Annotated in this window: 118 protein-coding genes, 1 other RNA gene and 1 riboswitch (1 of these 120 running past the window's edge); of the genes, 55 read left to right on the forward strand and 64 right to left on the reverse strand. The window is 37.2% G+C overall.

The features are described from left to right. Positions 1-394: 394 nt before the first annotated feature. Positions 395-1,111 carry a 2-C-methyl-D-erythritol 4-phosphate cytidylyltransferase gene (ispD, locus tag R5R67_RS04570; RefSeq protein ID WP_009518399.1) on the reverse strand — a complete coding sequence of 239 codons (717 nt, stop codon included), beginning with the start codon at positions 1,109-1,111 and terminating at the stop codon, positions 395-397. After that, positions 1,077-1,466, reverse strand: coding sequence for a cell division protein FtsB (ftsB, locus tag R5R67_RS04575; RefSeq protein ID WP_000895054.1), 390 nt, complete (start codon positions 1,464-1,466; stop codon positions 1,077-1,079). Before ftsB ends, ispD begins: the two co-directional genes overlap by 35 nt. A 627-nt stretch (positions 1,467-2,093) precedes the next feature. Here ftsB and R5R67_RS04580 point away from each other — a divergent pair. Then, positions 2,094-2,771 carry a DUF421 domain-containing protein gene (locus tag R5R67_RS04580; protein ID WP_000366082.1) on the forward strand — a complete coding sequence of 226 codons (678 nt, stop codon included), beginning with the start codon at positions 2,094-2,096 and terminating at the stop codon, positions 2,769-2,771. Between the two features lie 96 nt (positions 2,772-2,867). Here the strand turns inward: R5R67_RS04580 and eno are convergent, their stop codons facing one another. Genes eno through R5R67_RS04595 form a run of 3 tightly spaced genes read right to left on the reverse strand, consistent with a single transcriptional unit; the run spans position 2,868 to position 6,729 of the window. Next, the gene (eno, locus tag R5R67_RS04585; RefSeq protein WP_000078452.1) at positions 2,868-4,157 is read right to left on the reverse strand and encodes a phosphopyruvate hydratase; all 1,290 of its coding nucleotides are present in this window, start codon (positions 4,155-4,157) and stop codon (positions 2,868-2,870) included. 45 nt (positions 4,158-4,202) lie between these two features. After that, positions 4,203-5,060: a 3-deoxy-8-phosphooctulonate synthase gene (kdsA, locus tag R5R67_RS04590; RefSeq protein ID WP_000080538.1), complete on the reverse strand. Its 858-nt coding sequence runs from the start codon at positions 5,058-5,060 to the stop codon at positions 4,203-4,205. Between the two features lie 31 nt (positions 5,061-5,091). Then, entirely contained in the window at positions 5,092-6,729 is a 1,638-nt protein-coding gene (locus R5R67_RS04595; protein ID WP_000148660.1) for a CTP synthase, read from the reverse strand. 223 nt (positions 6,730-6,952) lie between these two features. On the opposite strand from R5R67_RS04595, the gene R5R67_RS04600 reads away from it, so the two are divergent. Together R5R67_RS04600 and R5R67_RS04605 are read left to right on the forward strand one after the other, a co-directional pair. Continuing rightward, entirely contained in the window at positions 6,953-7,441 is a 489-nt protein-coding gene (locus tag R5R67_RS04600) for a hypothetical protein (RefSeq protein ID WP_001284535.1), read from the forward strand. A gap of 235 nt (positions 7,442-7,676) precedes the next feature. Continuing rightward, complete coding sequence (locus tag R5R67_RS04605; RefSeq protein ID WP_000844952.1) at positions 7,677-8,522, forward strand: metal-dependent hydrolase; 846 nt, start codon at positions 7,677-7,679, stop codon at positions 8,520-8,522. A gap of 52 nt (positions 8,523-8,574) precedes the next feature. On the opposite strand, the gene R5R67_RS04610 is transcribed toward R5R67_RS04605, so the two are convergent. From R5R67_RS04610 to R5R67_RS04625, 4 genes are all read right to left on the reverse strand, one after another. Further along, the gene (locus R5R67_RS04610; protein ID WP_000513054.1) at positions 8,575-9,669 is read right to left on the reverse strand and encodes a YheT family hydrolase; all 1,095 of its coding nucleotides are present in this window, start codon (positions 9,667-9,669) and stop codon (positions 8,575-8,577) included. A gap of 19 nt (positions 9,670-9,688) precedes the next feature. Next, entirely contained in the window at positions 9,689-10,405 is a 717-nt protein-coding gene (locus tag R5R67_RS04615) for an SGNH/GDSL hydrolase family protein (protein WP_000266309.1), read from the reverse strand. A gap of 42 nt (positions 10,406-10,447) precedes the next feature. After that, positions 10,448-10,855 carry a nuclear transport factor 2 family protein gene (locus tag R5R67_RS04620; protein ID WP_318754775.1) on the reverse strand — a complete coding sequence of 136 codons (408 nt, stop codon included), beginning with the start codon at positions 10,853-10,855 and terminating at the stop codon, positions 10,448-10,450. A 71-nt stretch (positions 10,856-10,926) separates the two neighbouring features. Then, the gene (locus tag R5R67_RS04625) at positions 10,927-12,951 is read right to left on the reverse strand and encodes an NADPH-dependent 2,4-dienoyl-CoA reductase (protein WP_000061167.1); all 2,025 of its coding nucleotides are present in this window, start codon (positions 12,949-12,951) and stop codon (positions 10,927-10,929) included. A 135-nt stretch (positions 12,952-13,086) separates the two neighbouring features. Here R5R67_RS04625 and R5R67_RS04630 point away from each other — a divergent pair, with 135 nt between their 5' ends. Both R5R67_RS04630 and R5R67_RS04635 read left to right on the forward strand, forming a co-directional pair. After that, complete coding sequence (locus R5R67_RS04630; RefSeq protein ID WP_000056571.1) at positions 13,087-13,647, forward strand: PadR family transcriptional regulator; 561 nt, start codon at positions 13,087-13,089, stop codon at positions 13,645-13,647. Between the two features lie 2 nt (positions 13,648-13,649). After that, a complete protein-coding gene (locus tag R5R67_RS04635; RefSeq protein ID WP_001147225.1) occupies positions 13,650-14,567 on the forward strand; it encodes an alpha/beta fold hydrolase in 918 nt (305 codons plus the stop codon). Positions 14,568-14,614: 47 nt separating this feature from the next. Here the strand turns inward: R5R67_RS04635 and R5R67_RS04640 are convergent, their stop codons facing one another. The 6 genes from R5R67_RS04640 to argC all read right to left on the reverse strand — a co-directional run bounded on the left by R5R67_RS04640 (position 14,615) and on the right by argC (position 21,061). Beyond that, complete coding sequence (locus tag R5R67_RS04640; protein ID WP_009518395.1) at positions 14,615-15,670, reverse strand: 3-deoxy-7-phosphoheptulonate synthase; 1,056 nt, start codon at positions 15,668-15,670, stop codon at positions 14,615-14,617. A 426-nt stretch (positions 15,671-16,096) separates the two neighbouring features. Beyond that, a complete protein-coding gene (locus tag R5R67_RS04645; protein WP_002040450.1) occupies positions 16,097-16,459 on the reverse strand; it encodes a YnfA family protein in 363 nt (120 codons plus the stop codon). A gap of 3 nt (positions 16,460-16,462) precedes the next feature. Next, positions 16,463-18,739 carry an ATP-dependent Clp protease ATP-binding subunit ClpA gene (gene clpA, locus R5R67_RS04650; protein ID WP_000952702.1) on the reverse strand — a complete coding sequence of 759 codons (2,277 nt, stop codon included), beginning with the start codon at positions 18,737-18,739 and terminating at the stop codon, positions 16,463-16,465. 9 nt (positions 18,740-18,748) lie between these two features. After that, a complete protein-coding gene (gene clpS / locus R5R67_RS04655) occupies positions 18,749-19,162 on the reverse strand; it encodes an ATP-dependent Clp protease adapter ClpS (protein WP_001260033.1) in 414 nt (137 codons plus the stop codon). A gap of 9 nt (positions 19,163-19,171) precedes the next feature. Further along, positions 19,172-19,930, reverse strand: coding sequence for a DUF6776 family protein (locus R5R67_RS04660; protein ID WP_085940527.1), 759 nt, complete (start codon positions 19,928-19,930; stop codon positions 19,172-19,174). Between the two features lie 75 nt (positions 19,931-20,005). Beyond that, on the reverse strand, positions 20,006-21,061 hold the full coding sequence (argC, locus tag R5R67_RS04665; protein WP_000558172.1) for an N-acetyl-gamma-glutamyl-phosphate reductase: 1,056 nt from the start codon (positions 21,059-21,061) through the stop codon (positions 20,006-20,008). A 182-nt stretch (positions 21,062-21,243) separates the two neighbouring features. Between argC and R5R67_RS04670 the strand changes: the two genes are divergently transcribed. Further along, the gene (locus R5R67_RS04670) at positions 21,244-22,764 is read left to right on the forward strand and encodes a hypothetical protein (RefSeq protein WP_000886876.1); all 1,521 of its coding nucleotides are present in this window, start codon (positions 21,244-21,246) and stop codon (positions 22,762-22,764) included. Here the strand turns inward: R5R67_RS04670 and R5R67_RS04675 are convergent. Continuing rightward, complete coding sequence (locus R5R67_RS04675; RefSeq protein ID WP_000110131.1) at positions 22,761-23,441, reverse strand: SprT family zinc-dependent metalloprotease; 681 nt, start codon at positions 23,439-23,441, stop codon at positions 22,761-22,763. The genes R5R67_RS04670 and R5R67_RS04675 overlap by 4 nt on opposite strands. Next, positions 23,441-24,112 carry a ribose-5-phosphate isomerase RpiA gene (gene rpiA / locus R5R67_RS04680; RefSeq protein WP_000061059.1) on the reverse strand — a complete coding sequence of 224 codons (672 nt, stop codon included), beginning with the start codon at positions 24,110-24,112 and terminating at the stop codon, positions 23,441-23,443. Before rpiA ends, R5R67_RS04675 begins: the two co-directional genes overlap by 1 nt. Before the next feature lie 101 nt (positions 24,113-24,213). Here rpiA and ilvA point away from each other — a divergent pair, with 101 nt between their 5' ends. From ilvA to R5R67_RS04695, 3 genes are all read left to right on the forward strand, one after another. Continuing rightward, the gene (gene ilvA / locus R5R67_RS04685; protein ID WP_001983729.1) at positions 24,214-25,761 is read left to right on the forward strand and encodes a threonine ammonia-lyase, biosynthetic; all 1,548 of its coding nucleotides are present in this window, start codon (positions 24,214-24,216) and stop codon (positions 25,759-25,761) included. A gap of 144 nt (positions 25,762-25,905) precedes the next feature. After that, positions 25,906-26,556 carry a potassium channel family protein gene (locus tag R5R67_RS04690; RefSeq protein WP_001983728.1) on the forward strand — a complete coding sequence of 217 codons (651 nt, stop codon included), beginning with the start codon at positions 25,906-25,908 and terminating at the stop codon, positions 26,554-26,556. Between the two features lie 18 nt (positions 26,557-26,574). Next, the gene (locus R5R67_RS04695; protein WP_000053917.1) at positions 26,575-27,912 is read left to right on the forward strand and encodes a TrkH family potassium uptake protein; all 1,338 of its coding nucleotides are present in this window, start codon (positions 26,575-26,577) and stop codon (positions 27,910-27,912) included. Between the two features lie 41 nt (positions 27,913-27,953). Here R5R67_RS04695 and R5R67_RS04700 read toward each other — a convergent pair whose 3' ends face one another. From R5R67_RS04700 to R5R67_RS04710, 3 genes are all read right to left on the reverse strand, one after another. Further along, positions 27,954-29,105 (reverse strand): phospholipase A, encoded by a 1,152-nt coding sequence (locus tag R5R67_RS04700; RefSeq protein WP_000885661.1) that lies wholly within the window; start codon positions 29,103-29,105, stop codon positions 27,954-27,956. A gap of 20 nt (positions 29,106-29,125) precedes the next feature. Then, positions 29,126-32,065: an insulinase family protein gene (locus tag R5R67_RS04705; RefSeq protein ID WP_000215285.1), complete on the reverse strand. Its 2,940-nt coding sequence runs from the start codon at positions 32,063-32,065 to the stop codon at positions 29,126-29,128. Positions 32,066-32,316: 251 nt separating this feature from the next. Beyond that, complete coding sequence (locus R5R67_RS04710; RefSeq protein WP_000831237.1) at positions 32,317-34,413, reverse strand: TonB-dependent receptor; 2,097 nt, start codon at positions 34,411-34,413, stop codon at positions 32,317-32,319. 237 nt (positions 34,414-34,650) lie between these two features. On the opposite strand from R5R67_RS04710, the gene R5R67_RS04715 reads away from it, so the two are divergent. The 8 genes from R5R67_RS04715 (at position 34,651) to R5R67_RS04750 (ending at position 40,337) form a co-directional block, all read left to right on the forward strand. Next, positions 34,651-35,655 carry an adenosine kinase gene (locus R5R67_RS04715; RefSeq protein WP_000246667.1) on the forward strand — a complete coding sequence of 335 codons (1,005 nt, stop codon included), beginning with the start codon at positions 34,651-34,653 and terminating at the stop codon, positions 35,653-35,655. Positions 35,656-35,671: 16 nt separating this feature from the next. Further along, entirely contained in the window at positions 35,672-35,980 is a 309-nt protein-coding gene (locus R5R67_RS04720) for a Rieske (2Fe-2S) protein (protein ID WP_000134203.1), read from the forward strand. A 25-nt stretch (positions 35,981-36,005) separates the two neighbouring features. After that, positions 36,006-36,614, forward strand: coding sequence for an OB-fold-containig protein (locus tag R5R67_RS04725; RefSeq protein WP_000753036.1), 609 nt, complete (start codon positions 36,006-36,008; stop codon positions 36,612-36,614). 385 nt (positions 36,615-36,999) lie between these two features. Next, a complete protein-coding gene (gene cydP, locus R5R67_RS04730) occupies positions 37,000-37,194 on the forward strand; it encodes a cytochrome oxidase putative small subunit CydP (protein WP_024438766.1) in 195 nt (64 codons plus the stop codon). Beyond that, entirely contained in the window at positions 37,194-38,780 is a 1,587-nt protein-coding gene (locus R5R67_RS04735) for a cytochrome ubiquinol oxidase subunit I (RefSeq protein ID WP_000622647.1), read from the forward strand. The genes cydP and R5R67_RS04735 overlap by 1 nt, the downstream gene beginning before the upstream one ends. Continuing rightward, on the forward strand, positions 38,777-39,922 hold the full coding sequence (cydB, locus tag R5R67_RS04740) for a cytochrome d ubiquinol oxidase subunit II (RefSeq protein WP_000575153.1): 1,146 nt from the start codon (positions 38,777-38,779) through the stop codon (positions 39,920-39,922). Before R5R67_RS04735 ends, cydB begins: the two co-directional genes overlap by 4 nt. Positions 39,923-39,935: 13 nt before the next feature. Continuing rightward, positions 39,936-40,037 carry a cytochrome bd-I oxidase subunit CydX gene (gene cydX / locus R5R67_RS04745; protein ID WP_000270276.1) on the forward strand — a complete coding sequence of 34 codons (102 nt, stop codon included), beginning with the start codon at positions 39,936-39,938 and terminating at the stop codon, positions 40,035-40,037. Continuing rightward, complete coding sequence (locus R5R67_RS04750) at positions 40,038-40,337, forward strand: cyd operon YbgE family protein (protein ID WP_085916945.1); 300 nt, start codon at positions 40,038-40,040, stop codon at positions 40,335-40,337. A gap of 12 nt (positions 40,338-40,349) precedes the next feature. On the opposite strand, the gene R5R67_RS04755 is transcribed toward R5R67_RS04750, so the two are convergent. From R5R67_RS04755 to R5R67_RS04780, 6 genes are all read right to left on the reverse strand, one after another. Continuing rightward, a complete protein-coding gene (locus tag R5R67_RS04755) occupies positions 40,350-40,874 on the reverse strand; it encodes a GNAT family N-acetyltransferase (RefSeq protein ID WP_000593793.1) in 525 nt (174 codons plus the stop codon). 72 nt (positions 40,875-40,946) lie between these two features. Beyond that, positions 40,947-41,618 (reverse strand): DUF2057 domain-containing protein, encoded by a 672-nt coding sequence (locus R5R67_RS04760; protein WP_000175350.1) that lies wholly within the window; start codon positions 41,616-41,618, stop codon positions 40,947-40,949. Between the two features lie 225 nt (positions 41,619-41,843). Then, complete coding sequence (locus R5R67_RS04765; RefSeq protein WP_000102943.1) at positions 41,844-42,440, reverse strand: nitroreductase family protein; 597 nt, start codon at positions 42,438-42,440, stop codon at positions 41,844-41,846. A 188-nt stretch (positions 42,441-42,628) separates the two neighbouring features. Beyond that, entirely contained in the window at positions 42,629-43,735 is a 1,107-nt protein-coding gene (gene ftsY / locus R5R67_RS04770) for a signal recognition particle-docking protein FtsY (protein WP_001187342.1), read from the reverse strand. A 107-nt stretch (positions 43,736-43,842) separates the two neighbouring features. Continuing rightward, positions 43,843-44,169: a hypothetical protein gene (locus tag R5R67_RS04775; RefSeq protein WP_000955082.1), complete on the reverse strand. Its 327-nt coding sequence runs from the start codon at positions 44,167-44,169 to the stop codon at positions 43,843-43,845. Positions 44,170-44,269: 100 nt separating this feature from the next. After that, the gene (locus R5R67_RS04780) at positions 44,270-44,629 is read right to left on the reverse strand and encodes a hypothetical protein (protein ID WP_000185571.1); all 360 of its coding nucleotides are present in this window, start codon (positions 44,627-44,629) and stop codon (positions 44,270-44,272) included. 215 nt (positions 44,630-44,844) lie between these two features. On the opposite strand from R5R67_RS04780, the gene R5R67_RS04785 reads away from it, so the two are divergent. The 3 genes from R5R67_RS04785 to R5R67_RS04795 all read left to right on the forward strand — a co-directional run bounded on the left by R5R67_RS04785 (position 44,845) and on the right by R5R67_RS04795 (position 46,461). Further along, complete coding sequence (locus R5R67_RS04785; RefSeq protein WP_000616034.1) at positions 44,845-45,078, forward strand: hypothetical protein; 234 nt, start codon at positions 44,845-44,847, stop codon at positions 45,076-45,078. 436 nt (positions 45,079-45,514) lie between these two features. After that, the gene (locus R5R67_RS04790) at positions 45,515-45,889 is read left to right on the forward strand and encodes a DUF2750 domain-containing protein (protein ID WP_001087274.1); all 375 of its coding nucleotides are present in this window, start codon (positions 45,515-45,517) and stop codon (positions 45,887-45,889) included. A gap of 140 nt (positions 45,890-46,029) precedes the next feature. Next, complete coding sequence (locus tag R5R67_RS04795; protein WP_000156920.1) at positions 46,030-46,461, forward strand: CBS domain-containing protein; 432 nt, start codon at positions 46,030-46,032, stop codon at positions 46,459-46,461. Between the two features lie 51 nt (positions 46,462-46,512). Here the strand turns inward: R5R67_RS04795 and R5R67_RS04800 are convergent, their stop codons facing one another. Next, positions 46,513-47,721, reverse strand: a complete 1,209-nt coding sequence (locus R5R67_RS04800) for an aspartate aminotransferase family protein (RefSeq protein ID WP_000129946.1) — start codon at positions 47,719-47,721, stop codon at positions 46,513-46,515. 227 nt (positions 47,722-47,948) lie between these two features. On the opposite strand from R5R67_RS04800, the gene grxD reads away from it, so the two are divergent. After that, on the forward strand, positions 47,949-48,290 hold the full coding sequence (grxD, locus tag R5R67_RS04805) for a Grx4 family monothiol glutaredoxin (RefSeq protein ID WP_000138830.1): 342 nt from the start codon (positions 47,949-47,951) through the stop codon (positions 48,288-48,290). A 46-nt stretch (positions 48,291-48,336) separates the two neighbouring features. Here grxD and R5R67_RS04810 read toward each other — a convergent pair whose 3' ends face one another. Then, positions 48,337-48,660, reverse strand: a complete 324-nt coding sequence (locus R5R67_RS04810; RefSeq protein WP_000121844.1) for a hypothetical protein — start codon at positions 48,658-48,660, stop codon at positions 48,337-48,339. A gap of 243 nt (positions 48,661-48,903) precedes the next feature. On the opposite strand from R5R67_RS04810, the gene R5R67_RS04815 reads away from it, so the two are divergent. Beyond that, positions 48,904-49,806 carry a LysR family transcriptional regulator gene (locus R5R67_RS04815; RefSeq protein ID WP_000954523.1) on the forward strand — a complete coding sequence of 301 codons (903 nt, stop codon included), beginning with the start codon at positions 48,904-48,906 and terminating at the stop codon, positions 49,804-49,806. A 53-nt stretch (positions 49,807-49,859) separates the two neighbouring features. On the opposite strand, the gene map is transcribed toward R5R67_RS04815, so the two are convergent. After that, on the reverse strand, positions 49,860-50,654 hold the full coding sequence (gene map / locus R5R67_RS04820; protein WP_001202776.1) for a type I methionyl aminopeptidase: 795 nt from the start codon (positions 50,652-50,654) through the stop codon (positions 49,860-49,862). 352 nt (positions 50,655-51,006) lie between these two features. On the opposite strand from map, the gene brnQ reads away from it, so the two are divergent. From brnQ to R5R67_RS04835, 3 genes are all read left to right on the forward strand, one after another. After that, a complete protein-coding gene (gene brnQ / locus R5R67_RS04825) occupies positions 51,007-52,308 on the forward strand; it encodes a branched-chain amino acid transport system II carrier protein (protein ID WP_001186685.1) in 1,302 nt (433 codons plus the stop codon). Positions 52,309-52,499: 191 nt separating this feature from the next. Further along, entirely contained in the window at positions 52,500-52,919 is a 420-nt protein-coding gene (locus tag R5R67_RS04830; RefSeq protein ID WP_000838059.1) for a GlcG/HbpS family heme-binding protein, read from the forward strand. Between the two features lie 259 nt (positions 52,920-53,178). Continuing rightward, positions 53,179-53,424: a hypothetical protein gene (locus tag R5R67_RS04835; RefSeq protein ID WP_000949688.1), complete on the forward strand. Its 246-nt coding sequence runs from the start codon at positions 53,179-53,181 to the stop codon at positions 53,422-53,424. Between the two features lie 33 nt (positions 53,425-53,457). Here the strand turns inward: R5R67_RS04835 and R5R67_RS04840 are convergent, their stop codons facing one another. Further along, positions 53,458-53,913, reverse strand: coding sequence for a hypothetical protein (locus tag R5R67_RS04840; RefSeq protein WP_000365974.1), 456 nt, complete (start codon positions 53,911-53,913; stop codon positions 53,458-53,460). Between the two features lie 137 nt (positions 53,914-54,050). On the opposite strand from R5R67_RS04840, the gene R5R67_RS04845 reads away from it, so the two are divergent. The 4 genes from R5R67_RS04845 to R5R67_RS04860 all read left to right on the forward strand — a co-directional run bounded on the left by R5R67_RS04845 (position 54,051) and on the right by R5R67_RS04860 (position 60,661). Next, positions 54,051-54,911 carry an alpha/beta fold hydrolase gene (locus R5R67_RS04845; RefSeq protein WP_000361715.1) on the forward strand — a complete coding sequence of 287 codons (861 nt, stop codon included), beginning with the start codon at positions 54,051-54,053 and terminating at the stop codon, positions 54,909-54,911. Between the two features lie 224 nt (positions 54,912-55,135). After that, positions 55,136-57,994, forward strand: coding sequence for a phosphoenolpyruvate--protein phosphotransferase (ptsP, locus tag R5R67_RS04850; RefSeq protein WP_000880348.1), 2,859 nt, complete (start codon positions 55,136-55,138; stop codon positions 57,992-57,994). Between the two features lie 14 nt (positions 57,995-58,008). Further along, positions 58,009-58,956 (forward strand): 1-phosphofructokinase, encoded by a 948-nt coding sequence (gene pfkB / locus R5R67_RS04855; protein ID WP_001062798.1) that lies wholly within the window; start codon positions 58,009-58,011, stop codon positions 58,954-58,956. After that, positions 58,943-60,661 (forward strand): fructose-specific PTS transporter subunit EIIC, encoded by a 1,719-nt coding sequence (locus R5R67_RS04860; RefSeq protein WP_001192475.1) that lies wholly within the window; start codon positions 58,943-58,945, stop codon positions 60,659-60,661. Before pfkB ends, R5R67_RS04860 begins: the two co-directional genes overlap by 14 nt. A 47-nt stretch (positions 60,662-60,708) precedes the next feature. Here R5R67_RS04860 and R5R67_RS04865 read toward each other — a convergent pair whose 3' ends face one another. Further along, a complete protein-coding gene (locus R5R67_RS04865) occupies positions 60,709-61,215 on the reverse strand; it encodes a PEGA domain-containing protein (RefSeq protein WP_000734807.1) in 507 nt (168 codons plus the stop codon). A 631-nt stretch (positions 61,216-61,846) separates the two neighbouring features. Between R5R67_RS04865 and R5R67_RS04870 the strand changes: the two genes are divergently transcribed. From R5R67_RS04870 to R5R67_RS04885, 4 genes are all read left to right on the forward strand, one after another. After that, on the forward strand, positions 61,847-62,311 hold the full coding sequence (locus tag R5R67_RS04870) for a MarR family winged helix-turn-helix transcriptional regulator (protein ID WP_000163427.1): 465 nt from the start codon (positions 61,847-61,849) through the stop codon (positions 62,309-62,311). Between the two features lie 191 nt (positions 62,312-62,502). Further along, positions 62,503-62,718 carry a hypothetical protein gene (locus tag R5R67_RS04875; RefSeq protein WP_001129188.1) on the forward strand — a complete coding sequence of 72 codons (216 nt, stop codon included), beginning with the start codon at positions 62,503-62,505 and terminating at the stop codon, positions 62,716-62,718. A gap of 607 nt (positions 62,719-63,325) precedes the next feature. Next, positions 63,326-65,419 carry a GGDEF domain-containing protein gene (locus tag R5R67_RS04880; protein WP_000203149.1) on the forward strand — a complete coding sequence of 698 codons (2,094 nt, stop codon included), beginning with the start codon at positions 63,326-63,328 and terminating at the stop codon, positions 65,417-65,419. 125 nt (positions 65,420-65,544) lie between these two features. After that, on the forward strand, positions 65,545-65,988 hold the full coding sequence (locus tag R5R67_RS04885; protein WP_000120225.1) for a universal stress protein: 444 nt from the start codon (positions 65,545-65,547) through the stop codon (positions 65,986-65,988). 54 nt (positions 65,989-66,042) lie between these two features. Here R5R67_RS04885 and R5R67_RS04890 read toward each other — a convergent pair whose 3' ends face one another. Then, a complete protein-coding gene (locus R5R67_RS04890; RefSeq protein ID WP_001032862.1) occupies positions 66,043-67,485 on the reverse strand; it encodes a glucose/sorbosone family PQQ-dependent dehydrogenase in 1,443 nt (480 codons plus the stop codon). A 355-nt stretch (positions 67,486-67,840) separates the two neighbouring features. Between R5R67_RS04890 and R5R67_RS04895 the strand changes: the two genes are divergently transcribed. Continuing rightward, entirely contained in the window at positions 67,841-68,470 is a 630-nt protein-coding gene (locus R5R67_RS04895; RefSeq protein WP_000332540.1) for an SOS response-associated peptidase family protein, read from the forward strand. 246 nt (positions 68,471-68,716) lie between these two features. Further along, entirely contained in the window at positions 68,717-70,171 is a 1,455-nt protein-coding gene (locus R5R67_RS04900; RefSeq protein WP_000957178.1) for a SulP family inorganic anion transporter, read from the forward strand. Positions 70,172-70,218: 47 nt separating this feature from the next. Here R5R67_RS04900 and R5R67_RS04905 read toward each other — a convergent pair whose 3' ends face one another. From R5R67_RS04905 to kynU, 5 genes are all read right to left on the reverse strand, one after another. Beyond that, positions 70,219-71,397, reverse strand: coding sequence for a S8 family peptidase (locus R5R67_RS04905; RefSeq protein ID WP_001026406.1), 1,179 nt, complete (start codon positions 71,395-71,397; stop codon positions 70,219-70,221). A gap of 231 nt (positions 71,398-71,628) precedes the next feature. Next, positions 71,629-71,742, reverse strand: coding sequence for a hypothetical protein (locus R5R67_RS04910; protein ID WP_085916944.1), 114 nt, complete (start codon positions 71,740-71,742; stop codon positions 71,629-71,631). Positions 71,743-72,627: 885 nt separating this feature from the next. Then, on the reverse strand, positions 72,628-73,374 hold the full coding sequence (locus R5R67_RS04915) for an alpha/beta hydrolase (RefSeq protein WP_318754776.1): 747 nt from the start codon (positions 73,372-73,374) through the stop codon (positions 72,628-72,630). A gap of 7 nt (positions 73,375-73,381) precedes the next feature. Next, positions 73,382-74,788: an amino acid permease gene (locus tag R5R67_RS04920; RefSeq protein WP_000093782.1), complete on the reverse strand. Its 1,407-nt coding sequence runs from the start codon at positions 74,786-74,788 to the stop codon at positions 73,382-73,384. 40 nt (positions 74,789-74,828) lie between these two features. Next, complete coding sequence (gene kynU, locus R5R67_RS04925) at positions 74,829-76,079, reverse strand: kynureninase (RefSeq protein WP_000632799.1); 1,251 nt, start codon at positions 76,077-76,079, stop codon at positions 74,829-74,831. Positions 76,080-76,225: 146 nt separating this feature from the next. Between kynU and gigD the strand changes: the two genes are divergently transcribed. Both gigD and R5R67_RS04935 read left to right on the forward strand, forming a co-directional pair. Continuing rightward, positions 76,226-76,675, forward strand: coding sequence for an Lrp/AsnC family transcriptional regulator GigD (gene gigD / locus R5R67_RS04930; protein WP_001046785.1), 450 nt, complete (start codon positions 76,226-76,228; stop codon positions 76,673-76,675). A 45-nt stretch (positions 76,676-76,720) separates the two neighbouring features. After that, positions 76,721-77,257: a GNAT family N-acetyltransferase gene (locus tag R5R67_RS04935; RefSeq protein WP_000573161.1), complete on the forward strand. Its 537-nt coding sequence runs from the start codon at positions 76,721-76,723 to the stop codon at positions 77,255-77,257. A 51-nt stretch (positions 77,258-77,308) separates the two neighbouring features. Here R5R67_RS04935 and R5R67_RS04940 read toward each other — a convergent pair whose 3' ends face one another. From R5R67_RS04940 to R5R67_RS04950, 3 genes are all read right to left on the reverse strand, one after another. Then, positions 77,309-77,602 (reverse strand): hypothetical protein, encoded by a 294-nt coding sequence (locus R5R67_RS04940; RefSeq protein WP_000689661.1) that lies wholly within the window; start codon positions 77,600-77,602, stop codon positions 77,309-77,311. Positions 77,603-77,716: 114 nt separating this feature from the next. After that, positions 77,717-77,953, reverse strand: coding sequence for a hypothetical protein (locus tag R5R67_RS04945; RefSeq protein ID WP_000525043.1), 237 nt, complete (start codon positions 77,951-77,953; stop codon positions 77,717-77,719). A gap of 98 nt (positions 77,954-78,051) precedes the next feature. After that, entirely contained in the window at positions 78,052-78,411 is a 360-nt protein-coding gene (locus R5R67_RS04950) for a YcgJ family protein (protein ID WP_000798371.1), read from the reverse strand. A gap of 171 nt (positions 78,412-78,582) precedes the next feature. Here R5R67_RS04950 and R5R67_RS04955 point away from each other — a divergent pair, with 171 nt between their 5' ends. From R5R67_RS04955 to R5R67_RS04970, 4 genes are all read left to right on the forward strand, one after another. After that, a complete protein-coding gene (locus R5R67_RS04955; RefSeq protein WP_001045474.1) occupies positions 78,583-79,269 on the forward strand; it encodes an HAD-IA family hydrolase in 687 nt (228 codons plus the stop codon). Continuing rightward, positions 79,253-79,693, forward strand: coding sequence for an RNA-binding S4 domain-containing protein (locus R5R67_RS04960; protein WP_000040962.1), 441 nt, complete (start codon positions 79,253-79,255; stop codon positions 79,691-79,693). Before R5R67_RS04955 ends, R5R67_RS04960 begins: the two co-directional genes overlap by 17 nt. Positions 79,694-79,838: 145 nt before the next feature. Continuing rightward, the gene (gene recA, locus R5R67_RS04965; RefSeq protein WP_000344169.1) at positions 79,839-80,888 is read left to right on the forward strand and encodes a recombinase RecA; all 1,050 of its coding nucleotides are present in this window, start codon (positions 79,839-79,841) and stop codon (positions 80,886-80,888) included. 53 nt (positions 80,889-80,941) lie between these two features. Further along, entirely contained in the window at positions 80,942-81,424 is a 483-nt protein-coding gene (locus R5R67_RS04970) for a regulatory protein RecX (protein WP_000476756.1), read from the forward strand. 14 nt (positions 81,425-81,438) lie between these two features. Here the strand turns inward: R5R67_RS04970 and ffs are convergent. Then, an RNA gene (gene ffs / locus R5R67_RS04975) (signal recognition particle sRNA small type) lies at positions 81,439-81,535 on the reverse strand. 316 nt (positions 81,536-81,851) lie between these two features. On the opposite strand from ffs, the gene R5R67_RS04980 reads away from it, so the two are divergent. Then, on the forward strand, positions 81,852-82,736 hold the full coding sequence (locus R5R67_RS04980; RefSeq protein WP_318754777.1) for a YbgF trimerization domain-containing protein: 885 nt from the start codon (positions 81,852-81,854) through the stop codon (positions 82,734-82,736). Between the two features lie 55 nt (positions 82,737-82,791). Here R5R67_RS04980 and lpxA read toward each other — a convergent pair whose 3' ends face one another. The 12 genes from lpxA to rimO all read right to left on the reverse strand — a co-directional run bounded on the left by lpxA (position 82,792) and on the right by rimO (position 95,151). Further along, a complete protein-coding gene (lpxA, locus tag R5R67_RS04985) occupies positions 82,792-83,580 on the reverse strand; it encodes an acyl-ACP--UDP-N-acetylglucosamine O-acyltransferase (protein WP_000064875.1) in 789 nt (262 codons plus the stop codon). Beyond that, positions 83,577-84,062 (reverse strand): 3-hydroxyacyl-ACP dehydratase FabZ, encoded by a 486-nt coding sequence (gene fabZ / locus R5R67_RS04990; protein WP_000140523.1) that lies wholly within the window; start codon positions 84,060-84,062, stop codon positions 83,577-83,579. Before fabZ ends, lpxA begins: the two co-directional genes overlap by 4 nt. 6 nt (positions 84,063-84,068) lie before the next feature. Next, entirely contained in the window at positions 84,069-85,139 is a 1,071-nt protein-coding gene (gene lpxD, locus R5R67_RS04995) for a UDP-3-O-(3-hydroxymyristoyl)glucosamine N-acyltransferase (protein WP_000868103.1), read from the reverse strand. Positions 85,140-85,143: 4 nt separating this feature from the next. Then, positions 85,144-85,647: an OmpH family outer membrane protein gene (locus R5R67_RS05000; RefSeq protein ID WP_001037943.1), complete on the reverse strand. Its 504-nt coding sequence runs from the start codon at positions 85,645-85,647 to the stop codon at positions 85,144-85,146. Between the two features lie 41 nt (positions 85,648-85,688). Then, entirely contained in the window at positions 85,689-88,214 is a 2,526-nt protein-coding gene (bamA, locus tag R5R67_RS05005) for an outer membrane protein assembly factor BamA (protein WP_412838333.1), read from the reverse strand. 37 nt (positions 88,215-88,251) lie between these two features. Beyond that, complete coding sequence (rseP, locus tag R5R67_RS05010; RefSeq protein ID WP_000992586.1) at positions 88,252-89,607, reverse strand: RIP metalloprotease RseP; 1,356 nt, start codon at positions 89,605-89,607, stop codon at positions 88,252-88,254. 1 nt (position 89,608) lies between these two features. Beyond that, positions 89,609-90,805, reverse strand: coding sequence for a 1-deoxy-D-xylulose-5-phosphate reductoisomerase (ispC, locus tag R5R67_RS05015; RefSeq protein ID WP_000194637.1), 1,197 nt, complete (start codon positions 90,803-90,805; stop codon positions 89,609-89,611). After that, positions 90,806-91,630, reverse strand: a complete 825-nt coding sequence (locus R5R67_RS05020) for a phosphatidate cytidylyltransferase (RefSeq protein WP_000893489.1) — start codon at positions 91,628-91,630, stop codon at positions 90,806-90,808. Beyond that, complete coding sequence (gene uppS / locus R5R67_RS05025) at positions 91,630-92,382, reverse strand: polyprenyl diphosphate synthase (protein ID WP_000132223.1); 753 nt, start codon at positions 92,380-92,382, stop codon at positions 91,630-91,632. The genes R5R67_RS05020 and uppS overlap by 1 nt, the downstream gene beginning before the upstream one ends. 5 nt (positions 92,383-92,387) lie before the next feature. Next, positions 92,388-92,942, reverse strand: a complete 555-nt coding sequence (gene frr / locus R5R67_RS05030) for a ribosome recycling factor (protein WP_000606428.1) — start codon at positions 92,940-92,942, stop codon at positions 92,388-92,390. 85 nt (positions 92,943-93,027) lie between these two features. Further along, positions 93,028-93,756 carry a UMP kinase gene (gene pyrH / locus R5R67_RS05035; RefSeq protein ID WP_000852257.1) on the reverse strand — a complete coding sequence of 243 codons (729 nt, stop codon included), beginning with the start codon at positions 93,754-93,756 and terminating at the stop codon, positions 93,028-93,030. 51 nt (positions 93,757-93,807) lie between these two features. Continuing rightward, the gene (gene rimO, locus R5R67_RS05040; RefSeq protein ID WP_000856678.1) at positions 93,808-95,151 is read right to left on the reverse strand and encodes a 30S ribosomal protein S12 methylthiotransferase RimO; all 1,344 of its coding nucleotides are present in this window, start codon (positions 95,149-95,151) and stop codon (positions 93,808-93,810) included. A gap of 341 nt (positions 95,152-95,492) precedes the next feature. Here rimO and glnL point away from each other — a divergent pair, with 341 nt between their 5' ends. From glnL to R5R67_RS05065, 5 genes are all read left to right on the forward strand, one after another. Beyond that, positions 95,493-96,602 (forward strand): nitrogen regulation protein NR(II), encoded by a 1,110-nt coding sequence (gene glnL / locus R5R67_RS05045; protein ID WP_000371970.1) that lies wholly within the window; start codon positions 95,493-95,495, stop codon positions 96,600-96,602. Continuing rightward, the gene (gene glnG, locus R5R67_RS05050; protein WP_000089273.1) at positions 96,589-98,082 is read left to right on the forward strand and encodes a nitrogen regulation protein NR(I); all 1,494 of its coding nucleotides are present in this window, start codon (positions 96,589-96,591) and stop codon (positions 98,080-98,082) included. The genes glnL and glnG overlap by 14 nt, the downstream gene beginning before the upstream one ends. A gap of 275 nt (positions 98,083-98,357) precedes the next feature. Then, positions 98,358-99,011 (forward strand): multidrug efflux transcriptional repressor AdeN, encoded by a 654-nt coding sequence (adeN, locus tag R5R67_RS05055; protein WP_000543877.1) that lies wholly within the window; start codon positions 98,358-98,360, stop codon positions 99,009-99,011. A gap of 112 nt (positions 99,012-99,123) precedes the next feature. Then, a complete protein-coding gene (gene argF, locus R5R67_RS05060) occupies positions 99,124-100,044 on the forward strand; it encodes an ornithine carbamoyltransferase (protein WP_001207983.1) in 921 nt (306 codons plus the stop codon). Between the two features lie 193 nt (positions 100,045-100,237). Then, positions 100,238-100,762, forward strand: a complete 525-nt coding sequence (locus R5R67_RS05065) for a protein tyrosine phosphatase family protein (protein WP_000209131.1) — start codon at positions 100,238-100,240, stop codon at positions 100,760-100,762. Here R5R67_RS05065 and ispF read toward each other — a convergent pair. Further along, positions 100,759-101,241: a 2-C-methyl-D-erythritol 2,4-cyclodiphosphate synthase gene (gene ispF, locus R5R67_RS05070; protein ID WP_000226512.1), complete on the reverse strand. Its 483-nt coding sequence runs from the start codon at positions 101,239-101,241 to the stop codon at positions 100,759-100,761. The two genes, R5R67_RS05065 and ispF, sit on opposite strands and share 4 nt — an antisense overlap. A gap of 103 nt (positions 101,242-101,344) precedes the next feature. On the opposite strand from ispF, the gene R5R67_RS05075 reads away from it, so the two are divergent. Beyond that, positions 101,345-101,989 (forward strand): hypothetical protein, encoded by a 645-nt coding sequence (locus tag R5R67_RS05075; protein ID WP_001139838.1) that lies wholly within the window; start codon positions 101,345-101,347, stop codon positions 101,987-101,989. A 46-nt stretch (positions 101,990-102,035) separates the two neighbouring features. Here the strand turns inward: R5R67_RS05075 and R5R67_RS05080 are convergent, their stop codons facing one another. Both R5R67_RS05080 and R5R67_RS05085 read right to left on the reverse strand, forming a co-directional pair. Further along, a complete protein-coding gene (locus tag R5R67_RS05080; RefSeq protein WP_001120924.1) occupies positions 102,036-103,280 on the reverse strand; it encodes a D-amino acid dehydrogenase in 1,245 nt (414 codons plus the stop codon). Between the two features lie 177 nt (positions 103,281-103,457). Next, a riboswitch (glycine riboswitch) is annotated at positions 103,458-103,545 on the reverse strand. A 146-nt stretch (positions 103,546-103,691) separates the two neighbouring features. Beyond that, positions 103,692-104,183, reverse strand: coding sequence for a hypothetical protein (locus R5R67_RS05085; RefSeq protein ID WP_000949167.1), 492 nt, complete (start codon positions 104,181-104,183; stop codon positions 103,692-103,694). Between the two features lie 312 nt (positions 104,184-104,495). On the opposite strand from R5R67_RS05085, the gene R5R67_RS05090 reads away from it, so the two are divergent. Together R5R67_RS05090 and R5R67_RS05095 are read left to right on the forward strand one after the other, a co-directional pair. Continuing rightward, positions 104,496-104,957, forward strand: a complete 462-nt coding sequence (locus R5R67_RS05090; protein WP_001081037.1) for a hypothetical protein — start codon at positions 104,496-104,498, stop codon at positions 104,955-104,957. A gap of 181 nt (positions 104,958-105,138) precedes the next feature. Continuing rightward, positions 105,139-105,435 (forward strand): hypothetical protein, encoded by a 297-nt coding sequence (locus R5R67_RS05095; RefSeq protein WP_000701849.1) that lies wholly within the window; start codon positions 105,139-105,141, stop codon positions 105,433-105,435. Positions 105,436-105,568: 133 nt separating this feature from the next. On the opposite strand, the gene fumC is transcribed toward R5R67_RS05095, so the two are convergent. Together fumC and galE are read right to left on the reverse strand one after the other, a co-directional pair. Beyond that, complete coding sequence (gene fumC, locus R5R67_RS05100) at positions 105,569-106,963, reverse strand: class II fumarate hydratase (RefSeq protein WP_001194767.1); 1,395 nt, start codon at positions 106,961-106,963, stop codon at positions 105,569-105,571. A 114-nt stretch (positions 106,964-107,077) separates the two neighbouring features. After that, positions 107,078-108,085, reverse strand: coding sequence for a UDP-glucose 4-epimerase GalE (gene galE, locus R5R67_RS05105; RefSeq protein WP_000604786.1), 1,008 nt, complete (start codon positions 108,083-108,085; stop codon positions 107,078-107,080). 65 nt (positions 108,086-108,150) lie between these two features. Here galE and tusD point away from each other — a divergent pair, with 65 nt between their 5' ends. Genes tusD through R5R67_RS05125 form a run of 4 tightly spaced genes read left to right on the forward strand, consistent with a single transcriptional unit; the run spans position 108,151 to position 109,547 of the window. Continuing rightward, positions 108,151-108,519, forward strand: coding sequence for a sulfurtransferase complex subunit TusD (gene tusD, locus R5R67_RS05110; RefSeq protein ID WP_000105718.1), 369 nt, complete (start codon positions 108,151-108,153; stop codon positions 108,517-108,519). A gap of 44 nt (positions 108,520-108,563) precedes the next feature. Next, on the forward strand, positions 108,564-108,914 hold the full coding sequence (locus R5R67_RS05115) for a hypothetical protein (protein ID WP_000859773.1): 351 nt from the start codon (positions 108,564-108,566) through the stop codon (positions 108,912-108,914). A 17-nt stretch (positions 108,915-108,931) separates the two neighbouring features. Continuing rightward, positions 108,932-109,216 (forward strand): hypothetical protein, encoded by a 285-nt coding sequence (locus R5R67_RS05120; protein ID WP_000194629.1) that lies wholly within the window; start codon positions 108,932-108,934, stop codon positions 109,214-109,216. A gap of 19 nt (positions 109,217-109,235) precedes the next feature. Next, on the forward strand, positions 109,236-109,547 hold the full coding sequence (locus R5R67_RS05125; RefSeq protein WP_001047538.1) for a TusE/DsrC/DsvC family sulfur relay protein: 312 nt from the start codon (positions 109,236-109,238) through the stop codon (positions 109,545-109,547). Positions 109,548-109,551: 4 nt separating this feature from the next. On the opposite strand, the gene R5R67_RS05130 is transcribed toward R5R67_RS05125, so the two are convergent. After that, a complete protein-coding gene (locus R5R67_RS05130) occupies positions 109,552-110,415 on the reverse strand; it encodes a DMT family transporter (protein WP_001168995.1) in 864 nt (287 codons plus the stop codon). A gap of 122 nt (positions 110,416-110,537) precedes the next feature. Here R5R67_RS05130 and R5R67_RS05135 point away from each other — a divergent pair, with 122 nt between their 5' ends. Next, positions 110,538-111,941 carry a PLP-dependent aminotransferase family protein gene (locus R5R67_RS05135; protein ID WP_001076969.1) on the forward strand — a complete coding sequence of 468 codons (1,404 nt, stop codon included), beginning with the start codon at positions 110,538-110,540 and terminating at the stop codon, positions 111,939-111,941. Here the strand turns inward: R5R67_RS05135 and R5R67_RS05140 are convergent. The 5 genes from R5R67_RS05140 to R5R67_RS05160 form a co-directional block, all read right to left on the reverse strand. Beyond that, a complete protein-coding gene (locus tag R5R67_RS05140) occupies positions 111,938-112,420 on the reverse strand; it encodes a winged helix-turn-helix transcriptional regulator (RefSeq protein ID WP_000870671.1) in 483 nt (160 codons plus the stop codon). The genes R5R67_RS05135 and R5R67_RS05140 overlap by 4 nt on opposite strands. A 208-nt stretch (positions 112,421-112,628) precedes the next feature. Continuing rightward, positions 112,629-113,864, reverse strand: a complete 1,236-nt coding sequence (locus tag R5R67_RS05145; protein ID WP_000012057.1) for a molybdopterin molybdotransferase MoeA — start codon at positions 113,862-113,864, stop codon at positions 112,629-112,631. After that, on the reverse strand, positions 113,864-114,787 hold the full coding sequence (gene moaCB, locus R5R67_RS05150; RefSeq protein WP_000799981.1) for a bifunctional molybdenum cofactor biosynthesis protein MoaC/MoaB: 924 nt from the start codon (positions 114,785-114,787) through the stop codon (positions 113,864-113,866). The genes R5R67_RS05145 and moaCB overlap by 1 nt, the downstream gene beginning before the upstream one ends. A 23-nt stretch (positions 114,788-114,810) precedes the next feature. After that, the gene (locus tag R5R67_RS05155) at positions 114,811-115,296 is read right to left on the reverse strand and encodes a molybdenum cofactor biosynthesis protein MoaE (protein ID WP_000657200.1); all 486 of its coding nucleotides are present in this window, start codon (positions 115,294-115,296) and stop codon (positions 114,811-114,813) included. Between the two features lie 3 nt (positions 115,297-115,299). Beyond that, positions 115,300-115,343, reverse strand: the end of a protein-coding gene (locus tag R5R67_RS05160) for a MoaD/ThiS family protein (protein ID WP_001187658.1). Its footprint extends 211 nt past the window's final position; 44 of the gene's 255 nt are visible here — the last part of the coding sequence; its start codon lies beyond the right edge, outside the window; its stop codon occupies positions 115,300-115,302.

Genomic DNA, 115,343 nt, shown 5'->3' on the forward strand with positions numbered 1-115,343 from the left:
TTGCGATAAAACCTCGCTTAGTGAGGACTTACTTTTGTCAATCATTAGACAACTCCATTGTGCTCATTGAAGAAGAGAGAGGTAAGAGATTTAGGCACACTGAGGCGAGAAGAATAGATAAATATTTCACTCAATCCCGAGTGTTTCCCTTAGATTTCCCTTTTAAACATTTTTGATAATTTTCAGATTTTGATCTAGTCAGCTATATATAGTTTTGTTCGATTTAGGATTTTTTTGTTCGACTATCGAACATTATCTAAGTAAATTACTTATTCAATCTTACAAATACAAGTTGTAAAAAAATACTAATTATTTTGAATAGATATATAGAAATACCATATTCACTTAGGCTATTTTATAGGTAAAAATTACCACCTATCCTGTATATAAAATCTTAATTTTGTGATTGTAAAATCAAGCGAGCAAGTTCTAAATCATCGGGGTAAGTAATTTTTATATTATCAGAACGCCCCATGACCACCTGTACACTCTCTCCTATAGATTCAAGTGCACACGCCTCATCAGTAATAGTCAAATTATTTTTTAGCGCTGTTTCTATCGCTTTTTTAAGAATTCCAATTTTAGCAATTTGAGGAGTTTGAGCTTGCCACAACAGCTCTCGACTCACAGTTTTATCAATTTGCTGTTCCTGATTCACTTGTTTTAGCGTATCGCGTACCGGAATTGCCAAAATAGCACTCTGATTAGTCTCAATTGCATTTTTAACAAGAGTATTCAAACATTCAAAAGTCACACAAGGCCTTGCTGCATCATGTACTAATACCCAATCACCTTCATCCGCAATCTGTGATAGATAATTCAGAGCATTTAAAACCGAGTGCACACGTTCAATGCCACCATTACAAAAATGCGCTTTATGCTTATCTTGAAAAGATAAAGTTGAGGCAAAAGTATCTTGTTTTCCAATTGCCAAAACATAACCCGTCAGCGGAAGCTGACTTAAACGCTTAACCGTATGTTCTATAACAGTAGCATCTTGAATATATTGGTATTGCTTTAATTCAGTTTTGGAAAACCGACTTCCTGAACCAGCCGCAGGAATAACTGCCCATAATTTAGTCTGGGATGTCTGGTGATGGAGGTGTCTCATTAGTTTCCAAATCTACTTTAGCGTTCGGGTCAATATAAATAGGTTTGTAATGGGTACTAATTGTACTCATTTGAACAAATGTCTCATGTGGCTTAACCAAACCTAGATCTAGGCGAGCATGCTCTTCTATCGCCTCCGTACCATTCTTTAGGTCGAAAACTTCAGCTGCCAAAATACGGTTTCGCTCTTTAAGCTCGTCATTTACTTCGGCTTGTTGTTGAATCTGCTGCATAAGCGCTTGATGAGGAAAATAACCACCCTCACCTAACCAAAACTGATATTGCAATATAGCCACTAAAACAATAACCAGTAGCAATATAAGTTTGCTTGAAGTGGAACGAAATACTTCTAACATAGCATTAAGAGCTTTAATTAAAAACTTTGATTAAGTTTTTGTATTGTATGACAATTTACAAGCAGCATGCAAAATTCCTGCAAAGTTCCTGCAAAACGATGAATGGTCATATTACTTTAAATTGACCATTGTGACATGTTTCATTTTGTCAAAATTCAACTCAATTGGAAAGGAAAATAATGTTTATGAACACAACTGCTTATAAATCAATCTATGCATATAAAAATACTTCTAATTAACAAAAAAAGTGTCTCAATAAATATAAAAAAGCTCTCCTGAAAGATATATAGAAATAGATTCTCTGAACATAAAGACTATCTTCTTACCATCAATGATCAAAGTTTAAATATTGTATTACTTACAATGCTTGATTCCGGTCGGAATTTTATTCAAGATGATAAATTAATAAAACAGAATTTTTTTAAAATTTAATAGTTGTATCGTCATTTTTTTCAAGCTCGGCCCTTCTATTCTATATATGAGATTTATATCTTTTAATTTCATATAACAATACACATATATCAATTTCTTAACCAATAACCACTTAAAAAGTATATTTTTTTTAATTTTATTCTGATATGAATTTTAAATGTATTTTTTATACATATTTAAACAAGTGAGAAAAAGATGGATCTTTCTAATATTCTTATAGGTGACACAACGTGGTCCTTTGTTTTAGAAATTTTGGTCCGTTGTACCATCATGTTTATCATTATCATTAGTTTTCTAAGGCTATCTGGTAAACGTGGTATTCGGCAACTCTCCTTATTTGAACTTGCCATTATTTTATGTTTAGGTTCTGCTGCTGGCGATCCTATGTTTACTAAAGATTTACCGATTGCCCATGCATTGATAGCTTTTATCGCTATTCTTTCTCTATATCGCCTGGTCACTTGGGGTATGGTAAAACATAAAAAAATTGAAGATTTATTGGAAGGAAAAGCGCTCTGTGTCGTTAAAGAAGGCCTTTTAGTCTACAAAGATTTCCAAAAACAGACTTATTCTCATGATGAGTTTTTTTCGGAAATGCGCCAACAAAACGTTGAACATTTAGGCCAAGTCAGAACAGCCCTGCTTGAATCGGATGGTATTCTAAGCTTGCTTTATTATGAAGATGAAGATGTCAAATGGGGACTTCCCTTATTCCCTGATGCTTATCGTAAAGCAGAAGTTCTTAAAATTAATACTTTTTATTCCTGTATGAAATGTGGCGAAACTAAAATTTTAAATAAACTAGATCAAGAATGCTCTCGTTGTCATCACCACAGTTGGGCTGAATCTTTAAAAACCCGGCGCTTAGGGTAAATAAAAAAGTGCTATTTCTAACACTTAGAAATAGCACTTATATTTAAATATTAATTTTTCATCAATATTTAAATAAATAAAACTTTATTCAAAAGATTAGTTTAAACCTTTGAATTCAGCTTTACCGCGGTAAACCGCTTTAGTTAACTCTTCAATACGAAGCAATTGGTTATATTTAGAAACACGGTCAGAACGGCAAAGTGAACCAGTCTTAATTTGACCTGCTGCTGTACCTACTGCTAAATCAGCAATAGTTGAATCTTCTGTTTCACCAGAACGGTGAGAAATAACAGTAGTGTAACCATTTGCTTTAGCAAGGTAGATTGCATCTAAAGTTTCAGTCAATGTACCAATCTGGTTATATTTGATCAAAATTGAGTTACCAACTTTTTCATCAATACCACGTTGTAAAATCTTAGGATTAGTTACGAATAAATCGTCACCAACCAATTGGATTTTATCACCAAGAATTGAAGTTAAGTAACTCCAGCCTTCCCAGTCAGACTCATCCAAACCATCCTCAATAGAGATAATTGGATACTGCTTAACAAGACCAGCTAAGTAATCAGCAAATTGATTGCTTGTAAAAGACTTGTTGCCTTCACCTTCAAGAATATATTGACCATTCTTGTAGAATTCTGAAGATGCACAGTCAAGTGCAAGCATAATATCTGAACCAGCTTTATAACCAGTTTGCTCAATTGCTTGAAGAATTACTGTAATCGCTTCTTCATTTGAACGAAGGTTAGGCGCAAAACCACCTTCATCACCTACAGCTGTGTTCAAACCTTGTTTCTTAAGAACTGATTTCAAAGAATGGAATACTTCTGCACCAGCACGTAATGCTTCAGCGAATGAAGTGAAACCAACTGGCTCAATCATGAATTCTTGAATATCAACAGTGTTATCTGCGTGAGCACCACCGTTCAAAATGTTCATCATTGGTACAGGCATAGTCAAAGTAGTTTGACCACGTAAGTTAGCAATGTATTGGAACAATGGAAGTTTTTGTTCAGCTGCTGCTGCGTGAGCTGCTGCTAAAGATACCGCCAAAGTTGCATTAGCACCTAATTTAGATTTGTTTTCAGTGCCATCAAAAGCAATCATTTTTTCATCAAGCGCTTTTTGTTCAAAAACACTTTGACCAACAAGCAATTCATGAATTGAGCTATTTACATTCTGAACAGCAGTACGAACGCCTTTACCTAAGTAACGAGATTTGTCGCCGTCACGAAGTTCTAAAGCTTCACGAGAACCAGTTGAAGCACCAGATGGTGCACATGCACGACCAACCACCCCAGATTCTAAGATGACGTCTGCTTCGATGGTTGGGTTACCACGAGAGTCCAAAATTTCACGTGCACGAATGTCAACGATTTGGCTCATGAACAATTCCTCAGTTGAATGAATAACGCGATGCAAATTCCTGCATCAATGAGTATCTAACTTTTTGAATCCTTTAACTAAAGTATCCAATTCTTTTAGTTGTGCCAAGAATGGCTCAAGCTGTGACAAGCGCAATGCAGATGGTCCATCACATTTCGCTTTGTCTGGATCTGGATGAGACTCTAGGAATAATCCCGCTAAACCTGTTGCCATACCAGCACGTGCCAATGTTGTAATTTGAGCACGGCGACCACCAGCTGAATCTGAACGACCACCTGGAGTTTGTAAAGCATGAGTCACGTCAAAGAATACAGGTACATTCATTTCTTTCATGATGTCAAAGCCAAGCATGTCTACAACTAAATTGTTATAGCCAAATGCTGAGCCACGCTCACAAAGAATAAGTTTGTCATTTCCCGCTTCTAAACATTTATGCAAAATATGGCGCATTTCATGAGGAGCCAAGAACTGTGCTTTTTTAATGTTGATAATAGCTTGGGTTTTCGCCATTGCTTCAACAAGATCAGTTTGACGGCTTAAGAAAGCAGGAAGCTGGATAATATCAGCGACTTCGGCAACTGGCGCTGCCTGATATGGTTCGTGAACATCGGTAATAATGGGTACATTAAAATGTTTTTTAATGTCGCCTAACCATTCAATACCTTTTTCAAGTCCAGGACCACGGAATGAATGCAAACTAGAACGGTTTGCTTTATCAAAACTCGCCTTAAATACATAAGGAATATCTAGGCGTTTACAAATATCAATATAAGTTTCAGCAATTTCAAAAGCTAAATCTTTTGACTCGAGTACGTTCATTCCGCCAAATAATACAAATGGCAAATGATTTGCCATTTGTATATCGCCTAAACGTACAACTTCTTGTGGTTTTAATTGTGACATTTAAACTTTCCCAGTTTATTTTAAAATCGCATTACTTACTTTTTTGATGCTGTGTTTTTGCAGCGTCAATAAAACTAGCAAATAATGGATGTCCATCACGTGGTGAACTTGTAAATTCCGGGTGGAATTGTACAGCAATAAACCAAGGATGTTCAGGAATTTCTACAGTTTCAACTAAATGTTGCGCTGAAGAATAACCAGAAATCTTCATGCCCGCTTGTTCAATCGCTTCAATGAAACGATTATTCATTTCATAACGGTGACGATGACGTTCGGTAATCTCAGCTTTTCCGTAAACTTCACGAGTTTTTGTGCCTTCAACCAATTCTGATTTTTGTGCACCTAAACGCATTGTTCCGCCTAAGTCAGACTCAAGGCTACGCTGTTGTAATTCACCGCGCTCATCTAACCATTCGGTAATTAAACCAATCAATGGATATTTTGTAGAACGGTTAAATTCTGTAGAAGAAGCTTCTGGCATACCTGCAACATGGCGAGCATATTCAATAACAGCCAACTGCATACCCAAACAGATTCCCAAGAAAGGAATACTATTTTCACGTGCGTATTGAATAGCTTTCATTTTGCCTTCAGTACCACGCTCACCAAAACCACCAGGAACTAAAATCGCATCAGCTGTTTTCAAAATAGAAACATCTTGACTTTCAAGCTCTTCAGCATTGACATAATCAATTTGTACTTTTACGCGATTTTTAATACCAGCATGTAACAATGCTTCGTTTACGGACTTATAAGCATCCGGTAATTCAACATACTTACCGACCATTGCTACACGTACTGTGTATTCTGGGTTAAGTAATGCTTCTACAACATTATCCCAATCAGTTAAGTCAGCTTCCGGTAAATCAGTAAAACCAAAACGTTCACAAATCAGGTCATCTACGTTTTGCTCATAGAAGCCACGTGGAATTTGATAGATCGTTTTCGCATCTTTACACACGACAACCGCACGAGCCTCTACGTTAGTGAATAACGCGATCTTACGTTTAGTGTCTGCATCAACATCATACTCAGTACGACAGATAAGAATATCTGGCTGAATACCGATTGAAAGTAACTCTTTTACAGAGTGCTGAGTTGGTTTGGTTTTTAACTCCGCTGCTGACTTAATATATGGCAACAAAGTTAAATGCATAAGCATGGTACGTTTATGACCAAGCTCAACCATTAACTGACGAACCGACTCCATAAACGGTAAAGATTCGATATCACCTACGGTACCACCGATCTCTACGATAGCAACATCATAGCCTTCGCCCGCGCGGAGTACACGTTCTTTAATATTGTCGGTAATATGAGGAATAACCTGAACTGTACCACCTAAGTAATCACCACGACGCTCTTTATTTAAAACGTCTTGATATACACGACCACTAGTGAAGTTGTTTAGTTTGGTCATTTTCGCGCGACGTAAGAAACGTTCGTAATAACCCAGATCCAGATCTGTTTCTGCACCATCTTCGGTAACAAAAACTTCACCATGCTGGAATGGGCTCATTGTCCCTGGATCGACATTAATATAAGGATCCATTTTAACCATTGTGACTTTTAAGCCACGAGCTTCCAAAAGTGCAGCAACAGAAGCAGCAGAAATACCTTTACCTAGCGATGAAACCACACCACCAGTGACAAAAATAAAATGGGTCATTAAGTTTCTCGTACAATCAAGCCGAAATCGGCCTACAATGTTTGGCAATTTTACTGTACTCTGCCCCTATAAAGCAAAGTCAAACCGCATCAATTCAAAGAACAATAAACAACTGGTTATTCTATCAGCATTTTTAATAAAAAATTAGCTCAATCTGACATGATTTTTTCATAGCTATTTACTGTTATAATGCCAATTCCTCAATTAAATGTTGTTTAGGGCAATGGCAAATAAAAAACTTTTAATCTGTGCTGCAATTGCGGCTGGACTATTGTTAACCGCATGCGTTAAAAAAGAGACACCGAAAGAAGAAGAGCAAGACAAGGTTGAAACTGCTGTTTCAGAACCTCAACCACAGAAGCCTGCAAAATTTGAATCTTTAGAGAGTGTAGATACTCAAGAAGCTCAAGTTCAAGAGCAACCACAAGTTGAAGTTCATCGTGAAGAAACTGCTAACACGACAACTGAAATTCGCCGTGAAACTCGTCCTGCGCGTTCTGATGAATCTTCACAGACACAAGTTGCTGAACAACCTAAATCTGAGACACCAAAAGTAGAACCTAAACCAGAAAAAAAACCTGAGCCTAAAGCTGAACCTAAACCGGAAAAAGCTCAGTCAAAACCAGCTGCTAAGGCAACTGAGCCTGCGAACACAGAAGATGATGCCGTTGCTGCTGCTATTGCTGCTGCAACACCAGCACTTAAGAACTAAGCTTCTGTTCAAGAATGCCCAAATTATTTTTTTAATTTGGGCATTTATATAAATAGTCATAATATAAATAAATTTAATTTTATTACTTTTTGTCTTTAAAGCTCTCCTGTCTATCATTTTAGGACAATCTATTTTCAATCATTCGAAATTTATTGACTCCAATCTAGTCTGCTTATAATTTTTATTAACAAGTTCCTTTTTGGAACTTAATCTAAAAGAAGATTGGAGCAAGAAAATGAAAACAGCTTTAAACCGTACACCAGCCTCTTTTCCTGTCCGCCGCATGGACTACAATTTTGAAGATACTCCGCGCTATTGGTGCAATCATGAGCCTTCTCTCACCCACTATTTCACGGGTCTTTCGACTTTATTTCCTGAAGGTGAATCATACTTTGTTAGATCTGTCCGTGCTTTACGAGCTAAAGCTAAAGAGAATGAAATTCTAGACAGAGAAATAGGCGCATTTATTGGTCAAGAAGCAATGCATTCTAAAGAACATCATGCTTTCCATGTCAGTGCACAACAATATGGTTTAAACCCAGAATCACTAGAGAAAGCTACAGGTATTGTTCTTAAAGCTATTGAGAAAGTTTTTAGTAAAAAATGGAATTTATTGGTAACTGTTGGATTAGAACACTATACAGCTGTTCTGGTAGTCAGCATGATGCAATCAGTAAATGAGCTTATGACCGACAACACTATTCGCAACCTATGGTTATGGCACAGTGTAGAAGAAACCGAGCATAAAGCTGTTGCATTCGATTTATATCAACATCTATATGGCAACGGATTAGATGCATATATTCCACGTGTTGGAATTTTTACATTCAGTTTAGTTTTGATTACAGCCTTTTCAACTATTTACCATATTGTTTTAATGAAACGAGATAAGCAACTGACCAATTTCAAAACTTGGCGCAACTTTTTTAACTTTGCGAGCAAACAATATAAAGTGTTGATTCCTAAATTTCTTGAATACTACCGTTTTGATTTTCACCCCAACCAGACAGATGAAAAAGCTTTAGTTGCCGCTACAAAAGTAAAACTTGGAATAAGTGATAGATCCCCCCTCTTATCTTAAAATATAAAAAATAAAGCCCGAGATCTGGGCTTTATTTATATTCAAAGATTATCTATTTATTATGTTCAATTAAAAAATAATCAGCCATGAGACGTGCTGCCCACGATGTACTGCGCCATCCTTCATAAAATGCACAATGACTTCCTTTTTTCGTTGTCACCACAGCAACATTGCTCATCTGCTGAATTGGCTCTTTATATGGCTCTAAATTTTTAATAGAACATACAGGGTCATCTTCAGCATTCAAAATCATCAAAGGAATTTTAATATTTTCGAACACATAAATCGGGTTAATAGATTTACAGTAAGTCTCATAATCTTCAAAACCCGCCATCTCGAAGTATTCTTTTTCAAATTCTTCCAAATTGGTTGCTGATAAAACTTTCTCTAAAGATGCAATCTGGCTCCATGTATTTTGGTACGGATAAATAAAATACTTGAAGAGCTTTTTAGTCATCATTTTGCTGTAAAAAGGATGGACATTTTTAAAACCAATTTCCGTGTTATAGCCCGGACACATCGCAAAAGCAGCTTTAAAAGGCGTATCTTCGCCTTGTTCACCCAGATAACGAACTAGCAACCCCGTACCCGCCGAAGAACCTACCGCATATAAATCCGATGCCGGAAATAAACTTTGAATATGGTTAAGCTGTTCTTTTAAATCACTCGTAGAACCAAATAGAGAAATTTGTGGCACAGGCATTGGCAAACCTGCGTGACCACGGCGCAGGCATAATGCAATTCGCCAGCCTGTGTATTGATTTAAATCACGTACCAATTCACGCATACTCTCAGGTGTACCTGTAATGGTATGCATAATTACAACTGTTGGTGTATCTGGCGGTAAGTTATAGCCATACCAAGCAATTGCGGTAATACCACTATCACTCATAGTGAGTTGATCAATTCGATCATATGCCAACTTTATTGTTTGTTTTCTAATAAGATCAAAATAAAGTAAGTGAACATGACTATTTGTGAGCCAAGGCGTAGGACGATATTTCTGTTTAAGTTGTGGCAACTTATCCAAAATATCTTTTATTTTTCCTTGAGGATGATAATAGACTTTTGGGTGCTCAGCGCCCAACACTAAATCGAACAGCTCCGAACCGAAATCTTTAATTTTATTAAAAACAGATATGCCCATATCCAATAACTACCTATGACTATGAGTTAAATGATTGCCGCACTAAGGCTGCAACCTGCCGTCCCCAAACTGCGTAAACTTCTTTACTTGGATGAAAACCGTCGCTTGCCATAGGCAAGTTCATGGCTTGAAAAGTTTCAATATCATATTCAAGAAACTTAAAATGGCTTTGTGGTGCTAACCATTGTTGTAATTTTTGATTCATTTGCTCTGCATATTGCCCAAACAACCAAGCTAGTGGATTCGGTAAAGCCGGGAAATGTTGCATTGGAGGCACACCGGAAACGATAATCAACTTTGGCTGAAAACGTTTCTTTATATGCTCAAATAATTGCTTCTGTTGTTTAATCCATGATTTAGCAGAGGTCAACTTTGTGACATCATTTACACCAATAGATGTCACAATCACATCATACTTCTGCTCTTCTAAATGCTGCAAAGCATTAAAAACTTGTCGAGTTGTATCACCAGTTTTGGCATGAAGTTTCCACTGTAGGGAAAATTCATTTTGCAGTTCTTGAATAATAGCACCAGACAAGGCATCTTTCTGATTTTCTACACCAACACCTGCTGCGGCAGAATCCCCCAAAATAAGCAGAGATAAAGATTTACCTTGACCAGCTCTACCTTCTCGTTCACCTTTGGATTCTGCTAAACGTGGTGTGTTCTTTCGAACTTTATGACCTTGTATGAATAATACTGGTAATAAAAACAAAGTTGAAAGTTTTAACCACATTTTTATATACCTCAATATTCTTTCTTAGGCTATTTAACAAAATTATTGAGGTTTAAATTGAGCTATTCGTATGCCCATTTGCTCAGCTAATGCAGCTAAACCGCTCATTGGACGAATCATTACTTCAAAATCAACAATTTTACCCTGCTCATTAAAACGAATCATATCAATACCTTTTAATGATTTATCTCCTACATCCGAACTAAACTCCAGCACAACATTTTCACCATCTTCCGTGTAAAATTCTCGATGATAGGTAAAATTCTGAAATACCTGAATTACATTGGTGAGAATAAAGAAAACAACTTGTCTTCCCTCATAAGGTTTATAAGCGACCGGTGAACGGAAAACGACTTCATCTGCCAGCAAATCATTTAAGTTCGCTAAGTCATTTGACTGAATCATGTAATGCCATTTTTCTAATGACTGTTTAGTTATTTCGAGTGTCATTTTTTATTTTTCCTTCAAATAGGTTTTAGTAATGAGCATTCTCTTACCCAAGACAATGCTCATTTAAGTCATTAAAGTACCGCTGCTAGTTCAGCACCTTGACGAATAGCACGTTTAGCATCCAACTCACCTGCTTCTTTAGCACCACCAATCAAATGAACATTTTTACCATCTGCTTTTAATTGGTCATACATCGCAGTAAATGATTCTTGGCCCGCGCAAATCACAACATTATCAACCTCAAGTACTGTTGGTTTGCCATCAACATTAATATGAAGCCCTTGATCATCTACTTTGTCGTATTGCACACCTGCTAACATTTTAACGTTTCTGTTCTTAAGCCCGGTACGATGAATCCAACCAGTCGTTTTACCCAGCCCCGCGCCTACTGAGGAAGCTTTACGCTGCAACAAATAGATTTTTCGTTCAGAAGCTTCAACTTTTGGCTGCTTTAAACCTCCAACATGTTCATAGTGAGTATCAATACCCCACTCTTCATAAAATTTTTCTGGATTTAAACTACCACTTTCACCTTCATGGGTTAGGTACTCAGCCGTATCAAAACCAATACCACCCGCACCAATAATGGCAACACGCTGACCTACTGCTACACGCTCTTTAAGCACCTGTAAGTAGCTCAACACTTTTGGATGATCAATACCTTCAAATTGTAATTGACGAGGTGTTACACCAGTTGCTACTACGATTTCATCAAAATCTGATTGGCTTAGCTCTTCATAAGTTGCTGGATGGTTTAATACAAGTTCAATGTTCGGGCGTAATTCAATTTGACGATTGAAATAACGCAATGTTTCGTAGAACTCTTCTTTACCTGGCACAGTTTTAGCGATATTAAACTGACCACCAATTTGATGACTTGCTTCAAAGATTTTAACTTGGTGTCCACGATCTGCCGCATATACAGCAAAACTTAAACCTGCTGGTCCTGCACCTATGACAGCAATATTTTTCTGATTTTGTGCTTCTTTAAAGATTAGTTCTGTTTCATAACATGCTCGAGGATTAACCAAACATGTTGCAATTTTCATAGAGAAAATGTGATCGAGACAAGCTTGGTTACAGCCAATACACGTATTAATTTCATCGCTACGGCCTTCACTTGCTTTTAAAACAAACTCAGGATCTGCAAGCATTGGACGTGCCATTGAAACCATATCCGCATGACCCGACGCTAATACATGTTCAGCCATTTCAGGTGTATTAATACGGTTTGAGGTAATTAATGGAACTGAAACTTCGCCTTTTAATTTTTCAGTGACCCAAGTAAATGCAGCTCTTGGTACTTTGGTAGCAATTGTTGGAATACGAGCTTCATGCCAGCCAATACCCGTATTAATGATCGTAGCACCTGCTTTTTCAATCGCCTTAGCAAGTTGAATCACTTCTTCTAAAGTAGAACCGCCTTCAACTAAATCAAGCATTGATAATCGGTAAATAATAATAAAGTTTTCACCCACTATTTCACGTGTACGTTTTACAATCTCAACAGGAAAACGAATACGGTTTTCATAGCTACCACCCCATTCATCATCACGATGGTTTGTTCTGGCTGCAATAAACTCATTAATTAAATAACCTTCTGAACCCATAATCTCAACGCCGTCATATCCAGCGTATTGAGCAAGCTTCGCACAGTTTGCAAAATCATCAATCGTTTGTTGAACCTCAGCAGAAGTCATTGCCTTAGGCTTAATGGGATTAATAGGTGCCTGAATTGCCGAGGGCGCAACAATCTCTGGCTGATAAGAATATCGGCCCGTATGTAATATTTGTAATGCAATCTTCCCGCCAGCAGCATGTACAGCTTCGGTAATGACTTTATGTTTTTCGGCTTCTTCTGTGCTATCTAACTTAGAAGCATGAGCAAAGGTTAAACCTGCCTGATTGGGTGCAATACCGCCAGTAACAATAAGACCCACATCCCCTTTAGCACGTTCTGCATAAAAAGCTGCCATACGCTCATAACCACCAGGCGCTTCTTCTAGACCAACATGCATAGACCCCATCAATACGCGATTTTTTAATGTCGTAAAACCTAAATCTAATGGTTTTAATAAATGTGGATATAACGACATAACAACTCCTTGGCTTGCTAATCTGCTTGCTTAATGCAACTTGTTGCACAAATTTATAATCAAATTTTGACTTTTATGCAACATGTTGCATAATCTAATGAGTCACACTTTACTTTTGCTTACAAACGGATTGCCATGTCACTTCCTCATGTTTTATTGACTAGTTTACTAGAACGGCCAAGCACGGGCTTTGAACTCGCCCGCCGTTTTGACCGATCTATGGGCTTTTTCTGGAATGCCACACATCAGCAAATTTATCGTGAACTCAATAACATGCTTAAAAAAGGCTGGGTTTCTACTTTAGAAAATGAGATGGATAGTGGCCGAAAAAAAACTTATCAGGTCGAACAGCTTGGCCGTATTGAACTCGCTTCATGGATGACGCAGCAAAGCGAACCGGCACAGCTTAGAGATGACCTAATGGTAAGATTGCGCGCTGAGGCGCAATTGGGCAATAATCAAATATTACCCGAACTGTTACGACATCTTGGTCTACATCAAGAAAAGCTTAAGCTTTACCAAACTATTTACGATAAAGATTTTAAAGATAGCGATGATTTGAATAATCGAGTGTTATATATTCATAAAATGATCTTAGAACTCGGCATTACTATGGAAACTGAGTGGATCAAATGGTTGGAACAAGTCATCCCGCAATTAAAACTCTTTGCTCAAGATAATGTATCTGGAGAATAATCATGCCTTATTACACCATGCCCGATCAGGAAAGTTTATTTGTACGCCGTGTTGGTCGTGGTGAACCGGTATTAGTTTTATCTGGCTTAGGTATGCAAAGTTGGCAATGGCTACCTTTTATCTATGCAAATCGTAAAGAATACGAGTTTATTATTCCCGACTGGCGGGGCTTTGGCGGTTCAAAAAATTGTGCAATTCCCGAGCAAGATGCCATATCAAGCCACTGGCAAGATGTTGCTCACTTAATTGAGCAATTAAAATTAGATAAATTTATTTTAATGGGCTACTCAATGGGAGCCACCACTGCAATGCATGGCATGAAACATGCTCATCTCGCTCAGCAGTTAAAGGCCTATTTACATATCGATCAAACGCCTAAAATTTCAGTAGATGCTACATGGCAATATGGGTTATTTGGGCCATTACATGCCCAATTTAAACAATTACTCAATGATATTTATCAGTTATTATCAACTCACAAAAATGCTAAATATCTGTATGAATTATCACTTCCGGACCGTCAAAAGTTGGTACGTTTATGGGTAGATTTTATTGAATTGCAGAGTAGCAATCCATTTAGTCCTTTTGTTTTTAAAACTGCGTTAAAACAACCATTTTTACAAAAATATCTTCTTCCGATTCAACGTTTAGACTACTTATTTTGGTATGTCGAAAATTATCTTTTCCACAATGAAGATTATCGTGAAGCACTTCAGCAATTACAGTGCCCAACAACTTTCTTTATTGGCCGCAATTCGACACTCTATCCAGAAACAGGCCAAACACTAATTGCACATAGTGTCGAACATGCAAAAACAATTTATTTTGAGCGTTCAGGCCACACGCCATTATTAACCGAGCCAAAAAAATTCGGGCATGAAATCACTACTTTTTTATCCGAACTTAAACATGCTTCTTAAAAAAAAAGGATCTGCTAAAACAGATCCCTTTTTAAATGTTTACATCATTAAGCCGAATGAGCTAATTCACTTGCTTTTAATTGTTTAGCAACATTTATCAAAAGCTGTTCAGTTTTATCCCACCCCAAACAACCATCCGTTACCGACTGACCATAAGTCATTTCACAAGAAATCTTCTGGTTACCATCAACTAAATGGCTTTCAATCATGACACCCTTTACTTGAGTTTTTAGACGTTCAGCAACGATTTGCTGTAAAACTTCAGGCTGACGTAAAGGATCTTTACCACTGTTACCATGACTACAGTCAATAACTAAGGCAGGTAGGTTTTGTTTGTGCTTTTCTCTAATTGCTTGAATTGAAGCCAAATCATAATTAGGACCATGATTGGCTCCACGTAAAATCAAATGTGGCAATGGATTTCCAGCACTCTGAATCACTGAAGGCAAACCTTGCTGATTCATACCTAAAAATTGATGCTCATTTTGTGCAGACTGAATAGCATCTAAAGCAATTTGAATTGAGCCATCCGTACCATTCTTGAAACCGATACTGTATGGCATATGACTTGAGATTTCACGGTGAATCTGAGACTCACTAGTACGAGCTCCAATTGCACCCCAAGCCAATAAATCATCAAAATAGCCTGTTGCCATTGGGCTTAAAATTTCGCTCGCAATCGGCAAGCCTTTTTCAATAATTTGTAAATATAGCTCACGCGATTTTTCTAAACCTAATTGTAGATTAGATGAACCATTAAGGTTTGGGTCATACATAAACCCTTTCCAACCTACTGTTGTACGTGGCTTTTCAATATAAGCACGCATCACAATGAAGATTTGATCTTTTACTTTTTCTTGTAATTTTTGCAATCTATCTGCGTATTCAAGTACAGCAACTGGGTCATGAATTGAACATGGTCCTGTAATAACCATTAAGCGCTGATCTTTGCCAGCAAGAATATTTTGAATAATTTGACGATGTTCTGCAATTTGTCGTGCGAAGGTCTGCACAAGCGGGTATTTAGCTTTTAACTGAACAGGTAAACTAACTGGTGTTTCTTTTGTATTGCTTTGAGTTAGTAAAGTATTTAAGGCATTCATTGGTCTTTTCCTTTGGACTGAAACCTAATCAGTCCGATCATTTATTTGAGCGTTTTGGATCTATTCGTTGGCAAAGGTAGGCAAAAGTAAAACCAATAAAAGTTGCTAAAGTATGAATAAGTCATGTTGTTCATTTTGAAGTCCTCGATTTGAAAAAGATAAAGCATAAAAAAACCTGATCGGGGTTGCCGATCAGGTATTAACTGTGATGGGCAACTCTCGTGCCCGAATACGCTCAGGCAACTATCTAAATTGCCAGAAATAAAAGTAAGCGTTAGAATTCACAGATTGATTTAACATCTTTATCTCAAATATTAAAAAATGTTCCTTAAATCTAAAATACGCATTGTTGATGACTTTGACAAGTATTTTTTGCGAAAAAATCTCTTATTTTTTCACTTAAAATTTAAATAATCACTCTCAGAATTAACGGATTAATCCTTGAGGCTGTAAAATAATTAAACCTGCTCCGCAAAGCACGATTAAACCACCTAAGATATCCCATCTGGTTAAAACGACTTGATCTACAAAACGAAGCCACATAAGCGCAGTAAAAATATAAATACCGCCATAGGCTGCATAAATCCGTCCAGAAGCTGCCGGATGTAATGTCAGCAACCAGACAAACACGGCCAAACTCAGTGCTGTAGGTAACCATAGCCACGCAGACTTCCCTTCTTTTAAAATAAGATAAGGAAAGTAACAACCCAAAATCTCAGCGATTGCAGTAATAATAAATAACCCGAACACACTAAATATTCGGGTTATAGAAAGACTATCAATTAACATAAATTAAGCTGGTTCTGCCGTATGGTGATCTTCAAACACTTCAAGTTTTAGACCCACTGCTTTACCATCTTCTTTCTTCACTGATACCGCCACATTACCGCCATGATCTGCAAGTTCACCAAACAAAATCATTTCAGCTAATGGTTTCTTCAAGTGTTCTTGAATGAGACGTTGCATTGGGCGAGCACCCATTAAGCGATCATAACCATTTGTCGCTAACCAGTCGCGTGCACTTTGATCGACATCTAGAACTACGCGTTTTTCATCTAGCTGCGCTTGCAATTCTGTCAAGAACTTATCAACTACAGATTCAATCACTGTGGTTGGTAAAGCTTTGAATTGAATAACACCATCTAGACGGTTACGGAATTCAGGTGAGAATGCACGTTTCATGGCTTCTTGGTTGTCCGAACTATGGTCTTGCTCTGTAAATCCAATGCTTGCACGAGAAATACTTTCGGCACCAATGTTCGTCGTCAACACAATAATGACATTTCTAAAGTCTGACTTACGGCCATTATTGTCTGTTAATGCACCATGATCCATGATTTGTAATAACAGGTTAAATACATCAGGATGTGCTTTCTCAATTTCATCTAGTAACAATACACAGTGCGGATTTTTATGAATCGCATCTGTGAGTAAGCCACCTTGGTCATAACCTACATAGCCTGGAGGAGCACCAATTAAACGAGAAACAGCATGACGTTCCATATACTCAGACATATCGAAACGAACAAGCTCTACACCTAAAAGTTTTGCTAATTGCTTCGTAACCTCAGTTTTACCTACACCGGTAGGACCAGCAAACACAAAGCTACCAACAGGTTTATCCGGTGATTTCAAACCAGCACGTGACAACTTGATTGCAGAAGCTAGTGCAGTAATTGCTTCATCTTGACCAAATACAACACGTTTTAGGTCACGCTCAAGATTTTCAAGTACAGATTTATCATCTTTAGATACAGTTTTAGGCGGAATACGCGCAATCTTAGAAACGATATCTTCGATGTTCTCTACAGTAATTAAGCTGTCTTCACTTTCTGCTTTTAGACGGCGCTGTGCACCTGCTTCATCAATGACATCAATCGCTTTATCTGGCAAGAAACGATCATTAATAAATTTCGCAGAAAGCTCAACCGCAGAAACCAAAGCTTTGTCGTCATACTGTACATGGTGGAAATCTTCAAACTTCGTTTTCAAGCCACGTAAAATATCAATAGTTTCAGAAATGCTCGGTTCATTTACGTCAATTTTTTGGAAACGACGAGATAACGCATGATCCTTTTCAAATACCTGACGATATTCTTGGAACGTTGTTGATCCAATGCAGCGTAAAGTACCATTTGCTAAAGCTGGTTTGATGAGATTCGAAGCATCCATCGTACTGCCCATACTTGAGCCTGCACCAATGATCATATGAATTTCATCAATGAATAAAATCGCATTCGGATTTTTCTTCAAAGCATTTAACAATTGTTTTAAACGTTTTTCAAAGTCACCACGATATTTTGTACCCGCAACCAATGCACCAATATCAAGGCTGTAAATTTCTGCATGGCTTAGCGGTTTTGGTGCTTTACCATTTACAATGAGCCAAGCAAGGCCTTCTGCAATTGAAGTTTTACCTACACCTGGGTCGCCTACTAACAATGGATTGTTTTTACGACGACGGCAAAGAATTTGTGCTGTACGCTCAATTTCTTTCTCACGACCAATGAGTGGATCAGTTTTACCTTTTTGCGCTTCAACATTTAAATTGAGCGTATAAAGTTCTAATGGTCCGGCATTGCCTGAATTGCTTTCACCCTCAATGTCTTCAACTTCTTCTTCAACCTGAACTTCGTCTTTACGTGTCCCATGAGACAAGTATTGAGTTAAAGTCAATCGATTAATTTGATGACGTTTAAGCAGATAAACAGCAAAAGAATCACGCTCTGAATACATTGCTACCAAAACATCCGCACCTTCAACAGTACGGTCACCACCACTCGATTGAACGTGGAAAATTGCACGTTGCAAAATGCGGTCGAAACTTTCTGTTGGATGTGGAGCTTGCTCGCTATTTTCGCCAAGCTTAGGAGTATGTTGTTCTACATATTCTTCTAATTCTTTACGTAAAGAAACAATATCAGCTCCGCATGCTTTTAATGCATTCACAGCCGAATCGTTATCGAGTAAGGCTAATAGTAAATGTTCAACTGTAAGAAACTCATGTCTCTTTTGACGAGCCATGCTAACAGCCAAACGTAATGATACTTCTAATTGACGACTGAGCATGTGACCCCCTTATGCTTTAGGCTCAATCTGGCAAAGTAATGGATGACCTTGCGATCGAGCGTAATTATTAACAAGGTTTGCCTTGGTTTCCGCGATGTCTCTTGGATATACCCCGGCAGTACCTTTACCTTCATAGTGTACTGTTAGCATTACTTGAGTTGCTTGGTCAAGATTCATTGCAAAGTATTGTTGTAAAATTTCAATTACAAAGTCCATTGGCGTGTAATCGTCATTCAATAATACTACTGCATATAAGGGAGGACGCTTGAGTTCGGGAGGTGCTGTTTGCACAACAACCTCTCCGTCATGATCTTCGTTTTGCGAATCACTTAAGCGTGGATTGAAGTGCCAATCGACATAGCCAGACTGCTGAAAAGAAGCCTTAATATCTTTTAAATTTGTTTGACGCTTATTTGTTCGCATATGATGTTACTATTGTGAATTTGCTTCAGCTTGAGGAATTTCTGCAACAAAAGCAGAAGGTGTTTCGACAGGTTTACCACGCTGCCAACTAAAACGTTTAATAACCGGTGTATCAGAACCGCCTGTTAGACGCACTTCAATAAATTGAGGTGTGAAGCCCTTAGGCATCGTCCAACGGCCAGTCAAACGCTCAAAATCAGTGAAGTTAAAGTTCTTATCTTCAAGTGGTACCACTAAAACTTCTGTATCTTTAATCAGTCTTATTTCAACTGAACCAGCAGCACGGCGTTTACTCGGGCTAACTTGTACCAGATCAAGCTGATATTCATAAGCATTTTCCGGTAACGGTTTAATCGCCAAATTTTGAATTGTTAAGCTTAAACCACCACGTTGTCTTAAAATTTCACGGTAGATGTTACTCATACCTTCTTGCTGCGTTTTATCAGCATTGGCTTGATTAAGTGCTTCAAACAAATCATTGGCATTTGTAACAGCAACATCACGCTCTTGTACAGCCGCATTCAAACTTTTGTTAACTGCATCTAATGCTGTTTTTTGTTTTTGCACTACCTCAACCAATTGCTCTGCATCTGCATCGTAACCAACAACAGTTAAACCTTGACGGTGCCCAATTGTATAGCCGAGCGCAAAACAACCACTCATTAAAATAGCGGCACCAATAAATAATGGTTTATTGGTGTTTAAAAATTTTTTCTTTTGCAACGAACTTTCTACAGAAGTCGTCTGTTCCGAGTTTTGCATCGTCATCTCAGTGTTTAAGATCAGAGTCAAGACACACATTTAAATCGAAATTTAAATGTGTGTGAAGCAAAAAAGAGTTTTTTATGGTAATAAACCAATCCCTTGTAAGCCTTCATCTTCATTAAAGCCAAACATAAGGTTCATATTTTGTACAGCTTGGCCAGATGCACCTTTTACAAGGTTATCTTGAGCCGCCAAAATAATGAGTTTATTTGGTTGTGGTTTATACAAAGCAATACGTAATTCATTTGCTCCGCGCACGCTGCGAGTTTCAGGTGAACTATTTGCAGGCATGACATCTACAAATTTTTCATTTGCATAAAAGTTTTCATACAAAGCTTGCAAGTCTGTTTGTTTACCTGCTTCTGTCAAGTCTACATAAATTGTACTTAACATACCGCGAATCATCGGTACTAGGTGCGGAACAAATAAAAGACCCTCAAAAACATCTTTCTTAGCTGCAATATTTTCCAAAGCCTCTACAATCTCTGGATGGTGGCGATGGCCTGCAACACCATAAGCTTTAAAGTTATCCGCATTTTCACTGTAAATCATGCCCAAACTTGCTTTACGACCAGCACCAGAAACACCAGATTTTGCATCAATAATAATATTCTTTGTTTCAATCAATGCTTGTGCTGATTTTAAAAGTGGAGCCAAGCCCAGTTGAACAGTCGTTGGGTAACAACCCGGATTACCAATGACTTGAGCTTGCTTAATTTTTTCACGATTTAACTCGGTTAAACCATAAACAGAATCTTTTAGTACATCTGGGCAAGCATGCTCCATACCATACCACTTTTCAAATTGCTCAAGATTCTGTAAACGAAAGTCAGCAGCTAAATCAATAACTTTGGTGCCTGCCGCAATCAAATCTTTCGCATGTTGCATCGCAACACCATGAGGAGTTGCAAAAAATACAACATCACATTCTTTTAATGCATCAATGTTTAAATCTGAAAATTGAAGATCTGTATGCCCACGTAAGTTTGGGAACATATCAGCAACTGGTTTGCCCGCTTCTGTACGTGAAGTCAGAACTCGAACCTGCGCTTTTGGATGTCGTAATAAAATACGTAATAGTTCAACGCCTGTATAACCAGTTCCACCAACAATTCCGACAGAAATCACGTGCATTACCTCAAATTTTGAATCTATACTTGCGGTAGTATGACAGGATGTCTAGGCTTACAAAACCATTTCATGCTTGGTAATTTTAATTTTTTTATTTTAAACGATAATTACATAGCACTTGCCGGCCTGTCAGTACCAAACAAATATCAGTAAATAAATACCAAATTTATTTTTGGAGAGCTAGGATGCTTGATCAATCAAAAGAAATAAAAGTGTGCACTTATCTCGGCCTCACCACTTTAATTTTAAGTGTAGCCCTTGTTGGGTGTGGTGGTGGTAGCAGTAGCGGAGGTTCATCTAACACGCCTAAACCGTCTGAACCCACTCCTGAAGTCATGACGGATATTACGCTTAAAACCCCTGTCGAAATGCGCAATGTTCAACTCAAGGTATATGATAATACCGACAATAGTATTTTGATTGATACCCAAGTTGCCAGTTTAACGAGTTACGATATTAAACTTCCAAGCACAAAACTAAATCGTCTTTATCGTGTTGAAGTCACGACCCAAGGCTCATCTCAAGTATTTGATCCAACCAAATCTGAATATCAAAATATTTCTGGTGTTTATCACGCTTTTATTACCCCAAGCTCGATAAGCAATAAAACACAATTGATCAGCCCAAGTTCAGAAGCAATTTATCAACGTGCTGTGATTCGTTCAGGTCAGTTGCCTAATGAGACAATTATCCCAACCCGTATTGAACAATTACATGTTGACTTAGCCTCTCAAGATGTCTACAGATCTCTTCTTAATGCGTTTAAAGATACCAATATTCCAAGTTTAAGTCCGGCAAGTACGCTTACAATTTTAAATTTATTGAAATACTCAACCACAAAGCCAAGTACTTATGTGGATAGTTATCTAAGCTTTGGTTATCTTCAATATTGGTCAAGCATCCATAATACGAATTCACCTTATCAAGATCTCACCCAAAGTCTCGCTACAGATTTAAAAGATGGATATTTAGACGGCAAAAAACTTATTGGGGACAAAACATCTTTTACCCCTATCTTCACCTCAGCCCCTGATAATATTGATCCAGCAAAAAACACACTTTTAGATATCGCAGCTAATCAAAAGGTAACACGTGATTATTTTGCCACTAATCTAAGAGCAGCCACCTTTAAACTAGCAGATTTGCAAGATCAATCCCATTTAGACCCAATAGGTTATGATCTACTGAACAAGAAACAATATTCGGGGATTATACCTGCTGGTAATACATCTGAATTTTTCCGTATAGATGGTGCGGGAGATTACCGACGTGCTGTTGGCTTTAGTGGTATTACAGCGACCTGCAATGGTTCGGCTTATCCGTGTAAACAAGGTTTAACTAGTATCAATATTTCTGACCCAAAACTACCAGCTACAGACTATTTAGTTGGTCACTATGAAGACAGTACAACAGGCTGCCAACTTAACTTCCGTGCTAATGGTCAAATTGAATTAATTAAAGGCTCTCAAAGCTATCGCTCTGCCTTAAGCGCAGATAGTACAGATAACTTACTGCAAACCGACGCTGCAAGTTATAGTTATTTACTTAACTCAAGTTCATCCGAACCTAACAATTCAACACAGCAATATAATTTTATACAGCTACATATTAAAGCGAACAAGATTGTTAGTGCTCAAGCAGGCCTTGATAGCCGCAAAGCACCAGATGTCTTACAAACAACACAATTAGAGTGTAGCTTTAGCTAAGTTGTAACATACCACCATGCAGGCAATGGATTACCTTTTAATTGTCTGCGATGCTGTATATAGTTAGGGTCGAACTTTGCAACTTCGGCCCAAAATGCAGGACTATGGTCGAAGTGTTTGGTGTGTGCTAGTTCATGAATGCAAACATAACGGGTAATTTGAGCAGGCATAAGAACCAGACCTGCATGCAGCATAATATTATGTTGACTACTGCAACTTCCCCAACGAGTTTTAGGACGCCGGATTGTACACTCTGCATAACTCAGTCGAGTTTTTTGGCTAAGTTCTGACAAAAGTGCTGGCAACTCTTGTTTTGCATAAGCAATAACAGCGTTTTGTAAAGCTTGATAGGGTTGTTGATCTTTAATAAATAAATAACTATTTTCCCAATCAAATTGAAAAATGCGATATTGCTTCTGCACAACAATTTGAAAAGGCTGTTCTCTATTAAAAAAAGAAATTTCTGAAGGAATTTCAAACGAAGTGGATTGAACGTGGTGCTGTTTATTCCACGTCTCGATTAACCATTGTTCAGACTGAGCTAAAAACTGCTGAATTTGTTTCTTACTACAAAATAACGGCACAGTAAGTCGTATAGACGCAGGCTCAACACGTAAGCGCAATTTTCTTGCCCTTACGTGACGAACAATTTTAATTTCTGGCATTTCCACAGACATTACTGTGCAGTACGCTCTTCAATACCATCATTTGTTGCAACAATTGCAATCGTTGCTGGATTTAACGCAAAAATACCGTTAGTCACAACCCCCGGAATATTATTAATTGTCTTTTCCAAATCAATTGCATTTAAGATGTTCAAATTAAATACATCTAAAATAACGTTTCCGTTATCTGTTACCACACCTTCACGATAAACCGGATCACCCCCTAAGCTTACCAATTTACGAGCTACAGCAGAACGCGCCATTGGAATCACTTCTACTGGTAATGGGAAATCACGACCAAGTTGATCAACCCATTTTGAATCATCAACGATACATACAAACTTTTTAGCAATTGAGGCTACAATTTTTTCACGAGTTAATGCTGCGCCGCCGCCTTTAATCATATGCATGTGACGATCAATCTCATCTGCACCATCAACATAAGCATCAAGGCTACCCACATGGTTCATATCAACCACTTCTATGCCTAATTTTTTAAGACGATCTGCTGTTGCTTGAGAACTTGCTACTGCTGCTTCTAATTGTAGTTCAGGCAATAAATCAATCAGGAAATTTACAGTACTTCCAGTTCCTACCCCCAAAATGCCACCTTTGGGTAAGTGTTTTAAAGCAGCTTTCGCAGCAGCTTGTTTCTTTTCATCTTGGGTTGCATATAGGCTCATTACATCACTCAACTATTTTTTGACATTTATGCGCCAATAAACGGCGCAAATGCACAAGGGTTTGCTACAATAATTTCCTATTTTAAACTGTTATAGGGAAGATGAACATGCTGTCTCGTGTGGTACGACAAATTTTACAAGCAACGGTTTATGATGTTGCAATTGAAACACCTCTCGAAGCAGCTCCACGAATTAGTCAAAAATTAAACAACACAATTCGTTTTAAGCGTGAAGATTTACAACCAGTTTTTTCTTTTAAATTACGCGGTGCCTATAACCGTATTAGCCAATTACCGAAAGAACAACTTGAACGTGGCGTCATTTGCGCATCTGCAGGCAACCATGCGCAAGGTGTAGCGTTGTCTGGTCAACGTTTAGGTATTCCTGCAATTATTGTTATGCCAAGTACTACCCCTGACATTAAAGTTCAGGCAGTGAAGCGTTTGGGTGGCCAAGTTGTATTGCATGGCGATAGTTTTGATATTGCAAACAAATACGCTCAGCAACGTGCCGAAGCTGAAGGATTAGTTTTTATTCCACCTTATGACGACGAGTTGGTTATTGCGGGCCAAGGCACAATTGCGAATGAAATTTTACGCCAATGGCGTGATGTAGAATATGTTTTTGTTGCTGTTGGTGGTGGTGGCTTAATTGCTGGTGTAGCAGCTTACTTAGGTGATGTTGCACCGCATGTCAAAGTCATCGGTGTTGAATATGAAGAGTCAGCTTGTTTAAAAGCAGCGCTAGAAGCAAATGAACGTGTAGTCCTACCCCACGTAGGCTTATTTGCTGATGGTACAGCAGTTGCTCAAATTGGTGCTTTACCTTTTGATATCGTTCGTCTACGCAAATCAGATAACTCTGGTCCAATTGTTGAACCAGACATTGTTACCGTAAATACAGATGAGATCTGTGCTGCAATTAAAGATACTTTTGATGAAAACCGCAGCATTGTTGAACCGTCAGGTGCGATGGCCCTAGCTGGTATCAAAAAATATGTTGCCGAGCATAAAATTAGCGGCAAAAACATGGTATCGATTGTTTGCGGCGCCAACATGAACTTTGACCGCTTACGTTACATTGCAGAGCGCACCGAATTGGGTGAACAACGTGAAGCCATTTATGCAGTTACTCTTTCTGAAGAAAAAGGCGCATTCTTAGGCTTCTGCCGTGCTCTACAGGGCCGTAACATTACCGAGTTTAACTACCGTGCAAATAATACAGAAGAAGCACAAGTATTTGTGGGTATTAGCTTAAAAGGTGGTGACACTGAACGTCATGAAATCTTAGAACAACTTAAACAGCAAAATTATGTTGTAGATGATTTATCTGATGATGAAGTTGCTAAATTGCACATTCGTTATTTGATTGGTGGCCATGCCAATCTGGATGACGAAAGATTGTTCCGTGTTGAGTTTCCGGAACGTCCGGGTGCATTACTCACCTTCTTAACTCGTTTAGGTCCAACCCACAATATTACGCTATTCCATTATCGTAACCACGGCGCTGCTGAAGGTCGTGTACTAGTTGGCTTACAAGCAACAGATGCTAAACAAAACCCAGATGGTTTAATTGAAACTCTTGAGCAAATTAGCTATCCATATGCAGAAATTACTGACAATGTGGGCTATAAACGTTTCTTGAAGTAACCTTTCATTTTGATAAAAAAGCTGGCAAATATGTCGGCTTTTTTATCATTTAAGCTTATTATTTTTTATATTTACATTGCTTCTCTTTATCTCAAAGAAAATATCATTAAAAATAAAGCCCTAACTAAGTATAAAAGGACAACTATGGCACAGTTCGCGGTCATCGGCTTGGGAAGTTTTGGGGCAACTGTTGCTCAGGAACTTACGAGATTAAACCATGATGTTATTGGTATTGATACAGTCAAAAAGAATGTTGAGAATCTTGCCGATGTTTTAACTCATGCTGTCATTGCTGATGCTACAGATGAACATGTATTGGATGAATTAAACATTCAAAATTGTGATGCAGTGGTTGTAGCAATTGGTGAAGATATTGAAGCCAGTATTTTATGTGTGCTGAATTTAAAAAATCTGGGCATTGATAAAATTTGGGTAAAAGCAAAAACCAAAGCACATCATACGATCTTATCTCATCTAAATATCAATAAAATCATTCATCCTGAAGAAGACATGGGGGTACGTGTTGCTCAAGCACTAAACTACCCAATGGTGAGCCGTTACATGTCTTTAGATGATGAGCACTATATTGTAAAAATTGATATTCCAGAGAAGTTAAACGGCATTAATTTGTACGGAATTATGCAGCAAGCCCCTCAAGTAAAAACGCTTCTTGTAAAAAGACAACAGCAGATTTTATTTGAAACCGAAGAGACTTTTACTTTACAAACGCATGATATTCTTATTTTAGAAGGTCATTTACAGCAGCTAAAAAAACTCTCAAATTGTTTCATATAAGAAAACGAACCAAAAAATATGTCTCTTAAGCCTAAACCGCATAAAACACTAAATTTAAGCCCACCTTCTCTGTTAGCACTGGGCTTTCTGGGCTTTATTGTCTTTGGCACATTATTGCTTAAACTTCCTATTGCCAATAACGGACATGTTAGTTGGATGGATGCTCTATTTACGGCGACCTCGGCAGTCACTATTACAGGTCTATCCGTTTTAAATATTCATGAATCTTTTACACTTTTCGGACAGGTCATTATTTTATTATTGATTCAGTCAGGTGGTTTAGGCTTCATGACTTTTGCCATTTTGGCAGCATTAAGCTTATCTCCTAAAGTTGGTCTTAAACAGCAAATGATGGCTCAAGATAGCCTTGGGCAGACTAGTCTTTCAAAGGTTACTTTTGTGGCAAAAGGTGTTGTTACTTACACACTTCTTTTTGAACTGATTGGAACAGTGATCTTAACTACCGCATTTACACCGATTTATGGCTTTGCTCGAGGACTGTATTATGCAGTTTTCTATAGCATCTCATCATTTAACAACGCAGGTTTTTCACTATTTAGCAACAGTTTAGTTAACTTCCAAAGCAACTACCTTATATGTATTACGATTAGTTTGCTCTATACATTAGGTGGACTGGGTTTTTTAGTCCTCATGGATATCAAACAAAATAAAAAATGGAAAAAACTCAGCCCAAATAGCAAACTCATCCTAACAACTATTGCGATTATTAATTTGGTTGCGTTTGTATTAATTTGGGTTTTGGAAGCACAAAATCCTCATACCTTAGGTCTGCTCAATGTAGGTGATCAAGCTTTAAATGCATGGTTTCAAGCGACTGTTCCACGTTCTTCAGGATTCAATACTATTGATACTGGAGCAATGACCAACAGTAGTTCTTTACTTATGATGCTACTCATGTTCATCGGTGGAGGTTCACTCAGTACTGCTGGAGGTATAAAAGTCGGCACCTTTGTCATATTAGTTTTAAGTGTACTTTCCTTTTTAAGACGTACCGATGAAATCAGGGTTTTCAATCACTCCGTTTCTCACGAAACTACTTATAAAGCGTTAGCTGTCACCGCAATTACCAGTATTCTCATATTTATCGGGTTCTTTATTCTTTTACTTTTAGAACCTAAAGCAGACTTTATGAACTTATTATTTGAAGTGGTTTCAGCAGCCTGTACGGTAGGCCTTTCTCGCGGTATCACGCCAGATTTACACAATGGTAGTTTATTTATTTTAAGCCTACTTATGTTTGCAGGCCGTTTAGGCCCCTTAACACTCGCCTATTTAATTGCTACTCCTAAAAAAAGCCGTCTCAAACACCCTCAAGCCAATATTCAAATTGGTTAATAAAAAAGCCGCTGTAAAAGCGGCATTTTTATAGGTCAAAGTTAGTACCAGTTCATGAGTGAAACACCCAAGCCGGCATAAGTTGCACGATGGTTATAGTCAATTAAGCTTTCACCATAACCATTAAATAATTGGAAGTGTCCGCGCAGCTTGCCACTAATCGGGAAAGCCCAGTCAAACTGAACAGCACCATGAGAATCATCACCACCTTTTAAAGAGTGACGTAGCATTAATGAGAAGTCATTTTGCTTCCACTTATAAAAAGCAGTTAAATCACCACGCCCCACATAATCTTCAATATCTGGATTGTTATCATCTTTGCTGTCTTCTTCAATGCGTATCCATGGACGAAGCATTAAAGCAAAGTTACCGCGTTCTAAACCCACATTAAAGATGACACGGTTCCAGCTACGAGATAAAGGATCTGAACGTCCATTTGATTGGTGATTTAAAGTTACCCCAAGCAAACGACCATCTAAGCCAAGCAACTCATAGTTTGTTCTAAACATTAAACTTGCTTCTGGCTCATAGTTCGTTTCACGGAATGGTCGAGACTCTTCAGCATTAAAGGTCTGCCAACGTGAAGATTGAGTATAACCTACCCACAAGTCACCATTGTTACCAAAAATATTTTCCCAAGCTTTCGTTTTCAAAGAAATCTGAAATTTACTTTCAGTTGATTTAAGATTCTGGGCTGTATGTTCTACATTATTAGGGTTTGGACTAGTAGGTAGCTCATTTTTATCGCTCGTCCAGAAAACTGGTAGCAAATAAACAGGTTGATAAGCACGAATATTCCAAACACCCAGTTTACTTTTTTCAGACAACTCCCAACGTTGATCTAGTAAAGACGTAGTAGGTTCAAGTATAGGTGCCTTACCAATTACTTTGATATTACTTACCTTATCTACAACCTTGTCTTTAAATGTTTCAGGTTGAACAACAGGTTTATCAATTTTTTTAACAGGCTCTGGTACTACTGCGGCTTGAACAACCGGTAAAGCCGATGGTTTAAACACAGAGTCGTAACAAGCTAGGCGATCAGCATTCGAAGCAAGAGCAACACATGCATCTACACTCGCAGGTTTTACAGGGGCTAAGGTGTCGGCATATGCCACCGACGCACATAAACAGCTAAGCAGGGTTCCCATACTTAGCTGTAAAGATGTGCGTTCAAATTGTCTGAACGCCATGTTCATCTCCAATTTTTATTTTAATTAACTTGTTTGATCGTAAAGCCCAGTTGTTGCAATTCATCACGTTTTGCAAAAGGTGCAACGACAGCTTTTACAGGTGTTTGTTCAATTAAATATTGACGCGCAACACGTTGTAAATCTTCTAAAGTGACATGCAATAATCTTTCACGTAATGTGCGACGGAAAGTCGGAGTTCTTGCATGCAACAATGCATAACACGCTGTTATTGCTTCACCTGCTGGTGAACCAGGTTTGTCCATACTTGCCACCAGACCAAGAATTGCTTCTTCAAGCTGATGAGGTTGTTGCTCTGTGTTTAACAACCATTGCACGCTCGCTTCAAAATCTTTAAAAGTCTCAGCTAAGCGTGGGTCACGGTAACTAAAGAAACGGAATGAACATGCATTTCCATCATAACTAGCACCACCACCATAAGCACCACCTTTTTCACGGATAGCACTGTGCAAGAAACCATTACGCAAGTAAGCTGCCAATACCATTAGAGGTGCCGCATCTGGATGAGATACTTCCACAGCTTGATATGCAGAGGCACAGAACTGAATATTGGTTTGAATTAACCAAGCTTCATGTTCATTATCATTTTCTTGCTCAACTTGGGTTAACTCAGCCGCTGCTGTATCAACGTTTAATTTATCCCAAACATTTTGTATTTCTTCAACTAAACGCTCTGACTGATGCTCTTCACATACGAGCAGGAACTGTTTAGGTGCTTGCAATAATTTTGTGTGAATATGCTTCAATTCAGTAATAAGCGCATCATAAGCAGCATCATCTTGGGTAATTTTAGTAACAAGCTCGCCTAACCAGTTCAACGCACCTAAACCTGTGTTTTGATAGTCGCGTTGAGCTAATGCACTCATGTTACGAGAAGCAATCTGCATTGCATAACTATGACCAGCACCAGATAAACGAGACTGCCAGCGTGTCTTACGTTGCTGCAATAACTCAATGATTCGCTCTTTTTCATCAAAACGAAGTTGTTCAAATGCTAATTTTAATAAATGAATCGCATCGAACTTCTGAGTTAAAGATTTAGTTGTTAAAGTTAACCAAGCACTAATTTTGTCTTTATCATCAACCTTACTGCGTAAAGAAGCGCCCATTCCTAAACCACCACTTACAGCTGTTTGTAAGTTCTGGAGTTCAAGATAGTCGTACTCACCTGCACCAACTTCACCCATTAAAATAGAGAGCAAATTGAAGTAAGGTGATTTCACCACATCATCAGGAATCTGAATGAGGACTTGTTGATAGTAAATACCATTGGTTCCGGCATGATACAAATTCAACGGCGTATCCATTCGATTACAGATAATTTCACGCAATTGACCTTGTACAATATGCAAGTCAGCCGGTACGTCTTCTAGACCTACTTTTGGCAACAGTTCAAGATTATCTGGTGTATCTTGACGTTCTTGCAATGCCTTGGTTTTAGCGATGATCTCTGCTTTATCTTCTTCAGTTAGCTTTTCACCAATTGCAGCTAAACGTGCTTTTTCAGCTTCTTGCTCTTTCGCTGACTTGGTTGCATCCGGTACTAAAGTCATTTGCACGCGGTGCGGATTATCTAATAAATGCGTTTGAATCAGGTTAGATAACCACATTGGGTCTTGGAGTTCTTCTTTGACCTGAGCAATGGCACTATCAACATCCCAAATTTGAATCGGATCGTTATGGTGAATCACACCACTTAACCCATTTAAAATTAAGCTTAAGCCATATGGTGTACCATCACCATTAATTTCACGTTGGTGTAACTCGATTTGATGCAAAATTGCATCAACTAACGATGAGTCAATTGGTTTTGCAGCTACTTCACGTAAAACGTTTAAAACGCCATCTCTAAAGCTCTCTGCATGCTCTGGATTTGAACCTTGAACACCACAATAGAACGTCATTTCAAAGTTACTATCATCTACACCCATTAAAGGACCAGTCGACTGAGCATAGCCACAAGTTTCTAAATAATGACGAAGTGGTGAAGCTGAGTTTTCGAGTAAAACGCCTTCTACTAATCGCATACCCAGACGAAGTTTAATGTCACTTGCCTGAGGTAATAACCACGACAATACATGGTAAGTTTTGTCCTTTAACTCATCGCCATCAACAGCATAAGTTTCAGTGACTTCAACAGGTGCCGTTAAGCGTTTTTCTGGTTTCGAATATAAAGTTGTACCAGCAGTGAACTTATGTAGAGCCAGTTTTTCAAATTGCTCTTGTAATTCATAGGCGGTTTGGTTACCAAAAGTCATAAATACCGCATTACTCGGATGATAATGGGTTTTATAAAATTCAACTAACTGTTCATACGTTAAGTCAGGAATGTCTTTTGGATCGCCGCCTGAGTTGTAGTGATAAGTGGTTTCAGGGAATAGATGATGAGCCAGCTGATGATAAAGCTGATCAGACGGCGCACTCATTGCACCTTTCATTTCATTGAAGACTACGCCTTTATATACAGGCTGACCATTTTCAAGTTCAATACGGATACCTTCCTGAGCAAAATCCAGAGGATTCAAATTTGCCGAGAAAGCAGCATCAAGATAAACAGATAATAAGTTTTGGAAATCTTTCTTATTTTGAGTTGCAAATGGATATGCAGTCCAATCTGCTGCTGTAAACGCGTTCATAAAAGTATTTAATGAACGGCGAATCATTAAGAAGAATGGATCACGAACAGGAAACTTTTCAGAGCCACATAAAGCGGTATGCTCTAAAATATGTGCAGTTCCTTTAGAGTCCATAGGTTGTGTTCTGAACGCAACAAGAAATACATTTTCATCATAATCAGTTGCCAAGTGATAATGCACCGCACCTGTGACTTTATGCTTATATTCAGACACTAAAATATCTAATGCTTCAACATGGTGCTGACGTAGCAACTGAAACGCAGGGTGAACAGTTTGAGAAATGGTTTCAGTGACATCTACAGTCATGTGATCTCCTAACATATCGGATAAGTGAATAAGTCTCATTATAGCCTGAGTCGGCTTGAGAATGGCGAATAAAAGCCAAGCAAAACACTATGTTTTTGTTAAGTATTAGTTTTCATAGCCATAGCTTTAATATCAAGCACATAGCCCGCATCGTTGTATCCTATCAGAACAAAACCTTTTAATACTATCTATATCCTACACGACAAATAAAAAAGCTCATCGAAATGATGAGCTTTTTAGAGTTTTTTTAATTAAAAACGATAGCGAAGTGCAACTTGAGCATTTAAAGGGTCGCCCATCATGTTCGAATCATTTGCTCCACTATGACCTGACACAAAATAATCGCGATCAAACAAGTTATTTAAGTTTAAGTTCACATCATAACGTTCACTTTGATAACCTAACGCCGCATTTACAACTGCATATCCCGGTAAAACGTTTTTGTTGTCTGGCGCACTAAAACGTGATGATTCACCACGACCACCCACAGCTGCATACCAATGATCATTAATTTGATATTTTAACCATAAGTTAGCAGTATTGTTTGGCGTGAGCGCAGAATGATTGCCTGTAAATCCGATAGTCGATTTTTCAATCTTACCATCCATATACGAATAACCTGCCAATACTGACAATTGATCGGTCAATTGACCTGTTAATGAAAGCTCAACACCTTTGGTTTTTTGCTCACCTGCCAACAATGCTTGATTTGGGTTTGCTGGATCTTGGTTTTGAATATTAGTTTGGCTCATCTCAAACAAAGCCAAGGTTACATTCAACTGATCATTTACATCCCACTTTGCACCAATTTCATAGTTTTCAGTTTTTGTGGGCCTTAAGTCATCACTATTTTTATAAAAAACAAATGAATCAGCCAAAGGTTGGAAAGAGCGGTTATAAGAAGTGTAAAGTGAGATATTATTTACTGGCTGGTAGACCACTCCAATTCGTGGAGAATAAGTATTGTCAGTACGGTTTAAATCTAAATTCGTACTCGTTTTATCATCACGATCTTGCGATAGATTGTCATAACGTAAACCTACTAAAACTTTAAGCTGATCTGTCACTGTCATTAGGTCTTGTAGATACACGCCGTAGTTTTCAAAAGTATTGCTATTGTTATTACGTGCAGTTGTAGTTCCTGTATTAATAGGTGCCCAATACTCTAATTTAGGGTTATATAAATCAGTGGTTGTTTTAGCACCTTGCCAAAGTATCTCATCTTTATGCTGCTTGCTATATTCAGCACCAATTAAGATATTGTGCTTTAAAAACCCTGTATTAAATAAAGCGCTCAACTCTTGTTGAACATACACACCATCTTCATTACGTAAGCGTTTATTCTGGGTTAAAGTAATTTTTGACTTATCAGCAGCTGGATGTGAATCTACACTATATTGACGATCAAGTGAGTAGTTATAGTGGCGAACTGCGCCATGATATTTAAAATTATCATTAAACTCATGGTCTAAGCTGATAGTTTGGCTTGAGATTTCAGTGTCAACATCCCCAACCTCTTTACCATTTAAAGCGCCATAAAAAGTTTTAGGATTTGTTTTAACAGGTTTACCTGTAATCGGGTCTGTCGGGAAACCTTGATCTGCCAAACGGTTATCATGTAAATAGTCAGCCTGAAGTAAAAGTTTGGTTTTATCAGTAATATCCCACTGTACAGATGGAGCAACCGCTTGACGTTTTAAAAAAGCCTGATCACGGTAACCATCTGAGTCTTCAACTGCACCAGTTAAGCGAACTTTAACATTCTCTGCGACTTTTTCATTTACATCGACTTCTGCGCGGCGTTGTCCTGTTGTACTACCAATCAGGCTCACTTCACGCAAAGATTGATCCATTGGTTTTTTATTAATCTTGTTAACTAAACCACCTGCTGAACCACGTCCATATAATACCGAAGCAGGTCCTTTTAAAACTTCGATCCGCTCTACATTCGACATATCGCGAAAATACAATGCGTCATCGCGAATACCATCTACATAGTTATCGGTGATTGCAGAGAAACCACGAATCATGACCTGATCACGTTGTCCATCTCCTACACTAAAGCTTAAACCTGCCACGTTTTGCAAGGCACCTTGCATAGAGGTAACTGTCTGTTCTCTTAAAACTTGTTTGGGTACAACGTTTACAATTTGAGGGACATCTTTTAATTGCATAAGTCCTTTAGTTGCACTTGATGCTTGCCCCACTTCTTGTTTTAAACTGATTTCCTTATCAGCTTTAACTGAAATTGTTGGAAGGTTGGTTACTGCCTGTTGATCTGCTTCCAGAGCATATACATGGCTTGTCATAACCCCAACTGATGAAATAAATAAAACTGAACGCTTCATATAAGTTCGCTACGAAAAATTTCAGGCGAAGTTTCAATGAAAAAGTATAGATTTGTAAATATTAGCAAGAATCATTATTAATTGATAATATTTATTAAAAAGATTATTTCAATTGCTTAGGCAAAAAATAAAACTCTGCTAGCCGCTGAATAACCTGAATTTTATTCAACAAACTACAGCAAATGTGAGCAATGGTGTAAACTTATCGATCTGATTTTTTATTCTGTGACAACACATATGGCAACTGTAGATCTTTTTGCAATTGGTAATGCATTAATCGACCAAGAATTTAAAGTGTCTGATGATTTTCTTAGTCAACAAGGCTTACAAAAAGGCACCATGCAGTTGTCTGACGGTGAAACACAATCTGCCCTTTATGAAAAATTAAAACAAACTCAAGATTACAAAGGTCAAGCAAGTGGCGGTTCTGCTGCAAATACAACTGTGGCATTTAGTGCATTAGGTGGTAGCGCATTTTATGGTTGCCGCGTTGGTCATGATGAATTAGGTGGAATTTACCTGCAAGGGCTTAATGATGCAGGCATCCAGACTACACCAAAGTCCATCAGTGAAGGTGTGACCGGTACCTGTATGGTCCTGATTAGCCCAGATTCTGAGCGTACTATGCATACCTATTTAGGTATTACCGCTGAGCTCTCTCAAGACCAAATCGATTTTGAACCATTAAAAACAGCAAAATGGCTTTATATTGAAGGCTATCTTTCTACAAGTGAAACAGCACGTAAAGCGGTAAAACAAGCTAGAGAAATTGCAAAAGCTCACGGCGTTAAAATTGCCCTATCTTTATCAGATCCTGCAATGGTTCAATACGCTCGTGAAGGCCTAGAAGAGCTTATGGATGATGGTGTGGATTTATTGTTCTGTAATGAACAAGAAGCCTTAATGTATACCAATACCACTACTGTTGAAGATGCACTTACTCAATTACGTTTTAAAAACCATACTGTTGTGATTACACAAAGCGCAAAAGGTGCTCTAGTTGCAAATCCAACTCACCATTTTCACGTCGCAGGCCGTCATGTTGAAGCTGTAGATACAAATGGTGCGGGTGATGCCTTTGCAGGTGCCTTCCTCTACGCATTAAACCATCATGAAGATTTAACTGCTGCTGCACAGTTAGCCATCTTAATTTCAAGTGAAGTTGTGTCTCAATTTGGTCCTCGTTTAGCCATTAATGACTATGCTAAACTTCTCGTAAATTTTCAGAAGGAATGTGCTTGAAATGGAAAGGATCTGTATGACGGAAGAAGTTCCTGAGCGTGAAGCTAGAGCTTTTGACACTTTACAAGGAACTACTATTTTCATTACACAGCGTGATGGCTCTTTCTACGCCTATCAGAATTTATGCCCACATTTGCAAACCGAACTTGAATATCTAGAAAACCAATTTCTAGATCAAGACCAAGAATATATCCAATGCTCAACCCACGGTGCTTTATTTAACGTGGAGACTGGTGAATGTATTTCAGGTCCTTGTTTAGGTGAGTTTCTAAATAAAGTTGAGATTAAGGTGCATTCAGATGGCGGTATTTATATCGTAGACTGAGATCATCAACATTAGAGTTTCTACCATGGCTGATTTCTTTTTTAATTATTATCTTATGCCATTTCATTTAAGTGTGGTGGCTTTGATATTGCTCAGCGTGGTAGAAACTATTGGTATGTATGTTGGTTTACGACCAAGCCAGCTATTAAAAAAAATTGCGCCAGTTTGGCTTACCAATTCCCCTTTGCTCAATGTTAAATTTTCTAAAGCTCTAATTTTTGTTTTTTTACTCATCAATTTCAGTTTTGCCGGTTATTTTTTACAGCTTTCTTTCTTTGCTATACAGCATTACTTTATCACGCCGTTTTACTTAATCATCCCTGCACTGGTCATCGCGATTTTCTTTACCGTATTTATGATTCACTGCCTTGATCAAGTCATTAAACCCAAGCTTACACATACCAACTATAACCTTTTAGGGCGTCTAGCAACTATTTCCAGTGGTAGTGCAAGACCTGGTTTTTCAGCACAAGCTCGTGTACGTGATGAGTTTGGACAACTGCACTATGTCCAGGTTGAACCTGAGTATGGTGAGTTAGAACTATATTCACAAGTCATTCTTATCAAAGTGCATAAAAGCCATTATGTTGCCAAGAAAATTTCTGTTTCGAATGACCTTTTCGCGCCTGATTAATTATTAATAATTCTTCTCGTCTTTAATTGCTTTTTAAAAGGTTTAATTATTGCCTTTATTTTACTGTTATTTTAATTAAATAATAAACCAACCATTTTAGTTAGAAATAAAACAAATATTTTATTATACCCAACCTTTTTGATCAGAATTAAATATAAATCAAACTATTTTAATCAACTTAATATATTTATTTACAAGTGTTTTAGTTGGATTTAATAATTAATTCAAACCATTTTAGTCAGATATTTCATTAATAATTATTTAAATTATTAAACATATGATTTTTATTAAAAAAATAATTAAGTTTTTATTTAAAATATATTTATTGTTTATTTTTAATATATTTTGATTAATAATGAAATTAATATGTATCGAGGTTTATTTTATGAGCCTTAAAAATCTAGATTTTAACTCCCGATTAATTAGAGAAATCGCAATTATTCTAATAATTAAAGTCGCGCTTCTCTTAACAATCAAACATATTTGGTTTGACGCTCCCACTATCCCCAAAAATTTTGACAATCAGGTCGCCGAGCATATTGCAGGCGATAACTCTTCCCACATTAAGGAGACACGTTGATGATTTCTGAAAGCGTGGTTGATCTTTCGCGGTTCCAATTTGCCATGACCGCAATGTATCACTTTCTTTTCGTACCTTTGACCCTAGGCCTTGCGTTTATTCTGGCTATTATGGAAACCACTTACGTTATATCTGGTAAAGAGATTTACAAGGATATGACTAAGTTTTGGGGAAAACTATTTGGTATTAACTTTGCCTTAGGCGTAACTACAGGCTTAACCATGGAGTTCCAGTTCGGAACAAACTGGGCATATTACTCTCATTATGTAGGTGATATTTTCGGTGCGCCATTAGCAATTGAAGGCTTAATGGCATTCTTCCTTGAGTCTACATTTATCGGTCTATTCTTTTTTGGATGGGACCGCTTAAGTAAAGTTCAACATCTAGGAGTAACTTGGTTAGTTGCCCTAGGTTCTAACATGTCAGCGCTCTGGATTTTAGTTGCGAATGGCTGGATGCAAAACCCTGTAGGTGCAGCATTTAACTTCGAAACCATGCGTATGGAGCTTGTTGATTTCGGTGCACTTATTTTCAACCCGGTTGCACAGGTTAAATTTGTACATACTGTTTCCGCCGGATATGTAACAGGTGCGATTTTCGTACTCGCCATTTCAAGTTACTATCTACTCAAAAAACGTGACCTTCCTTTCGCACGTCGTTCATTTGCAATTGCTGCCATTTTTGGCCTTGCTTCTACACTTTCTGTAATTTTACTCGGTGACGAGTCGGGTTATGAACTAGGTGATGTTCAAAAAACTAAACTCGCTGCAATTGAAGCCGAATGGGATACTCATCCTGCTCCTGCTCCGTTTACTTTGTTTGGTGTACCAAACCATGAAGAAATGCGAACAGATTATGCAGTTAAAATTCCATACGCATTAGGCCTCATCGCCACTCGTTCAACTACCAAAGAAGTCACTGGTTTGAAAGACTTAATGCAACAGCACGAAGTTCGTATTCGTAACGGTATGCTTGCTTATGCTGAGCTTGAAAAATTACGTGCTGGTGATCGCTCACCAGAGTTATTAGCTTCATTTGAGAAAAATCAAAAAGACTTAGGCTATGGTCTACTTCTTAAGAAATATGCTCCGAATGTAGTCGATGCAAGCGAGCAGCACATTCAAGCAGCGGTAAAAGATACTATTCCGAATGTTACAGCTCTGTTTTTCTCTTTCCGTGCAATGGTTGCTTCTGGCTTCTTAATGCTACTTCTTTTCATTTTAGCAACTTGGGCAGTAGCGAAAAGAAATGCTGAGAATAAACCTTGGCTACTTAAATATGCATTATTTGCCCTACCACTTCCATGGATTGCTGCACAAACCGGTTGGTATGTAGCAGAGGGCGGCCGTCAGCCGTGGTCTATTGGTGAAATTTTACCTACGCACTTATCAGCTTCAAGTTTAAGTACAGGTGATGTGTGGGGCTCAATTCTCGCGCTAGCAGCGTTCTATACCGTACTTTTGATTATTGAAATGTACTTAATGATTAAGTTTGCTCGCTTAGGTCCAAGCTCACTTCACACTGGTAAATACCATTTTGAAAAACAAGAGCCAAAAGCAGCTGTTAATGGGGAGGCTTTATCATGATTGAATATGAACTCCTAAAAATCATATGGTGGGTGTTAGTTGGAGTCCTACTCATTGGATTTGCCCTAACCGATGGTTTTGATATGGGCTCAATGGCACTCATGCCTTTTGTTGGTAAAACTGATAACGAACGCCGTGCTGCTATTAATACGATCGCACCCCACTGGGATGGTAATCAGGTCTGGTTTATCACTGCTGGTGGCGCGCTATTTGCAGCTTGGCCAATGGTATACTCGGTCGCATTTTCCGGAATGTATTGGGCCTTATTACTTGTGCTATTTGCCCTGTTCTTACGTCCTGTAGGTTTTGACTATCGTTCTAAACTTGAAAATACCCAATGGCGCAACTCTTGGGACTGGGGACTTTGTATTGGTGGTGCCGTACCAGCGCTTGTTTTTGGTGTTGCCTTTGGTAATTTATTCTTAGGTATTCCTTTTAGTTTAGACAGTACATTACGCTCGGAATATTCAGGTAGCTTCTTTGCTCTTCTTAACCCATTTGCTTTAATTTGCGGTATTGTCAGCCTTTCTATGTTGTGTGCTCATGGCGGCGCTTGGCTTATGCTACGCACAGACGGTGCCTTGAAACAACGCTCTGCTAAAGCAACTCAAATTATGGCAGCCATATTTTTAGTTTGTTTCCTTGTAATTGGGGCATGGTTGTACTTCGGTCAAGTCCCTGGTTATAGCTATGCTGCTGCAGTTGATCCAAACGCAGCACTTAACCCTTTAGCCAAAGAAGTAGTCACAAACAACAACCCAGGCTGGATGAATAACTACAGCAGCTATCCGATTACAAAAGTAGCTCCTGTACTGGCAATTTTAGGGGCAATTATTGCCTTCTTTACAGCATCAAAAGCCAAAGCGGGTTTAAGTTTTGCTGGCACAAGCTTAATGATTGTAGGTGCGATTTTAACTGCCGGTTTTGCACTCTTCCCATTTTTATTGCCATCGAGTGTTAATCCAAACTCTAGCTTAACAATGTGGGATGCCGTATCAAGTCATCGTACTTTAGGGGTTATGACTGTTGCTGCATGCATATTCGTTCCGATCATTTTGATCTACACCAGTTGGTCATATTACAAAATGTGGGGCGTTATTACTAATAAACATGTCGAGTCAAACTCGCATAGCCTGTACTAATAAGGAGAAGCAAATGTGGTATTTCGCATGGATTCTTGGAATTTTGATGGCATGTTTCGCGGGTGTATTGAGCGCTCTTTATATCGAACATCATCAAAATTTAGATGAGGAATAAATCATGGCAACCGCAATGACAGCATCAAATCAACGAAAAGCTCAAGCATTCGCAATGGCCATTTCATTTCTGTTGGCATTGCCGCTTGCTGTAATTTTACTGGTGCATCCTTCCCTCATGTTAGATGCAAACGGACACTACAATCATAGCCAGCTTATGCTGGTGATGGTGGGTATTTCCGGAGGCTTCATTTATGGGGTGGGTTTTGTGCCGCACTTCTGGTTATGGAAATGGTTGTTTAGTCCATGGATAGCTTGGCCTCTCATGCTTTTAGGCTATTACATCTGGTTTCTAACCTAAACAAAAAGGACCTCATTTGAGGTCCTTTTTCATTTCGATTAGTTTAATTGGTATAAGTGGTAATCCAACATTTGCGTCAAGCGGATATGGTTCATGATTACCTGTTTTTATATATCCGCGTCTTTCATAATAAGCAATTAACTCTGAACGCACATTTAAAACATACATAATTGCGCTGTCCAATTCAGGTACTTTGTGTAAAGCAAATTGTTCAGCATACTCCAAAACAGAACGTCCTATTTTCATATTCTGAACATGCGGATCTGTACAAAATGTTCCTATCTCAACTGTATTACTTTGAAATGTAAGACCAATACATGTAACAACTTTTGAAGAATCTATTTCTCCAATTAATAATACTGAATTAGGTAATTCTAATTGATGTTTCAATTGCTCTTTATTAATACGTTGCCCTTTTACATATTCAACTTCAGTAGTCCAGCTTCTACCTTGTTGTTCTCTATATGACTGATTAATCAACTCTACTAGTGTTGGGATGTCACTAAATTCTGCTAAACAGAAATTTAATTTGATCATAAATATACTTAGGCTATTTAAAATATTCTAAAAATAAAGCCGATATTAAATCGGCTTTATTTTGAATAGCAATTAATTCGACTGCTCAGCTAACCAAGCCATAAACTTTTGACGCTCTGCTTTAGAAGATTTTTTCCAAATTTCTGCCAAACGCTGATCATTAGTTTGTGCTACACCAGTAGGAGGCATAGTTGTTGCAACAGGTGCATTAGCTTGAGTCGTGGTAGGTTTTGCAGCTGCATACACAGCGTCAGGTTGTTGTTTAGATGATTTAGTCGTGAAATCAGTAACTTTCCCTAGCAATCCCGATGCAAACCACGGCCTTGCCTCATTATTGGCACCAGTTTGTTGAACAATTAACTCATTATTTGAATTATATAAAGCCACTGTAGGTTGCTCAGCATATTTTTTGGCTTGTTCAAATTGTTTTGGAGCATCTACCATTGCAAGCTTATAAGTTTGACCATCTTTAAGCGCTGGAGTTTGAATGGTAACCACTCCTGACTTAACAATATCGTGTTCGCCACTTAAATGCTCAAAATATTCTTGATAACGTACACTTAGGCTTGTCTCACCAGCATCGACTTTATAATTATTTTTAGAAGAACGGAATAATCCAGAGTTGACTTCCTGACCATTCACCGCAAGGATTACGATTTCCTCTGGCGCTGTAATTGTAACTGCTGAAAATACTGAACCGCTGAGTAATAAACCCATCGCAGCGACACTTAATCTTAAAGTCATCTGTTCACGTCTCTGTAATATTTAATAGTTTGTAAAAACATGAGCAATATGCAATATGATTATGACGATTTTATGACAACCTTCTGTTTACAAAGCCGCCGCTCAAGCTTTTAAAATATTTTTTTGAATTCTAATAAACACCTATTTTATTGATCATTAATTTCTAACTAATTTTAAAAGCATAAAAAAAGAGTACCCTCTAGGTACTCTTTTCATCCACTCAATTTAGTTGAATGTTTTAAAACGATCTTCATCGCTAATAAATGCTTTTTCACCAGCTGGTGCTTCAACAGAACCAAATACAAGTTGAGCACGTAATTTCCAAGTTGCTGGAACATCAAATGCTTCAGCAGCATCAGCATCAACAATCGGGTTATAATGCTGTAATGATGCACCTAAACCAAGTTCTGAAAGCGCAGTCCAAGTCGCAAACTGAGCAATTGCACTTGAATGTTCAGACCAAACTGGGAAGTTGTCTGCATATAATTCAAATTGCTCTTGCAAGCTTTTAACAACAGCTTGATCTTCATAAAATAGTACTGTACCAACACCAGCAACGAAGCTATCAATCTTTGCATTTGTACCAGCAAAGGCATCTGCAGGAACAATTTTACGTAATGCTTCACGAACTAAATTCCAAAATTTAGCATGTGATTCACCATAAAGAGTAACAACACGTGAAGATTGAGAGTTGAACGCTGATGGGCTATGTTTAACCGCTTCACGAATAGTTTCTTCAATTTTTGTGCGATCTAATGCAACATTTTTACCAATTGCATAAATAGTACGACGGTTTTTAATTTTATCTAAGAAAGTAGACATTTTTTATTTCCTACCTATTTAATTGACCATGGGCCGTTGTTTGGGAATGAATATAGTCTATGGAACTCATTTCTTATAATCAGCATTAAAAATATGACAGTTCGTTTTATTTTCGCAACAATAAAAAAGATATGGATATAAAAAAACCTCACTATTTTGTGAGGTTTTTTTTAAATTCTGGCTAAAAATTATTTTTCAGTTTCAAATAGTGCTGCAACAAACGATTTCGCCGAGAATGGTCTTAAATCATCAATTTTTTCACCCACACCAATGAAACGAATTGGCACATGAGTACGACTAGCAATATTAAATAATACTCCACCTTTTGCTGTACCATCCAACTTAGTAATGGTAATACCTGTTAAACCGACAGCCTGATCAAATTCTTGTACTTGGTTGATTGCATTTTGTCCAGTACCCGCATCTACAACCAACATAATTTCATGAGGCGCTGTTGCATCAATTTTTTGCATAACACGCTTAACTTTCTTAAGCTCTTCCATCAAATTACTTTTGTTATGCAAACGGCCCGCAGTATCTGCAATCAGTACATCAATACCTTTAGCTCGCGCACTTTCAAAAGCATCAAAAATAACCGATGCACTATCGGCACCATGACCTTGAGCAACTACAGCAATATCGTTACGCTCACCCCAGATTTGCAATTGTTCAGTAGCAGCAGCACGGAATGTATCACCTGCCGCCAACATCACTTTTTTGCCTTCACCTTGTAAACGCTTCGCTAATTTACCAATTGTTGTTGTTTTTCCAACACCATTTACCCCAACCATTAAAATCACATAAGGTGATTTATTAGGGTCAATATGCAAAGGCTTCACACGTGGAGCAAGCAAAGCAACTAACTCTTCTTGCAAGGCTTTATAAAGTGAATGTGAATAGATCAAATCACCACGAGCAGTACGTTCAGTTAAGTTGGTAATAATCGTTTTTGTTGCATCAACACCAATATCTGCAACTAATAATTGCTCTTCGACTTCTTCAAGCAACTCATCATCAATTTCTTTCCCACCAATTAAGATATTAACCATACCATCGGTGAAATTACGACGAGTTTTGCTCAAGCCTTCTTTCATTCGTCCAAAGAAACCAGATTTTGGTTGCTCAGGTTCTGTAGAAGGTGCAGCCTCGACCACTTCTTCAGCTTTTACTTCTTGCTTAACAGGTGACTCAACGATAGGAACATCGATAGCAGGTAAATTAGGCAATGTGACATCGTCATCCCCGATCTCAGCATCTATCAAGAATTTATTTTGCATATTCGATTGTTGTTGCATGCCGATTCCTTGAAAAGCAGCGTGTTAAAAAACGGAAAGTTTAGCATAAATTCAAATTTTTGCCTGCTTCAATAGCGTGCAAAACCTTTTTGAAATAAAGACAATACTTATTGAGTATCTTCTTGCGCTAATGCAGGATATTGCTTGATGTGATCATGTTCAAACTGATAAGCATGCATTAACTTTAAATACTCTGCTCTATGAATTTCTGATTGAGCCATAATCAACTCGGCCATATCTTGAGTTCTTGGATAAGTAGCCTGTCGAGAAAGTTGCACAATTCGTTGATATTGTTCTGAATTCACAGGACGTAGTAATGCCAAATAAGACAGCATAAAAATACAGCCAATGATAATAATCACAACCAGATTAAAACATTGATCTGCCTTTAACTCAGACTTTAATTTAAGAAAATTTTCTTTGAATGTGAGCATGACCTACCTCTAATGAATGTAGTGTAGGGTTCAATGCACTTCAGCACAAGGTCAAAATCCAGTAAGGCTATTATTCTTTAACCTTACTGGATGACAATTGCTAGCCCATTAAGGAACGAATTACAGAGAAGTATAAAATTGCAGCAATAATAACTAATACTAATAGCATAGCAAAAATACTTAAACCTTCTTCTGCATCTGCTGGGTGCAATTCATCTTCATCTGCAATTTTTCTAAGTTCACCATCATAAACTTGATAGAACCAAGCTTTTTGATTAGGGTCTAATTGACGAGCATAGTCGAAAACCCGTTTCCTTTGTGCTAAACAATAATCCCCTAAATGTATTTCTTGATGGAAAATTGCTTCGTCTAATAATTTACGATGGTAATGGGCAAGTTCTATGATTTGCTCCTCTTTAGGAGGATTATCAAAAACAAAGCCATCAATAGTATTTGTCATAGTTATTCTCCTTGTCTTTTATTCTCATATTGATTTTACTCAAAATTATTTGTGAATAATGTTTAATCATGTATCCTAATAGTGAACTAATTGATGCTTCTCAATAGTTGACAAATCCATTAATTTGTAATATTAGTTTAACAATTCTAAGTTAAATTAGTTCAAAGGCAGTGGCCTTTAGAAAAAGTAATCATAATTACAATAAGGAGTTTTATATGATTCAACGTATCTCTCATCATGATTTAGAACATGTATACGCAACTGCGGTTAACACAATTCAATCTCAAATGAATTTCCAAGATGCAGTTGCACAGTTAGAAGAAGTTGCTCGTGCTGGTCACGGTAAAGCTGCTTTGTTCTTAGCAGAACTATATTACCAAGGCTTCCGTGTTGAACGTGATTCCATGAAAGCACAATACTGGCAGAAACTAGCCACGATGCAAGCATAAAGAAACGTCACTTAGGTGGCGTTTTTTTTATACCTATAAAAAGTTCAATATAAATTAACCATAACTATATTTATCTTGCGCTTCACCAAAGCTTTAGCCGCTTTGTCTTGCTCAGGTGGCGTTTTTTTATGTCTGTAAAAAATTCAATATAAATTAACCATAACTATGTTCATCTTGCGCTTCGCCAAAGCTTTAGCCGCTTTGTCTTGCTCAGGTGGCGTTTTTTTATACCTATACAAAACCAAAATTACCTATTTGCCTAAAGCTTTACTTCGCCACTTCAGTCGTGACTTAGAAAGTACCCCTTATCCAGCATTTATTTGTATAGATATTTCTACTCATCAATATTTGTTTACGATTTGACACCTGTTTAAACTGAAATGTCATGTGGTTCTCTTATAATAAGCAGGACAAGTTGAAAACCTTTAAATTTAAAATGAACAGTTTAAGTAATCTACAACCGGTTTCTAAAGACTTGATGATCAAGATTTATATTTTAAGAACCATGATGTACTGCGGGGTTCTGTGGGGACTATTTGATGAAGGCTGGGCCATTAAATCAGATCAGGAAGATTTTATTTTTCCGTTCTGGCTAAATGGAGTACAAGCACATCGATACGCCAAAACTCACTGGCCCAATTACAAGCCAAGAAAAATTACCCCAAAAGACTTCCATGAATCTTTATTACCTACTTTAACACGGTTAAAAGTCACTCCTGCTTTATTTAACTCATCTCATCGCAAGTTGAAGTTATCTACACAGCAAATGCATCATTTCTTTTTTAATCATCCCAAATGGCAGGTAGCTTAAAGTTTCTTTGAGCTACCCAAGATAGCGTGCTTTTTGAACGCTTAAGCATAAAACTTATATTTGAATGACTAGCAAGTCTTTGCATTTTTCAAAAATCGAGCTAATTTAAATCAAAATGATAAAACAACAGGACAGAAGAAATGACTATCGTTGCACAAGTAATTAAGAACAAATCTGAACAAGCCATTTTTACAATTTCACCCGAAGCAACTGTCCTCGAAGCAATTACGATTATGGCTGAAAAAGGTATTGGTGCTTTAGTCGTAGCAGAAGGTGAACAAGTTGTTGGAATATTATCTGAACGCGATTACACACGAAAAGTAACGCTTATGGAGCGCTCATCTTATAGCACTACAGTTGCTGAAATTATGACAGCAAAAGTGATTACGGTAGGTTTAAATAATACTGTTGAAGAATGTTTACAGCTCATGACCGATCGTCATTTACGTCACTTACCTGTATTAGATAATGGAAAATTGGTTGGTTTCATTTCAATTGGTGACTTGGTTAAAGCCGCAATGGAAGACCAGAAAGTTTTGATTGAACAATTAAAACAATATATTTCAGGCTAAATACAAAAAATAAAAATGGGCGATTAACGCCCATTTTTATTGTTTTTAAACTTAAAGATAATTCGTAATTAATGCGACTAAACGCTCTAGCAAAATATCAGCTTGAGCTTGTGTCATGTTAATTGGCGGTAATAAACGAACCACCGAACCTGCCGTAACGTTAATAATAAGTTTGTATTCATCACGAGCAATCGCAACGAGCTCAGCACAATCTTTAGGTAATTGGATACCAATCATCATACCGAAACCACGTACTTGCACATTCTTATCCGACAATTGAGCACGTAATTGGTCAACAATATAATTACCCACTACTGCTGCATTCTCTACTGCATTTTCCTTCTGGATCGTATCAATTACCGTGTAAACCACACGAGAACCCAATACTGTACCACCATAAGTAGAACCATGACTGCCAGGTCCTAACAAGCCTACTGCTTTACCTTGAGTCATTACAGCACCCACCGGAAAACCATTACCCAAACCTTTTGCTGTGGTCAAAACATCCGGAATAATATTCGTATGTTGATACGCAAAGTATTTACCAGTACGGCCATTACCAGTTTGGATTTCATCTAGCATCATTAACCAGTTATGCTGGTTACAAATTTGGCGAACTTCTTCTAAATAGCTAAATCCTTGTGGTGCAGTATTAATACCACCTTCACCTTGAATTGGTTCAATTAAAATAGCAACGATATCTGGATGCTGTAAGGCAGCCTCTTGGATGGCTTCAATATCACCAAATGGCACTCGAATAAAACCTTCCACTAAAGGTGCAAAACCGTCTTGTACTTTCTTGTTACCAGTTGCTGACAGGGTCGCTAAAGTACGACCATGAAATGACTGCTCAGCAACAATAATCTTTGGCAAGCTTATACCTTGTTGAGTACCAAATTTACGAGCAATTTTAATTGCTCCTTCATTTGACTCGGCACCGCTGTTTGAAAAGAAAATTTCCTCCATACCTGAAACTTCAGCAAGCTTTTGAGCAGCCGCAGTTTGCCAAGGAATTTCAAACAAATTACTCGTATGCACAAGTGTAGCAGCTTGCTCTGCAATGGCTTCTGCAATAGCTGGATGAGCGTGCCCTAAACCACATACAGCAATACCAGTGAGTGCATCTAAATATTCTGTACCATCTTGTGTATAAAGATACGCCCCTCGGCCTCGAACAAAACTGATCGCTTGGCGACCATAAGTAGCCATTAAATGTGTTGGTTGATCAGGTTGTACTGGAGCTAGGGTAATATCAGTCATCACGAACTCTGTCTGTATGAGGTTTTAAGAAGGGTTTATATAAACAAAAACTTGCACTGATGAAAAGTCTCATCATTCATTTATCTAAAATTTCGTCTGCTTTTTGCTATCGCTTCGGTTTATACAATAAAATATTGAATATTCTGTGCAACTTTAAGCAACAAGGCGGTTTGCAAAGCGATGTGAACACCCCCTATAATGCTGCAAGATTAGTTGAGGATCTATTTATGACTGAACAAGCACGTGATACTGAAGCGTTAATTCGCGATCAAATTGCGAAGCATCCCGTTTTACTTTACATGAAAGGCACTCCACAGTTTCCACAATGTGGTTTCTCTGCACGTGCAGTAGAGGCGCTCAGTCAAATTGGTCGTCCATTTGCATATGTGAACATCTTAGAAAACCCTGATATTCGTGCAACTTTACCAAAAATTGCAAACTGGCCTACTTTCCCACAATTATGGGTAAACGGCGAGCTTATTGGTGGTAGCGATATCATGCTTGAAATGTTCCAAAATGGCGAATTAAAACCATTAATCGAACAATACAGCGCAGCTCCAGAAGCTTAATAATAAAAAAGCCAATCGAAAGATTGGCTTTTTTATACTTATAAATTTAACAATCACTTATACCGACATAACGAAATAGCCCATCTACACCAAGATCTGCTTTTAAAATAGTTAAATTTTTATATGGTGTAGTAGTTATCGCATCAAAAATATTTATGTTCGGATCTTCATGTAACTCATCTACGTTTTGATTCATAACTTCTTCAAAACGGTCAGCAACAAACTCAAATCCTAAGTCCATTGCAATAAATACTGTATGTTCACAAGGTTGAACATATTGCTCTTGTGTCCAATCAATAACGGCAAGCTTACAAATCGGGCAAATAATATTAGCGGTTGCGTTCTCTAATTCAACTAACTGGTAAGACATATTATTTAAAAAATCGAGAAAAATATATTTTAGGAGAATTAGCTTATAAGCGCCATATTTGTCTATTAATTTAAGAAATTAAATTACAAAATAATTTAAATGTAATTACAATGAAATTTCAAATCATCTGACTATCTGTTTTAAGGTTTATTAATAAGCTTTTTACAAAAAATTAAAATCAAACTTTATCGTTGCAAAAGTAATAATGTAAAATCTTTAGTGTTGCATAAATAGGATATTTTAATGCTCACAGATCTTGATGATTTTTATTGTTTTGCCCTTGTTGTTGAGCATGGTGGATTTAGTGCCGCCGAACGTGTTACGGATATTCCAAAATCAAAATTAAGTCGTCGTGTTTATAACTTAGAGGAAAATTTAGGGGTTCGCTTAATTCAGCGCAGTTCTCGTCATTTTGCAGTTACCGATATTGGTATGGATATTTATAGACACGCCCAAGTCATGATGAATGCCGCACAAGCAGCTCATGATTTAGTTGATCACTTAAGTATTCAACCTAGGGGTGTAGTCAAAGTAAGCGTTCCTGTCGATATAGCACAAAACCAGCTACCCAAAATTTTACCGGCATTTTTAAAAAAATATCCTGAAATTCGTTTACAACTTATTGTAAGTAATCGACGCGTTGATGTAATTAATGAAGGAATTGATATTGCTCTACGGGTCAGATCTAAACTAGATGATGACCCTAGTCTGGTACTAAGACAGTTTGCGCTAATAGAACAAAGTCTCTTTGCAAGCCAAGCTTATTTAAATGAGTTTGGTAATATTAAGTCACCTGATGAGTTAAGTGATCATCGTATTTTAAGCTTGTCTGAAGAGCATTTAGATCAACAATTTATATTGCATGGCCCAGACAACCAACTGAAGAAAGTGAAAGTTAGCCCAACTATCATGGGAACAAATATTTATATGCTTGCCCAACTTGCAAGTCAAAATTGTGGTATTGCCTTATTACCTGACACAGCAGCTGAGGATTTTGTAAAATCAGGTCAACTTGTACAAATCTTGCCAGATTGGAAAGCAGCCCACGGTATATTCCATGCTGTTTATCCGTCACGAAGAGGTTTACTGCCAGCTGTACGTGTATTTATTGATTATTTGGTAGAACATCTTTCAGAACATCCATAAATCAAAGCCGCATAAAAAAAGTTCGATAGATTATCGAACTTTTTTTATGCATATTAAATTTCTGGATAATTTCCCACACCTTCGGGCCACGGCGTTAATAATTCAAACCCTGTATCTGTAACAGCAACCATGTGTTCCCATTGAGCAGATAATGAATGATCTTGGGTAATTACGGTCCAGCCGTCATTTAACTCTTTTACCTGAGGTTTGCCTGCATTAACCATAGGTTCAATTGTAAAGACCATCCCTTTTTTCAAAACAAGACCTTGGCCGCGTTGTCCATAATGCAGAATATTAGGTTGTTCATGATAAACTTTACCAATGCCATGCCCGCAATATTCACGAACAATGCTATATCCTTCGCGATGAGCGACCGATTGAATAGCGTAACCAATATCCCCTAAAGTCGCCCCTGGTTTAACTGCATGTATACCTGCGACCATTGCTTCATAAGTAGTTTCAACTAATTTTTTAGCATGTGGATTTACGTTACCGACATAATACATACGGCTCGTATCACCAAAATAGCCGTCTTTAATAATTGCTACATCAATATTAATAATATCGCCATCTTTTAAAATTTTATTTTGAGAAGGGATACCGTGACATACCACTTCATTGACTGAAGTACATATTGTTTTTGTGAATCCATGATAACCCACATTAGCCGGTATAACTTTTAAAGTATTTACGATGTAATCATTACAAATATTGTCTAAATATTCAGTTGTTACACCTGGCTTGACATACTCCCCTATCATTTCTAAAACTTGTGCAGCCAAACGCCCAGAAACTCTTAATTTTTCTAGATCTTGTTCAGTTTTAATTGTAACAGTAGAAGCTCTCATTCAATTTTATCCTCGTAGGCACTGCTTTTACCACGCCTACAAAAATGTTAGTTAATTTAGAATATTTTAGAATGGATATAGGATAGGCGGAAAGCTTTTAATGTCCAAATATTCAACATTCATAATAGAAATTTATATTTTCATTTTTACACAATTTCTTTAAAAAGTCAGACCTAAAAAATGTTTTCTTTATTTCTTTCAATGAGTTTTCAAGTAGATAACTTAACCAGTTGATATTTTTAATATCTCTGGATGATTGATACGGCCTAAAAAAAAGCTTTTTCACATAAAATAGCGCTTGATCATGATCTCTTTTGCTCTAAAATTCTTTCTTTTTTGTTAAATTTAATTTATGCAACAGCTTCGTACCGGAGATATTATTGCCTTAGGTTTTATGACCTTTGCCCTCTTTATTGGGGCTGGTAATATTATCTTTCCTCCCATTGTCGCTCAACAAGCTGGTGATCATGTATGGCTAGCTGCCATAGGTTTTTTGATTACTGCCGTTGGCTTACCTGTAATTACCATTATGGCCCTCTCTCGTATGCAGGGTTCCATCGAAATTATTAGTTCACCGCTAGGTCGTATCGCAAGTCTGATCTTAACTGTAGTTTGTTATCTATCAGTTGGCCCTTTATTTGCTACACCACGCACCGCAACAGTTTCTTATGAAATTGGTTTCTCATCTTATTTTGGAACGTCTAGCAGTAGCCTTTTAATTTACAGTGCAATTTACTTCGCATTTGTAACTGTCGTTTCTTTATATCCGAACAAGCTTTTAGACACAGTTGGACATGTTCTAGCTCCTCTGAAAATTATCGCTTTAGCAATTTTAGGTATTGCAGCGGTTATGATTCCTGCGGGTTATGTTCCTGCTCCAATTAATCATTACGTTAACTCTCCTGTTTCAGAAGGTTTCGTAAATGGTTATCTCACCATGGATACTTTAGGTGCCCTAGTATTTGGTATCGTCATTATTCAAGCGATCTATTCGCGTGGTGTTACTGATAACAAACTAGTGACCAAGTATGCAATTATTGCCAGCCTTATTTCTGGTGTAGGACTCACTTTAGTTTACTTAAGCTTGTTTAAATTAGGTTTGGGTAGCCATGAAGTCGCTCCTAATGCAGCAAATGGTGCTGTAATCCTACATGCATATGTTCAACATGCTTTTGGGAATATGGGTTCACTCTTCTTAACAGGTCTCATTTTCTTAGCATGTATGGTTACTGCAATTGGTTTAACTTGTGCATGTGCTGAATATTTCGCTCAACTTACTAAGTTGCCATATAAGCTTTTAGTTTTCATCTTAGTTGGTTTTTCTTTCATTATTTCCAACCTTGGATTGACTAAGCTAATTGCCGTATCAGTACCAGTTTTAAGTGCAATTTATCCACCTGCAATTGTAGTTATTATGCTCAGTTTCTTCTGGAAATTTTGGCATAAACCATCTTTTATTGTCGGTTCAGTAACAAGCATTGCTTTAATTTTCGGAATTATTGACGGGCTTAAGGTTGCAGGTTTTGGTGATTACCTCCCTAATTTCCTTCAACACTTACCGTTAAATGAACAAAACTTGGCATGGTTGATCCCATCTTTAGTTGTTCTTGTAGTGACTACTCTTATCGACAAAGTTAAACATAAAAGCATTTAATCTGATGTTTTTTTGAAATCGAGTTTTACCCAAACATGATTTTATATATCGAATAAAATGCTGCGTTTACCCAACCGGCATTTTATTTCTAACATCAGCATTTAGTGACAATTCGACTATAGATATAATTAATTTTTACTGTAATATTACACTAAAATAATTTTTAGCTTACTCAGGAAAGAAGAGCATAAATGAAAAGTAAATATTATTTAACATTAGCAGATGCTGAGTTTTTAATGGAAGAAGCTCAGAAATATGCAATTGAACACAACTTTAAAGTCAGTATAGCCATTGTTGATGAAACAAGCTCTTTATTACTTATGAAACGTCTAGATGGCGCTTCTCCTCTCACCACACATCTTTGCTTAGAAAAAGCTAAATGCTCATCAATGAGCGGTCGTCCTTCAAAATTTTACGAAGAGCTTCTTCAAAATGGTCGCCTTGGTTTCTTGAGTATGCCAAGTGCTAAAGGTATGCTAGAAGGCGGAAAAGCGATTATTTATGAAGGCCAGATTTTAGGCGCGATTGGTATTTCAGGTGTTCAATCTTTTGAAGATGCTGAAATTGCTCAACACGCTATTGATGTTTTTTTAAAAAAACAAAGTAGCTAAAGCAAATTTAAAGAACAGAGAAATTATTACACTTTTCATTTAAATAATTTCTCTTTTCTAAAAAAGTAATTATTTTATACAAAAATGTTTAATATTTACTTTTTTAATACCTTAACCATTTATAAACATAGAAGTTTTTATAAAACTGTTCAAAAAATTTTCTATTGACTATTGAATTAAGCTAAAAATACAAGTACAACATTAAACTTATTCTTGACTAAAACATTCGGTTTTAGCGCAACCACAAGGAGGGATGGAGATGTTATCATTACATTTCAACAAACAAGTCTTCATTAACACTCTGAACAGCAAAGATTCAGTTGTTTATGGAGTAACGACGCTTGCTCTTATGCTGACTTTACTGTTTCAAGGTATGATTAAAGGGAATCTGAAACCCGAATACTTTATGTATGCCATGGTTGTTTCTTTTGTATTTTGTGTATGGGCCTTTGTTGACCACAAAATGCGAAAATTAGCTAAAAGACGACTTAGTCAACAGAAATAAGAATTCTAAAAATGGATGAGCGATCATCCATTTTTATTTGCTTAAAAACAATAAAATTGTCCCCATCACTAAAATAGCAGTTGCTAATAGCTCAGTAATAATTAAAGCAAACATCATAAACGTCATCAACCATGTAGGTAAACTGAAATGCCCTAACCTATGAGGTTGTTTAAACTGATTGGTCGTATCCTGCAAAAATCCGTGGATGATATAAACTAAAATTGAGAAACTAAAAAACAGTATATTTGCCAATACACACCATAAAGCAATATCTTCATTTAAAATCGTGAAATAGCTCAATACAGCCAGAATAAGTGTAGCTGCTGCATAAAGCAAACTGCTTCTATGTGCAATATCTACATAATAATGTGCGCGGCTTAATTCGGAACGGCGTATTTGCCAATATTTCCATACTCCAGTTAACATTCCTATCCATAAAAAGACGCCACTAAAGACAATAGCCAGCTGTACAGCTTTCGATAAATCCATAATTTCCATTATTCGTTTTATTAAAATTTGATGAGCTATATAACATAAATCTTGACTTTATAGTCACATTTTAATCAAGTACCTTTTCAGAACTCATGTACATTAAGGTAAATGATTAGCAAATTAACTTTAAATCTATGGATAAGACTTTTGAATCTTTTTGGATCACCTGTAAAGATGGTTATCAGCTTGCAGCTCAATTTTATCCTGCTCAAGAAAAGAAAGCTGAATACCCTATCCTGATTTGTCCAGCAACAGGTATAACTAAAAACTTTTATCACTCTTTCGCAACGTGGTTAAGCCAACAAGGCTATGATGTATTGAGTTTTGACTTCCGTGGTATTGGCGAGTCCCTACATGGAGCTTTAAAACAAAGTACCGCAAGTATTACCGACTGGGGAACACTTGATATTCCTGCTGCAATTGATGCTTTATTAATAAAAACGAAAGCAAATCAAGTTATTCTTATTGGACATAGTGCTGGCGGACAACTACTAGGAGTCATACCTAACTATAATAAAGTCGCAAAAGTGATAACGGTTGCAGGTTCAACTGGACATATTAAAGGCCTTAAAGGAAAAACCAAGGTTTTAGCGCCAGTTATGTTTAATCTTATCTTCCCTATTTCTAGTCTTGTTAAAGGTTATGGAGCAACTCAATTCATTGGTATGGGAGAAAACCTACCTAAAAAAGTTGCTCAACAATGGCGAGAGTTTTGTAGCCGTCCCGGATATGTAAAAAACGCCATAGGCAAGACGATTTTTCATGATTTTCATTCAGATATTCAATGTCCCATTACGGCTATTTGGGCTGATGATGATGAGATTGCAACCAAACGTAACGTACAAGAATTATTAAGTTTATATCCAAATGCAAATAAAAAAATGATTGAACTTAGCCCAAAAGATTTAGGCTATAAATCAATTGGCCATATGTTGTTATTTAAAAAATCACATCAAAAACTCTGGTCTATTTTAGAACAAGAAATTAAACATTAATCACTGCTTTTATTTTCGCCTCTAAGTCAGTAATCCGGCTTAGAGGTTTTTTTGTATTAAAAACGAGCAGCTTTTTACTTAAATGCGTCGATATACCGTTAAAGTTCTGCTAAGGTAATTCATCTGAAGCTGTTGTCAAAAAACAGGTATATTTACTTGTTTAATGCAAACAGCTTCTTTTTTTCTGTTTTAGCTAAAGCCAAAGAAATTGTTCAAGGATAATTATGCTAGCACTAGAGCCTCAACATATTCATATGAATCAACATGCTGTTGATAAAACACATGCATTAAAGTGTCTAGTAGATATATTAGAAAAAGATGGGTTAGTTACGCCTGAATATATAACGGGACTCATCAATCGTGAACAACAAAGCGCGACTTATTTAGGCCAAGGCATTGCCATTCCTCACGGTACTCCTCAATCACGTGAATATATTTTAAAAACAGGTATCCGCTTAGCCCATTTCCCCGAAGGTGTGATCTGGGATGGAGAAAATAAAATTTATTTAGCTGTAGTGATTGCAGCAAAATCTGATGAACATTTGCAAGTTTTGCAAATTCTTACTCGTGCATTAATGCATGACGTCAGCGAACAAGTAAAGAATGCTTCTAAACCTGAGCAGATTATCGAATTACTACAAGCTCAGCCATTATCCTTAGCGCTTCATGAAAATCTTATTCAAACCGAAATCGACGCACAAGATATCGAAGATTTATTTTGGGCAGCTTCTCAAACACTCAAAAAACATAATTTTGTAAAATGTGGTTTTCTAAGCTCACTTGATCCAGAACAAGCTATTCAACTGCAAGATCAAATCTGGTCCATTTCTAGCAATCACTTTGTTCAGCAACCCGCTATTAGCATTACTAAACCATCACAGGCTTTAGAGCTAAATGGTAAAAAGCTGAACACCCTCGTTTGTATAGCAGCCAATGACCAACTCGATAATGAAAGATTTAATCGTTTAATTGATATTTTATTTAACCCTGAGCAAGTTGCCGAGCTAGATAAAACTCAAACTCCAAACGAAATTGCAAAAATTATTGGAGCTGACGTTGTTCCGGACTGGCCTCAACGTTCAGTAGTACTGGCAAATGCACACGGCTTACATGCCCGACCAGCTACACACCTTGTCAATCTTACAAAAACCTTTCAAGGCGACATCCAAGTTGCAGTAGACGATGGTAGCTTTGTTTCTGCCAAAAGTTTAACTCGTCTTTTAGCGTTAGGTTGTAAGCGTGGCCAAACTCTACGTTTTATCGCTGAGCCAGAAACCGATGCCGTAGAGGCTTTAGATCAAGTTATTTTGGCAGTACAGCAAGGCTTAGGTGAAGAAATTGAAGCGCTACCTGTAACCAGTGAAACACCTGACCAGCTCCCTGCTCAAACGGTAATATCAAATGCTACGACATTGGGTAACAATACGGGAATTGCAGCATCAAGTGGCTTAGCTTTTGGACCTGTCCATGTGATTAAACCAAAGGTTTATCAATATGAACGTATGGGTTCAGGCGTAAAAGTCGAGAAAGAAAATTTAGATATTGCCCTACATGCAGTAAAAAACAATATTCACCAAGTCATAGCCAAAGCTGATGCCTCTGAAATTAAACAAATCTTTCGAGCTCACCTAGAAATGCTTGATGATCCTGATTTAATTAATGGTGTATATCAAAAAATTTATCAAAATTTATCAGCACCAGCTGCGTGGCATGAACATATTGAAGCTGCAGCTAAAGCACAGGAAGCTCTAACAGATCGTTTACTCGCTGAACGCGCAACAGATCTACGTGACATTGGTGACAGAGTTTTAACCCAATTATGTGGTGAAGTGGTTATTGAAGAGCCAAAAGAGCCTTATATTCTAATCATGCATGACGTGGGGCCAAGTGATGTCGCTCGTCTCAACAAAGACCGAGTCGCAGGTATTCTAACTGCTATAGGCGGTGCAAGTGCGCATAGTGCAATTGTCGCACGTGCTTTAGGCATTCCAGCTATTGTGGGTGCTGGTGAACAAGTCCTAGAAATTGATCCGAAAAGCACTTTACTTATTAATGGTGATACTGGAACTTTTGTTTTAAATCCAGATGCAGCGCAAATCGAACAAGCCAAGCAAGAGCGTGAGCAACAGCGTCAAATTCGTGAAGAAGCTGAACGCCATAGCCACGAGCCAGCAATTACCTTAGATCAACACCAAATCGAAATTGCAGCCAATTTGGGTAAAGTTCAAGCGACAGCACAAGCAGTAGAATGTGGTGCTGAAGCAATTGGCCTACTTAGAACCGAACTTGTTTTTATGTCTCATAGCAGTGCACCTAATGAGGCTGTTCAAGAGGCTGATTACCGAGTTGTATTAGATGCACTTGCAGGTCGCCCGCTTGTAGTACGTACATTAGATGTAGGCGGTGATAAGCCTTTACCTTACTTACCAATTGCTGAAGAAGAAAACCCATTCTTAGGGTTAAGAGGAATTCGTTTAACTTTAAGACGCCCTGAGCTTTTAAAACAGCAATTAACCGCTCTACTAAAAGCATCTGATAATCGTCCGTTACGCATTATGTTCCCTATGATTGGACGCGTTGAAGAATGGCGTGCAGCCAAAGCAATTCTTGACGAAGTAAGAGCCCAACATCCATGTGACAATTTACAAGTTGGTATTATGATTGAGGTTCCGTCTGCTGCTTTACTTGCACCGGTTCTTGCACAAGAAGTCGACTTTTTCAGTATCGGCACAAATGACCTGACCCAATATACTTTAGCGATTGACCGAGGCCATCCAATACTCTCTGGGGAAGCAGACGGATTACATCCAAGTATTCTTAATTTGATTGATCAAACAGTAAAAGCTGCCCACAAACATGGCAAATGGGTAGGAATCTGTGGTGAGCTTGCAGCAGACCCGAAAGCTGTACCTATTCTCATGGGATTAGGCGTAGACGAACTGAGTATGTCCCCAAATAGCATTCCTTTAGTAAAAGCTCAAATCCGTACACTAAGTTATAGCCATGCTCACAAGCTTGCGCAACAAGCTTTAATATGCGATAGCGCCCCTGCTGTGCGCCAGCTATCTGAACAAGACTTATAAGATTGGGAATAGTAATGGCTAAAATTTTAACAATTACTTTAAACCCTGCAATTGATGTAACCATTCAACTGAATGAGTTATTAGTAGGAGAAGTGAACCGACAAGAGTCGGTAGAAATTCATGCGGCTGGCAAAGGTCTTAATGTTGCTCAAGTATTAAAAGACTTAGGTCATGATGTAATCGTAACCGGCTTTTTAGGTGAGCATAATCGACAAATTTTCGATACACATTTTGCACAAGCTCAATTTCAACCTGAGTTTATTTATATTGATGGTGAAACACGTCAAAATATAAAAATTGCTGAGCATTCTGGGCGGATGACAGATTTAAATGGCAAAGGTTTCTTTGTTTCTGAAACAGACAAACAAAGGCTATTTAATAAGATTGAAGCTCTGTTACCACAAGTCGAGGTTGTTGCAATAGCTGGTAGCCTCCCGCAAGGTTTTAGTATTGATGAGTTACAACAACTTATTCAACTGATCAAAAAAAATAATAAGAAAGTTGCCCTAGATACCAGTGGTAAAGCATTGGTTGCTGCAATTGAGTGTCAACCTTGGATGATCAAACCGAATACCGATGAGTTAGTTGAAAGTTATCAACGTCCTGCAACAAGCTATGCTGAACAAAGAAAACTTTTTGATAGCTTAACCAATATTGAGCATGTGGTTATCTCAATGGGTGAAGATGGCGTAAATTGGTTACACGCCACTCATCCCTTACATGCTCAAGCACCAAAAGTTATCGTAAAAAGTACAGTAGGCGCTGGTGATTCACTCTTAGCCGGCATGATCCATGGACTTGTTAACCAAATGCCTCCTGAAGAGACCTTAAAAACTGCGACAGCCATTGCAAGCCATGCTGTAACACAAATTGGTTTTCGAATCCCTACTTCTGAGGTTCTAAACCAATTAAAAGCACAAACTATTATCAATTCATTGAGTGAATCTGATGCAAACTGCTAAACATTTATTATTTGTCACTAATAGTCCGCAACAGCAAGTCAATGCTTTAATCTTGGCTCGTAAACTTGCTTTAGTCGCAACCCAACACGGCTATAAACATAGTGTCATTTCACTCGATGAGTTTGAATCAAGCGATCATTTTGATCATGTCATTATTATTGGACAGCAACCTAAAAATCTAAATATTTTTGGTCAAAACGCTTTATCTTTAGTTTCTATTGAAGATATTAAAGATGATGCAGACAAAGCACTTTTAACGGCACTTGAACACTCAAAACCAGCAAATGAGTGGGAACAAAAACCTAAGCAAGCTTCAAATACCGCAACTCATTTTGTTGCCATTACTGCTTGCCCAACTGGAGTTGCCCATACATTTATGGCAGCTGAAGCGTTACAACAAGGTGCAGAAAGACTTGGGTATCAAATCGATGTAGAAACTCAAGGTTCTGTAGGTGCGAAGAATATTTTATCACCTCAAGCGATTGCTGATGCCGATATTGTTATTCTTGCTACTGACATTGAAGTCAACACTGACCGCTTTATAGGTAAGCGTGTCTATAGATGTAGCACTGGTTTTGCTTTAAAACAAACCGACAAGGCTTTTGCTGAGGCAATTGCTAATGCTCAGGTTTTAGAACAAGGTAAACAGCAAGCAACAACGGAAAATAAGGATAAAACTGAAAAAGTTGGTGTATATAAACACTTATTAACTGGCGTTTCTTATATGCTACCTATGGTTGTTGCGGGTGGCTTGCTAATTGCACTTTCTTTATGTTTTGGCCTAAATGCAGCAGAACAAGCTGGTAGTCTGCCAGCCATATTAAAACAGATTGGCGCAGCAGCATTTACCCTCATGGTACCCATGCTGTCGGGTTATATTGCATATTCCATTGCAGATCGCCCCGGTCTTGCGCCAGGTTTAATCGGGGGATTATTGGCAGCACAGTTACAAGCAGGTTTTTTAGGCGGTATTGTTTCTGGTTTCCTTGCAGGTTATATCGCGTTATTTATTGCTAAAAAAGTTAAGCTCCCAACTAGCTTAGAGTCTCTAAAACCCATTTTGATTATTCCATTATTAGGAACATTATCTGTTGGACTGATTATGTTCTATGTGGTAGGTCAACCTGTAGCACATATTTTTGAGTTAATGAAAGATTTCCTCAACAACATGGGCACAACAAATGCTGTATTAATGGGAATTATTCTGGCAAGTATGATGTGTATTGATTTGGGCGGACCAATCAATAAAGCTGCTTATGCTTTTACAGTCGGACTACTTACCACCAATACCTATATGCCAATGGCAGCCACGATGGCAGGCGGTATGGTTCCTGCAATTGGGATGGCAATTGCAACTTTCCTCGCTAGAAATAAATTTAGTACTGGTGAAAAAGATGCAGGTAAAGCTGCGTTTGTGCTTGGTTTATGCTTTATTTCAGAAGGTGCAATTCCATTTGCAGCAAAAGATCCAATGCGTGTTATTCCAACGTGTATTTTAGGTGGTGCAGTAACTGGTGCATTAGTTGCGTTATTTCACTGTGAGCTTGTGACTCCACACGGCGGTGTATTTGTACTACTGATTCCGAATGCAATCAATCATGCGTGGTTGTATCTTGCAGCAATTACGGCTGGAAGTATCGTAACGGGAGTAAGTTATGCCATCATTAAAAAGAATCAAGAAGAAAAATTATTAACAAACTCATAATTTAAAAAAGGGAGAATATAAATTCTCCCTTTTTTATTACTATTTTTTTATTTATTAATTTGTACTGCACGGGCCATCATTTGCTCAGGAATATCTTGAGCCAGCATCACTGTTAGCGTGGGCTTTTGCTTAGCTTCTCCTACTAAATTTTGAGCTTCTAATACTGTATTTATATCTTTTGGTGCCAACTTATACATTGCTCCAGTAGCTGGATCCACAATTAAAAGCCCAATTAAACCGCCAAAAATAATATTACCTAAATACCAGCCACTAAGAGTACCTGTAACTTCTACCGTTTTAGTTTGATAACCAGGTTTACTGAAAGATACTTGATAACTTTCTGGTTTAAAATAACCGGCACCTTTTTTTAAGCTAACGGTAGCAGGTGTTTGCCCCGTATGGACTTTTACCCCATTACGATTTTTAATCTCAATAGTTGCTGACTCAGGCACACTTGTAAAAGTAAGTGTTTGTGAAGAACCTGTAATGATGCTTGCACAGCCATTTAACCCTATCGTTAAAGCTACCATAGAAGTAATTAGTAATTTTTTCATCATTAATCCAGAAGAATTTATCTATCGTTATTTGAAAACGCACTATATTAAAATAAACAAAAAATAACAATTAACATACAATTCAAAAGATTAACAATTAAACAATTCCTTAATTAAAATACATTCGTAAATCATGATTCTTTTGAACAGTAAAATTAATATTTAAAAATTTAGTAAATTCAATAATATAAATCCATTTATTAGTTAATTTTCTCTAATATTTGATCAATCATGTTAAATGTATGGTAAATTTTCATCTTCAAAAAATAATTTAAGCATATGATTAATTTAAATATTTACTTGTTGAATGGATTTATTTTTTTAAGTTATGACTTTGTAGACAAAAAATTTTGATAGAAATGTCACGTTCAAAACGAGTTTTTTTTTCTACGATTCTCATGCTAACAAATATCGTTCATTTTACGACCAAGCGAGTAGCCAAGTTCAAATAAACGGTAAGGAATAAGTTTTATCAGAAGAGGAAAATTTATATTTTGTCCTTGTTAATCAAACAATATAAATTTTGCTCATGACTTAAAGTCCTGATATAACTTGCTTAGTGAAACTATATTTTTCCACTATTAAAATAAGTTTCATAAAATGCGATCCACCAAGGTATGGGGAAAAGTCAATGACAAAGAAGTATGCGCGTTTTTTACCTACAACAGAATCTTTCACTCTTGAAGATTTTCCATATTATTGGATTACTCAGGTCCATGCTCAATATGTTCAAAATATTGATAATGCCCTCAAAAAATATGGCCTAGATAATTCACGTCGACGTATTATGCTTGCGCTAAGTAGTAAACCTCACGCTAGCGTATCAGAACTATCTGATATGATTATTTCAAAAATGTCGACTACCACTAAAATTGTTTATCGCTTAAAAGATGAAGGCTTAGTTGAAACCTATTCTTGTCAATCAGATGGTCGTATTACACGTGTATATCTTACCGAACGTGGTACAGAAATGATTAATAAAATTAATGATCTAACGAGTGTAGTACTTGAACAATCATTCGAAGGTATCACCCCTCTTCAACTAGAAAAAATGATGGAAAGCTTAAAATTGCTTTTAAAAAATCTTTCTCGATAATAGTTGTTTTTAACATTTTAAAACGATTAATTCTCAAGCTCTCTCATGAGAGCTTTTTTTATTATTTTCTCTTATGTTTACAGGAATATAGACTTCATAAAGTAATCAATTAAACACTATGCTTGTTGACTTGTTCCTTCAACTCCAGTAGAAACTCTCTCTTAATATCTCTAACGTAATTTTAGGAAAAAATGGCTAAAAGAAAATATAAAAGTGATAAGTTTCAAGTACGTCGTATTAACCGTCAATGGTGGGTACTTGAAAAAGATTTAGAAACTAACTGTTACAGCAAGCATGAACAGGTAGCTACTAAGACATTAGCTAACAATTATGCTGACGATTATATAGAGCAGTATTATATGAACCTCTACATTCAACAACAGTTGAAAAAACCGGAAACCGTATAAAAAGCCTCCATGGCTTTTTTTATTTATAATTTAATAAGTTAAATAAAATTAAAATAATAAAATTTTGACATAAAAAAAACCTACATCTTGGGGAAAATGTAGGCTATAAAATGCACAAAAAGGAATTATATATCCTTTTTGATGAAAAGAATTCTACGATAATATAAGACCTTATTTTATATTACTTTTGTAAAGTTAATAGTATTTATTGTATTAACCTCTAATAACTTAAATGCTTTTTCTTTATAAATTTTTTCTCATAAATATTTAAATTAATTAACTCTTCACGAGTTAAAATGTTTTTGATGTATGAATTTTTTATAAAAAACTCTATTTGAATTTTATAAACAACTGTTTTAACAAGTTTTTTACAAAAATACGCATAATTTTTTCAAGTTAAAATTCTACATTTCATAATCTTTAGGAGATTAAAAGTTAATAAATAACATATGCATAGATGATTAATAAAATTTTCATTTTAAAAAAAACCTTTATTCGAGACGAAAAAAACATCAAATATTAATTTTTTATAGCTTTTGTGGTGACGACACAACTATTACAATACAGTTTATAAATAGTTTAACTCTTCAGCAGTTTTAGGCATGTTATGACTTCAATGTCGAACACTACCCAAAAGCATTTTATTGTTGAGCAGTTTCCTTTACCGACTTGGGTCAGTGATGAAAAAGGCTTAATTTTATACTGCAATACGGAGTGCACAAAGTACTGGCGCGATACTTCTCCTCCATTGTTTCAACAATGGCTAGATTTCGTGTACCCTGCCGATTTAGAAGAAGTTAAAAACAAATGGTTAGATGCGATACGACTCCGATCAAGAATTGAATTTAAATGCCGTCTTTTGCATAAAACCCATTATTATCGATGGTGTAAAATTTCTATTCAATTGTCGAAATACCATGAATCTTCTCAAGAAAATGAATGGTTTATTAGTTTTCTAGATATTGACCAAGATATACAAGAGCAGCAAAGCTTACGAAAAGATATCGATATACAAAATCAAATGCTCGATATCAGTGTCGATTGTATTAAGGTTTTAAATACAGATGGCACTGTATCTCATATGAATAAATCAGGATGCCTTGCATTAGGTATACCTGTAGATGAAAAAAAATTCGGTATGCGATGGTTAGATCTTTTACCACCCCATATTCGTAAACGCGGAAGAGTTGCCTTAAAAAAAGCCTTACAGGGTAAAGTGGCCCGATTCGCTGGCATGAGTTGCTTACCAAATCAAGATCCAGAATATTGGGATAACATGCTTACCCCAATTCAACATACAAACGGCGAAATTATTCAGATATTGTGTGTTTCGCGAAATGTCACTCAACAGTATCTTACCGAAAACCGTCTAAGAGATATTAGCGAGAGAGATGAACTCACAGGATTATTTAATAGACGTTCATTTAAGCTACAACTAAAACGCACCCTAGCCTACTCAAGAGAAACCCAAACTAGTGTAGGGCTACTTTTAATTGATCTAGATCATTTCAAGCATATTAATGACACTATAGGTCATAGTGCTGGTGACCACTTATTAAAAATACTTTCTAAACGTTTTAATCAGTGCGTAGATCCTGAAAGATGTTCAGTTGCCAGATTAGGTGGTGATGAGTTTGCAGTTATTGTTAGCCATTTAGAAAATGAGAATGATGTTCGTGAACTTGCTGAAGTATTGCTTCAACAACTCAATCAACCCATTACATATGCTGGGAATGTGCTCAACGGCGGCATGAGCATCGGCTGCGCCATTTATCCTCAAGATGCAGTTGATCAATCGAGCTTATTAAGTTGTGCCGATATGGCATTACATGACTTAAAAGCCCGTGGTCGTGGCGGCATACGTATGTATAACCCAAGTATGATGCAGTTAACCGAGGCAATCGCCTCTCAACTCAACATTGCTCGCCAGCTTATTCGTCATCATACCATTCAGCCCTACTATCAACCCAAAGTCGATCTAAAAACTCATGCTGTAGTGGGCTTTGAAGCATTACTCCGCTGGCATACGACTTCGGCCCAAAGAGGTTTGCCTTCTCAGATTGCTGAAGCTTTTAAAGACTACGATTTAGCCAGTAAAATTGGTGAAATCATGCAACAACAAGTTTTGCATGATATTGCTAAATGGATAAAGTTAGGTTTTGAGCCGCTTCCTGTTTCTCTAAATGCCGCACCGGTTGAGTTTTTAAGAGATAACTATGCTGAACGTTTATTAAAAAAGATTAATCAACTTGAAATTCCTACCCATTTAATTGAAATAGAAGTTACTGAACATATGCTGGGTGACCGTGGTTCTGAATATGTTATTCGCGCACTCAATAAACTAAAACAACATGGGGTACGCATTGCTTTAGATGACTTCGGAACAGGTTTCTCTTCTTTAACACATATAAGAGACTATCCAATTGATTGCTTAAAAGTTGATTGTAGCTTTATACAAAAGATGCAACATGATCCATCCATTTATGCAATTGTTCAGGCAATTGGCTTACTTGCTCCAAATCTCTCACTCGGATTAATTGCAGAAGGTATTGAAACACCAGAACAAGAAGAATTACTTCTTCAATTTGGATACAACATAGGGCAAGGTTTTTTATTTGAATCAGCTATTGATGCTAATCAGGTGATCTCTATTCTTAAACAGGGTCAGGCTTATCTAGAAAGTCACTATTCTATGAATTAATCATTTACCTTACACACTAAAAACAAACAATAAAAATTATAAAATTGGCGATAATATAACCATAACGATAACAAGTTTAGGTTCTTCAACAATAAATATTGTCACAAGACAATAAGGAGCAATATATGAGTTATCACCATATTTTAGTTCCGGTCGATGGTTCTCCTACTTCACTTATTGCTGTTAATCATGCTGCAAGTCTTGCTAAAGCCTTTAGTAGTAAAGTTACTTTGGTATATGCGCTCACTATTGATCCATTTATTTCAGTTGAAATTATTGATAGTACAGAAATTGCGCAAGATTATTTTAATAAAGCGAGAGCTTCGATTCAGAGCATTTTAGATCAAGCTAAAGAACAATTTAGCCAACATGGAATTTCTGTTGAAACCAAAATTGTTGAAGGTCAAACAATTCATACAGAAATCATCAAAGCAGCAACTGAGCTAAAAGCTGATTTATTAGTGATTGGTTCTCATGGGCGAAAAGGTTTTAAAAAGTTCTTCTTAGGAAGTGTAACTCAAGCACTCTTAGGAGAAATTCATGTGCCAGTATTGGTCGTAACTGAATAAATCTAAACCTTTACATAAAAAACCCAGCTATATAGCTGGGTTTTTTGAAATAAGTTACTTACCGTTATATGTAAATTTAATGAGAGAACCAGGATTCTCTAAAGTATGAGTGACTGAACCATCATCTTTTTGTACATTCCCCGCTGTATCAGTCAGCACATATAAGGTATTACCTTCTGGACTAGCGATGACATCACGATAACGGTTATTACTTTTAAACATTGGGATAGCATCATCCAAAGTCGTGCTATATGTCGGATCCAATTTAATACGGAAAATCACCCCACGTTTTAAAGATGGGACCAATAATGTATTTTCCCACCCTGGAATCGCTTTTTTGCCTCCCGTATATACATATGCCGATGACGGAGCAACCGTTGGCCAGCAAATATATGCCATCTCACCACAAGTAGGGTCATTATAGTTATAGGTATCTTGTACCGTATATAAAGTTTTCAAAGGCGGCACAAAGTTTTTACCAGTCCATTCAGACTCTTTAGTCACAGGAACACCTGTTGCTACTTTTATCCCATTTTGAGCTAAATCTTTAATTTGTGATTTATTGGTTGCTGCCGAATAGTTTGCATAGGCATAACCACTGTCATCTTTATAACCAGCTACATTTGGCCAGCCATAGTTACCACCTTTTAATATAAGGTTAATTTCATCATCAGAATTTGGCCCTTGCTCAGATTGTAAAAGCTTTCCATTTGGAGCAAATGCTAAACCTTGTGGATTACGGTGCCCTAAAGTGTAGATATGACTCACTACTCCGTTAAAGCTTGGGTTGTCTTTAGGAATACTGCCGTCCAGATTTAAGCGTAATACTTTACCCATATATGTATGGTAGTCTTTACTATTGAGCTCTTGCTGAGTCGGAGTATGCTGTGCCTGATTTGGTAAGAACAGATAAGCTAACTGATTACGGCCTTGGTCACCAATCGTATAGTAGATTTTTTGGTCTGAACCAATGACGAGACGACCAGACTGATGGTCTTTCGATGACGGTAAACCTGCAATCAAATCAATAGGCTTTTCAAATGTATCTGTAGTTTTGTTATAGGTATATCTACGAATAATCGTCTGATTAGGTAACTCTTTATCTGTAGATTTTGGATTTTTAAAAGTGCCTGAAATATAGATATAAGGGTTATGTTTAAAGTCAGAATGAAAAGCAAAGCCTAACAAACCATTTTGCCCATCAGCATCACTCACAATTTCAGGAACCTGAAATACTGTTTTTGCGCTACCAGATTCAGGATTTACTCTTAAAATTTTGCCAGTTGCACGTTCGGTTAACCAAATTTGATTATCTGGTCCCCATAACAAAGCATGTGGTTTATTTAAGTTGGACAGAATCACTTTTTTATCAAAATTTTCTGTTTTCGCTTTTGCGAATTGAGCAGGTGTCAGAGGTATATCTGCAAATGCCGTATGAAACGTAAATAGTTGTGCAGCACCTAAAAGAGTGATTTTTGCTAATAAATGTTTATTCATAGTTCCACCTTATAAAGTTTTCTAAAGAGTTACTTAAACCGCTGGAAACATTGGTTTGTATACGTTCTCTATATCTTTTGTATTATGATGATTAGCTCATTTATTAAAATCCAAATTTCTGCAAGGCTCTGTTGCATAAAAGTAGCTATTCAAAACAAATGAATATCTTATAAGTTGCCTTATAAATCATTGATCTCATTTTTAATGATAAATAATTTGAAAGAAAGCTTTAACAAAGTAATTGAAAAGTAAAATTTAATACTCAAATAGACAATTCAATCTATAAAAATATACATATCACATAGTTAAAAGATCCAAGCTAAAGGTTAAGTATCCTTACAAATCGAATTTCGTTATGTGTGCAAATTTTAAACCCCTTAAGAGAGAGCATTCTTCTCAATTAGACTTACTTGAACCCACCTTTGATTACAAATCAGATGTCTATCCAAGTGATGATTGCCCAATAATCTTATCTCATCAAAATGAATGGGAATGGCGAAAAGTTAAATTTGGAATGTTGCCACCATATGCGAAAGAAGTTTCATTTAAATATGCAACTTATAATGCAAGAACTGAAACGGTTGATCACAAACGTTCATTTAAACATGCCTGGTCAAATGATCAATTTGGCCTAGTTCCTGTTGAAGCTATTTATGAACCGAAATATATCAATGGTAAAGCACATTGGTATGGCATCTTTCGTCAAGATGGAAAGCCATTTACGCTTGCAGCAATTTATGAAGAAACCATAATTGATGAGCAGAAAGTTAGAACAATGTCACTATTAACAATCAATGCAGATCGACATTCTTTTATGAAGCAGTTTCATAAACCTGACGATGAAAAACGTTCAATTATTGTAATACCTGACCATCTTAGAAAAGATTGGTTAAATTGCAAACACACTGACGCTCCTGACTTTTTCTTAGATATGCCATTAAATGAATTTACGTCTCTGCCTAAAGCAGAAATGAACAAATCATAAAATAGTTAGATGCCTAATAAGTGAAAGTAGCAAGCTTAAATGGCTCCCCCTAGAAACTTATGTTATCCTTCGTACCTCTTTAAAACTTCAAATTTTCATTATCCATGACACTTACGCCACCTTAAGTTTATTTACCCTTCTCCTTTGTAAATAACTCATCACTGTCTAGTGATGTGGTGTAGTCGCTTGTGTGTTGGTATATCACATCACTAGCCTTTCTAAAATTTAAAATTCTAGGCTATTTCCATGTTAACGAATCTTCGAGAACAATGGTTCTCTAATGTCCGTGCAGATATTCTTTCTGGGCTTGTTGTTGGTCTGGCTTTAATTCCAGAGGCGATTGCCTTTTCAATTATTGCAGGTGTAGATCCCCAAATCGGTTTATATGCGTCTTTTTGTATTGCGGTTATTATTTCTTTTGTAGGTGGCCGTCCTGCCATGATTTCGGCAGCAACGGGTGCTATGGCCTTAGTCATGACGACCCTAGTGAAAGAACATGGTCTTCAGTATTTATTCGCAGCTACTATTTTGACGGGCGTCATACAAATTATAGTAGGATATCTTAAGCTTGCTAAGCTCATGCGCTTCGTCTCTAAATCGGTTGTAATTGGTTTTGTAAATGCTCTCGCCATACTCATTTTTATGGCCCAGCTTCCAGAACTAGTCAATGTAACTTGGTACGTCTATCTATTAGTCGCTATTGGTTTAGCAATTATTTATCTATTCCCTTATGTACCGAAGCTTGGAAAAATTTTTCCATCTCCCCTTATATGTATTGTTATAGTCACATTACTCGCCCTCTTTTTAGGCCTTGATCTGCGAACAGTTGGCGATATGGGGGCACTACCAAATACTTTACCTATTTTTTTAATTCCGGATATTCCTCTTAATTTAGATACACTTCTTATCATTCTTCCTTATTCATTGGCATTAGCTGCAGTTGGCTTACTTGAGTCAATGATGACAGCCACAATTGTTGATGAAATGACGGATAGCCCGAGTAATAAATTTAAGGAATGTAAAGGTCAAGGTATTGCCAATATTGCCTCGGGTTTTATGGGTGGGATGGCTGGATGTGCCATGATTGGGCAATCAATGATTAATGTTAAATCAGGTGGTCGCACACGCTTATCTACTTTATGCGCAGGCATATTCTTGCTGATTTTAGTAGTATTTTTAAGTGATTGGTTGAAAGTTATTCCTATGGCTGCGCTTGTTGCTGTCATGATTATGGTATCAATAAGTACTTTTGAGTGGCGTTCACTTACCCAATTTAAAACTAATCCTAAAAGTAGCAATACCGTTATGATTGCAACGGTTGTTGTAGTTGTAGCTACTCACAATCTAGCATTAGGCGTATTGACAGGTGTACTACTCTCCGCGCTTTTCTTAGCCAATAAACTTGAAAATGATATACAGGTAATAAGTTCATTAGAAGGCAACGCTCGTTTATATGATTTAAGAGGACAAATCTTTTTTAGTTCTTCAGATAAATTCATGCACGGCTTTAACTTTAAAGAAGAAGTAAAAGAAGTCATTATTGATTTGACTCATTCACATATATGGGATGTCACTTCGGTTGCAATGCTTGATTCAGCAGTAGAAAAGTTCCAAAAGAATGGCATACAAGTTACTGTACGTGGTTTAAATGAAGCCAGTTCAATCATGATTGACAAGTATGGTACACATGCAAAAATTTAAAAAAAGGTCCTTCGGGACCTTTTCAATCATAGAGAATTATATTTTTATTAAGGAGATTTATATAACAAGCGGTTTGGGCTACCTGAAGGGTTTTTTACTACGTTACTGCTCGCTTGATTTAAAAGATTGGTAGAGATCGTTTGAGGTGAAGCCGTAGGTGTACTTTGAAGCATTTCAGCAACTACACCAGCAACATGCGGGGTTGCCATTGAAGTACCATTTAATATCTTGGTAGCTGTATTACTTCCAATCCAAGAAGAGTTAATCTGACTTCCAGGTGCAAAAATATCAACACAGCTTCCATAATTAGAATAGCTGGCTCGAGTATCTGTATTATCTGTAGCAGCCACTGTAATGGCCTTACTTACTCTTGCTGGAGAAGATGTACATGCATCTGTATTTGAATTACCAGCGGCTGCGACCATGACATAACCATTATTATATAAATTTTCCACTGCACTATCTAAAGAAGAACTTGTCGCCCCACCTAAAGACATATTTACAACTGCAGGTTTTTTACCATTTTTCAATATCCAGTCTAAACCAGCAATAACATTACTTGAGGCCCCTGACCCGTCACACCCCAAAATCCGGATTGGAACTAAATTGACATTTTTGGCAACACCATAGGTCGTACCACCTACTGTTCCAGCAACATGGGTCCCATGTCCATTACAGTCGGTTGTACCATTGCCATCAGATATTGCGGTATAACCGCTTAACACACGTCCTGAAAACTCTTGGTGACTAGATAATATACCAGTATCCACGATATAAGCCGTAGTACCTGAACCGGTCTGTAAATAAGAATAAGCCGAATTTAATGGTAAAGCTTTCTGGTCTATACGATCTAGCCCCCAATCTGGATTATTTTGAGTAGTTGCATCAATATTTACTATTGTATCGCTTTCTACTGAAAGTACATGAGGGTTCTTCTTCATCGCTTCAATAAATGCTGTCCCTGCTGTATCAGGTAAATAAATTGCAAAACCTTTAAGAACAGTATCGTAGCTTTGTAAAACTTTACCAGCATGCTGTTTAGCAATATTTTGTGCGAAATCTTTAGAAGGACCTGCATCCTTATTTAATATAACAATATATTGATTTTTAATAATTCCTTTTGCTTGGGAAGAATCATTTACAGGATTTGCAACATTTGAAGCGGCATACACTAAGTGAGTAGCTGCTATTGAAAGACAAATAGCAGACACTTGGCGAATATTCATGACTATCTCCATATATTATATTTCAGGTATTTTTATGATAATTAATAACTTTTTACTTCAGGATTAAAATTTTAGATGAGAACTTTGAGGAGTTTTATCTGCTTTTAAACCCCAACCATATTTTCATAATTTTTTAGGTTAAACAATATCAATCCACTTTTTTATAGAAAAACGTGACATCCATCTACTTATAATTTAAATATTTTATTTTTTTATAATTAAAATATCACTCTATTTGGGTTCAATAATATAAAAGAAAATAACCATTATGATAAGAACTATAGTAGCCATTGCTAAGTAAGTACCAACAGTATTAAAACTTCTTAGAAACTTCAAAATATCCATAACAATATGATAATTAACAGGTTATAGACAATTATTTCAAAATATAAAAGTTCATACAACTATAAAAAATTAACAATTTCTTTAACTGTGATTAATATGTACAATAAATGTATAAATATATATTTCCTATTTTTTATTAATTAAGCTTATTAGAAATAAATTATGCGAAACAAATTATTTTGAATTTTCTTATCTAACTAAAATAAACTCCTTATATAAAACTTAGCCAGTTTAAAAATATTTTTTAAATAAACATTTTTAATAAAAAATACCCACATATCTTAAAAATATGGGGGTATTAAAAAACAAACAACTTTACAGACGCAGTATATGCATATATAAATATATACCTTTAAAGATATATTTACAATACTTCTTTAAATTTTTCACTTGAATTGAACCGAATTTACTATTAACTGTCTTTTTAATGCGCGAATCTTTGTACCATTAACGAATTGTACAAAAATAAAAAAGTCCGCATCTTGGGAAGCTACGGACTATAAACTCATCTAAGCAACAGCTAAACAGTTTGTCGATTAGAGAGAAAACACTATCTTTTTAATCTAATCGAGATATTAGTTTAGGTCAACTTAAAATAGTGTACAGCAGCAAAAAACTCAAAGAAGTGTGATGAGCTCTACATTTTCTTATTGATTAAGCAAAAATCAATATATTTATTTAAATTTAATAAAACAATATATCAATTTATATGTTGTTTAACTTGGTTATTTATCATACTGATTGCTCTTGTACTGAAATATTTTATTAGCTGAACTTAATATTATAAATAAGATAACTTTTCATGATTTTCCTACCACCTATTGCTTCTATAATATTTAAATCAACTTACCCTATGTTTACCAAGGCTAACTCAAACTTAGTTTCTCACTTAAATATAAATTTAAAATAGTGCTCTAAAATAGAGTAATGGTTAATCTCAGGAATAATTTCAAAAGAAATCATATCGTCACCTTGACTAAGTCGATACTCAAAATAATTTTGACTTTGCCATTTAAATTCACTAAGTTCTAACCCACCACACAAAATCGTACAAGGAATATTGATCTGTTCCTGCTGATGAATAGGACTATATTTCAAAATATCCTCTTGCGATAAGTTTAAAGCGTGATTTAAATGAGTCTCTTGTATAGGTAATAAATCATAAATCCCACTTAATAAAGTTGCCTTGGATAATAACGGATGGTTTAAACATAAAGCACCAAGATGAGCACCTGCTGAATGGCCGACCAATACTACTTCATCTGTTTTCCAATTTTGTTCAGCGATAAAATCGAGCGCTTGTTGAGCTTGAGCAACGATTTGTGAAATATGACTTTGAGGAGCCAAGTCATATTCTAAAAGTACACACTGCGCTCCTTTTGCTAATATGTACGGCGCTATAAAGGCAAAGTCCGATTTATCACACCACTGCCAATATCCCCCATGTATAAAAATTACGGTTTTATTGACATGTTCTAGAGGAAAAAAATCCAGAGTTGATCGGTTCTTTGAACCGTACTTTATATCTTTTATATGATCATAGGCCCGATAACTCAGCAAGCTTCTGTATTGGAAGCCTGCTAGTATTTCACCTTCATTCTCTACCGTTGTAGCATTGTCATACCTTCTCATATACCAATCACTTCAATGTTTCTTCACTAGAGTTGAGATTTAACTTTACGGTAGAACGCTTCAAATAATAGAAAAATATAAGAACCAGAACTAAAGGTACGCCAAATTGTAAAGTAGACTTAAATTCACTGGTAAACCAGGTAGTCACTGTAATGCTTAAAATCGCAATAAACCCAAACAAAGAGATAAATCGACTAGCAGGAATTTTAAATTTTAGTTGTATATTTTGCTGAACCATATGTCTTCTAAAAAACATATGAGTCACAAATATACTTCCCCACGTGAACAATGCACCAAACATGGATAGTGCAATCATAATTGGAAATGCGGAAGCTGGATTAATCGTATAAACAATACTAGCAATACCAATCCCTACCGCAGATAACAACAGCGCATTTACCGGTACACCCTTACTACTAATTCGACCAAAGACTTTTGGGGCATCACCTGCACGTGACAAGCTAAACAGCATACGAGTTGAAATATAAAGCATGCTATTCATGGCTGATAAGGCAGCTACAATTACAATAAAGTTTAAAATGCTATCCGCATACGGGATACCGACAATCTTCATGACCATAACAAACGGACTTGTTGCATCTGCTCCGATCAAAACAGTCCAAGGCACCAAAGTAACGATTAGGAATAAGGACAATAAATAAAACAAAATGAGTCGAAGTGCTGTGCTTTTGAATGCTTTTTTAACTGCCTTTTCCGGGTCTTTAGCTTCGCCAGCCGCGACAGCAATCATTTCTATACTTAAATAACTAAATATTGAAATAATGACACCAATCCATACCCCACTAAAACCATTTGGAAAAAAGCCCCCATGTCCTGATAAATGAGTTACAACTTGCGTTATTCCCTCATTGCTTTGCGTCAAGATACCAATAGACAAAAGAATAAACACAATAATGGCAAAAACTTTAATTGTGGAAAACCAGTATTCCACTAGTCCAAAAGCTTTAACACTATAGGCATTTACAACAAGTAAGGTCAGTGAAAAAAATCCAATCCAGACCCAAGAGCCTACATTCGGGAACCAGAGCTTCATATAATCAGCAACAGCGGTAATCTCTGTACCTACAGCCAGTACAATACAAGCCCAATAACAGTAGCGAACTAAGAAGCCAGCAAGTGGACTTATATAATGTTCTGCATATGCACCAAATGAACCTGAAGTAGGATGCTGAACTGTCATTTCAGCCAAACAAGCCATAAGCGCAAAAGCAATTAAACCACCAATCGCATAGCTAACTATGACTGCGGGACCTGCAAAGCTAATTGCAAATTTGCTTCCCATAAACAATCCGGTTCCAATTGCTCCACCAATCGCAATCATCCCCATCTGTTTTGCAGATAACTTTTTATGCAGCCCAGCTTCTCTATTTTGTATTTCATCAAAACTACTCATAGGCCCTCCTAGCCATTTGTTTTATTTTGATTCCTTAAGATCAGGTCACTTCACCGCGAACTAAATACTCTTTGTTTTTCCATTCACTATTCAGCATGGTTGCTTTTAAGTGCTGTACTGCATTCCAAATATCTTCAAAGCCCAGATACAAAGGTGTAATACCAAATCTCAAGACTGCAGGTTCCCGATAATCACCAATCACACCACGTGCGATAAGCGCCTGAATAATTTCATAGCCGAATTCATGACGATAACTAACATGACTACCACGATGCTTATGACCTAAAGGCGTAATTAACTCAAATCCGAATTCAGAACATTCTTGCTGTACCAATTGAATAAATAAATCAGTTAATTTCAACGATTTCTCACGGATTTTTTGCATATCGGCATGCAGGAAAATATCCACTCCGCATTCAATCAGACTCATAGAAATAACCGGCTGAGTCCCACATAAATATCGGCGGATACTATTCGCTGGCTCATAATGCTGTGCCATATCAAATGGTTTTTTATGACTCCACCAACCAGATAAAGGCTGCCAGAACTGATCACGGTGCTTTTCATTGACCCAGAGCAATGCAGGAGAACCAGGGCCACCATTTAAATATTTATAGGTACAACCAATCGCAAAATCACTATCAGTTTGATTAAGGTGCATAGGAACCGCACCGACTGAGTGACATAAATCCCAAATCACCAAAGCATCTTTAGAGTGAATTTGTTCATTAATAGATGCCATATCGTAAAAATAACCAGTGCGGTAATTCACATGGGAAAGTACCACTACAGCAGCATCTTTCTCTAAAGCACGAGATAAGTCTTCTACGCCATCAATTAATTCAACCTGATAGCCCTTTTGAATTAAGTCAATGAAGCCTTCAATAATGTAAATATCTGTTGGAAAAGCATCTTTTTCTGCCACAATAATTTTGTGTTCAGGGAAATTATCAGCCTGAATTTTTACCGCTGCAGATAAAACTTTAAATAAGTTCAGTGTAGTTGAATCTGAAATAACAACTTCACCTTGTTCCGCACCAATCAGTTTAGCGACTTTGTCACCCAGCCGTGTTGGTAGCCCCCACCAGTCTGCCTTATTCCAGCTATTGATCAGATCTTCTCCCCATTCTTGGGAAATAATATGCTGAGCGACAGCCAAAGATTTCTTTGGTCTAGCACCTAAAGAGTTACCATCTAAATAAATGACGCCTTCTGGCAATGCAAATTCATCTTTAAATTTTTTGAGTTCATCTTCCTGATCCCAATACAAACACTGTTCACGAGTAATCATTTGATATTGCACCTATTTCTACATTTCCTTTGTATTTGAATTTTATCACGTCAATTTGTACGATTTATTCGATAATATTTGATCAAAAATAGCTATTTTCGTATAAAATTCCAATTAAAATTAAAAAATATGGATGAAATTCGAAAATGAATTTAGATGCGATCGATCTAAAAATTTTGAAGTATTTACAAGACAATGCCCGTTTAAGTAACCAAGAACTTGCTGATCTTGTTAATCTTTCAGCATCTGCTTGTCACAGACGCGTTAAAATTTTAGAAACCAACGGAATCATTGAAAAATATCAAGCAAAAGTTAATTATGAAAAATTAGGTATAAAAATTGAGGCAATAGTTGAAATAAAACTTGCTCAACTCACCGAAAATGACCACAACTTTTTTTTAAGCCAAATCAAGAATTTTGATGAAGTCATCAATGCCTATATCATTACAGGTGAATCTAATTATGTACTGCACGTTGCCACTAAAGATCTAAACTCTTTTTCTCATTTTGTTATTAATACACTCAATAAAATTAAAGGTGTGGTAAGCATTAACTCAAAAATTATCTTACAGAAAATTATACAAAAGCCGCTGTAGAATATTTAGCTAAAATTAAAAAACTCTCGTTAAAGAATTTTTACTATGATCGAAACTGAATGTTTAATCTTAAGACAATGGAAAGAGTCTGATTCAGAGCCATTTATCAAAATGGGTTTAGACGAAGATGTTATGCGTTTTTTCCCAAAGCTTTTATCTGCTACTGAAAGTATAAGTTTAATTCAAAGAATATCAGCTCTTATTGATGAAAATGGCTGGGGATTTTGGGCGGTAGAATTAAAAGAAACTCAAGAATTTATAGGCTTTATTGGCTTACACAACCAACCAGAACAATTTGATTTTTCTCCCTGCATTGAAATTGGATGGAGAATTGCTACAGAACACTGGAAAAAAGGTTATGCCACTGAAGGAGCAAAATCAGCATTGGACTATGCCTTTAATATTCTCAATAAAGATAAAGTGGTTTCTTTCACAGCAACAGTGAATAAGCCATCTCAAGCCGTGATGGAAAGACTAGGAATGCGCAAAGTTAAATACTTTAATCATCCCAAGCTTCCAGATGAACATGCCTTACAAAAGCATGTTCTTTATGAAATATATCATCCTAAGCTTGAGTTATAATTCAGTTAAATACTGATATAAATAAAATATTTCAATGAGTTAAAATGGTTACTACTCATCAAAATCATAACCTACAGAGGTGGAGTGCTCCCAATACTCATTAATCTTATTCGCTATATCTTCTTTGTCCATGGTAGTTAAAACGTAGAAAAGTTTTGCCTCTTTATTTTTTCTCAAAATTAATAAATTGTAATAGTCATATTCAGGGCCATTTAGCCCTAATGATGGCTGTTCTTCACAATGCTTCTCAGCCTTGTAATGCCATTCAAGTTTATAAGTATCAATGCCATTGGCAGCATTGATAACAATGCCATCATTGGCTCCTCCAATAAATCCAATTTTCATCGCCTACTCTAAATTGTTATTCAAATGATTTTTAATATAACTTTAAATAGGTAGAGTTCAATTTATAAAATGTTTGCCAATACGTATCCTATGTAAATCAAAATAACGAGATGATTATTTCATTGTCTGTAAATACTCATAAGCTTCTTTTTCGTTGCTCTCAAGATGAACTTTTGCTTCTGTTTCATCATTTAATGTTTCATTTATTATTTTGCTCCCTTCATAAGAAATTTGATGACCAATTTGGAAATCTGCTCCTAATGCATCAATCACAATAAACTGCCCAGCCGTATTTGAAGCAATAAAAAAACTGTTGTTACGATAACCATATCTAATTGTATATAATCCCACTTTTATTCCAACTTTTAATAATATTTAAATAATGATAATTTCATATAAAGTATAGAAACGCAAAAAAGTATTAAAAAACTAATTTACAATTCATATAACTAACTATTTTTAAAAATTTTATCAGTCATTTTTTTATCTACTCTACTTCTATGACCATTTTCAAAAAATTTATTCACATGGCACAATTTAGTAGTGGTATCACAAAATACACCATTAGAAAAAGTAAAAGCAGATGTATCAAAGTCACCTTGTGAAAAAGCTTGTTTTGCTTTTTTTGCACCTAAATATTGATTAGTTAAGGATTTGGAAACGCCCTTTTTATCTGCACAAATATATTTATCACAGACTACACCTCTTTTAGGTGAAAAAACTGCAGCTGTATTTTGTGCCAATGTATTTGCACTAAACGCAAAACAAATAGAACCGATAAAAACAACAATGAAATTAGAATTTTTCATTTTTTAATTCACTCGTTATCATTAATTATTGTAATAATATATCAAAAGTAAAATATCTTTAGAACTTTAAAATGATGAGATAACAACAAATCAATCTGTTTTTGAGGCTTTAATGTTTATAATCTTAAGCCAATTTCTTCCATGTATATTTAAAGCTGGAGCGTTCGCAACATGAATAAGGTAGTCCTGTTTGACATGGATGGAACTTTACTAGATTTGGCTTTTGATGACTTTATTTGGAACGAATGCTTACCTAAAAGACATTCTGAAACACATCATCTATCTTTAACTGAGAGTCAAGAAATATTAAACCAGTTTTATCGCAGCCATAAACATACGCTTGCTTGGTACTCATCAATTTACTGGACACAAACAACTGGCGTGGATGTTTTAAAGCTCCAGCAAGAATTTCAGCATAAAATTAAAGCGAGGTCAGGATGCATGGAGCTGCTCAGCGCTTTAAAAGCACAAGATTATCAATGTTGGTTAGTCACCAATGCTGACTGTGCAAGCCTAAAATTAAAACTTGATAACGTTCCTATCCAAGATTTTTTTGAAGTCATCGTATCTAGCGAACAAATTGGTTACGCAAAAGAAAACATCCGATTCTGGCAAGAGTTGCAACGCTTGCATTATTTTGCGCCAGAAAGCACTATCTTTTTAGATGACACTCTTCCTGTTTTAAAAACTGCAGAAAAATTTGGTATAAGACACTTGTTTACTATCTTACAGCCCTCAAGTCTTAAGAGTAAAAGACAGCCACAAGATTTAGAGTATGAAGCTCTAGATCAGCTTACAGAGCTACTGTCTATTTTGAATCAAATTGATAGAAAGGATAATGATGTCAAAATTGCGTGAAAACGATGCTGTAGAAACCATGCGTATCGACAAATGGTTGTGGGCAGCACGTTTTTTTAAAACCCGTTCTATTGCTAAAGCTGCAATTGAAGGGGGTAAAGTACATCACAATAATGAACGTGTAAAAGTTTCTAAAGAGATTCGTGTCGGTATGGAGCTCGTAGTTCAACAAGGTTTCGATAAAAAAACAGTTGTTGTTAAAGCGCTCTCCAATACCCGAGGACCGGCCCCTGTTGCACAACAACTTTATGAAGAAACAGAAGTAAGTATTGCAAGACGGGAGTTGATTGCTTCCCAACGAAAATTGCATAATCTAGCACGACCTGACCATAGACCAAGCAAGAAAGATCGGCGACAAATCAATCGGTTTAAACAGGATAATGATCAACATTATGAAGATCACTGGTCTTATAATGATGAATAAAAACGTCGAGTTGTGTCGCACTCACATATACAATATATAGAAGCTAGAGAAAAAATCTGTCACTATTAGCCCTGTGAAACAAGTTGAGATTCAATGCATCCACTTGGGTTAAACGTGATGAACATAGAGTATTGAGGTTTTTGAGATGGATGAGAATAAAAGCAAAGCATTACAAGCCGCTTTGAGCCAAATTGAGAAGCAATTTGGTAAAAATACGGTTATGCGTCTTGGTGATAACACTGTTCAAGCAGTTGAAGCCGTATCTACAGGTTCTTTAACTTTAGACATCGCATTGGGGATTGGTGGTTTACCAAAAGGCCGTATTATCGAAATTTATGGTCCTGAATCTTCTGGTAAAACCACAATGACATTACAAGCAATTGCTCAATGTCAAAAATCTGGTGGTACATGTGCCTTCATTGATGCTGAGCACGCCTTAGACCCTCAATATGCACGCAAACTTGGTGTAGATATTGATAACCTACTTGTTTCACAACCCGACAATGGTGAGCAAGCACTTGAAATTGCTGACATGCTTGTCCGTTCAGGCGCAATTGATTTAATCGTTGTGGACTCGGTGGCTGCACTTACACCTAAAGCAGAAATCGAAGGTGAGATGGGTGACTCTCATATGGGTCTACAAGCGCGTCTTATGAGCCAGGCACTTCGTAAAATTACGGGTAATGCTAAACGTTCAAACTGTATGGTTATCTTCATTAACCAGATTCGTATGAAAATTGGCGTTATGTTTGGTAGCCCAGAAACTACCACTGGTGGTAACGCTCTTAAATTCTACGCTTCAGTTCGTTTAGATATTCGTCGTATCGGTCAAGTAAAAGAAGGCGATGAAATTGTTGGTTCAGAAACTAAAGTTAAAGTCGTTAAGAACAAAATGGCTCCTCCGTTTAAAGAAGCTATTTTCCAAATTCTATACGGTAAAGGTACTAACCAACTAGGTGAACTTGTAGATTTAGCTGTACAACAGGATATCGTACAGAAAGCTGGTGCATGGTATTCATATCAAGGCAATAAAATTGGCCAAGGTAAAAACAATGTAATTCGCTATTTTGAAGAAAATACTCAAATAGCTGAAGAAATTGAACGTAATATCCGTGAACAATTGCTGACTACAGGCACAAATGGTGCAGTTCAAATTGAAGATGAAGAAGAGCCAGATCTTTTATTAGAATCGTAATTATATTTGAGTCATAAAACGCCCTTCGGGGCGTTTTTTATAAGGAATTTTAAATGTTCAAAAGAAACGATGAGCAATCTCAGCAGCGCCCTCCTCTTACTGGCCAACGTTTACGCTCATATGCTTTTGCTTTACTCACTCGCCGAGATTACTCTAAAGCAGAGCTTATCGAGAAATTAGCTCGTTATGCACAAAATATAGAAGAAGTAAAACAACTGGTTGAGGAGTTATCTGAACAAAATTACCAGAGTGATCAACGTGTTGCTGAGCAAATGCTAGCAAGCCAAATTCGTAAAGGTAAAGGACCGAAACGAATTCAACAAGCTTTAAAAACTAAACAAATTGAAAATGATTTAATTGCAGATGAAATTCAAGAAATTGATTGGGTAGAACAGGCTTATCAACTTAAAGTTAAAAAATTTGGAGAAGCTGTAGAGAAAGATCCAAAACTTAAAGCAAAACAGATCAGATTCTTACAATATAGAGGATTTGATTTAGATGTAATTTTAAAAGCAATCCAAAGAAAATTGGATTAAAAGAATGGTGGCAACCCCACTAGCAAAACTTCGGCACATCATAGATCTGCTACCGTTGCTACCTTCCGGTCCTGGCGGGGTTCACAGAGTACGATTGCGAAGCCACCAGCGGGGCTACCATTGCAAAACAAAGTATAGAGATTTTTAAAAGAGTTGCAACCCTTCTCTGCCTTTTTCGGCAAGTTTTTGTTTCGATTGATTAATTCCTCAGCAAAAATAGCTTTAAACCCCAAAAATATAATTTCTTGAGCTTATGCTCTTTTCTTATTTTGCATAAAATATGCTTGAAGATTGTAAACTATCCTTGCATTTAAACTGTTAACTGCTTTAATTGCATTGATCAATGAAAAACCTTAGATATTTAGAGAATTGTTTTTTATATTCCTGTGTCAAGGTGGCTTTTATATAAAATTATGGATTTATACACATGCAAATGAAGAAGCATTCTTTATTATTTATTGCCTTAATGAGCACCACTTCTCTATACGCAAATATTCCTATCGAGTCTCGTGGTTTAAGTCAAAATGATGGTAGTGCATCTAATACTTCTTCAAGCAACATTTCAGTTCCTACAAATTTAAACTGGGAACTCATGCAAAAAAACCAACAATTAGAAAATGATATTCGTACATTAAGAGGTCAGCTTGAAGAACAAGCTAATGATATTGAGCAATTAAAGAAAGATCTAGCAAACCGATATACCGATTTAGATCAACGTTTAGAATTATTACACCAAAAAGTTGACCCTGAAAGTGCTACACAAGACGATAGTTCGAATGCAACGTCCGATAACACTACTCCTGCTAGTGCACCAGCCCCTCAAACCACAGAGAGTAATAAAGTAGCTGCCGTACCAGCCACACAAACTTCTGAGCAGCAGCCTAGCGCACCAACAACCACTACTCAACCAGCACCAGCTGCTGCGCAAAACCAGTCAAATTCCCTCGAATTAGAAAAAGCTGCTTATACTGTAGCTTTAGATGCGTATAAACAAGGCGGTGCTAAAAAAGCAATTGCTCCAATGCAAAACTTTATAAAAAACCATCCTAATAGTATCTATACAGGTAATGCTTATTTTTGGTTAGCCGAGTTTCATTTAGCGACAGATCCAGTAAATTATAATGAAGCAAAGAAAAACTATAATGTCGTAGCTAACCAATACCCAAATTCAAGTAAGGCACCTCGAGCATTGTACCAACTTTATAGTATCGCTAAAGATGTTGATAAGAATACTGTGTCAGCAAATCAATACAAGAACAAGTTACTTAGCCAATATCCAAAATCTGAAGAAGCAAAATTCTTTAACAAATAATTTAGTTATAAAAAAAGACACTGTTAAAACAGTGTCTTTTTTTATGTCTTCTTAATTAGCGCACAATCCCACGCTCTGATTGTTCAAGAGAATCAATCAAGAGTTGAGCTTCTGGAACTGAAGGTAAAATTTCACTTTTAATTTGGTCAATAGCTTGAACAGAAGTTAATCCAGATTTAAATATCAATTTATAAGCTTCTCTTAAGCCTTGAATTGTATTTTTAGACCAACCTTTTCTTCGCATACCTTCAATATTTATACCAAACGCATGTGCAGGGTTACCAGAAGCCATCACATAGGCTGGAACATCTTTAAGGATCAAAGAAGCCCCACCAATCATGCTATAAGAATCGATCTTACAGAATTGATGAATTCCAGAATTACCACCCACAATAACGTGATCACCAATATGTACATGTCCAGCGACACCTACATTATTAGCAAAGATATTATGGTCACCTACGATACAATCATGTGCAATATGTGTATTTACCATTAATAGGTTATGACTACCTATCTTGGTTAATGCATTATCTTGCACCGTACCTCTATGTAAGCTGCAATGTTCGCGAATTAGATTATTGTTACCAATTTCAAGCCACGTTTCTTCACCTTTATATTTGAGGTCTTGGCAAACTTCGCCAACACTTGCAAATTGAAAGATTTCGTTATTTTGGCCAATTCTGGTAAAACCACCTACAACCACATGAGAATGTAATTTAGTACCAGCACCAATAGTCACTTGAGGACCAATAATACAATAAGGTCCTATTTGAACATCTGAAGCAATCACTGCAGATGGATCAATAATGGCGGTAGAATGGATTAAATCGTGATTGCTCATGCCTGCTCTGTTTTTTGGTGTGAAATCATAATCTCAGCGGTTGCTGCTACAATGCCATCAACGCTAGCTGTACAATTGTATTTGTAGATACCGCGCTTCTGCATTACCAACTCAGATTTTAATACAAGTTGATCACCTGCAACTACTTGTTTTTTAAATCTAACTCTTTCTGCACCAGCAAACAGGAATAATGAACCTGGTTTTGGCGTTTCATTGTTCATAATAAAACCAAGAACGCCTGAAACTTGAGCTAATGCTTCAACAATGAGAACACCAGGCATAATTGGATATTCTGGGAAATGCCCTTGTAGGAACTCTTCATTGATAGAAACATTTTTATAACCAACAATACTATTGTCAGTAACTTCAGTCACACGATCAACCAATAAGAATGGGTAACGATGCGGCAAATATTGACGAATCGTTTGAATCTGCATTGGTAATTCAGGGATGGCAAATTTAGGTGTAGTAGACTCGGTCATAATATTCTATTTACGCAAATTAAAAGTTGATTCAAGAGACTCTATTTGAGCTTGTATATGATCAAGTCGTTTAGTGATTTGGGTCAATGGCACATCTGCTAATTGTCGCAAGCGTACAATCGTCTTTTTCCAATGATTATTTTCAAATAATCCGGTTCCCGAAGAGTAAGTTCCAGCTTCAGAAATATTTTTTGTGACCATTGACATTCCAGTCAAAGTCACATTATCAGCAATTGAAAGGTGTCCTGCCACTCCACACGCCCCAGCTAGAATACAGTTTTTGCCAATTTTTGTACTTCCAGCAATACCGCACTTCGCTGCAATAGCAGTATTTGAACCAATATGGACGTTATGTGCAATTTGCACAAGGTTATCAATAATAACCCCATCTTCCAAAATTGTATTATCAAGTGCGCCTCTATCAATACTACAATTTGATCCAATTCGGACATCATTTCCAATTAAAACTGAACCTAATTGAGCAATACGATGCCACTTTCCTTGATATGGAGCAAAACCAAAACCTTCTCCACCAATGACAGTACTTGAATGAATACGGACGCGATCTCGTAATTTAGAACCACCTGTAATAGTGACATGAGAATCAATAAAACAGTCTTTTCCAACTTCTACATTATCATCAAGTTTGGTATGTGACTGAATGACGGTATTATCGCCAACTACACAATTCTCACCAATAACCACATAGTGACCAATATAAGCAGTTTCGGAAATAACAGCAGATGGATGAATTTGGGCAGTGCTTTCTATGCCTGTTGAGCTAATCTTTTTATCAAATACATGGGTAAGGATTGCAAACGCAAGATAGGGATTATCAACAATAATAAAATTATCTTTTTCAGGAAGATGCTCTTTTAAAGCTGCAGTAACAATGTAAGCACCCGCACGGCTTACTTTAGCTTGATCAAGATGTTTCTCACCATTCACAAAAGTAAGATGGTTAACCTCTGCATTTTCCAAACTCGCCAAGTTTGAAAATTGAAGACTACCTTCACCAATTAGCTCACCTTTAACAAGGTGAGCTAATTCATCTAAACGATATTGTTGCACTTTCATTAATTTATTTCATTGAATTAACCTTTTGTATCATTTTATCAGTTAAATCATACTTAGCGTCATAGGCAACAGTCGAATTTTTATTCAAAATAAAGTCAAGATTATTTTCTTTTCGTAATTGCTCAGCAGCTTGCTTAACTCTAGTCTCAAAAGTTGTATTCATACTTTGTAAGCTCGTTTGAACTCTTGACTGTAAGCCTTGCTGTGTTGAATTAAACTCATTTAATTTCGATTGATACTGAGATTGTAATTTTTTAATCTCATCTTCTTTCATTTTTTGGCCTTGAGTCTGCGCTTGACGTTGAAGCCCTTCTAACTCTTTACCTAATTGCTCAAGCTTAGTTGTAGTTGGTTTCACAGACTGGTTTAAGCTTGCATTTTGCTGTTTCAAATAAGTACTACTTTCAACAACTTTAGCAAGATCAATTACCCCATAACCAGCTGCATTAGCTGCTACTGAAGCTACTGTCAGGCCTAACCCTAACATTAATTTATTTAATTTATTCATGTAAATCTCTTTCCTTATTTCGTTATGCAAAAAGATCGTACTTAGAAAGTACGACCAATTTCAAACTGGATTTCTTTAGTTTCATCACCCGGTTTATCATTTAACGGGAATGCATAGCTAAGTGACAATGGACCAATCATGGTAATCCAGGTTACACCAACACCCACACTATAACGTAAGTTACCTAAATCAAATCCATAATTATCTTCACAATATTTTCTAACATCCGTAATGGTCTGGCCATTAATCTTCATACCTTTGTTGCCATAAACAGAGTTATCAATATTACATTTAGTATCAAAAACCTGACCGCCTTCAGCAAAAAGAACAGGACGTACTTGTCGAGTCCAGTCACCTTTAAATGGCATTGGTAAAACTAATTCTGTACCAAATTGGACCAGAGCATTGCCACCTACTTCTTCAGGAGAACTATCATTTTGCTTAGTTTCTTGTAGATTTACACTTGGATATTTAGGTCCTAGGGTACTGTTGTCATAGCCTCGAACAGAACCGTAACCGCCTGCATAGAAGTTTTTATAGAATGGCAAATCATTACCATAACCTAACTTACCATAACCACGTAGCACAAAGCCGGTACTGCCGATAGGGAAAAATGCTTGAGTATCATAAGTTACTTTTTGATAATCAACATCACTACCTGGTAAACCAATTTCAAGACCTACACGATGAGACATACCTGACGTTGGGAAAATTGGTCTGTTTAAAGTGTTATAAGACCAACCCAAGTTCAAGTTATAAGTAAAGAATTCCCCTTCAAAAGCATTATCATATGTTTCTTCGGGGACCTTACATTCCCCCTTCTCGGTATCATATTGAGAATTACCATTTGCATCTGTTGGGCAATATGTACCTTTACTAGTTGCCTTACCGCCATTTGCCAATAAATAATCACGTACATATGTAGAAACATAAGGACCTGTGGTTACTTTAGTGTTATCAACGCCCACCGAAGCACTTAAACTTTGATTTTCGTCAATTGGATAACCAAAACTTAAACTACCACCAAAACTATCCGTTACATAGTTATTAACGTTATAGTCATCATTCAGCTTCGTTTTACGATAATAGACATTATAACCGCGGCTTACTCCATCAATTGTAAAGTAAGGGTCAGTAACACTTAAGTTGTAATAGTCTTGAGTTTCAGAACGAGATAAGTCAATTGCAACTCGGTTACCTGTACCCATAAAGTTAGTTTGACTAAGTCCTGCTTGGAACGTAATACCACCACTTTGCGAATAACCGACCGCTAATGTAGTAGTACCTGAATGTTGTTCTTCAACATTTACGTTTAAGTCAACTTGGTCTGGAGAGTTTGGAATACGAGCAGGTTTAATATCAACTGTTTTAAAGAAACCTGTACGCTCTAAACGAACTTTAGATAAGTCAATTTTTTCATTGCTCGCTAATGCACCTTCCATCTGACGCATTTCACGACGTAATACTTCATCAGAAGTTTTACTATTACCAGTAAAATTAATACGGCGTACGGTAACTTGCTGACCTGGGTTCACGTAATAATTTAAGTCAACAACTCCAGTTTCATTATTAATCTGCGGCACAATATTTACATCTGCAAAGTAATAACCTGCATTACCATACTTACGTAAGAGTAATTGCTTAACCGCATTTACCTTTTCTTGTGAATAGGTATCACCATCTTTATAAATTTTTAATGCTTGTAATTCTTCAGGTTTATAAAGTGCATCACCTAAGAATTTAGTTTGACCAAATTTAAACTGGCTACCTTCATCAACAGCAACCTCAATAAAGATATGCTTTTTATCTTCACTAATATTGAGTTGGGAATTATTAATATTAAAATTAATATAGCCTTTGTTAAGGTACATGGCACGTAAAGCTTCAAGGCTTGCAGCCATTTTTTCACGTGCATAACGGTCATTACGTGTGACTACAGAAGCCCAACCACTTTCTTTAACTGCAAATGCTTGTTTAATTTCACTGTCTTTAAAAACAGTATTACCAATTACATTAATATCAAAGACTTTTGCCGGCGTTCCTTCATTAAAATTAATTTTTAATTCAACGCGGTTATTTGGACGAGCAACTGTATCAACTGTAACATCAGCATCGTAACGGCCTTGTTGAGTATATTGTTGCTCTAATTCTGTCTCAATGGTTTGCAAAGCAGATTTCTTAAAAACCTCACCCTCAGCAATACCCATTTTTTTAAGGCCTTGTTCTAAAGCCTCTTTAGGAATAAGTTTATTACCCTTAAATTCAAGCTTTGAAATAATTGGGCGCTCAATAACATTAAAAACCAAAGTATCAATTTCTTTTGATGCTTTAATATCATCAAAAAGTCCAGTGGCATACAATGTTCGAATTGCTTCGGCGATCATCGGTTCATTAACGCGATCGCCACTGTTGATTGGCAACATGGTATAAACATTTGCAGGGGTAAGACGGACCAACCCGTTTACACGAATATCTCTAACAACGAAATCATCAGCTGCATATGCTTGTTGTACCGCTGCCATAGCGCTAACAAGTGCCAAAGGCATTAAAAAATGTGTGTGCCGCATGCCAGTTTTTTCCAGTAAGTTATAAATCCATATACGTTTACAAACGCATAAAGTCATTAAATAAAGCTAAAAGCATCATACTACCGAGCAGTACCATACCAATTTTTAGACCAAACATTTGTATTTGTTCAGAAACAGGCTTCCCACGAATAGCTTCAATAATGTAATACACTAGATGACCACCATCTAACATTGGAATTGGTAATAAGTTTAAAATTCCAAGACTTACACTCATTAAAGCCATAAAAGAGATAAAGGTTTCCCAACCCATTTCTGCACTTTGGCCAGCTACTTTTGCAATGGTAATTGGCCCAGAAAGATTTTCTAATCCAATTAGTCCCTTAACCATTTTTACTATTGAGTTCAAAATCATGCTAGAGATTTGGCCAGTTTTATCAAGTGCCATTTCAAAAGCTTGTATTGGAGTATATTGAATTGTTTGCTTATATTCGTCAGGAATTGTAATTTTTCCAGCATCACTTTTTACACCAAGTACTCCATTTACCTGCCCCATGCTATCACGCTTACCTTGTGGCATAACTTGTAAATGTACTAGTTGTTCATGACGTAAGACATCAATCTTAAGTAACTTTTCTGGGGAACGCTGGACAACTTCTACCACGTCGAACCAATCTTTCATAGGCTGGCCATCAATCGCAACAATACGATCGCCCACTTTCATCCCTTGACGAATCGCCGCACCATCTTCCGTTAACTCTGTTACAACAGCAGGAATCACAGGTCGATAAGGTAAGAAACCTAATACGTCCAGTGCAGATTCATTTTGATTTTTTAAAAAATCTTTAATTGGTAATACAAAATTTTTTTCGGAACCAGCACGGTCCACATCAATATTTACAGTACCTGTTTCCCCAACTCGATCAATCAAAGCAAAGTTTAGCTTTTCCCATGTTGTTGTCTCTTTCCCATCAACAGCAATAATTTTGTCACCTACATGTAACTGGGCTGCTGCAGCTGGAGAGTTTGGAATAATTTTGCCAATTTTAGTATTTAATTGTTCTTGGGCTGGTAAAAACAAAATCCAAAAGAGGAGTACGGCAAAAATCAAGTTAATTAATGGTCCAGCAGCAACAATCGCTATACGTTTCCACGGTTTTTGCCGGTTAAAAGCATATGGTAGATCTTGTTCTGCCACATTACCTTCTCGCTCGTCCAACATTTTGACATAGCCGCCTAAAGGTAAGGCAGAAAGCTGATATTTAATACCAGACTTCTTAGACGTCCATTTCAGTAAAGTTGGTCCAAACCCAATTGAGTAAACTAAAACTTTAACACCAAGTTTTCGCGCAACCCAGTAATGGCCAAACTCATGGATTGCAATTAGAGGCCCAAGTAAAAGAGCTGCCGCTGCAATCATAAACAGTGCATTCATTTCAGCCTCCAATACTTGATATATATTGCTGAGCTACAGATCGGGCCACTTTATCTTTATCTAAAATGCACTCGATGCTTTCAGCCGCTGCATTCTCTAATTTTTCCAAAGTATGCTCTACCACTTGCGGAATACTTGTAAATCCAATCCTTTCCATTAAGAATGCTTCAACTGCAATTTCATTAGCTGCATTCAAAATGGTTGGTGCCAAACCTCCCGCACGCATTGCTTGTCTAGCCAAATTTAATGCAGGAAATTTTTGGGTATCCGGTGCCTGAAAATTAAGTTGAGAATACTCAAATAAATCTAAAGCAGGAACATTAGTTTGTAAACGCTCAGGCCATGCCAATGCATGTGCAATCGGAGTACACATATCCGGGTTACCCATTTGTGCTAATGTTGAGCCATCAACATACTGCACCATAGAGTGAATGATACTTTGTGGATGAACAACAACTGTAACAAAATGTTCAGATATTGAAAATAAATGACAAGCCTCAATTAACTCTAACCCTTTATTCATAAGAGTAGCCGAGTCAACCGAAATTTTTTGTCCCATTGACCAGTTTGGATGTTTACATGCTTGTTGCGGTGTTACATGAACCAATTGTTCTAGGGAATGATTTAAAAAAGGACCACCAGATGCTGTAAGCAATATTTTAGATACACCTAGCTGTGGTTGCCCTGTTCTATCTGCTTGTAAATAATTATGAGGCAATGATTGGAAAATTGCATTATGTTCCGAATCAACTGGCAATAACAATGCCTGATGATCACGAGCAGCTTGCATCATGATTTCACCAGACATAACTAATGCTTCTTTGTTGGCAAGTAGTACTCTTTTACCTGCCTTAACAGCCGCTAAAGTTGGCAACAGCCCAGCTGCCCCTACAATTGCAGCCATAACAATATCCACATCTGTATGAGATGCGATATCGACTAAACCCTCTTGCCCAGCTAAAACATCAATAGCCGATATATTTTGCTGAGCAAATAGTGTTTTTAGTTCAGCTATTTTCTGTTCAGGAACAACAACAACTTTAGGTCGAAACTGTTTGCAGATTTCAACAAGTTCAGAAATTCGACTATGCGCCGAAACTGCAAAGACTGAATACTTATCTGGATGTTGACCTAAAATTTTTAAGGTACTTTGTCCAATAGAACCGGTTACACCCAATATGCAAACAGATTGTGTCATCTATAAATCTACACCAATAAGCTTTAATATATACATTCCCGTTGCAAAAATCGGGGCTGCTGCGAGTAAAGAATCAATACGGTCCAATACACCACCATGACCTGGCAAAACACGGCCAGAGTCTTTAATACCAGCACGGCGTTTGATCATTGATTCAAATAAATCACCTAATACTGAACCGAACACTGTAATTAAAGACAAAATCAAGAATAGAAGTTGTTGAACCCAAGTTAGGTTTAAATATTGATATTGCACCACAAGCATTACAATAATTGTAGTGAGAATACCGCCATATAAACCTTCTACTGATTTATTAGGACTTACTGTAGGCGCCAATTTTCTTTTACCGAATTTACGGCCTACAAAGTAAGCTCCACTATCTGCACCCCACACAAGCAAGAACAAATACATCAACCACCATGGTGAGCTTTGCCATACTACAAAGATTGCAGTCACTGCTGCACAGATAAGAATCAAACCAATGACATATAGGGTCGCGTTATACCACCCATCGAATTCAGGAAAAGACTTAACCCAATAAACACTAACGAGCCAAGTTAAAATTGAAGCAGACCATAACAGTAAAGCAATGTCATGAAAGAACAAGGCAACGCCAGAAACAAAGGCAACAAGTAGACCATAACCCCAAGCTTTAGGTTTTACTACTGCACCAACTTCCCTAGGCATTAACTTATACCATTCATACCCCGCAACTCCTGCTGCTACAATCATAAGTACCAACATTGGATAATGTGATTGCGTAGCAAACATACAGCCCAAAACAACTGCAACAAGTACCAATGCGGTAACAATCCGCTCTAACATTATAATTTCTCGATTTTCTCTTGCTGAATTTGTTCAGATGTTTTACCGAAACGACGTTCACGCCCTGAAAAGACATTCAATGCATGGTCGAATTCTTCCACTGTAAATTCCGGCCACAAAGTATCCGTAAAATACAGCTCCGCATAAGCCGCTTGCCATAACAAGAAGTTAGATATACGGAAATCTCCACCTGTACGGATCAACAAGTCCACAGCTGGCAGATCGTTTAGACTGACATATTTTTCGAACAAATCAACATTTATTTGATCAGCGTCAATTTCGCCACGGGAAACTGCTTGAGCAACCTGCTTAGCTGCATTTGCAATATCCCACATACCACCATAGCTTACTGCAATAGTTAATGTCATGGCGTTATGATGTGCTGTTTGTTGCTCTGCATCTTCCATTAAGGCAACTAAATGTGAAGGTAATCGGGAACGATCCCCTATAAAGCGCAAAGCAATATTGAATTTCTTCATGCGAGGTATTTGCTCATGAATCGTTTCTTCAAGAAGTTTCATAAGCAGATCGACTTCATATTGTGGTCGATTCCAATTTTCACTCGAAAATGCAAAAACAGTTAAAGCACGAACGCCAGTTTTAACACAATGTTCAACAATAGGGTCAAGAACATTTTTACCCTCTCTGTGCCCATCGCCTTTTTGCATTTGATTTTTCTTTGCAAAGCGATTGTTGCCATCCATGATGATGGCAACATGCTGAGGAAGATGATACTCTTCTGAATCGGTCATAAAAATTAGACCTTCATCAATTCTGCTTCTTTCGCTGCTAGACGCTTGTCTACTTCTGCAACATATTTATCAGTGATTTTTTGGATATCATCGCCTGCACGACGCTCATCATCTTCAGAAATTTCTTTCTCTTTTAACAATGCCTTGATATCACCTAATACATCACGACGAATATTACGGATAGCAACTTTCGCGTTTTCAGCTTCACTACGAGCGATTTTCTGCATATCACGACGTGTTTCTTCAGTTAAAGCTGGCAAAGGTACACGGATTGAATCAGCAGTAATAGGATTTAAACCTAAATCACTTTCACGAATTGCTTTATCAATTGCAGCAACCATCGTACGTTCAAATGGTTGAACGATAAGCGTACGAGAATCTTCAACACCAACGTTCGCTACTTGGTTTAAAGGCACATCAGAACCATAGTAAGGAACCATTACCCCATTTAAAATTGATGGGTGTGCACGGCCGGTACGAACTTTAGCAAACCCTTGTTCCAAAGACTCAAGAGTTTTTAACATACGCTGTTCGCTGTCTTTTTTCAGATCGTTAATCATATGATCTTCCTTACTTATTTATTCAAGGATGTATATAACAAATTTAATTTAGCGCTAGTATAAAGAGCTTTACGGCACACGTACATTATTTAGTAACGCGTGTACCCTCTTTTTCACCCATTACCACTGACAATAGCGCACCAGATTTATTCATATCAAATACTTGTAATGGAACATTATGGTCACGACATAAGCAAATTGCCGTTAAATCCATAACACCCAGTTTTTCATCTAACACTTGGTCAAATGTTAAATGGTCATATTTCACTGCATCTTCGTATTTGCTCGGATCTTTATTATAAACACCGTCTACTTTGGTCGCTTTCAAAATTAAATTTGCTTCAATTTCAATACCACGTAAACATGCTGCTGTATCAGTTGTAAAGAATGGATTTCCTGTTCCTGCTACGAAAACGCACACTTCGCCTTGGCTTAAATGACGAATCGCATCACGACTTGAGTAAGACTCTACAACAGTACCGATTGGTAGTGCTGACATAAGACGAGTTCTGATGTTACGGCGCACCAATGCATCACGCATTGCTAAACCATTCATAACAGTTGCAAGCATCCCCATCTGATCACCTGTTACACGGCCAACCAAACCGTCTTTTTGTAACTGGCTACCACGATATAAGTTACCGCCACCCACAACGATACCTACTTGCACCCCCAAGCCAACCAAATGTGCAATAGAAAGTGACATCTGATCTAAAACTTGAGCATCAATACCCATATCTTTATTACCTGATAAAGCTTCACCAGATAATTTTAATAAAATTCGTGAATAACGGGGGCTGATTGTTTCCGCCATGATTTTGCTCCAAGACCTCTTAAACTGAATGCTTTTTGAATCGCGATTCGATTAGACCGATTTAATTTTAATTAACTTTGCAAATAAGTCGTATTCATCCGCATCGGTAATTTCGACTTCCAACATATCGCCTGGTTGAATAGTGCTCTTATCGATATCTTCTACAAAGACATTACCGTCAATTTCCGGAGCATCGGCATAAGAACGTGCAACAGCAACAGGATATTCATCTTCCAAACTATCGACCAATACAGTCATCGTTTGACCAATACGTTTTTGTAATTTGGCAGCAGAGATTTGTTGCTGCACTTGCATAAAGCGCTCGTAACGCTCTTGCTTAATTTCTTCTGGCACATGATCTGGTAAATCATTTGCCGTAGCGCCTTCTACTGGTGAATAGGTAAAGCAGCCTACACGATCAAGTTGAGCTTCAACCAACCAATCGAGCAAAATCTGGAAGTCTTCTTCAGTTTCGCCTGGAAAGCCAACCACGAAAGTAGAACGGATCACAAGATCCGGGCATTTTTCGCGCCATAATTTAATTTTTTCTAATGTATTTTCACTATGCGCCGGACGTTTCATTAATTTAAGAACGCGTGGGCTTGCATGCTGGAATGGAATATCGAGGTATGGCAAGATTTTACCTTGAGCCATCAAATCGATTACTGCATCAACATGTGGATATGGATATACATAATGTAAGCGAACCCAAATTCCAAGCTGACCAAGTGCTTCACACATGTCAAAGAATTTGGTTTTTACAGGCTGTCCATTCCAGAAATCGAGCTTATATTTGGTGTCTACGCCATAAGCTGAGGTATCTTGGGAAATGACCAAGATTTCTTTTACACCTGCACGTTTTAACGCAGCAGCTTCTTCTAATACGCTTCCAACCGGACGTGATACTAAATCACCGCGCATGCTCGGGATAATACAGAAGGTACAACGGTGGTTACAGCCTTCAGATATTTTTAAATAAGCATAATGTTTCGGTGTTAAACGGATACCTTGTTCAGGAACAAGGTCAATAAACGGATTATGTTTAGGCGGTGCTGGGACATATTCATGTACAGCTTCCATAACGTCTTGATAAGCTGCTGCACCAGTAACTTTTAGAACATTAGGGTGCATTTGACGAATTTTATCTTCGTCTTTACCTAAACAGCCCGTCACAATAACTCGGCCATTTTCACTCATGGCTTCGCCAATTGCATCTAAAGATTCTTGTACTGCAGATTCAATAAAACCACAGGTATTAACAACAACTAAATCAGCACCATCATAATCTGATGCAACTTGATAACCTTCAGTCTTTAACTGAGTTAAAATTCGTTCAGAATCTACCAATGCCTTAGGACAACCTAAAGAAACAAAACCGACTTTGGGGGTCTTCATGAATCTGCGCTCCACTTGAATGCGCGTATTGTATGTCTTTTCTCGTCTCAAGCATAGGTGGAAACCCCACTCTTTGTGTAATGCACCAAAATACAACCAATATTTGCACCAAAACTCAATATTGCACCAAGTTGGATCATGATATTATTGATGTATACATCCGTATTTTTGACCAAAAGATATTAAGAACGATTTTAGAGCGCTTTAATTACGCTTAAAACCTTAAAATAAACCATAAACAAAGTTGGCGTACATTTTGCATCGATCATGTTCTATAACGGTGAAAACCGATAACCAATGAAGATGCCATTGCGCCATTTTAAGACAGGAACGATTCGCTAATGGATCAACACACACCTATCGACTATCGCCTATTGGTAGACAATTTAACTACTGCGATTTTATTAATCGATAGTAACTTTAATATCTTTTATTTGAATTCCGCTTGTGAAGCACTTTTTGACATTAGTTTGCTTCGCGCTTCTGGACAACCGGTTTTAAATTTACTTCATGCGCCTGATGATACCTTTAATACGCATGAAGCCTTATTGAACACATTAAAAACGGGGCAACCTTATACACGTCGTGAAGCCATCATTAATGTCAATTTTAAAGATTTACATGTGGATTATACGGTCTCGCAATTAAATGCAGGTAAAAGCTACCACCCGCTCTTACTTATTGAGTTAAATCCTATTGATCGTATGTTGAAAATTTCTAAGGAAGAGAATCTAATTCAACAACATCAAGTGGCTAGACAACTGGTTCGAGGCGTTGCTCACGAAATTAAAAATCCTCTGGCTGGTATTCGGGGGGCAACTCAGTTACTTGCTCGTAGTTTAAATGACGAGAGCTATGCTGAATTTACAGATATCATTATTAACGAGGTAGATCGTCTCACCAATTTGGCCGACACCATGTTGGGCTCAAGACAACTGCCAAGTTATGAAAATGTAAATGTGCATGAACCTCTAGAACGGGTACGCTCTTTAATCGCAAATCAGACCAAGAAAAAAATCAAAATTACGCGTGATTATGATTTGTCCCTACCCGATGTAAAAGCCGATCGAGATCAGCTCATTCAAGTCATGCTTAATATTAGCGTTAATGCCATTCAAGCTATTACAGAAAATAAATCATTTTTTACAGATCAAGAGCCTGAATTAATTTTACGTACCCGTATTCAACGTCTAGTCACTATTAATGGAGTACTTAACCGCTCTGCTGTACGAGTCGATATTGAAGACAATGGACCGGGTATTCCCGAAAGCATTTTAGAGTCTGTGTTCTATCCTTTGGTTACAGGACGAGCAAAAGGCACAGGGCTTGGCCTGAGTATTGCACAGAACATCATGCATCAACATAACGGAATGATTGAATGCCAATCAGTTCCTGGAAAAACAATGTTTAGCTTATATTTACCTTGGGAGTCAGACCGTGTCGCGAAATAAAATATGGGTTATTGATGACGATCGCGCCATGCGATGGGTACTTGAAAAGACCTTTAAAGAAGAAGGATTTGACGTCACCAATTTTGAAGAAGCTCAAACAGCACTTGAACGTTTACATCATGATGCGCCCGATGTCATCTTAACTGACATTCGTATGCCAGGTATTGATGGGTTAACTTTCTTATCTAAAGTGAAAAACTCTCACCCCGACTTGCCTGTTATCATTATGACGGCGCATTCGGACTTAGAGTCTGCTGTATCAAGCTATCAGACTGGTGCATTTGAGTATTTACCAAAGCCATTTGATATTGATGAAGCTTTAGCTTTAGTCAATCGAGCGATTTTGCATATCAATAAATTGCAGCAGCAAGAAGCAACAAAAACAGCTTCACCACTACAATCAACAGAAATTATTGGCGAATCTCCTGCTATGCAAGAGGTTTTCCGAGCGATTGGTCGTTTATCTCAGTCGCATATTACCGTTTTAATTAATGGTGAATCAGGCACAGGTAAAGAACTGGTTGCGCATGCTTTACATAAACATTCTCCACGACGCGCTAAGCCTTTTATTGCATTAAATATGGCAGCAATTCCTAAAGATTTAATAGAAACGGAATTATTTGGTCATGAAAAAGGTGCTTTCACGGGTGCAAACACCCAACATCAAGGCCGCTTTGAACAAGCAAATGGTGGAACTCTCTTCCTTGATGAAATTGGTGACATGCCATTTGAAACCCAGACACGATTGTTACGTGTGCTCGCAGATGGGGAGTTTTACCGGGTTGGTGGACACATTCCAGTTAAAGTTGATGTTCGAATCGTGGCGGCAACCCATCAAGACTTAGAAAAACTGGTGAATGAAGGTCGTTTTCGTGAAGACTTATACCACCGTCTAAATGTTATTCGAATTCATATTCCGAAGCTTGCGCATCGCAGTGAAGACATCCCGATGCTAGCTCAACATTTCTTGGCTCGCGCGGGTAAAGAGCTAGGTGTAAGTCCAAAGATTTTACGTACTGAAACAACGGACTATATGCAACAATTACCATGGCCTGGTAATGTTCGTCAGCTTGAGAATACCTGCCGTTGGTTAACCGTCATGATTACTGGTCGTGAGGTTTATCCAGAAGATTTACCTTCTGAGCTTAAACAGGTTCCACTCCAAAAAAGTAGTGAGACTAGTCAACCAGCACCATCTTTTGAACGTATTTCTTTGCACCATTGGGATGAGCTACTAAGCCAATGGGCAATTCAAAAACTTAAAAATGGTGAAATGAAGATTTTAGACATTGCTACTCCAATGTTTGAGCGCACCTTAATTAATGCAGCACTACAGCAAACTCGTGGGCGCAAACGTCATGCAGCCGAGCTGTTAGGTTGGGGTCGTAACACCCTAACCAGAAAGTTAAAAGAGCTAGGCATGGATTCTGCTGATGACGATGATGAGGACGAACATAAAGCAACATTGTCAGAAGCTTAAAACCGAAGCAAAAATCAAAAAGCGGCTAATTTAATTTAGCCGCTTTTCTTTATGACTATTTAAATCGGAATTAACTGCCAAACTAAAATGTGAACATACAGTTACATGATCAAAAAATTCTAAATTTCCACATAAATCATTATATTTTATATATTTTACCTGAACCTATGCTCTACTTATTGTTTACCAGATGACCTAAAAACATACCAATGACCATCGTTAAAGATAGATTTGCTATACTAGATAAGCAGTGTTAGCCGTCGTTATTAAATTTTATGCATGATCCAGTCCTTGAGTCACATCATCTCGTATGTGAGAAACCCCAAACACGCCGCGGTATAGAACGTCGTTTAGCTCTATTGCTAAGCGCAACCGAGCTGTTTTTGGAAAAAGGATATGATGCTGTCTCTCTTGACGACATCGTTAATCATGCTGGTGGTTCAAAAACCTCTATTTATAAATACTTTGGTAATAAAGATGGCTTATTTACTGCAATCTGCGATTATCGCCGTGAAATGTTTTTTAAAGATATCTGCATTGCATTTCAACCAGAGCAAACTTCTTTAAAAGATTATTTAATCCAAACTCTCATCCGTTTTTATAAACACATTATTCAACCTGAACACATTGCCTTTTTACGTTTGGTTATTGAACAAACTCAATGTAATGCAACTTTGAGCCAATACTTATATGAAAAATGTGCTCTGGATGTCCAAAATACAATTGCTCAAGCCTTACTCATATCTCATCAATCAGGTGAAATTACCTGTACATCTCCTGATCATTCCTCTCTTATGTATTTTGGAATTTTACGTGATATTGAATGGCGAATGATTATGGGAATGCCTCTTCCACCCAATGAAATGGAAGTTATTGATTATATTAACTATTGTGTTGATATTTTCTTAAAGGGGCATCATAAAGTCTAATTCTTTTGCATTTTGAAATGCTTATAGTATAGTAGACTTCTTTTTTCCCACTTCCACCCAGCCAACAACAGATAATTGTTGTAATTCAAAACAATTATTATGGAGTAGCTACATGGCTCTAAGACATTTCCTGACTTTACGTGATCTATCCACTCTAGAACTTAATCGCATTTTAGAACGCGCAAGCGAACTTAAGAAAATGCAGCAAAGCAATAAGGTATATCAACCTTTTGTTGGTAAAGTATTGGGAATGATTTTTGAAAAATCGAGCACACGCACTCGTATTTCTTTTGAAGCCGGTATTAATCAATTTGGTGGTAGTGCCATCTTCTTATCACCTCGTGATACGCAATTAGGCCGTGGTGAACCGATTGAAGATTCAGCACGTGTTATTTCAAGCATGCTTGATATCGTAATGATTCGTACTTTTGGTCACGATATTGTTGAACGTTTTGCATCTTATTCAAAAGTTCCCGTTATCAATGGCTTAACTGATGATCACCATCCTTGTCAGTTACTTGCAGATTTACAAACTTATATTGAACATCGCGGCAGTATTGAAGGCAAAACCGTAGCTTGGATTGGTGATGGCAATAATATGTGTAATTCATACATTGAAGCTGCACACATGATGGGTTTCAAACTCAAGATTGCATCACCAAAAGGTTATGAACCTAAACCTGAGTTTTTAGCAGAGTTTGGGCATTGTGTTGAACTTTTTGATAATGCGGAAGATGCGGCTGTAAATGCTGATCTTATCGTTACAGATGTATGGGCAAGCATGGGACAAGAAGAAGAACAGAAACTTCGTGAAAAAGCCTTTGCTGATTTTCAGGTTAACGAGAAATTAATGGGACTTGCACACCCGGACTGTTTATTCATGCACTGCTTACCTGCTCATCGTGGTGAAGAAATTTCTGAAACCATGCTCGACCATAAAAATGCCGTAGTATGGGACGAAGCAGAAAACCGTCTGCATGCACAAAAAGCTTTAATGGAATTTTTACTCAACGAAAATTTGAAAAAAGCTTAATTTCTAATTCAAAAAACAGCATCGTTAAGGTGCTGTTTTTTTATTTTTATAAGATCCCTATTCCCCTCATTTATTATTTTAAAAATTTTTATGATGTTGCCCAATATATAAACAGTCTATATTTCAACTGTCACACATAATCGTGTATAACATTCTACACAATAAGCCAAGCCTACTCGTGTAGAGTGCGATTATGACAACCCTTGAACAATCATTATCTGAAATCCCTGCATTTTCGATCATTCATGAACATTTATTTAGTTCAGCGCAACCTTCTATCGAACAACTTAAGCTCATTAAAGAGTATGGTTGTAGCACTGTTATAAATTTAGCTTTATCGAATTCACCAGATAGTATTAAAAATGAAGATCGGGTCTGTCTTGAATATGGTTTAAATTATATTCATATTCCAATTGACTGGGAAACACCCTCTTCTGACCAATGCTTATTAGTTTTAGATTTGATTGATCATTTAGTACAGAATGAAATTGTTTGGTTACATTGTGCAAAAAATAAACGCGTAAGTTGTCTTATGTATGTCTACAGACAATTTTATATGAATATGGATATGCCAACCTGTCAGGATTTGCTTCATGAGATTTGGGAGCCAAATGAAACATGGACAGGACTCATTCATAGTATTACCTTACAGCTTCAAGGCCGTAAGGCTACCTTAGAACTTCAACAGTCTTTGCAACAAACCAATGATTTAGTTTAATGAGATATTAACACCGTCGCTGTTGCTAAAATTCCTTCTTGGCGACCAGTAAATCCAAGTTTTTCGGTTGTGGTCGCTTTGATACTAATTTGATTTAAATCTACATTTAAAACATCTGCAATGCTTTGACGCATTTCCAAATTGTATTTGGCTAATTTAGGACGCTCACAAGCTACCGTAATATCAGCATTATTTAAATGATAACCTCGGTCTAATATTAATTGATAAACATGTTTAAGTAGAACACGGCTATCCGCTCCTTTAAATTCTGGATCTGTATCCGGAAAATGCTGACCAATATCACCAAGTGCTAGAGCACCTAGTAAGGCATCGCATAATGCATGTAGCACGACATCGCCATCAGAATGTGCCTTCAAACCATGCGTATGCGGAATTTGAACGCCAGCTAAGGTTACGAAGTTACCCTCTTCAAAGGCATGCACATCCATTCCTTGTCCAATACGAATTTGAGCAACCATATAAACTCTTCCCTTCTATTATAAAAGCTTAAGAAATCTTGTATTCAACCGTCGTGTTTCGCTATAGTACACTTAGCAAAGTAGACTGAAAGTATAAGCGATCATGCCGTCGAATACTGATATGAATCAATTGAAAAGATTAAGTTTTGTCGTGACATTGAGTTGTTTATGCTCATCGCTTGTTTTTGCAGAGTCTATCGACTGCTCCAACTCAAAAGCTGAGCTAAAAATCTGTTCAAAAACCTTTAGCGAAGCACGAAAGCAGCTCAACAATAAATATCTTTCTGCATACTTGGTCACAGATGCCCCCCTGCAGCTTCTACAAGATACTCAAACATTGTGGCTTAGACAAACACAACAATGCAAAACCAATTCATGTATTCAACAACAGTTTGATGTACGTGGTGATGATTTAAATTTTTATGCTTCACTTAAACAAACCCTAACTCAGCATTATCTTAAATTTGAAAATGGACATATTGCATCTCAGCCCGTTCATTTACAAATACATCAACTTGCTAAAGATAAAATCAAAATTGAAGGTTTAGCTTACCGTAATCCGAATAACCGAAAAGAAACCCAAACGGTTTCACTTATGGCTTACAGCTCTCCTGAACAGAAAAGTGAAATTTTAGATAATGAACATAACTGTAAATATAAATTTGACTTTCAGAAAGCACTGCTCATCGTAAAAACCCAGCAAAAAGGTTGCGAGCGCTTCACAGGAATTTATCGTCTGTACGACTAGTGAATATAAAATAAAAAAGCCAGTGCATAGACACTGGCTTTTCTTTTTATGCTGGATACTTTTGTTGAATATCTTGACTCACCAAAACAGCTGTAGCTGCTGACAAAGTCCAGCCTAGATGACCATGTCCCGTATTATAGAAAACTCGAGACTGTTTAGACTGTTTCACAACTGGCAACATATTAGGCATCATTGGTCTTAAACCCGCCCAAGGCACAACATGCTCAGTTGAAATGTCAAAATTGCGGTTTACCCAATTTACCAAAGGTTGAATACGGTCGGCTCGAATATCTCGATTATAACCATTAAACTCGGCCGTACCTGCTACACGTAAACGATCTGGTCCTAAACGAGACGTTACAATTTTAGCGCTCTCATCCAACAAACTCACCCACGGTGCATTTTTTATACTTTTTTCATCTTTTAATTGGACGGTAATTGAATAACCTTTGACCGGATAAACATTTACACGTTCACCAATCATATCAGCCAACTGATAACTTCCTACACCACCACACACCACCAAAACATCACCTTCTAATTGAAAGCTGTCTGTTTGGGAAAGATGCGGATGCTCAGCACTTGGCTGACAATTCAGTACCACTTTATCTGTATGACACTTAATATCAGTAACTTCCAAACCGAATTTGTACTGAACGCCATATTGTTTAGTCTTTTCAGCTAAAGAGGTTGAATATTTATGGATATCACCGGTTGCATCGCTTGGTGTGTAATAGCCACCAAAGTACTCACCCGTTAAAGAAGGTTCGATTGATTTCATTTCCTCAGGTGAAACCGAGTAACGTTCTAAAGTCCCTTTATTTAGGACATCATTAACTCGCTTGGCGATGTCATAATCATCCTTAGTATGATACATATGAAGAATACCGCGTTTCTCCAAATCAAATTGAAGCTGCTCTTTTTCAGCTACGTCAAACAAGCGCTTACGCGCAAGCAATGCCAAGCGAACGGTTTCTATTGTATTGGCTTCATAATTTTTAATATGAGACAAAAACTCAACCAACCAACTATATTTATGTAGGCTAAAGGAAGGATTCAATAATAAAGGAGCATCTTTTTGCCTCATCCATTTAAAACCTTTTATAACGGTCGCTTTCTGGTTCCAGACTTCTGCATTACAAGCAGATAATTGCCCTCCATTTGCAAATGATGTTTCCATGGCTGGATAAAGATGGCGATCAATCACTGTGACTTGGTAACCTAATTGAGATAATTCATAGGCTGAAGTAACCCCTGTGATTCCTGCACCAATCACAATAACATGTGGCATAACAGACTCCTCTGAAATGCAAAAACATTTCATCAGTACAGCCCATCTGTCATTTGTACCTGAGAGTTTCGACCTAAATACTACCTTTTAGTATTTCGATCTTCCCCTTCGGTGAGTTTATGACTTATAAGTTTTTATTCTCCATGCTTATAAATCTTAAGCTACTCTCCAGATTTTTTAATTATTACAGTCCTTTTGCCTGAGAGTTTCCGGGCCTGTTGCTCCTTCGGCGGGTTCTTAAGAACCTCTCTCCCGCAATAATTTTGTATTTATATAAGCAATGTATCTGCCACTTTTAAAAAAACGCATTCTTTTCTTGTAAACTTTTGTACAACCCACCAAAAAAAACACACAATCTTTTGATTTGATTATAAAAAAGGTGAATTATAAGAATTCACCTTTTGATATTCATTAGAGCTTTCCATTAAGCACTTGGTCCGAAACGGTACCTTTCCATTGCTCCCGCAAGGTTGGCAAATAAAATTTCTCGCCTATTGTGAACAGTTCAGCATCAATGAGTGCATGAATTTCGTGCATAAAAATATAATCCAATGCAACTAGAGAAAGTTGATGATTTTTTTGTGCTACTTTTTTACGTTTCGCTTGAGCTTGTTTAATTAGCTCATTTGCAAAGTTTTTATCTTTATAAGCAGTAATGGCATTTAAACGAAGCTCAATCACACCCCAACCTGCCAATAACTTTTTGAAGATTTCAAAGTCTTTTGAGGTTGATTCCCAAGTTACATTTTCCAGATCATTATCTTCAGGTAAAACAGGTAATAATAAATCACCAGTACTTGGAAAAATCTTTTTAAGATTTAACAGAAATTTAACAGGCTGATCACTTGGGTAATCATTAAATTGCACATGTTGTTGAGTATCTGTTAAATAAATAGAGAGCATTCAAAAAATCCTTAACTAAGCAACTGTTTTTCATAATTAATTTAAAAACTGCAAGAACAAAAGCAATTAAAAAAATAATATAAAAACAGGATAAGGTGGGCATTTTAACAATTATGGCAGCTTATTCAACACCAAGTTGGTTTGATAAAGCTTAATAAGGAATAATTACAACCTAGAAACATGCAAAATAAACCTTATACAACTTTGAAAATTAAAAATATGTATATTTTAGATATATTATTTTTTAGTCCAATGTTAAATTTAGTGTTATAATACAGTGATTTACTCACTTTCATCTGGGCTTCCATAGAAATGAATAGATTACAATTAATTTTATTAGTTTTAAGTACTGCTACTTTTTCTCCTTTTGTATTTTCTGAAACAACTATCTCCCCAACCAAATATGAATTTTATGGACAAGAGTCAAAACGCCATAAGAGTATGCTTGAGGTAAATAATAGTTCAGATCATAAAATTAACGAATCACAACACAATCCTTTCCGCTCTGATTCAAACAAACAAAACGTAGATTTTTTTGAGATTGCAAAACACTACCAAGAAGAGCAACCACAAAACACTTATTCCCACTCTCCTGACCATACTGTAAATATGAGTGATCATGAACGAAGTCTCTATTACATTAGAAATCATGACAATATGGGCATTCAAAGAGATGTTCGTTATCAACAATATAGATCATTAAAACAACAATATGATAAAGGTGTCATTTCTCGTGATGAATATAAAAATAAAGTTTACAAAATCTCAAGATAAGCTTATCTATATTGAAGCCTTCTTTTAAAAAGGAGGCTTCTACAGTTAATTTTGATATAGATTGTTAAAAATATTTTAAATAACAAAGATTCATAGTAAACAAACAATAAAAAGTAAACAGTTTTAACTTTTAAAACGCGCCACACTACTCAAATCTTCTCTACGAATAAAGGAGATAGCAATGAAGATTCGCGCTTCACGTACCTATTCAACTTATTCAAATAATTATTTTATTTCTAAAGAGTATGAATGCAGTGTTATTCCGGTAAAAGGAATGTGCTTTACTGATCTTGGTTTGACCGAAAATGGTGTGATTCAGCCAGTAGAAATTAATGAGGTCACTATAGATCCAGCATCTAATTCTTATCATATTCTTTTAGCTAAAGACTCACATGAATATACAAAAGAAGAATTAAAAAGAAAGTTTGAAGAGATGAAAGCTAATGGCTGGGAATATATAGAAGATCTATTGGTATAGCTCTTATTTTTAATAAATAACTTAGGGTAAATGAATGGCCCTAACTTTAACATCTTAAGCATAATAGCCATCAGTAGTTAAGAGTTTGTAAAATCGCTACAAAATATACTGCTGATGGCTATTGTTAAATCGCTTATTTACTATTTGGCGAAACCATTTTTTCAGGTTTAACCACTTCATCAAATTGCTCTGCTGTAACAAGTCCTAGCTCTACAGCAACTTGTTTTAAAGTTTTATTCTCTTTATAAGCAGTTTTCGCCACTTTTGCAGAGTTTTCATAACCAATAACCGGATTTAATGCCGTAACTAACATAAGAGAATTATGCAAGAAGTGATCAATTTTCTCACGATTTGGCTCAATCCCTACTGCACAGTGATCATTAAAACTATTACATGCATCACCAAGCAACTGAATAGATTGCAGTAAGTTATAAGCAATTACTGGCATAAATACATTGAGCTCGAAATTACCCGAAGCACCAGCGACATTAATAGTAGTATCGTTGCCAAGCACTTGAGCAACAACCATGGTCATTGCTTCACTTTGAGTCGGGTTCACTTTACCTGGCATAATGCTAGAACCAGGTTCATTTTCAGGAATACGGATTTCGCCGAAGCCGCAACGTGGACCACTTGCTAACCAACGAATATCATTGGCAATCTTGTTTAAGCTTACCGCTAGTGTTTTTAATGCACCTGATGCAAAAACAGCAGCATCACGTCCTGCAAGTGCTTCAAATTTATTAGGAGCGGTAACAAATGGCAAACCCGTTAAAGCTGCAAGCTGAGCTGCCGCCTTAATAGCATAGTCAGGATGAGCATTTAACCCAGTTCCTACCGCTGTGCCACCTAATGGCAACTCATACAGGCCACTTAAAGCTTGTTGTAAACGTACTAAACCATGCTCGAGCTGAGAAACATAACCGCTAAACTCTTGACCAAGTGTCAGTGGCGTTGCGTCTTGTAAATGGGTACGGCCAATTTTAACAATATCTTGAAATTCATCTGACTTTTTTTTCAAAGTCGCTTTAAGCTGTTCTACGGCTGGAATCAGTAATTCATTAATTTGCAAACTTGCCGCAACATGAATAGCCGTTGGGAATGAGTCATTAGTAGATTGTGCGCGGTTAACATGATCGTTCGGATGTACCGGCTTTTGTGCTCCAAGCGCTTGGCCTAGCTTTTGATTTGCAATATTTGCAATCACCTCATTACAGTTCATGTTACTTTGCGTACCAGAACCTGTTTGCCAAACCACAAGTGGAAACTGAGAGTCCCATTTCCCTGCAATCACTTCCTCAGCTGCCCCCACAATATATTGGCTCAAATCTTGTGGTAACTGGCCTAACTCTGCATTGGTTATTGCCGCTGCTTTTTTTACCAAGCCCATCGCTCGAATCATGGCACGGGGTAAACGCTCCTGCCCGATTTTAAAGTTCTGTAAGCTACGTTGAGTTTGTGCACCCCACAGCGCTTCATTCGGAACTTCAATCTCACCCATTGTGTCATGTTCAATTCGTGTTTGCATAGAAACCTCGGTTATCTGGTTAAAGAACTCACGGGCTGAAGCAATTTATGCTTTGGCTAGTTAATTTTAGTATCGTACTCAAGCATTCCATTATTGTAAATAAGAATCATTATCTTATCTTCCATTTAATGTATTTTGATAAAATCTCCATTCATCTTCAATCATTTGTTTTAAAGTTCGCTTAGGTGCCCATTGTAATAAAGTTTTTGCTTTTCCTATATTTGCACCAATCTGCGCTAACTCTACATGCTTATAAATCGCAGATTGTGTCGGAATTTCGGCTTGGGTAACCTGTGAAATTTCATCTAATAATTGACGAATCGAATGCACTTGCTCATGTGCAATATTAAAAGCTTCACAGCAGTGAGTTTGGTCACGCAACCAATGTAGAGTTGCACTTACCGCGTCACATACATCTAACACATGTAGAAAGCTACGTTCCACGGTATGGTCCTCGGTAGAAGACTGATCCTGTAATTCAATTAAATCACGCTGCATCGCTGCAACTTGTAATGCAAGCGGTACAATATTTTTAGGGAGCTGTGCTACATACTCACCTAATACGCCATGCTCAAAAGCACCTACAATATTTGATAGGCGTAAAATTGCAATTTTCCATTCATGATCAATTTTGTAAGTATCACGGATGATTTCTTCAATCATCTGTTGCGACTTAATATAAGGGTTAGGATAAGCATAGTTGAAATCATCTGTTTCGCTTAACTGTGAACCAGATTTTCCATAGACTGCCAAACTAGATAAATGAATAAAATGACGGACGCCTGTACGTTGCATTGCACGCAATAGGCTCATGATACAACTGACATTATCATTATAATATTCAAGCGGTTTTAAATTAGACTCTTCAATAGATTTAAAACCAGCCGTATGAATGACTGCATCAATTGAGTACTGTTCAAATACTTTGTTCAATGCAGGCGTGTTACGTACATCAAGTTTAACAAACGGAACGTACATACCAGAGATGTATTCTAACCGCTCAAGCGTTTGCAAGGTCGAGTTAGCCAAATTATCGACAAGAACCACTTCTTGGCCTTGAGCCATGAGACTCAATGCAATATGTGAACCGATAAAGCCTAAACCACCTGTCACTAAAATCATTGTATACTTACCTTTCTCTTAATGTATCTACGCCCATTTAGACGTATGACCATAGTGAATTCTCAATGAGTACATTACTACTAATAACCTCTGCTCCTACTTCGATCCATGCTTGGCATGCGCTGGGCCTAGCTCAGGCACTCAAAAGTAAAAATGAAGACTTTCGTGTATTCTTTTACCAAGATGGCGTTCAAGTTGCGAATGATTTTCAGTGGGTTCCTGACGACCAGCGTAATTTAACGCATGAATGGCAAAAGCTCGCGATCAGACTTCCTGTTTGCGTTAGCGCTGCTCTTGCACGCGGGATTACCGATGCAGAAAATGCGAGTCGCCATCAACTTAGTCATCACAACCTAGCGAACAACTTTGAGTTGGTTGGTCTAGGTGAACTTGCTGATGCAGTACAGTCAGCCTCTCGTCTTCTTCAATTTTAAGTTACTTTGTTAACTTAGATTGTTGCTTTTAAAAGGTATATTGTGTGAAAACTGTACTCGTTATTTTGACCCAAGCCAATCTAACCAGCCTACAAGTCAATGAAAGCCTCGCCGCTACTATGGTTTTAGCAACCTTTGGCTCACCAGTCAAAGTATTATTAAAAGATGCGGCTCTTAGTCTTTTACAAAATGAAGGTAACTTCGACCAATTGCAGCATGCTTTTAAAATTGCTTCAAACATGGTGGATAGCTTTGAGTTTTATGACTTAAGTCCAATCCTTATTGAAGCAAAAAACAAACAGCATCCATTTGTTCAAAACAGCGAGCAGGAACTAGAATTTGTTCAGTTAGATACTGAACTCATCCAGTCTTTCGATCATGTCTTATATTGGTAGATAAAGGTGTAATTTTAATGACGCAATCAACTCTTTATCTTGTGCAAGCTTCTTATCACCATACTCCTCGCATTATTGAAGAACTTGCAAAGCTATTTCATAAAGATGATCAAATTGTTTTTATGGGTGACTCAACTGCTCAACTTTCGGTAAATATTTGTCAGCAGTTTGGCTCAGTTTCTTGTTTGTCTCATGAAAAAGATTTAATTGATGCAGAAACCTTGGCTCAGGTTAAGGTATTGAACTATGATCAGTTTGCGGATCTGGTTTTACAATTTAATCGATGCATTTCTTTGAAATAATATAGTTAGGCTCATTTTTATGAATTTAGAATTAGATCAAGATGGTCATTTAGTCGACTATACGATTTGGAATCCCGAAGTAGCACAGGAACTCGCCAAACCTCTCGATCTTGAATTAACAGATTGGCATTTTGAAGTTTTAGCTGCGGTTCGCCAATTTTATCAGCAATTTGGGCATTCTCCTGCAACACGTCCTTTGATTAAGTTTTTAATGAAAACCGTAAGCCCAGATATTAATAATGCTGTTTTACAGCAAAAATTTAATACCGGTTTAGTTGCTCGCCATCTCAGTCGCTTGGCAGGTATTCCTAAACCGGCAAATTGTTTATAAATTTTTATGCGAATTTTTTAGCGGCAGCGACACATAAAATTGTTACTGCCGTTACCATTAACATCGACCAACTTACGTGTTCATGTAATAAAAGTGCGGCAATCGCAAGTCCCATTAAAGGCTGTAAAAGCTGTAGCTGGCTAATTGCTGCAATACCACCTTGTGCAAGCCCTTTGTACCAAAAAAAGAACCCGATGAGCATACTAAATAAAGATACGTAAACCAGCCCTGCTACCGCTGATGTAGATACATCTTGAAAGGAAACGGGCATATAAAAGAGAGTAGCAAGCAGCATAATCGGCAAAGCTAAAATAAGCGCCCAACAGATCACCTGCCATCCACCTATTTTTTTAGACAGTACTCCGCCTTCGGCATAGCCAAATCCACACAAAATAATTGCAATAAGCATGTATAAATCGCCGATGCCAAAAGATGCTTCACCCGATAAGAAAAACATATAGGTAAAAACAACCAGACTGCCTAAAATTGCAAATATCCAAAAAAATAAATTTGGTTTTTCTCCACCTCTCACTACTGCAAATATGGCTGTAGCTAATGGCAGAAGACTAACAAAGACAATCGAGTGGGCTGCGTTCATATACTGTAGAGCAAGCGCAGTAAATAAGGGAAACCCAACTACAACGCCTAAAGCCACAATAGCGAGTGGCCACCAATCTTGTTTAGCAGGCTTTTTTTCCTTAAGCAAAAAGATAAGAATTAAACCCAAAACTCCTGCAATGACAGCTCTTGCTGCTGTTAGAAAACCAGGCTCAAAACCTGTTACCGCAACACGGGTAGCCGGTAATGAACCAGCAAAAATTGCAACCCCAATAAAACCATTCACCCAACCGTTCATAAACTTTTGCATATTATTCTCCGCAACTATACGAAGAATTTAAGCTGTGATATGGTGTCAAAACCAGATACAAAGCAGTACAATTTAAAAAAACTGTTATGTATAAGCAAACAGTACAGTTAGAGATAATTAGTGTGAACCAGACCAAAACAAAAATCGAGCTTGTTATTTCACAGATTGAACAACAAATTAAGAATCGCTCTTTAACTCCAGGAACCCGACTTCCCTCTGTACGTAAACTAGCCAAAGATTTAGGTTTTTCTGTTTCTACTATTGTCGAGGCTTATGAGCGATTAATTGCCCTAGGTAAAATTGAATCACGTAGTGGTTCCGGCTTTTATGTCGTGGCACCACTTGCACCTTTAGCCTTAAGTGAATTAGGACCCAAATTAGATCGCTCTATAGATCCGTTATGGATTTCACGCCAGTCTTTAGAAGCAGAACCTAATGCGTTTAAACCCGGTTGTGGTTGGTTACCAAATGATTGGATGCCACTTGAAAGTATCCGCAAAGCATTAAGATCAGCCACACGTAGCGAAGACGATAGTTTATTGGGTTATTCTTCACCGTTAGGGCTGCCCGCATTAAGAGATCTACTGGCTAGACGGGCACAAAGTAAAGGTATAGAGGCAAACCTTAATCAAGTTCTTCTAACCGATTCAGGCACTCAAGCTATTGATCTGGTTTGTCGTTTTTTACTTAAACCAGATGATGTAGTTCTAATTGATGACCCTTGCTACTTTAACTTTCATGCTCTACTTAAAGTTCATCAAGTTAAAGTTGTTGGTATTCCCTACACTCCAAATGGCCCAGACTTAGAGGCATTTAAAGAAGCTATCGAGAGCTATAACCCTCGGCTTTATATTACAAATTCCGGAATACACAACCCAACTGGTGCAACACTCTCACTCTCGACAGCTCATCAATTATTAAAGTTGATTGATCAGTCTAATTTAATTGTGATTGAAGACGATATCTTCTCAGATTTTGAATATACTCCCGCTCCACGACTTGCTGCCCTAGACAACCTTTCACGCGTGATTTTTATTGGAAGTTTCTCTAAAACGCTCTCTGCTTCTATTCGCTGCGGCTATATTATTGCGAAACCAGAATGGATTGATCAAATTACCGATTTAAAAATAGCCACCAGCTTTTCTCACAATGGTCTCTCAGCCAAGATTTTACACACAGCTTTAACCGATGGCTCATATCGTAAGCATCTAGATTTATTAAAAGTTCGTTTAGCTCAAGCCATGCAAGAAACAATCGCGAAGCTTAAATCGATTGGGATAGAACCGTGGATTGAGCCCAAGGCCGGAATTTTTGTGTGGTGTCGTCTACCGGAAGGTGTAGATGCAGCGAAGATTGCCCGGTTTTGCCTGAATCGGCAAGTGATTCTCGCCCCGGGTAATGCCTTTAGCCAAGCACAATCGGCAGGTCAATTTATCCGTTTTAATATTACACAATCAAATCATGATTATATTTATAAGACTCTTGCAGAAGCGCTTCTACAAGAGTCGTTAGAGAAACAAGTTTAAGCCTGTTTTTGCTTTTGTTCCATATAAGCAAAATAGCCCGGCCCAGCCGAAACCTGAACTTGTTTTGCATGTAATGGTTCACGACATACTGAACACACCATAACAGGTTCAAACTTATGACCACATGCTTTGTGACGATATTCCAAAGGTTTACCTAAACCTTGGTCCATCCATTTATCTGCCCAGTTCGCCATAGATAAGATAATTGGATAAAGCTCAAAGCCTTTATCCGTGAGACGATATTCAAAGCGTTCCTGACGGTCAAAATAAGGCGCTTTCACTAAAATTTCGTATTCAACCAACCGTTTTAAGCGATCAGAAAGGACATGACGAGTGACACCTAATGATTTTTGAAAGTCATCAAAACGACGAATTCCCATAAAAGCATTACGTAATATTAGCATCGTCCATCGATCACCAATCACTGATAGCATACGGGCAACAGAACAAGGCTGATCACCGATGTCATCCCATTTCATCTTTATGCTTTCCTCAATATAAAACTGGCCTACTTGCCTTATTATTTATACCCTAAACCACTTAATATGTTATATGCAATATTCAGCTTAGAAATAAGTTTTTAGTATATTTATAAAGCTTCTTTTTTAAAATAACAGTCACTAAAAATAGTTATAAAATATAATTAATCCATCAGTATGGATTAATTATATACAGCTTATTTATAAGTTAATTTGAAATAAAGATTCCCTTTAGCACAGTTCCTGATGCTAGTTTTGTACTCGCAGGAATACGGACTAAACAATTGGCTTGCATAAGGTTACTCAGCATATGAGACTGCTGCTTGGCCAAACTTTTCACCCTAAGTTGTCCTGCATCAAAATAAGCATACATTCGTAAAAAACGCTCACGTGCATCTTCTTTTAAATCATGCTCTAAAATTGCGGTAAACCATTCTGGTCCCTGTCTATTGCCCTGCAAGGCATCCAATAAAGATTTACCATAAACTTGCATTGCGACATATACCGCAGCCGGATTGCCCGGTAAGCCTAACAAATAACAGGAATGGCGGGTTTGTGAATTATGGTATTCGGCAAAGAATAAAGGTTTACCCGGTTTTTGTTTAACTTTCCAAAAGATTTGTTCAAATCCAACTTCGAAAGCACAGGGCCGAACAAAGTCGTAGTCTCCTACCGAAACTCCGCCAGTCGTTATAACAACATCATGGCTGTCTTTTAGCTGGTTAAAGTAATGGGTGACCTGCTCTGCTTCATCTGCCACATGAATGAGTTCGATATCTAAACCATAATCTTCAAACCAAGCTTTTAGTAATGGACCATTTGCATCAAAGACTTTTCCATCGATTAAATCTTCTGCCGTTTGAGCAACTTCATCACCTGTGACTAAAACTGCAACTTTTGGTCTGCAGTAAACAGTAAGCTCTTGCACTCCCGCCATACTTAAAGCAGCCAAACTTCCAATATTTAGAAACTGTCCTACTTGAGCAAGCAACTGCCCCTGCTGGATTTCTTCACCCGTAAAACGGATATCAGCTTGAGGGCGTATATGTTCCGTTAAACAAATTTCTTGGGCCGAAATAACCGATACGATTTCTTGCCGTGCTACATGCGTTGTCCCTTCAGGAATTTTACCACCCGTAAATATACGAATCGCCTGACCTTCACCGAGTATATCGTGACTCTCACTTCCGGCACGAATTTCACCTGTGACTTGGAACTTTTGATTATTTAAATCTTCTGTATGGCTACAAAGTGCATAACCGTCTACCGCACTTTGAGAGAAACTTGGTAAATTAATTTCAGAGTAAATATCTTTGGCAAGATAACTACTTAGGCTATTTATTAGAGTCTTTTGAATAGAGCTTAAGTTTTTAGGCTTATTAATAACTAAATCTAGCGCTTCATCTATACTGATTAATCCACGCTCAGCACCACAACCTGACATTATTCATAGCCTCCTGGATGTGGTAAATCACGGCAAACATCAAAAATATGGACTAATGCGGGTAAAATAGCGGCCATTGATTCGCTTGCTCCACCACGGCTTCCCGGTAACGTCACTACTAACGAACGGTCAATAAACCCGGCTACTCCGCGTGACATAGCAGCGTATGGCGTGCGTTTTTGTCCAAATGAGCGAGCAGCTTCCATTAAGCCATCTAATTTACGTTCTAAAAGAGGCTCTAGCGTATCAACTGTAATGTCACGCTTACCAATTCCTGTCCCACCCACGGTCATAATACAAGCATACGATTTGGTGAGTTCTAGGACCAATTCTTTGAGATCATCTGCTTCATCAGGCAAAATTTGGTAATGGATCGGATCAAATCCAGCTTCAGTTAAAGTTTCAACTACAGATTTTCCGGCCGTATCCGGCTTTCTACCCGCTGCTACGGTATCTGACAATACAATAACCGCAGCCGAAACAGGCTGACGCAATACCCGTTTAAAATGGGATTTTCCGCCTTTTTTCTTAAGTAGTTTACATTGATCCATCCAGAGTTCTTCTGGTTCACAATGGGGCTTTAACATGTCGTAAATGGTTAAACCTGCAAGGCTTGCCGCCGTTAAAGCTTCCATTTCTACGCCAGTTGGCCCAATGGTCTCAACGACAGCAATAATTTTTACAAAGTCATGTTCCAATTCATATTCTACATCTGCCCGATAAATCGGTAGCGGATGACATAGTGGAATCAGCTCATCAGTTCTTTTTGCTGCCAAAATTCCTGCAACACGTGCTGTTTTTAATGCATCACCTTTTTCCGTGTTTCCTTGTCTTAATAGTTCAATACAGTGCGGTGGTGCATATAAAATCGCTTGTGCTTCAGCAACACGATAACTTTCCGGCTTCATTCCTACGTTTTTCATTATTTATCCTAGTATTACATATTTCAGTGTGAGTGCTCATGGCCGGCATGATGATGGTGTTTGTGGTCGTGCGGTGCATCCTTACGAATACAGCAGCCTTCTACATAGTGACTTGTACCATCTGTAAAGAACTCTTCTTTAAAGACAGGTACTTCATGCTTTACTCGCTCAACTGCTTCTTCGCATGCTTGAAAAGCTTCACGGCGATGGGCTGCATAAGCAATTGCAATGATTGCTGTTTCGCCCACATCTAAATATCCAATCCGATGAACCACTCGCACATAAGATACCTGATACTTTTTCTCAATTTCTAGTTCAATTTCACGTATCATTTTTTCTGCAAGCGGTTTATACGATGTATATTTCAGCGCCTTTACCGCTTTACCTTCGTGGTGATTACGAACCGTACCCATAAAAATATCGATACCGCCACATTCAGGAAAAGACTGAATCGGATCAAAAGTATCCAAGCTTAAAGCCTGCTCTTGTATTCTTGCGAACTCTTTCATGACTCATCCTCCGGCAACGGGTGATAATAAAACCAAAGTGCATGGCT

This window comes from Acinetobacter sp. OYA S30 (assembly GCF_033599315.1).
In the GTDB taxonomy this organism is placed as follows: domain Bacteria; phylum Pseudomonadota; class Gammaproteobacteria; order Pseudomonadales; family Moraxellaceae; genus Acinetobacter; species Acinetobacter baumannii.

Coding starts and splice junctions, on each gene's coding strand:
- pfkB (WP_001062798.1), top strand. CDS start 58,009: ATGGCTAAAATTTTAACAATTACTTTAAACCCTGCAATTGATGTAACC.
- R5R67_RS04710 (WP_000831237.1), bottom strand. CDS start 34,413: ATGAAGCGTTCAGTTTTATTTATTTCATCAGTTGGGGTTATGACAAGC.
- eno (WP_000078452.1), bottom strand. CDS start 4,157: ATGAGCCAAATCGTTGACATTCGTGCACGTGAAATTTTGGACTCTCGT.
- R5R67_RS05095 (WP_000701849.1), top strand. CDS start 105,139: ATGAAGATTCGCGCTTCACGTACCTATTCAACTTATTCAAATAATTAT.
- R5R67_RS04610 (WP_000513054.1), bottom strand. CDS start 9,669: ATGGGCATATCTGTTTTTAATAAAATTAAAGATTTCGGTTCGGAGCTG.
- rseP (WP_000992586.1), bottom strand. CDS start 89,607: ATGAATGCACTGTTTATGATTGCAGCGGCAGCTCTTTTACTTGGGCCT.
- argF (WP_001207983.1), top strand. CDS start 99,124: ATGGCTCTAAGACATTTCCTGACTTTACGTGATCTATCCACTCTAGAA.
- ispF (WP_000226512.1), bottom strand. CDS start 101,241: ATGGTTGCTCAAATTCGTATTGGACAAGGAATGGATGTGCATGCCTTT.
- R5R67_RS04660 (WP_085940527.1), bottom strand. CDS start 19,930: ATGACGATGCAAAACTCGGAACAGACGACTTCTGTAGAAAGTTCGTTG.
- R5R67_RS04950 (WP_000798371.1), bottom strand. CDS start 78,411: ATGAAAAATTCTAATTTCATTGTTGTTTTTATCGGTTCTATTTGTTTT.
- R5R67_RS04960 (WP_000040962.1), top strand. CDS start 79,253: ATGTCAAAATTGCGTGAAAACGATGCTGTAGAAACCATGCGTATCGAC.
- R5R67_RS04615 (WP_000266309.1), bottom strand. CDS start 10,405: ATGTGGTTAAAACTTTCAACTTTGTTTTTATTACCAGTATTATTCATA.
- R5R67_RS05000 (WP_001037943.1), bottom strand. CDS start 85,647: ATGAATAAATTAAATAAATTAATGTTAGGGTTAGGCCTGACAGTAGCT.
- fumC (WP_001194767.1), bottom strand. CDS start 106,963: ATGCAAACACGAATTGAACATGACACAATGGGTGAGATTGAAGTTCCG.
- lpxA (WP_000064875.1), bottom strand. CDS start 83,580: ATGAGCAATCACGATTTAATCCATTCTACCGCCATTATTGATCCATCT.
- R5R67_RS04840 (WP_000365974.1), bottom strand. CDS start 53,913: ATGGATTTATCGAAAGCTGTACAGCTGGCTATTGTCTTTAGTGGCGTC.
- R5R67_RS04865 (WP_000734807.1), bottom strand. CDS start 61,215: ATGAAAAAATTACTAATTACTTCTATGGTAGCTTTAACGATAGGGTTA.
- R5R67_RS04775 (WP_000955082.1), bottom strand. CDS start 44,169: ATGCTCACATTCAAAGAAAATTTTCTTAAATTAAAGTCTGAGTTAAAG.
- R5R67_RS04640 (WP_009518395.1), bottom strand. CDS start 15,670: ATGAATGCCTTAAATACTTTACTAACTCAAAGCAATACAAAAGAAACA.
- kynU (WP_000632799.1), bottom strand. CDS start 76,079: ATGATTACTCGTGAACAGTGTTTGTATTGGGATCAGGAAGATGAACTC.
- R5R67_RS05145 (WP_000012057.1), bottom strand. CDS start 113,864: ATGTCAGGTTGTGGTGCTGAGCGTGGATTAATCAGTATAGATGAAGCG.
- R5R67_RS05140 (WP_000870671.1), bottom strand. CDS start 112,420: ATGAAATGGGATGACATCGGTGATCAGCCTTGTTCTGTTGCCCGTATG.
- frr (WP_000606428.1), bottom strand. CDS start 92,942: ATGATTAACGATCTGAAAAAAGACAGCGAACAGCGTATGTTAAAAACT.
- R5R67_RS04980 (WP_318754777.1), top strand. CDS start 81,852: ATGCAAATGAAGAAGCATTCTTTATTATTTATTGCCTTAATGAGCACC.
- R5R67_RS04645 (WP_002040450.1), bottom strand. CDS start 16,459: ATGTTAATTGATAGTCTTTCTATAACCCGAATATTTAGTGTGTTCGGG.
- R5R67_RS04595 (WP_000148660.1), bottom strand. CDS start 6,729: ATGACCCATTTTATTTTTGTCACTGGTGGTGTGGTTTCATCGCTAGGT.
- R5R67_RS04795 (WP_000156920.1), top strand. CDS start 46,030: ATGACTATCGTTGCACAAGTAATTAAGAACAAATCTGAACAAGCCATT.
- R5R67_RS04800 (WP_000129946.1), bottom strand. CDS start 47,721: ATGACTGATATTACCCTAGCTCCAGTACAACCTGATCAACCAACACAT.
- R5R67_RS05085 (WP_000949167.1), bottom strand. CDS start 104,183: ATGCTCTCTATTTATTTAACAGATACTCAACAACATGTGCAATTTAAT.
- pyrH (WP_000852257.1), bottom strand. CDS start 93,756: ATGGCGGAAACAATCAGCCCCCGTTATTCACGAATTTTATTAAAATTA.
- R5R67_RS04900 (WP_000957178.1), top strand. CDS start 68,717: ATGTTAACGAATCTTCGAGAACAATGGTTCTCTAATGTCCGTGCAGAT.
- R5R67_RS04895 (WP_000332540.1), top strand. CDS start 67,841: ATGTGTGCAAATTTTAAACCCCTTAAGAGAGAGCATTCTTCTCAATTA.
- map (WP_001202776.1), bottom strand. CDS start 50,654: ATGAGAGCTTCTACTGTTACAATTAAAACTGAACAAGATCTAGAAAAA.
- R5R67_RS04670 (WP_000886876.1), top strand. CDS start 21,244: ATGCTTGATCAATCAAAAGAAATAAAAGTGTGCACTTATCTCGGCCTC.
- R5R67_RS04845 (WP_000361715.1), top strand. CDS start 54,051: ATGGATAAGACTTTTGAATCTTTTTGGATCACCTGTAAAGATGGTTAT.
- galE (WP_000604786.1), bottom strand. CDS start 108,085: ATGATTTTAGTGACAGGTGGTTTAGGCTTTATCGGTTCACATATTGCA.
- R5R67_RS04875 (WP_001129188.1), top strand. CDS start 62,503: ATGGCTAAAAGAAAATATAAAAGTGATAAGTTTCAAGTACGTCGTATT.
- ilvA (WP_001983729.1), top strand. CDS start 24,214: ATGAACATGCTGTCTCGTGTGGTACGACAAATTTTACAAGCAACGGTT.
- R5R67_RS04835 (WP_000949688.1), top strand. CDS start 53,179: ATGTTATCATTACATTTCAACAAACAAGTCTTCATTAACACTCTGAAC.
- R5R67_RS04675 (WP_000110131.1), bottom strand. CDS start 23,441: ATGTCTGTGGAAATGCCAGAAATTAAAATTGTTCGTCACGTAAGGGCA.
- R5R67_RS04695 (WP_000053917.1), top strand. CDS start 26,575: ATGTCTCTTAAGCCTAAACCGCATAAAACACTAAATTTAAGCCCACCT.
- R5R67_RS04630 (WP_000056571.1), top strand. CDS start 13,087: ATGTCACTTCCTCATGTTTTATTGACTAGTTTACTAGAACGGCCAAGC.
- ftsY (WP_001187342.1), bottom strand. CDS start 43,735: ATGCAACAACAATCGAATATGCAAAATAAATTCTTGATAGATGCTGAG.
- R5R67_RS04715 (WP_000246667.1), top strand. CDS start 34,651: ATGGCAACTGTAGATCTTTTTGCAATTGGTAATGCATTAATCGACCAA.
- cydX (WP_000270276.1), top strand. CDS start 39,936: ATGTGGTATTTCGCATGGATTCTTGGAATTTTGATGGCATGTTTCGCG.
- R5R67_RS04760 (WP_000175350.1), bottom strand. CDS start 41,618: ATGACTTTAAGATTAAGTGTCGCTGCGATGGGTTTATTACTCAGCGGT.
- ispD (WP_009518399.1), bottom strand. CDS start 1,111: ATGAGACACCTCCATCACCAGACATCCCAGACTAAATTATGGGCAGTT.
- R5R67_RS04870 (WP_000163427.1), top strand. CDS start 61,847: ATGACAAAGAAGTATGCGCGTTTTTTACCTACAACAGAATCTTTCACT.
- R5R67_RS04780 (WP_000185571.1), bottom strand. CDS start 44,629: ATGACAAATACTATTGATGGCTTTGTTTTTGATAATCCTCCTAAAGAG.
- R5R67_RS04970 (WP_000476756.1), top strand. CDS start 80,942: ATGTTCAAAAGAAACGATGAGCAATCTCAGCAGCGCCCTCCTCTTACT.
- cydP (WP_024438766.1), top strand. CDS start 37,000: ATGAGCCTTAAAAATCTAGATTTTAACTCCCGATTAATTAGAGAAATC.
- grxD (WP_000138830.1), top strand. CDS start 47,949: ATGACTGAACAAGCACGTGATACTGAAGCGTTAATTCGCGATCAAATT.
- R5R67_RS04790 (WP_001087274.1), top strand. CDS start 45,515: ATGAACAGTTTAAGTAATCTACAACCGGTTTCTAAAGACTTGATGATC.
- R5R67_RS04890 (WP_001032862.1), bottom strand. CDS start 67,485: ATGAATAAACATTTATTAGCAAAAATCACTCTTTTAGGTGCTGCACAA.
- moaCB (WP_000799981.1), bottom strand. CDS start 114,787: ATGAAAAACGTAGGAATGAAGCCGGAAAGTTATCGTGTTGCTGAAGCA.
- R5R67_RS04705 (WP_000215285.1), bottom strand. CDS start 32,065: ATGACTGTAGATGTCACTGAAACCATTTCTCAAACTGTTCACCCTGCG.
- R5R67_RS04885 (WP_000120225.1), top strand. CDS start 65,545: ATGAGTTATCACCATATTTTAGTTCCGGTCGATGGTTCTCCTACTTCA.
- R5R67_RS05020 (WP_000893489.1), bottom strand. CDS start 91,630: ATGTTAGAGCGGATTGTTACCGCATTGGTACTTGTTGCAGTTGTTTTG.
- fabZ (WP_000140523.1), bottom strand. CDS start 84,062: ATGACCGAGTCTACTACACCTAAATTTGCCATCCCTGAATTACCAATG.
- R5R67_RS04935 (WP_000573161.1), top strand. CDS start 76,721: ATGATCGAAACTGAATGTTTAATCTTAAGACAATGGAAAGAGTCTGAT.
- R5R67_RS04690 (WP_001983728.1), top strand. CDS start 25,906: ATGGCACAGTTCGCGGTCATCGGCTTGGGAAGTTTTGGGGCAACTGTT.
- cydB (WP_000575153.1), top strand. CDS start 38,777: ATGATTGAATATGAACTCCTAAAAATCATATGGTGGGTGTTAGTTGGA.
- R5R67_RS04620 (WP_318754775.1), bottom strand. CDS start 10,855: ATGACACTCGAAATAACTAAACAGTCATTAGAAAAATGGCATTACATG.
- rimO (WP_000856678.1), bottom strand. CDS start 95,151: ATGAAGACCCCCAAAGTCGGTTTTGTTTCTTTAGGTTGTCCTAAGGCA.
- R5R67_RS05065 (WP_000209131.1), top strand. CDS start 100,238: ATGACAACCCTTGAACAATCATTATCTGAAATCCCTGCATTTTCGATC.
- R5R67_RS04605 (WP_000844952.1), top strand. CDS start 7,677: ATGAAAACAGCTTTAAACCGTACACCAGCCTCTTTTCCTGTCCGCCGC.
- clpA (WP_000952702.1), bottom strand. CDS start 18,739: ATGCTCAGTCGTCAATTAGAAGTATCATTACGTTTGGCTGTTAGCATG.
- R5R67_RS04920 (WP_000093782.1), bottom strand. CDS start 74,788: ATGAGTAGTTTTGATGAAATACAAAATAGAGAAGCTGGGCTGCATAAA.
- R5R67_RS05130 (WP_001168995.1), bottom strand. CDS start 110,415: ATGCAAAAGTTTATGAACGGTTGGGTGAATGGTTTTATTGGGGTTGCA.
- rpiA (WP_000061059.1), bottom strand. CDS start 24,112: ATGAGCCTATATGCAACCCAAGATGAAAAGAAACAAGCTGCTGCGAAA.
- R5R67_RS04625 (WP_000061167.1), bottom strand. CDS start 12,951: ATGTCGTTATATCCACATTTATTAAAACCATTAGATTTAGGTTTTACG.
- R5R67_RS04860 (WP_001192475.1), top strand. CDS start 58,943: ATGCAAACTGCTAAACATTTATTATTTGTCACTAATAGTCCGCAACAG.
- R5R67_RS04955 (WP_001045474.1), top strand. CDS start 78,583: ATGAATAAGGTAGTCCTGTTTGACATGGATGGAACTTTACTAGATTTG.
- glnL (WP_000371970.1), top strand. CDS start 95,493: ATGGATCAACACACACCTATCGACTATCGCCTATTGGTAGACAATTTA.
- ispC (WP_000194637.1), bottom strand. CDS start 90,805: ATGACACAATCTGTTTGCATATTGGGTGTAACCGGTTCTATTGGACAA.
- R5R67_RS04905 (WP_001026406.1), bottom strand. CDS start 71,397: ATGAATATTCGCCAAGTGTCTGCTATTTGTCTTTCAATAGCAGCTACT.
- R5R67_RS04765 (WP_000102943.1), bottom strand. CDS start 42,440: ATGTCTACTTTCTTAGATAAAATTAAAAACCGTCGTACTATTTATGCA.
- ptsP (WP_000880348.1), top strand. CDS start 55,136: ATGCTAGCACTAGAGCCTCAACATATTCATATGAATCAACATGCTGTT.
- R5R67_RS04755 (WP_000593793.1), bottom strand. CDS start 40,874: ATGATCAAATTAAATTTCTGTTTAGCAGAATTTAGTGACATCCCAACA.
- uppS (WP_000132223.1), bottom strand. CDS start 92,382: ATGACCGATTCAGAAGAGTATCATCTTCCTCAGCATGTTGCCATCATC.
- bamA (WP_412838333.1), bottom strand. CDS start 88,214: ATGCGGCACACACATTTTTTAATGCCTTTGGCACTTGTTAGCGCTATG.
- R5R67_RS05075 (WP_001139838.1), top strand. CDS start 101,345: ATGCCGTCGAATACTGATATGAATCAATTGAAAAGATTAAGTTTTGTC.
- R5R67_RS04735 (WP_000622647.1), top strand. CDS start 37,194: ATGATTTCTGAAAGCGTGGTTGATCTTTCGCGGTTCCAATTTGCCATG.
- clpS (WP_001260033.1), bottom strand. CDS start 19,162: ATGCGAACAAATAAGCGTCAAACAAATTTAAAAGATATTAAGGCTTCT.
- R5R67_RS04635 (WP_001147225.1), top strand. CDS start 13,650: ATGCCTTATTACACCATGCCCGATCAGGAAAGTTTATTTGTACGCCGT.
- R5R67_RS05080 (WP_001120924.1), bottom strand. CDS start 103,280: ATGCCACATGTTATTGTGATTGGTGCAGGAATCACAGGGGTTACTTCA.
- gigD (WP_001046785.1), top strand. CDS start 76,226: ATGAATTTAGATGCGATCGATCTAAAAATTTTGAAGTATTTACAAGAC.
- kdsA (WP_000080538.1), bottom strand. CDS start 5,060: ATGTCACAATTAAAACCACAAGAAGTTGTACGTTTAGGCGATATACAA.
- lpxD (WP_000868103.1), bottom strand. CDS start 85,139: ATGAAAGTGCAACAATATCGTTTAGATGAATTAGCTCACCTTGTTAAA.
- R5R67_RS05125 (WP_001047538.1), top strand. CDS start 109,236: ATGAATTTAGAATTAGATCAAGATGGTCATTTAGTCGACTATACGATT.
- R5R67_RS04600 (WP_001284535.1), top strand. CDS start 6,953: ATGGCAAATAAAAAACTTTTAATCTGTGCTGCAATTGCGGCTGGACTA.
- R5R67_RS04880 (WP_000203149.1), top strand. CDS start 63,326: ATGACTTCAATGTCGAACACTACCCAAAAGCATTTTATTGTTGAGCAG.
- R5R67_RS04915 (WP_318754776.1), bottom strand. CDS start 73,374: ATGAGAAGGTATGACAATGCTACAACGGTAGAGAATGAAGGTGAAATA.
- R5R67_RS04810 (WP_000121844.1), bottom strand. CDS start 48,660: ATGTCTTACCAGTTAGTTGAATTAGAGAACGCAACCGCTAATATTATT.
- R5R67_RS04940 (WP_000689661.1), bottom strand. CDS start 77,602: ATGAAAATTGGATTTATTGGAGGAGCCAATGATGGCATTGTTATCAAT.
- R5R67_RS05155 (WP_000657200.1), bottom strand. CDS start 115,296: ATGAAAGAGTTCGCAAGAATACAAGAGCAGGCTTTAAGCTTGGATACT.
- R5R67_RS04830 (WP_000838059.1), top strand. CDS start 52,500: ATGAAAAGTAAATATTATTTAACATTAGCAGATGCTGAGTTTTTAATG.
- adeN (WP_000543877.1), top strand. CDS start 98,358: ATGCATGATCCAGTCCTTGAGTCACATCATCTCGTATGTGAGAAACCC.
- R5R67_RS05090 (WP_001081037.1), top strand. CDS start 104,496: ATGAATAGATTACAATTAATTTTATTAGTTTTAAGTACTGCTACTTTT.
- R5R67_RS04700 (WP_000885661.1), bottom strand. CDS start 29,105: ATGGCGTTCAGACAATTTGAACGCACATCTTTACAGCTAAGTATGGGA.
- tusD (WP_000105718.1), top strand. CDS start 108,151: ATGAGTACATTACTACTAATAACCTCTGCTCCTACTTCGATCCATGCT.
- recA (WP_000344169.1), top strand. CDS start 79,839: ATGGATGAGAATAAAAGCAAAGCATTACAAGCCGCTTTGAGCCAAATT.
- R5R67_RS05120 (WP_000194629.1), top strand. CDS start 108,932: ATGACGCAATCAACTCTTTATCTTGTGCAAGCTTCTTATCACCATACT.
- R5R67_RS04910 (WP_085916944.1), bottom strand. CDS start 71,742: ATGGATATTTTGAAGTTTCTAAGAAGTTTTAATACTGTTGGTACTTAC.
- R5R67_RS04815 (WP_000954523.1), top strand. CDS start 48,904: ATGCTCACAGATCTTGATGATTTTTATTGTTTTGCCCTTGTTGTTGAG.
- R5R67_RS04720 (WP_000134203.1), top strand. CDS start 35,672: ATGACGGAAGAAGTTCCTGAGCGTGAAGCTAGAGCTTTTGACACTTTA.
- argC (WP_000558172.1), bottom strand. CDS start 21,061: ATGCACGTGATTTCTGTCGGAATTGTTGGTGGAACTGGTTATACAGGC.
- R5R67_RS04785 (WP_000616034.1), top strand. CDS start 44,845: ATGATTCAACGTATCTCTCATCATGATTTAGAACATGTATACGCAACT.
- R5R67_RS04580 (WP_000366082.1), top strand. CDS start 2,094: ATGGATCTTTCTAATATTCTTATAGGTGACACAACGTGGTCCTTTGTT.
- ftsB (WP_000895054.1), bottom strand. CDS start 1,466: ATGTTAGAAGTATTTCGTTCCACTTCAAGCAAACTTATATTGCTACTG.
- R5R67_RS04725 (WP_000753036.1), top strand. CDS start 36,006: ATGGCTGATTTCTTTTTTAATTATTATCTTATGCCATTTCATTTAAGT.
- brnQ (WP_001186685.1), top strand. CDS start 51,007: ATGCAACAGCTTCGTACCGGAGATATTATTGCCTTAGGTTTTATGACC.